General features: G+C 73.2%; 88 protein-coding genes and 1 tRNA gene (1 of these 89 running past the window's edge). 68 read left to right on the forward strand and 21 right to left on the reverse strand.

Features of this window, described 5'->3' with window-relative positions; genetic code table 11:
- Nucleotides 1-204: 204 nt before the first annotated feature.
- Both ACH4PY_RS25240 and ACH4PY_RS25245 read right to left on the reverse strand, forming a co-directional pair.
- On the reverse strand, nt 205-1,014 hold the full coding sequence (locus ACH4PY_RS25240; protein WP_398187110.1) for a thioredoxin domain-containing protein: 810 nt from the start codon (nt 1,012-1,014) through the stop codon (nt 205-207).
- A 51-nt stretch (nt 1,015-1,065) separates the two neighbouring features.
- Nucleotides 1,066-1,785: a hypothetical protein gene (locus ACH4PY_RS25245; RefSeq protein WP_398187113.1), complete on the reverse strand. Its 720-nt coding sequence runs from the start codon at nt 1,783-1,785 to the stop codon at nt 1,066-1,068.
- A gap of 164 nt (nt 1,786-1,949) precedes the next feature.
- Between ACH4PY_RS25245 and dnaE the strand changes: the two genes are divergently transcribed.
- Nucleotides 1,950-5,501 carry a DNA polymerase III subunit alpha gene (dnaE, locus tag ACH4PY_RS25250; RefSeq protein ID WP_398187116.1) on the forward strand — a complete coding sequence of 1,184 codons (3,552 nt, stop codon included), beginning with the start codon at nt 1,950-1,952 and terminating at the stop codon, nt 5,499-5,501.
- 121 nt (nt 5,502-5,622) lie between these two features.
- On the opposite strand, the gene ACH4PY_RS25255 is transcribed toward dnaE, so the two are convergent.
- Nucleotides 5,623-5,796 (reverse strand): hypothetical protein, encoded by a 174-nt coding sequence (locus ACH4PY_RS25255; protein ID WP_398187118.1) that lies wholly within the window; start codon nt 5,794-5,796, stop codon nt 5,623-5,625.
- Between the two features lie 281 nt (nt 5,797-6,077).
- Here ACH4PY_RS25255 and ACH4PY_RS25260 point away from each other — a divergent pair, with 281 nt between their 5' ends.
- From ACH4PY_RS25260 to ACH4PY_RS25275, 4 genes are all read left to right on the forward strand, one after another.
- On the forward strand, nt 6,078-7,331 hold the full coding sequence (locus ACH4PY_RS25260) for an NYN domain-containing protein (RefSeq protein WP_398187121.1): 1,254 nt from the start codon (nt 6,078-6,080) through the stop codon (nt 7,329-7,331).
- A 469-nt stretch (nt 7,332-7,800) separates the two neighbouring features.
- Nucleotides 7,801-8,835, forward strand: a complete 1,035-nt coding sequence (locus ACH4PY_RS25265) for an ABC transporter ATP-binding protein (RefSeq protein WP_398187124.1) — start codon at nt 7,801-7,803, stop codon at nt 8,833-8,835.
- A 58-nt stretch (nt 8,836-8,893) separates the two neighbouring features.
- Complete coding sequence (locus ACH4PY_RS25270) at nt 8,894-9,709, forward strand: ABC transporter permease (protein WP_398187127.1); 816 nt, start codon at nt 8,894-8,896, stop codon at nt 9,707-9,709.
- Between the two features lie 34 nt (nt 9,710-9,743).
- Nucleotides 9,744-10,430 carry a hypothetical protein gene (locus ACH4PY_RS25275; RefSeq protein ID WP_398187130.1) on the forward strand — a complete coding sequence of 229 codons (687 nt, stop codon included), beginning with the start codon at nt 9,744-9,746 and terminating at the stop codon, nt 10,428-10,430.
- A 304-nt stretch (nt 10,431-10,734) separates the two neighbouring features.
- Here ACH4PY_RS25275 and ybaK read toward each other — a convergent pair whose 3' ends face one another.
- Nucleotides 10,735-11,238 (reverse strand): Cys-tRNA(Pro) deacylase, encoded by a 504-nt coding sequence (gene ybaK, locus ACH4PY_RS25280; RefSeq protein WP_398187133.1) that lies wholly within the window; start codon nt 11,236-11,238, stop codon nt 10,735-10,737.
- A 7-nt stretch (nt 11,239-11,245) separates the two neighbouring features.
- The gene (locus ACH4PY_RS25285; RefSeq protein ID WP_398187626.1) at nt 11,246-11,968 is read right to left on the reverse strand and encodes an LON peptidase substrate-binding domain-containing protein; all 723 of its coding nucleotides are present in this window, start codon (nt 11,966-11,968) and stop codon (nt 11,246-11,248) included.
- A gap of 325 nt (nt 11,969-12,293) precedes the next feature.
- On the opposite strand from ACH4PY_RS25285, the gene ACH4PY_RS25290 reads away from it, so the two are divergent.
- Nucleotides 12,294-14,843, forward strand: a complete 2,550-nt coding sequence (locus ACH4PY_RS25290; RefSeq protein WP_398187136.1) for an ATP-dependent Clp protease ATP-binding subunit — start codon at nt 12,294-12,296, stop codon at nt 14,841-14,843.
- 42 nt (nt 14,844-14,885) lie between these two features.
- Here the strand turns inward: ACH4PY_RS25290 and ACH4PY_RS25295 are convergent, their stop codons facing one another.
- Nucleotides 14,886-16,409 (reverse strand): oxidoreductase, encoded by a 1,524-nt coding sequence (locus ACH4PY_RS25295; RefSeq protein ID WP_398187629.1) that lies wholly within the window; start codon nt 16,407-16,409, stop codon nt 14,886-14,888.
- Between the two features lie 254 nt (nt 16,410-16,663).
- Here ACH4PY_RS25295 and hisD point away from each other — a divergent pair, with 254 nt between their 5' ends.
- From hisD to hisF, 8 genes are all read left to right on the forward strand, one after another.
- Nucleotides 16,664-17,977, forward strand: coding sequence for a histidinol dehydrogenase (gene hisD, locus ACH4PY_RS25300; RefSeq protein ID WP_398187139.1), 1,314 nt, complete (start codon nt 16,664-16,666; stop codon nt 17,975-17,977).
- Complete coding sequence (locus ACH4PY_RS25305) at nt 17,974-19,080, forward strand: histidinol-phosphate transaminase (RefSeq protein WP_398187142.1); 1,107 nt, start codon at nt 17,974-17,976, stop codon at nt 19,078-19,080. Before hisD ends, ACH4PY_RS25305 begins: the two co-directional genes overlap by 4 nt.
- Nucleotides 19,081-19,094: 14 nt before the next feature.
- Nucleotides 19,095-19,688 carry an imidazoleglycerol-phosphate dehydratase HisB gene (hisB, locus tag ACH4PY_RS25310; protein WP_398187632.1) on the forward strand — a complete coding sequence of 198 codons (594 nt, stop codon included), beginning with the start codon at nt 19,095-19,097 and terminating at the stop codon, nt 19,686-19,688.
- Between the two features lie 2 nt (nt 19,689-19,690).
- A complete protein-coding gene (locus ACH4PY_RS25315) occupies nt 19,691-19,843 on the forward strand; it encodes a hypothetical protein (protein ID WP_398187145.1) in 153 nt (50 codons plus the stop codon).
- An 11-nt stretch (nt 19,844-19,854) separates the two neighbouring features.
- Nucleotides 19,855-20,490, forward strand: coding sequence for an imidazole glycerol phosphate synthase subunit HisH (gene hisH / locus ACH4PY_RS25320; RefSeq protein ID WP_398187148.1), 636 nt, complete (start codon nt 19,855-19,857; stop codon nt 20,488-20,490).
- 67 nt (nt 20,491-20,557) lie between these two features.
- The gene (priA, locus tag ACH4PY_RS25325; protein WP_398187151.1) at nt 20,558-21,292 is read left to right on the forward strand and encodes a bifunctional 1-(5-phosphoribosyl)-5-((5-phosphoribosylamino)methylideneamino)imidazole-4-carboxamide isomerase/phosphoribosylanthranilate isomerase PriA; all 735 of its coding nucleotides are present in this window, start codon (nt 20,558-20,560) and stop codon (nt 21,290-21,292) included.
- The gene (locus ACH4PY_RS25330) at nt 21,289-21,729 is read left to right on the forward strand and encodes a Rid family hydrolase (protein WP_398187154.1); all 441 of its coding nucleotides are present in this window, start codon (nt 21,289-21,291) and stop codon (nt 21,727-21,729) included. Before priA ends, ACH4PY_RS25330 begins: the two co-directional genes overlap by 4 nt.
- Nucleotides 21,726-22,484: an imidazole glycerol phosphate synthase subunit HisF gene (gene hisF / locus ACH4PY_RS25335; protein ID WP_398187157.1), complete on the forward strand. Its 759-nt coding sequence runs from the start codon at nt 21,726-21,728 to the stop codon at nt 22,482-22,484. Before ACH4PY_RS25330 ends, hisF begins: the two co-directional genes overlap by 4 nt.
- 6 nt (nt 22,485-22,490) lie before the next feature.
- On the opposite strand, the gene ACH4PY_RS25340 is transcribed toward hisF, so the two are convergent.
- Nucleotides 22,491-23,081, reverse strand: a complete 591-nt coding sequence (locus tag ACH4PY_RS25340; protein ID WP_398187160.1) for an O-methyltransferase — start codon at nt 23,079-23,081, stop codon at nt 22,491-22,493.
- Nucleotides 23,082-23,231: 150 nt separating this feature from the next.
- Between ACH4PY_RS25340 and ACH4PY_RS25345 the strand changes: the two genes are divergently transcribed.
- A complete protein-coding gene (locus ACH4PY_RS25345) occupies nt 23,232-23,807 on the forward strand; it encodes a helix-turn-helix domain-containing protein (protein ID WP_398187635.1) in 576 nt (191 codons plus the stop codon).
- A gap of 43 nt (nt 23,808-23,850) precedes the next feature.
- Nucleotides 23,851-25,092: an MFS transporter gene (locus ACH4PY_RS25350; protein WP_398187163.1), complete on the forward strand. Its 1,242-nt coding sequence runs from the start codon at nt 23,851-23,853 to the stop codon at nt 25,090-25,092.
- 12 nt (nt 25,093-25,104) lie between these two features.
- Here the strand turns inward: ACH4PY_RS25350 and ACH4PY_RS25355 are convergent, their stop codons facing one another.
- Together ACH4PY_RS25355 and ACH4PY_RS25360 are read right to left on the reverse strand one after the other, a co-directional pair.
- Nucleotides 25,105-25,737 carry a TIGR03085 family metal-binding protein gene (locus ACH4PY_RS25355; protein ID WP_398187166.1) on the reverse strand — a complete coding sequence of 211 codons (633 nt, stop codon included), beginning with the start codon at nt 25,735-25,737 and terminating at the stop codon, nt 25,105-25,107.
- 75 nt (nt 25,738-25,812) lie between these two features.
- Entirely contained in the window at nt 25,813-26,769 is a 957-nt protein-coding gene (locus ACH4PY_RS25360) for a hypothetical protein (RefSeq protein WP_398187169.1), read from the reverse strand.
- 259 nt (nt 26,770-27,028) lie between these two features.
- On the opposite strand from ACH4PY_RS25360, the gene hisI reads away from it, so the two are divergent.
- Complete coding sequence (hisI, locus tag ACH4PY_RS25365) at nt 27,029-27,382, forward strand: phosphoribosyl-AMP cyclohydrolase (protein WP_398187172.1); 354 nt, start codon at nt 27,029-27,031, stop codon at nt 27,380-27,382.
- Between the two features lie 11 nt (nt 27,383-27,393).
- On the forward strand, nt 27,394-28,914 hold the full coding sequence (locus ACH4PY_RS25370; protein WP_398187175.1) for an anthranilate synthase component I: 1,521 nt from the start codon (nt 27,394-27,396) through the stop codon (nt 28,912-28,914).
- Between the two features lie 95 nt (nt 28,915-29,009).
- Here ACH4PY_RS25370 and ACH4PY_RS25375 read toward each other — a convergent pair whose 3' ends face one another.
- Nucleotides 29,010-30,257, reverse strand: coding sequence for a S8 family serine peptidase (locus ACH4PY_RS25375; RefSeq protein ID WP_398187178.1), 1,248 nt, complete (start codon nt 30,255-30,257; stop codon nt 29,010-29,012).
- Between the two features lie 297 nt (nt 30,258-30,554).
- Here ACH4PY_RS25375 and ACH4PY_RS25380 point away from each other — a divergent pair, with 297 nt between their 5' ends.
- The 14 genes from ACH4PY_RS25380 (at nt 30,555) to ACH4PY_RS25445 (ending at nt 47,005) form a co-directional block, all read left to right on the forward strand.
- Nucleotides 30,555-31,310 carry a TIGR02234 family membrane protein gene (locus ACH4PY_RS25380; protein ID WP_398187181.1) on the forward strand — a complete coding sequence of 252 codons (756 nt, stop codon included), beginning with the start codon at nt 30,555-30,557 and terminating at the stop codon, nt 31,308-31,310.
- A 120-nt stretch (nt 31,311-31,430) separates the two neighbouring features.
- Complete coding sequence (locus tag ACH4PY_RS25385) at nt 31,431-31,688, forward strand: HGxxPAAW family protein (RefSeq protein WP_398187638.1); 258 nt, start codon at nt 31,431-31,433, stop codon at nt 31,686-31,688.
- 355 nt (nt 31,689-32,043) lie between these two features.
- The gene (locus tag ACH4PY_RS25390; RefSeq protein WP_398187184.1) at nt 32,044-32,469 is read left to right on the forward strand and encodes a DUF2752 domain-containing protein; all 426 of its coding nucleotides are present in this window, start codon (nt 32,044-32,046) and stop codon (nt 32,467-32,469) included.
- A gap of 167 nt (nt 32,470-32,636) precedes the next feature.
- Nucleotides 32,637-33,446, forward strand: coding sequence for an indole-3-glycerol phosphate synthase TrpC (gene trpC / locus ACH4PY_RS25395; RefSeq protein ID WP_398187187.1), 810 nt, complete (start codon nt 32,637-32,639; stop codon nt 33,444-33,446).
- A 71-nt stretch (nt 33,447-33,517) separates the two neighbouring features.
- On the forward strand, nt 33,518-33,679 hold the full coding sequence (trpM, locus tag ACH4PY_RS25400) for a tryptophan biosynthesis modulator TrpM (RefSeq protein ID WP_398187192.1): 162 nt from the start codon (nt 33,518-33,520) through the stop codon (nt 33,677-33,679).
- Between the two features lie 119 nt (nt 33,680-33,798).
- Nucleotides 33,799-35,055 carry a tryptophan synthase subunit beta gene (trpB, locus tag ACH4PY_RS25405; RefSeq protein WP_398187201.1) on the forward strand — a complete coding sequence of 419 codons (1,257 nt, stop codon included), beginning with the start codon at nt 33,799-33,801 and terminating at the stop codon, nt 35,053-35,055.
- Nucleotides 35,052-35,870, forward strand: a complete 819-nt coding sequence (gene trpA, locus ACH4PY_RS25410; protein WP_398187204.1) for a tryptophan synthase subunit alpha — start codon at nt 35,052-35,054, stop codon at nt 35,868-35,870. Before trpB ends, trpA begins: the two co-directional genes overlap by 4 nt.
- A gap of 91 nt (nt 35,871-35,961) precedes the next feature.
- A complete protein-coding gene (locus tag ACH4PY_RS25415; protein WP_398187207.1) occupies nt 35,962-36,795 on the forward strand; it encodes a DsbA family protein in 834 nt (277 codons plus the stop codon).
- A gap of 138 nt (nt 36,796-36,933) precedes the next feature.
- A complete protein-coding gene (lgt, locus tag ACH4PY_RS25420; RefSeq protein WP_398187210.1) occupies nt 36,934-37,941 on the forward strand; it encodes a prolipoprotein diacylglyceryl transferase in 1,008 nt (335 codons plus the stop codon).
- 116 nt (nt 37,942-38,057) lie between these two features.
- The gene (locus ACH4PY_RS25425; RefSeq protein WP_398187213.1) at nt 38,058-38,801 is read left to right on the forward strand and encodes a VIT1/CCC1 transporter family protein; all 744 of its coding nucleotides are present in this window, start codon (nt 38,058-38,060) and stop codon (nt 38,799-38,801) included.
- 326 nt (nt 38,802-39,127) lie between these two features.
- Nucleotides 39,128-43,675: a glutamate synthase large subunit gene (gene gltB / locus ACH4PY_RS25430; RefSeq protein ID WP_398187216.1), complete on the forward strand. Its 4,548-nt coding sequence runs from the start codon at nt 39,128-39,130 to the stop codon at nt 43,673-43,675.
- Entirely contained in the window at nt 43,668-45,131 is a 1,464-nt protein-coding gene (locus ACH4PY_RS25435) for a glutamate synthase subunit beta (RefSeq protein WP_398187218.1), read from the forward strand. The genes gltB and ACH4PY_RS25435 overlap by 8 nt, the downstream gene beginning before the upstream one ends.
- Before the next feature lie 186 nt (nt 45,132-45,317).
- The gene (locus ACH4PY_RS25440; RefSeq protein ID WP_398187220.1) at nt 45,318-45,866 is read left to right on the forward strand and encodes a sigma factor; all 549 of its coding nucleotides are present in this window, start codon (nt 45,318-45,320) and stop codon (nt 45,864-45,866) included.
- Nucleotides 45,863-47,005, forward strand: coding sequence for a zf-HC2 domain-containing protein (locus ACH4PY_RS25445; protein ID WP_398187223.1), 1,143 nt, complete (start codon nt 45,863-45,865; stop codon nt 47,003-47,005). Before ACH4PY_RS25440 ends, ACH4PY_RS25445 begins: the two co-directional genes overlap by 4 nt.
- 28 nt (nt 47,006-47,033) lie before the next feature.
- Here the strand turns inward: ACH4PY_RS25445 and ACH4PY_RS25450 are convergent, their stop codons facing one another.
- The gene (locus ACH4PY_RS25450) at nt 47,034-47,957 is read right to left on the reverse strand and encodes a hypothetical protein (protein WP_398187226.1); all 924 of its coding nucleotides are present in this window, start codon (nt 47,955-47,957) and stop codon (nt 47,034-47,036) included.
- A gap of 87 nt (nt 47,958-48,044) precedes the next feature.
- On the opposite strand from ACH4PY_RS25450, the gene pepN reads away from it, so the two are divergent.
- The 3 genes from pepN (at nt 48,045) to ACH4PY_RS25465 (ending at nt 54,159) form a co-directional block, all read left to right on the forward strand.
- Complete coding sequence (gene pepN / locus ACH4PY_RS25455) at nt 48,045-50,552, forward strand: aminopeptidase N (RefSeq protein ID WP_398187228.1); 2,508 nt, start codon at nt 48,045-48,047, stop codon at nt 50,550-50,552.
- 558 nt (nt 50,553-51,110) lie between these two features.
- Complete coding sequence (locus ACH4PY_RS25460; protein ID WP_398187231.1) at nt 51,111-52,505, forward strand: pyridoxal phosphate-dependent decarboxylase family protein; 1,395 nt, start codon at nt 51,111-51,113, stop codon at nt 52,503-52,505.
- Between the two features lie 40 nt (nt 52,506-52,545).
- Entirely contained in the window at nt 52,546-54,159 is a 1,614-nt protein-coding gene (locus ACH4PY_RS25465; protein ID WP_398187234.1) for a lysine N(6)-hydroxylase/L-ornithine N(5)-oxygenase family protein, read from the forward strand.
- Here ACH4PY_RS25465 and ACH4PY_RS25470 read toward each other — a convergent pair.
- Complete coding sequence (locus ACH4PY_RS25470; protein WP_398187237.1) at nt 54,128-55,954, reverse strand: bifunctional metallophosphatase/5'-nucleotidase; 1,827 nt, start codon at nt 55,952-55,954, stop codon at nt 54,128-54,130. The two genes, ACH4PY_RS25465 and ACH4PY_RS25470, sit on opposite strands and share 32 nt — an antisense overlap.
- Before the next feature lie 236 nt (nt 55,955-56,190).
- Between ACH4PY_RS25470 and pyk the strand changes: the two genes are divergently transcribed.
- The 6 genes from pyk to ACH4PY_RS25500 all read left to right on the forward strand — a co-directional run bounded on the left by pyk (nt 56,191) and on the right by ACH4PY_RS25500 (nt 63,983).
- Nucleotides 56,191-57,633 (forward strand): pyruvate kinase, encoded by a 1,443-nt coding sequence (gene pyk / locus ACH4PY_RS25475; protein ID WP_398187240.1) that lies wholly within the window; start codon nt 56,191-56,193, stop codon nt 57,631-57,633.
- A 497-nt stretch (nt 57,634-58,130) separates the two neighbouring features.
- Complete coding sequence (locus ACH4PY_RS25480; protein ID WP_398187243.1) at nt 58,131-59,396, forward strand: branched-chain amino acid ABC transporter substrate-binding protein; 1,266 nt, start codon at nt 58,131-58,133, stop codon at nt 59,394-59,396.
- Between the two features lie 148 nt (nt 59,397-59,544).
- On the forward strand, nt 59,545-60,474 hold the full coding sequence (locus ACH4PY_RS25485) for a branched-chain amino acid ABC transporter permease (protein WP_398187246.1): 930 nt from the start codon (nt 59,545-59,547) through the stop codon (nt 60,472-60,474).
- A 4-nt stretch (nt 60,475-60,478) separates the two neighbouring features.
- Complete coding sequence (locus tag ACH4PY_RS25490; protein ID WP_398187249.1) at nt 60,479-62,350, forward strand: branched-chain amino acid ABC transporter permease; 1,872 nt, start codon at nt 60,479-60,481, stop codon at nt 62,348-62,350.
- 8 nt (nt 62,351-62,358) lie between these two features.
- Nucleotides 62,359-63,270 carry an ABC transporter ATP-binding protein gene (locus tag ACH4PY_RS25495; RefSeq protein ID WP_398187251.1) on the forward strand — a complete coding sequence of 304 codons (912 nt, stop codon included), beginning with the start codon at nt 62,359-62,361 and terminating at the stop codon, nt 63,268-63,270.
- Nucleotides 63,267-63,983, forward strand: a complete 717-nt coding sequence (locus ACH4PY_RS25500; protein WP_398187254.1) for an ABC transporter ATP-binding protein — start codon at nt 63,267-63,269, stop codon at nt 63,981-63,983. The genes ACH4PY_RS25495 and ACH4PY_RS25500 overlap by 4 nt, the downstream gene beginning before the upstream one ends.
- Before the next feature lie 84 nt (nt 63,984-64,067).
- On the opposite strand, the gene ACH4PY_RS25505 is transcribed toward ACH4PY_RS25500, so the two are convergent.
- Nucleotides 64,068-64,631: an ANTAR domain-containing response regulator gene (locus tag ACH4PY_RS25505; RefSeq protein WP_398187641.1), complete on the reverse strand. Its 564-nt coding sequence runs from the start codon at nt 64,629-64,631 to the stop codon at nt 64,068-64,070.
- A 214-nt stretch (nt 64,632-64,845) separates the two neighbouring features.
- Between ACH4PY_RS25505 and ACH4PY_RS25510 the strand changes: the two genes are divergently transcribed.
- A tRNA-Leu gene (locus ACH4PY_RS25510) sits at nt 64,846-64,918 on the forward strand.
- A gap of 83 nt (nt 64,919-65,001) precedes the next feature.
- Here the strand turns inward: ACH4PY_RS25510 and ACH4PY_RS25515 are convergent.
- Nucleotides 65,002-65,475: a PaaI family thioesterase gene (locus ACH4PY_RS25515; RefSeq protein WP_398187257.1), complete on the reverse strand. Its 474-nt coding sequence runs from the start codon at nt 65,473-65,475 to the stop codon at nt 65,002-65,004.
- 88 nt (nt 65,476-65,563) lie between these two features.
- The gene (locus ACH4PY_RS25520; RefSeq protein WP_398187260.1) at nt 65,564-67,903 is read right to left on the reverse strand and encodes an FdhF/YdeP family oxidoreductase; all 2,340 of its coding nucleotides are present in this window, start codon (nt 67,901-67,903) and stop codon (nt 65,564-65,566) included.
- 115 nt (nt 67,904-68,018) lie between these two features.
- Between ACH4PY_RS25520 and polA the strand changes: the two genes are divergently transcribed.
- A complete protein-coding gene (gene polA, locus ACH4PY_RS25525; RefSeq protein ID WP_398187263.1) occupies nt 68,019-70,733 on the forward strand; it encodes a DNA polymerase I in 2,715 nt (904 codons plus the stop codon).
- Between the two features lie 221 nt (nt 70,734-70,954).
- Nucleotides 70,955-72,256: a lytic murein transglycosylase gene (locus ACH4PY_RS25530; protein WP_398187266.1), complete on the forward strand. Its 1,302-nt coding sequence runs from the start codon at nt 70,955-70,957 to the stop codon at nt 72,254-72,256.
- Nucleotides 72,257-72,600: 344 nt separating this feature from the next.
- On the opposite strand, the gene hrpB is transcribed toward ACH4PY_RS25530, so the two are convergent.
- Nucleotides 72,601-75,141, reverse strand: coding sequence for an ATP-dependent helicase HrpB (hrpB, locus tag ACH4PY_RS25535; protein ID WP_398187269.1), 2,541 nt, complete (start codon nt 75,139-75,141; stop codon nt 72,601-72,603).
- 88 nt (nt 75,142-75,229) lie between these two features.
- Nucleotides 75,230-76,051 (reverse strand): class I SAM-dependent methyltransferase, encoded by an 822-nt coding sequence (locus tag ACH4PY_RS25540; protein ID WP_398187271.1) that lies wholly within the window; start codon nt 76,049-76,051, stop codon nt 75,230-75,232.
- 284 nt (nt 76,052-76,335) lie between these two features.
- On the opposite strand from ACH4PY_RS25540, the gene rpsA reads away from it, so the two are divergent.
- The 6 genes from rpsA to ACH4PY_RS25570 all read left to right on the forward strand — a co-directional run bounded on the left by rpsA (nt 76,336) and on the right by ACH4PY_RS25570 (nt 82,508).
- Nucleotides 76,336-77,835 carry a 30S ribosomal protein S1 gene (gene rpsA, locus ACH4PY_RS25545; protein WP_398187274.1) on the forward strand — a complete coding sequence of 500 codons (1,500 nt, stop codon included), beginning with the start codon at nt 76,336-76,338 and terminating at the stop codon, nt 77,833-77,835.
- Nucleotides 77,836-77,993: 158 nt separating this feature from the next.
- A complete protein-coding gene (locus ACH4PY_RS25550; protein ID WP_398187276.1) occupies nt 77,994-78,932 on the forward strand; it encodes a proteasome assembly chaperone family protein in 939 nt (312 codons plus the stop codon).
- Between the two features lie 44 nt (nt 78,933-78,976).
- A complete protein-coding gene (coaE, locus tag ACH4PY_RS25555; RefSeq protein ID WP_398187279.1) occupies nt 78,977-79,597 on the forward strand; it encodes a dephospho-CoA kinase in 621 nt (206 codons plus the stop codon).
- A 139-nt stretch (nt 79,598-79,736) separates the two neighbouring features.
- Nucleotides 79,737-80,099 (forward strand): tetratricopeptide repeat protein, encoded by a 363-nt coding sequence (locus tag ACH4PY_RS25560; RefSeq protein WP_398187282.1) that lies wholly within the window; start codon nt 79,737-79,739, stop codon nt 80,097-80,099.
- A gap of 256 nt (nt 80,100-80,355) precedes the next feature.
- Entirely contained in the window at nt 80,356-81,504 is a 1,149-nt protein-coding gene (locus tag ACH4PY_RS25565) for a type III polyketide synthase (RefSeq protein WP_398187285.1), read from the forward strand.
- Nucleotides 81,501-82,508, forward strand: a complete 1,008-nt coding sequence (locus ACH4PY_RS25570) for a methyltransferase (protein ID WP_398187288.1) — start codon at nt 81,501-81,503, stop codon at nt 82,506-82,508. The genes ACH4PY_RS25565 and ACH4PY_RS25570 overlap by 4 nt, the downstream gene beginning before the upstream one ends.
- A gap of 82 nt (nt 82,509-82,590) precedes the next feature.
- On the opposite strand, the gene ACH4PY_RS25575 is transcribed toward ACH4PY_RS25570, so the two are convergent.
- On the reverse strand, nt 82,591-83,733 hold the full coding sequence (locus ACH4PY_RS25575) for a DegT/DnrJ/EryC1/StrS family aminotransferase (RefSeq protein ID WP_398187291.1): 1,143 nt from the start codon (nt 83,731-83,733) through the stop codon (nt 82,591-82,593).
- A 23-nt stretch (nt 83,734-83,756) separates the two neighbouring features.
- Nucleotides 83,757-84,281 carry a cupin domain-containing protein gene (locus ACH4PY_RS25580; protein ID WP_398187293.1) on the reverse strand — a complete coding sequence of 175 codons (525 nt, stop codon included), beginning with the start codon at nt 84,279-84,281 and terminating at the stop codon, nt 83,757-83,759.
- Nucleotides 84,282-84,558: 277 nt separating this feature from the next.
- On the opposite strand from ACH4PY_RS25580, the gene ACH4PY_RS25585 reads away from it, so the two are divergent.
- From ACH4PY_RS25585 to ACH4PY_RS25600, 4 genes are all read left to right on the forward strand, one after another.
- The gene (locus tag ACH4PY_RS25585; protein WP_398187296.1) at nt 84,559-85,656 is read left to right on the forward strand and encodes a polyprenyl synthetase family protein; all 1,098 of its coding nucleotides are present in this window, start codon (nt 84,559-84,561) and stop codon (nt 85,654-85,656) included.
- Nucleotides 85,657-85,857: 201 nt separating this feature from the next.
- Nucleotides 85,858-87,480, forward strand: coding sequence for an AMP-binding protein (locus ACH4PY_RS25590; RefSeq protein ID WP_398187299.1), 1,623 nt, complete (start codon nt 85,858-85,860; stop codon nt 87,478-87,480).
- Nucleotides 87,481-87,625: 145 nt separating this feature from the next.
- Complete coding sequence (locus ACH4PY_RS25595) at nt 87,626-90,577, forward strand: AMP-binding protein (protein WP_398187302.1); 2,952 nt, start codon at nt 87,626-87,628, stop codon at nt 90,575-90,577.
- 108 nt (nt 90,578-90,685) lie between these two features.
- Nucleotides 90,686-93,766, forward strand: a complete 3,081-nt coding sequence (locus ACH4PY_RS25600; protein WP_398187305.1) for a BTAD domain-containing putative transcriptional regulator — start codon at nt 90,686-90,688, stop codon at nt 93,764-93,766.
- Between the two features lie 105 nt (nt 93,767-93,871).
- On the opposite strand, the gene ACH4PY_RS25605 is transcribed toward ACH4PY_RS25600, so the two are convergent.
- Complete coding sequence (locus ACH4PY_RS25605) at nt 93,872-94,036, reverse strand: hypothetical protein (protein ID WP_398187307.1); 165 nt, start codon at nt 94,034-94,036, stop codon at nt 93,872-93,874.
- Between the two features lie 151 nt (nt 94,037-94,187).
- Here ACH4PY_RS25605 and ACH4PY_RS25610 point away from each other — a divergent pair, with 151 nt between their 5' ends.
- The 7 genes from ACH4PY_RS25610 (at nt 94,188) to ACH4PY_RS25640 (ending at nt 106,030) form a co-directional block, all read left to right on the forward strand.
- Entirely contained in the window at nt 94,188-96,038 is a 1,851-nt protein-coding gene (locus tag ACH4PY_RS25610) for a BTAD domain-containing putative transcriptional regulator (protein ID WP_398187310.1), read from the forward strand.
- A 117-nt stretch (nt 96,039-96,155) separates the two neighbouring features.
- Entirely contained in the window at nt 96,156-97,088 is a 933-nt protein-coding gene (locus tag ACH4PY_RS25615) for an aromatic prenyltransferase (protein ID WP_398187313.1), read from the forward strand.
- Between the two features lie 142 nt (nt 97,089-97,230).
- A complete protein-coding gene (locus ACH4PY_RS25620) occupies nt 97,231-99,000 on the forward strand; it encodes an FAD-dependent monooxygenase (protein WP_398187315.1) in 1,770 nt (589 codons plus the stop codon).
- A 176-nt stretch (nt 99,001-99,176) separates the two neighbouring features.
- Nucleotides 99,177-100,718 carry an FAD-binding oxidoreductase gene (locus tag ACH4PY_RS25625; protein WP_398187318.1) on the forward strand — a complete coding sequence of 514 codons (1,542 nt, stop codon included), beginning with the start codon at nt 99,177-99,179 and terminating at the stop codon, nt 100,716-100,718.
- Nucleotides 100,719-100,833: 115 nt separating this feature from the next.
- Nucleotides 100,834-102,471 (forward strand): prenyltransferase/squalene oxidase repeat-containing protein, encoded by a 1,638-nt coding sequence (locus tag ACH4PY_RS25630; protein WP_398187321.1) that lies wholly within the window; start codon nt 100,834-100,836, stop codon nt 102,469-102,471.
- A gap of 114 nt (nt 102,472-102,585) precedes the next feature.
- Nucleotides 102,586-104,676 carry an MMPL family transporter gene (locus ACH4PY_RS25635; protein WP_398187324.1) on the forward strand — a complete coding sequence of 697 codons (2,091 nt, stop codon included), beginning with the start codon at nt 102,586-102,588 and terminating at the stop codon, nt 104,674-104,676.
- Between the two features lie 121 nt (nt 104,677-104,797).
- The gene (locus ACH4PY_RS25640) at nt 104,798-106,030 is read left to right on the forward strand and encodes a BTAD domain-containing putative transcriptional regulator (RefSeq protein ID WP_398187327.1); all 1,233 of its coding nucleotides are present in this window, start codon (nt 104,798-104,800) and stop codon (nt 106,028-106,030) included.
- A gap of 20 nt (nt 106,031-106,050) precedes the next feature.
- Here ACH4PY_RS25640 and ACH4PY_RS25645 read toward each other — a convergent pair whose 3' ends face one another.
- Nucleotides 106,051-106,578 (reverse strand): methylated-DNA--[protein]-cysteine S-methyltransferase, encoded by a 528-nt coding sequence (locus ACH4PY_RS25645; RefSeq protein ID WP_398187330.1) that lies wholly within the window; start codon nt 106,576-106,578, stop codon nt 106,051-106,053.
- Between the two features lie 139 nt (nt 106,579-106,717).
- Here ACH4PY_RS25645 and uvrB point away from each other — a divergent pair, with 139 nt between their 5' ends.
- The 7 genes from uvrB to ACH4PY_RS25680 all read left to right on the forward strand — a co-directional run.
- The gene (gene uvrB, locus ACH4PY_RS25650) at nt 106,718-108,820 is read left to right on the forward strand and encodes an excinuclease ABC subunit UvrB (protein WP_398187332.1); all 2,103 of its coding nucleotides are present in this window, start codon (nt 106,718-106,720) and stop codon (nt 108,818-108,820) included.
- Nucleotides 108,821-108,940: 120 nt separating this feature from the next.
- Nucleotides 108,941-109,519 (forward strand): TerD family protein, encoded by a 579-nt coding sequence (locus ACH4PY_RS25655; protein ID WP_398187644.1) that lies wholly within the window; start codon nt 108,941-108,943, stop codon nt 109,517-109,519.
- A gap of 118 nt (nt 109,520-109,637) precedes the next feature.
- On the forward strand, nt 109,638-111,629 hold the full coding sequence (locus tag ACH4PY_RS25660; protein WP_398187334.1) for a TerD family protein: 1,992 nt from the start codon (nt 109,638-109,640) through the stop codon (nt 111,627-111,629).
- Nucleotides 111,630-111,767: 138 nt separating this feature from the next.
- Nucleotides 111,768-112,841 (forward strand): TerC family protein, encoded by a 1,074-nt coding sequence (locus ACH4PY_RS25665; protein ID WP_398187337.1) that lies wholly within the window; start codon nt 111,768-111,770, stop codon nt 112,839-112,841.
- A 76-nt stretch (nt 112,842-112,917) separates the two neighbouring features.
- Nucleotides 112,918-113,925, forward strand: a complete 1,008-nt coding sequence (locus tag ACH4PY_RS25670) for a cytochrome c oxidase assembly protein (protein ID WP_398187340.1) — start codon at nt 112,918-112,920, stop codon at nt 113,923-113,925.
- 169 nt (nt 113,926-114,094) lie between these two features.
- The gene (locus ACH4PY_RS25675) at nt 114,095-114,892 is read left to right on the forward strand and encodes a serine/threonine protein kinase (protein WP_398187343.1); all 798 of its coding nucleotides are present in this window, start codon (nt 114,095-114,097) and stop codon (nt 114,890-114,892) included.
- Nucleotides 114,893-114,894: 2 nt separating this feature from the next.
- Nucleotides 114,895-115,343: the beginning of a protein kinase gene (locus tag ACH4PY_RS25680; RefSeq protein WP_398187347.1), read on the forward strand. Its footprint extends 1,174 nt past the window's final position; only the first 449 of its 1,623 coding nucleotides appear in the window; it begins with the start codon at nt 114,895-114,897; its stop codon lies off the right edge, out of view.

The raw sequence follows: 115,343 nt of genomic DNA on the forward strand, positions 1-115,343 counted from the left end.
CGCGACGGTGCGGGCGGGGGGGGGGCGGCGCCCCCCCCCCGCGGGGGGGGGGGGGGGGGGGGGGGGGGGGGGCGGGGGGGGCGGGGGGGGGGGGGGCGCGGCGGCGGGGGGGGGGGGGGGGCCCCCCCCCCCCGCCCCCCCGGGGGGGGGGGGGGGGGCCCCCCCCCCCCCCCCCCCCCGGGCCCTACTGCGACGTGAGCCGCGTCACTTCTTGAGCTGGGCGTCGAAGGCCTGCACCACCTGGTCCGAGGTCAGCCCCGGCACCTTGACGGGGGTGCCGTTGACCAGGACGTACGGGGTGCCGCCATGCTGGACGTCGGAAGACGAGCTGTTGTACTTGTCGCTCATCGCCAGCGCCCAGCGGTCGAAGGTGCCCTTCTTGACCGCGTCGGAGAACTTGGCGTTGCCCTTGAGCGCGGGGACCTGCTGGGCGATCGAGATGAGCTTGTCGGCGCTCTTGTAGTCGTCCTTGGTCTCGTCGGGGTGGTTCTTCTCGGAGTAGAGCGCCTTGTGGTACTCCTCGAAGGCGTCCACCGAGACGTTCAGGGCGGCGCCGAGGGCGCTCAGCGCGCGCTTGGAACCCTGGCCGTTGTCGTGGTTGTCGATGAAGGTCGCGAAGGTGTAGTCGATCTGGTACTTGCCGTCCTTGGCGCCCTGCAGCACCGCGTCACCGGCGGCCTGCTCGTAGGCGGCGCAGATCGGGCAGCGCAGGTCCTCGTACTCCTTGACGACGTTCTTGTTCTTCGGGTCGCCGACGATGACCGTGGTGCCGTCCTTGCCCGACGTGTTGGCGGGCTTGACCAGCTTGTCCTTGGCCGCCTGCGACCAGTAGCTGGGCTTGTTCATCTCGTTGACGGCGTAGGCGACGCCGCCGGCTATCGCGACCAGGGCCACGACGCCGCCGGCGACCAGCAGCTGGCGGCGGACCTTGGCGCGCTTGGCCTCCTTCTCGCGCTGGATGCGCAGCCGCTCCCGGGCGGCGGCCTTGGCGGTCTTGCTGTTGCGCTGGCTCATGACAGATCTCCGTGGATACGCGTGTGGGTGTGGGGTGTGCCGGTCCTGCGGTCAGAGGGCGACCGGGACGGGCGGACCACGGCGTACGACGGCATGGTGGAGCCGGTGGGCGGCGGGCCGCCCCGGCACCGCGGCGCGGGCGGCCCGCGGGCCGCGGCGCGGCCCGGCGGCCGGGGCGCCGCGCAGGGCGGCGACGGCCAGCAGCAGCGGGCGGAAGGCGGCGAGGACGGCGGCGCGCACCAGCCGGCCGAGGGCGGCCTCGCCGCGCCGCAGCCAGAACGAGGCGAGCAGCCCCGCCGCGACGTGCAGGGCCAGCAGCAGCCAGGGCAGCGCCCCGGCCGAGGCGACGGCCGCGGTGCCCTGGGCGCCGCCCGGGACGGCCGCGACCGAGGAGGCGAAGGTGGCGGCGTGCTCGGGACCCACGTGGCCGTGGCAGAGCACCGCCTCGTTGAAGGAGCGCCACGAGCCGGTCACGGGCCCGCCGGCCGGCCCGTAGCAGGCCTGCTGCCCGGTGGTCAGCAGGGTGTCCAGGGCCAGTTCCATCGGCACCATCAGGCCGGCCAGGGCCCAGAAGCCGCACTCCGGGCGTGCCGTGACGAGATAGGCGAGGGCGAAGGCGGTGGCGAAGGCCCCGGCGACCGCGGGCAGCGGCAGCGGTTCCTTGGCCATCAGGACGTGCGAGGTGGAGGAGAGGGTGACGCACAGTGCGGCGAAGACGGCAGCGCGCAGCGCTCTCAGCGCCCGCAGCGCTTGCGGCCGTATCTCCTCCATGGGAGCAGAGTGTGCCACGGGAACCTGTATGCGTGACCTAAGGTGCCGGACTTCCGTGGAGACCCGGCGGCGGGCCCCGGATTGTCGGTGCCGGGTCGTAGACTCACCGACGCCGCCGGACAACCGTTTCCCGGTGGTCCGTTCCCCGCCGGAGGTGTCGCGCCTTGACCGATCAGCCCTTCGCTCACCTGCACGTCCACACCCAGTACTCGCTGCTGGACGGAGCGGCGCGACTGAAGGACATGTTCAAGGCGTGCAACGAGATGGGGATGAGCCATGTGGCCATCACCGACCACGGGAACCTGCACGGCGCCTACGACTTCTTCCACCAGGCCAAGGACGCCGGGGTCACGCCCGTGCTGGGCATCGAGGCGTATCTGGCGCCCGAGTCGCGCCGCTATGCCAAGCCGGTCAAGTGGGGCGCCCCGCACCAGAAGAACGACGACGTGTCCGGCGCGGGCGCCTACACCCACATGACGATCTGGGCGCGCAACAACACCGGCCTGCACAACCTCTTCCGCGCGCAGTCCCGCGCCTCCTTCGAGGGCTACTTCCGCAAGCCCCGGATGGACCGCGAGCTGCTCAGCGAATACGCCGAGGGCCTCATGGGCACCACCGGCTGCCCGTCCGGCGAGATCTCCACCCGCATCCGGCTCGGGCAGATGGACGAGGCGGTCAAGGCCGCCGGGGAGTACCAGGACATCTTCGGCAAGGAGAACTTCTTCGTCGAGATCATGGACCACGGCATCGACATCGACCGCCGGGCCCGTGCCGGTCTGGAGGAGATCGCCAAGAAGCTCCAGGCGCCCTTCGTCGTCACCAACGACTCGCACTACACGTACGCGCAGGAGTCCGCGGCGCACGACACGCTGCTGTGCATCCAGACCGGCTCGAACATGTCGGACCCGGACCGCTTCAAGTTCGACGGCTCCGGCTACTACCTGAAGTCGGCCGCCGAGATGTACGCGATCGACTCGTCCGACGCCTGGCAGGAGGGCTGCCGCAACAGCCAGCTGCTGATCGCCGAGCGCGTCGACACCGAGGGCATGTTCAAGTTCCAGAACCTGATGCCCAAGTTCGACGTGCCCGAGGGCTACACCGAGGTGACCTGGTTCCGTGAGGAGGTCGCCCGCGGCATGGCCCGGCGCTTCCCCGGCGGCATCCCCGAGGACCGGCAGAAGCTCGCCGAGTACGAGATGGACACCATCATCCAGATGGGGTTCCCCGGCTACTTCCTCGTCGTCGCCGACTTCATCATGTGGGCGAAGAACAACGGCATCGCCGTGGGCCCCGGCCGAGGCTCCGCGGCCGGCTCGATCGTCGCCTACGCGATGGGCATCACCGACCTCGACCCCGTCCCGCACGGCCTGATCTTCGAGCGGTTCCTGAACCCCGAGCGCATCTCCATGCCCGACGTCGACATCGACTTCGACGAGCGTCGGCGCGGCGAGGTCATCCGCTACGTGACCGAGAAGTACGGCTCCGACAAGGTCGCCCAGATCGCCACCTACGGCACCATCAAGGCCAAGGCCGCGATCAAGGACTCCGCCCGGGTGCTGGGCTACCCGTTCTCGATGGGCGACCGGATCACCAAGGCGATGCCCGCCGACGTCCTCGGCAAGGGCATCCCGCTGTCCGGCATCACCGACAAGGACCACCCGCGCTACAGCGAGGCGGGCGAGGTCCGCTCGATGTACGAGAACGAGCCGGACGTGACGAAGGTCATCGACTCCGCGCGCGGCATCGAGGGCCTGGTCCGGCAGATGGGTGTGCACGCCGCCGGCGTCATCATGTCCGCCGAGCCGCTCATCGACCACGTACCGATCTTCTCGCCGAAGAACGACGGCGCGGTCGTCACGCAGTGGGACTACCCGAGCTGCGAGTCGCTCGGCCTGCTGAAGATGGACTTCCTGGGCCTGCGCAACCTCACGATCATGGACGACGCGGTCAAGTCGATCAAGGCCAACAAGGGCGTCGACATCGACCTGCTCGCCCTGCCGCTCGACGACCCCAACACGTACGCGCTGCTCTCCCGCGGTGACACCCTCGGCGTCTTCCAGTTCGACGGCGGCCCCATGCGCGCCCTGCTGCGCATGATGAAGCCCGACAACTTCGAGGACATCTCCGCCGTCTCGGCCCTCTACCGGCCGGGCCCGATGGGCATGAACTCGCACATCAACTACGCCCTGCGGAAGAACAAGCAGCAGGAGATCACCCCCATCCACCCGGAGCTGGAGGAGCCGCTGCGGGAGGTCCTGGAGGTCACCTACGGGCTGATCGTCTACCAGGAGCAGGTGCAGAAGGCCGCCCAGGTGCTCGCCGGGTACTCCCTCGGCCAGGCCGACCTGCTGCGCCGCGCGATGGGCAAGAAGAAGAAGGAGGTCCTGGACAAGGAGTTCATCCCCTTCCAGGCGGGCATGCGCGAGCGCGGCTACTCCGACCAGGCCATCCAGTCCGTGTGGGACGTGCTGGTGCCCTTCGCCGGATACGCCTTCAACAAGGCGCACTCCGCCGCGTACGGCCTGGTGTCCTACTGGACGGCCTACCTGAAGGCGAACTACCCGGCCGAGTACATGGCGGGGCTGCTCACCTCGGTCAAGGACGACAAGGACAAGATGGCGCTCTACCTCAACGAGTGCCGTCGGATGGGCATCAAGGTGCTGCCGCCGGACGTCAACGAGTCCAACGCCAACTTCACCCCGCGCGGTGACGACACGATCGTCTTCGGCCTCACCGCGGTCCGCAACGTCGGCCAGAACGTCGTCGACTCCATCGTCAAGTGCCGCAAGTCCAAGGGCCGGTACGCGACCTTCCCGGACTTCCTCGACAAGGTCGAGGCGGTCGTCTGCAACAAGCGGACGGTCGAGTCGCTCATCAAGGCGGGCGCGTTCGACGCCATGGAGCACACCCGGCGCGGCCTGACCGAGCACTTCGAGCCGATGATCGACAACGTGGTGCAGGTCAAACGCAAGGAGGCCGAGGGGCAGTTCGACCTCTTCGGCGGCATGGACGAGGGTGGCGACGACGGACCCGCCTTCGGGATGGACGTGGTCTTCTCCGACATCGAGTGGGACAAGACCTACCTGCTCGCGCAGGAGCGCGAGATGCTCGGCCTCTACGTCTCCGACCACCCGCTGTTCGGCATCGAGCACATCCTCGGCGACAAGGCCGACGCGGCGATCTCCGCACTCGCCGGCGACTACGCGGACGGTGCGATCGTCACCATCGGCGGCATCATCTCCGGCCTCCAGCGCAAGATGACCAAACAGGGCAACGCGTGGGCCATCGCCACCGTCGAGGACCTCGGCGGCTCGGTGGACTGCATGTTCTTCCCCGCCACCTACCAGCTGGTGTCCACCCAACTCGTCGAGGACACCGTCGTCTTCGTCAAGGGACGGCTCGACAAGCGCGAGGACATCCCGCGGCTGGTCGCGATGGAACTGGCCGTCCCCGACCTCACCGACGTCGGCGCCAACGCCCCCGTGCACATCTCCATCCCCACGGTCAAGGTCACCCCGCCGCTGGTGGCCCGGCTCGGCGAGGTGCTGGAGAGCCACAAGGGCAACACCGAGGTGCGGGTGCGGTTGCAGGGCGCCCGCACCACCACGGTGCTGCGGCTGGACCGGCACCGTGTGACGGCCGACCCCTCGCTCTTCGGCGACCTCAAGGCGCTGCTGGGCCCGGCGTGCCTGGGGTCCGGCCTGCAGGCGGGCTGAACCCCGCCCGTCCCGGGCCCCGTCCCCGCTTTCCCGGGCCGGGCCGGGCCGGACGCACGACGGGGGTGCCCCTCGGGTGAGGAGCACCCCCGCGTCATGCCGTACTACCGGCGCGGCAGGTTCAGTTGTGGCCGAACCGCTTCTGCTGGTGCTTGCGCGACACCTGGGTCGTCCCCGGCATCACGTGCTCCTCCGACTGCGGGCTCCGGCCCTGCTCCTGGGCCTCCGCGGAGGACCGCTGCGGGTCCTGCTGCGGGGAGCGGCGGTTCGGGTTCTGGTTGCGGTTCTTCGCCACTGTCGTGCCTTCCTCTGAGGGGAATGACGGCCGAAGGGCCTGCCTCCCTGCGGGCTTGCCGCCCCGGGGGCTCGTGGCCGAGCGGCCGAGATCAGACTTGCACGCCGGGACGAAGCGCGCATTTCGGGCAGTTGGCGCTTCGGGGTGCACCGCGTGTGACGGAAAACGGCCCACCGCCACGCCGAAGATCGCGTTCGGGCTCATAACGCCCCGGCATTCGGGCAGACTCGGGGGGACCTGGGGGGATTCACTGCCGAGGGGGCGACCGGAAGAGGAGCGATATGGACCGCTGCGTCGTCCTGGTGGACGCCGGTTATCTGCTGGGTGCAGCAGCGAGCCTCCTGGCCGGTGAACCCTCACGTTCCCGGATCGTCGTCGATCATGCCGCCGTCGTCGCTGGCCTGCGGGAAAGAGCCGAACGCGAGACCGGCCAGCCGCTGCTGCGGATCTACTGGTTCGACGGGGCGCCCGACCGCGTTCCGCAACCCGAGCACCGCAGGCTGCGCGTCATGCCCCGGGTGACCGTACGGCTCGGCGCGCTCACCCGTACGGACGGCCGCTGGGCGCAGAAGGGCGTCGACGCCGCCATGCACGCCGAACTGTCCGAGCTGGCCCGCAACCGGGCCTGCTCCGACATCGTGCTCGTCACCGGCGACGGCGACCTGCTGCCCGGCATGATGTCCGCGAAGGAACACGGCGTCGCCGTGCACCTGTGGGCCGTGCAGGCCGCCGACGGCGACTACAACCAGTCCGAGGACCTCGTCGCCGAGGCCGACGAGCGCCGCGTGCTCGACCGCGAATGGATCACCGCGGCCATCCACGCCCGCGACGGCGTCTGTCCGCCGGTCGGCGCCAGCCACGGCGGGCTCGGCGCCGACATCGGCCCCGAGATCGCCGCGATCCTCTCCGCCCCGCTGCCCGACCCCGCCGCGTCCCCCGCGCGCCCCTCCGAACCGCGCCCCGCACCGCCCGAGCACCCGGACGACGAGGACCCGCGGGCCGCGCCCGCCGGGGCCGGCGGCAGCAACGGCACCGGCAAGGGCGTCCCCACGCCCAAGGACCTCGCGAGCTTCGGCAAGCACCACCCGCCCGCGGCCCACACCGGACCGCCCCCGCCCGCGCCCAGCGCGACCCTGCGGTGGTCCTCCGACAAGGGCTGGACCGACCGCGGCACCGCCGACGTCCCCGACACCAGCGGGCTGCCCACGCTCGCCCAGCTCACCACCGCGGAGCAGCGGTGGGCCGACCGGGAAGCCGACATCACCGCGGTGAGCGGCGACCCCTACGAGGTCGGCCAGGTCTTCGCACGGCGGTGGACCGCGCGGATCAGCGAGCCCGGACAGCTTCAGCAGCTGTCCGCGCACTATCCGCGGGTGCCGCACCGCATCGACGGCGAGCTGCTGCGGTACGCGGCGCGGTTCGGGCTGCTGGCGCACAAGGACGACCAGATCGACGAGCACGATCGCTACGCGATCAGGGCGGGGTTCTGGCGGGAGGTCGACGCGCGTACGGGGACGCCGCGGGCTGAGGCTTGAGCATGCGCTCCGGGGTGGCCTGTTGCGGTTCGCCGCGCGACCTTCCCTGCGGTGGGGGCTGGTCGCGCAGTTCTCCCCCCGAGCTTCGCCTGGGAGGTGCCCCCACGCGCCCCTTACGCGCCGCCGTTGCTGGGGCGGGGGCCGCCACGGGGCACCTCCTCGGATTGCGCCTTCGCCCTCGTACCGAGTGGGTGAGGCACCCCCAGCGCATTCCTGCGGGGGCACCCCGCACCCTCCCCCTCCGGGCCGGTTCGGCGGCTGCCTGCCGGTGAGGGGTGATGTTGTCGGGGCGAGGGCACGCGTTTTTTTGGGGGCGCGTGGGGGCACCTCCCAGGCGAAGCTCTGGGGGAGAACTGCGCGGCAAGTCCGCCACCGGCGGAAGGATGCGGGGCTCACCGCAAGTCGCAGCCCGAGGCGTGGGTGGGGACAACCCCGTTGCGGCGGTTGTCGCTCGCGCCGCGTAATCTCGATGTTCGTGAAGACGGGCACGGAGGACGAGGCGCCCCCCGCGGCAGCCGCGGTCCGCGACGCGGTGTGTACCGTGCGCGGTCTGGTCAGGACTTACCCGGCGGGTTCCGGGGCGCGCCGTCGTGCCGCCACGGCCGCCGTACGGGCGAGTGACGGGATCGATCTCGACGTGCGCCGCGGCGAGCTGTTCGGGATCCTCGGCCCCAACGGGGCAGGCAAGACCACGCTGGTGCGGCAGCTGACGGGGCTGCTGCGGCCGGACGTGGGCAGTATCGACGTCCTCGGCCACGATCTGGTGCGGCACCCGGACCGTGCCTCCCGGCTCATCGGCTACCTCGGCCAGGAGTCGACCGCGCTCGACGAGCTGACCGTCTCGCTCGCCGCCGAGACGACCGGGCGGCTGCGCGGCCTGGACGCGGCCGCGGCCCGTGCGGCCCGCGACGCCGTGCTGGACGAGCTGGAACTCGGTCCGATCGCCGACCGTCCGCTCAAGCGGCTGTCCGGCGGCCAGCGCCGCCTCGCCTGCTTCGCCGCGACGCTCGTGGGGGAGCGGCCGGTGCTGATCCTCGACGAGCCGACCACCGGCATGGACCCGGTCGCCCGCCGCGCCGTGTGGGCCGCGGTCGGCCGCCGCAGGACCGACCGCGGCACCACCGTGCTGCTGGTCACGCACAACGTCATCGAGGCCGAGACCGTCCTGGACCGGGTCGCGGTCCTCGACCGCGGCCGGGTCATCGCCTGCGACACCCCGGCGGGCCTGCGCGCGCTGGTCGCGGACGAGGCGCGGCTCGACCTGGTGTGGCGCACCGAGCCGCCGCTCGACCTGCCCGCGGTCGCCGCGCTCCAGCCGCTCGCCGACGTCTCCGGCCGCCGCTGGACGCTGCGCCTCCCGCACGCCCGCGCCCGCGCGACCATGGCCGACCTCACCGCGGGCCCCGCCTACGCGGCCCTCGACGACATCACCTTGGCGGCCCCGAGCCTCGAAGACGTCTACCTGGCCCTGGGCGGCCGCGCGAAGGGCCTGGTGAAGTCATGACCCGCCATGACGGCGCGACCTCCTGCGAGGGACCGTGCGCGGGGACGGGAGGGCGGGCGTGAGCGTCATCGCGCGGGACGAGGCCGGGACCGTGGTCGCGGAGGCCGCGGCGCCGCTCGCGCCGCGGGCGCGGCTGTGGCCCGCCTTCGCGGCCGTCTACCGGGCGCAGCTGTCGCGGGCGCGCGTCGCCCGCATCCCGCTGCTGTTCGTCGCCACCTTCCAGTCCGTCGGCATCATGGTCATGATGCGCGGGGTCGTGGACGCGGGCGACGGCGAGGCGGCCCGCGCGGTCGTCGCCGGGTCCAGCGTGCTGGTCGTGGCCTTCGTCGCGCTCAACCTGCTCGCCCAGTACTTCGGCCAGCTCCGCGCGTCCGGCGGGCTCGACCACTACGCGACACTGCCCGTACCGCCCGCGTCCGTCGTGCTCGGCGCCGCCGGGGCGTACGCGTCCTTCACCGTGCCCGGCACCGTGCTCACCGCGGTGATCGGCTGCGTGCTCTTCCACCTCACCCTCACCACCGTGTGGGTGCTCGCCGTCGTCATCCCGCTCGCGGGCGCCGCCCTGTCCGGGCTCGGCGCCGCGCTCGGGCTGCTCGCGCCCCGGCAGGAGATCGCCACGCTGCTCGGCCAGCTCGGCATGTCCGCCGCGCTGCTGCTCGGCGTGCTGCCCGCCTCGCACCTGCCCGAGGTCATCCGCTGGGTGCGCGACCTGCTGCCGTCCACGTACGGCGTGCAGGCCTTCGCCCGTACCCTCGGCGGCGCCGGCGGTACGGACTGGGCCGCGGTCGCCGGTGACCTCTCGGTCTGCGCCGGGGTCGGTGTGGTCTCGCTGGCCGTCGCCACCTGGGCCTACCGCAGGGCCGCCTGCCGGTGAGGCGTCCCGGTGACGGACCTGGCACGATGGGCAGGTGACCGCTCCGCTGACTCCCCACGACCACTCGTCGCCGCTGCCGCACCCCCCGGGCGCGGACGGCGGCCCGGGCAAGGGCGGCGACCTCAGGAAAGAGGTGCTCGCCGAGGCGGGAAGGGGCGCGCTCACGGCCGTACTCGTCGCCGTCTGCGGTGTCGCGCTCGGCCTGCTGTGGCTGTGGCTGTCGCCACGCGTGCCGCTGATCTCCGACGGCAAGGCGGTCTACCTCAAGGACACCGAGGGCGAGGAGGCGATCGGCGGCGACGGCACGTTCGCGCTCATCGCCGCGGGCCTCGGCGTGCTCACCGCCGCCGCGGTCTTCTGGCGGCGGCGGCAGGGCGGGATCGGCGTCGTCCTCGGCCTCGCGGCGGGCGGCGTGCTCGCGTCCGTCATCGGCTGGCGCATCGGTGTATGGCTCGGGCCCGACACGGATATTGCTGCGCATGCGCTGCGGGTGGGGCCGAAGGTGGTCTTCGACGCGCCGCTGGAGTTGCGGGCCAAGTCCGCGCTCGTTGCCTGGCCGGCGGCTGCGATGGTCGTCCATCTCCTTCTGACCTCGGCGTTCGGTCCGCGGGAGGACCCGCACCCCCCGGAGAAGTCCTTCACTCCGTACTGGGCCCCGCCCGCGGGCCCGCCCGCCGCCACCGGCCCCGCCGCCCCACCCTCCCCGCCGGACGAGGAGTAGGCCCCTTCCCCCTGTGGGGGGCCGTGCCCCGCCGGGCACCGTTTTCAGGGGCGCGGGGAACTGCGCGAGCAACCCACCACCGGCCGGTGGTTCAAGACGGACCGAACTGCCCCTTCGGGCCGGTGACGACCCGCGCCACGTATGTGGCTGAGCGCGCAGTTCCCCGCGCCCCTGAAAAACGGGTGCTGCCCGCCGCAGCCGTACCCGGAAATCGGGTGGCTGCCCCTCCGCAGGCGTACCGGAAAACGGGTGCCCCGCGGACCAGCCGCGAGGTGGGAGACGGGCCGCCCCGCGCAGCGGGGGATCAGGCGCGGGCGACCGGGGCGGGGGTCGCGGAGGTCAGCGCGAGGAGGACGGCGGGCGCAAGCTCGACCTCGAGGCCGCGCTTGCCCGCGGAGACGAAGATCGTGGGGAAGGCCAGCGCGGAAGCGTCCAGCACCGTGCGGAGGGGGCGGCGCTGGCCCAGCGGCGAGATCCCGCCGCGTACGTAGCCGGTCGTACGTTCCGCGGCGGCGGGGTCCGCCATCGCCGCGCGCTTGCCGCCGACCGCCGTGGCGAGTGCCTTGAGGTCGAGCGCCCCGGCGACGGGCACCACGGCGACGGTGAGTGCGCCGTCGACCTCGGCGACCAGGGTCTTGAAGACGCGTTCCGGGCTGGTCCCGAGCGCGTGCGCGGCTTCCTCGCCGTAGGACAGGCCCGACTCGGGGTCGTGCGCGTAGGCGTGCAGCGTGAAGTCCGCCCCGGCGTTCTCCAGCGCGACGGTCGCGGGGGTCCCGCCGCCGGGACCGCCCTTGCGCTTCTTCGCCATCGTCCCCTCAGTTCGCGCTGATCGGCTGGCTGGTCAGGTCGACCGCGGGCAGCGAGGGCAGTTTCTCGATCACCGCGGTCTCGCGGCGCAGCAGCTTCAGCTCGGCGGCCAGCCGGGCGGCGGAGTCCGGCTCCTCCAGCAGTGTCTGCTTGACGGGGGTCTCGGCGATGAGCGCGGCGGCCACCAGGTAGGAGAGCACGGTCGGGTCGTCGGGGAATTCCTGGCCCGGCGCGAGGGTGCGTTCGCGGGCGCCCGCGAGGCGCTTCTGGTAGGTGGCGAAGACGCGGGTGACCTCGGAGGCGAGGGCGCCCGCGCCACTGCCCGTGGTCTCGGGGATCTCCTCGATCTCCGCGGAGAGGTAGGGCCCGCTCAGGTCGAGGGAGAGGAGCTTGAAGCGGATGAGGCCGGTGGCGACCAGTTCGTAGCCGCCGCCGTCGCGCTCGGCGACGCCGGTCGCGTCGGCGATGCAGCCGATGCCGTGCAGTGCGGCGAGGGGCTCGGCGCCGAGCCCGGCGGCCGGGCCGGTCGCGCGGCCTTCCTGGCCGGTGGGCGCGACCTCCTGGCCGTTCCTGATCGCGACGACGCCGAACCTCCGCGGGGTGCCTTCCGGCAGGGCCAGCAGATCGGCGACGAGGGCGCGGTAGCGGTCCTCGAAGACGTTCAGCGGGAGGACGAGGCCCGGGAAGAGGGTGGTGCCCAGGGGGAAGAGCGGAATCCTGTCGGTCACAATGAGCCAGCGTACGGCGGCGGGCCGCCCCCGCGCGCCCCTGTTCGGCGGGACCGTCGTCCGGGCGGCGCGCGTGCGGCGGCGGTGGACGGACGGGGCGGGTGTGGCGCCGGGGGCCGTACGCCGGGCCGGTGGACCCGGCCGTACCGGACGCCGCCGCGGACCCGTGCCCGATATGCCGGGACGGTCCCGGAGTGTCATCGTGGCATGAGGACGCCCCGCCCGGGTACGCGGCGGGAAGTCAGGTGCCGGCCGGGTGCGGCACGCGCAGCCGCACCGGTCGGTCACGGCGGCGAGGGCCCGTGACGGGCCAGCGAGGGAAGCCACGATGACCAACGGATTCATGGGACCCGAGGACGACCCGTTCGGCGACTTCTTCGCCCGTTTCCTCGGCGGCCGTCCGCCCGCCCCCCGGCAGGTCGACATCGGCCGGCTGCTCAGCCGGCCCGCCCGGGAACTGGTGGAGGGCGCCGCGCAGTACGCCGCCGACCACGGGCGGCACGACCTCGACACCGAGCACCTGCTGCGGGCGGCGCTCGCCGCCGAACCCACCCGGGACCTGCTCAGCCGGGCGGGCGCCGACCCGGACGCGCTGGCCTCGCAGATCGACGAGCGCTCCGGGCCCGCGCACGAGCCCGACGACTCGGGGCCCGCGGCGCTGTCGCTGACCCCCGCGGCCAAGCGCGCGCTGCTGGACGCCCACGAGCTGGCGCGGGCCTCCGGCGCCGGGTACATCGGCCCCGAGCACCTGCTCGGCGCGCTCGCGGCGAACCCGGAGTCGGCCGCCGGGCACATGCTGAACGCCGCCCGGCTCGCCGCCTCCGGGCTGCCCTCCGAGCAGGGCGGCGGCGCACCCGCGGGCGGGGTGCAGACGCAGGGGCGGCCCGGCGGCGGCTCCTCCGGCACGCCCACCCTCGACCAGTACGGGCGGGACCTCACCGACCAGGCGCGGCAGGGCCGTATCGACCCGGTCATCGGCCGGGACCAGGAGATCGAGCAGACCATCGAGGTGCTGTCGCGGCGCGGCAAGAACAACCCGGTGCTGATCGGCGACGCGGGCGTCGGCAAGACCGCCGTCGTCGAGGGTCTCGCGCAGCACATCGCGGACGGGGACGTGCCCGACACCCTCACCGGCCGCCGGGTCGTGGCGCTGGACCTGACCGCGGTCGTCGCGGGCACCCGCTACCGCGGCGACTTCGAGGAGCGGATGAACGCCATCGTGGGCGAGATCCGCGCGCATTCCGACGAGCTGGTCATCTTCATCGACGAGCTGCACACCGTCGTGGGCGCGGGCGGCGGCGGGGGCGGCGAAGGCGGCGGCATGGACGCCGGGAACATCCTCAAGCCCGCGCTCGCCCGCGGCGAACTGCACATCGTGGGCGCCACCACGCTGGAGGAGTACCGGCGGATCGAGAAGGACGCGGCGCTCGCCCGCCGCTTCCAGCCGATCCTGATCCCCGAACCGTCCGTCGCCGACACGCTGGAGATCCTGCGCGGGCTGCGCGACCGCTACGAGGCGCACCACCAGGTCCGCTACACCGACGAGGCCCTCGACGCGGCCGTCGAGCTGTCCGACCGCTACCTGACCGACCGGCGGCTGCCGGACAAGGCCATCGACCTCGTCGACCAGGCGGGCGCCCGCGTCCGGCTGCGCTCGCGCACCAAGGGCACCGGTGTGCGGGCGATGGAACGCGAGGCCGAGCAGCTCGCCCGCGACAAGGACCAGGCCGTCGCCGCCGAGCAGTACGAGCGCGCCACGCAGCTGCGCGACCGGGTCGCCGAACTCCGCAAGCGGATCGACGACGCCGGCGAGGAGGGGCGGGCCGACGACGGGCAGGACCTGGAGGTCACCTCCGAGGCGATCGCCGAGGTCGTCTCACGGCAGACCGGCATCCCCGTGAGCAGCATCACGCAGGAGGAGAAGGACCGGCTGCTCGGCCTGGAACAGCACCTGCACCAGCGGGTCGTCGGCCAGGACGAGGCGGTCGCCGTCGTCGCCGACGCGGTGCTGCGCTCGCGCGCAGGACTGGGCAGCCCGCACCGCCCCATCGGCAGCTTCCTCTTCCTCGGCCCGACCGGCGTCGGCAAGACCGAACTGGCCCGCGCGCTCGCCGAGGCGCTGTTCGGCGAGGAGGACCGGATGGTGCGGCTCGACATGAGCGAGTACCAGGAGCGGCACACCGTCAGCCGGCTGGTCGGCGCCCCGCCCGGATACGTCGGCCACGAGGAGGCCGGGCAGCTCACCGAGGTCGTACGCCGGCACCCGTACTCGCTGCTGCTGCTCGACGAGGTCGAGAAGGCGCACCCGGACGTCTTCAACATCCTGCTCCAGGTCCTCGACGACGGGCGGCTCACCGACTCCCAGGGCCGCACGGTGGACTTCACCAACACCGTCATCGTCATGACCAGCAACCTCGGCTCCGACGCGATCGCCCGGCGGGGCGCGGGCATCGGCTTCGGCTCCGGTGGCGCCGACGCCGACGAGGAGGCCCGCCGCGAGCAGATCCTGCGGCCGCTGCGGGAGCACTTCCGGCCCGAGTTCCTCAACCGGATCGACGAGATCGTCGTCTTCCGGCAGCTCGACGAGCCGCAGCTGCGGCGGATCACGGACCTGCTGCTGGAGCAGACCCGGCGGCTCATGCGGGCGCAGGGCGTGGAGGTGGACTTCACCGTGGCCGCGGTGGACTGGCTCGCGCGGCACGGCTACCAGCCGGAGTACGGGGCGAGGCCGCTGCGCCGCACGATCCAGCGGGAGGTGGACAACCAGTTGTCCCGTCTCCTCCTCGACGGTCGCGTCCGCGAGGGCGGCCGCGTCACGGTCGACGCGGCCGACGACCGCCTGACCTTCACCCCCCAGGAGACCCCCGCCCCCTCCTGACCCCTCAGACCGCGCCTGACGCTGCCGTGCCCCGCGGAGCGGTCACGCGCTGCGGCGCAGGAGGCGGGTGGCGCCCGCGGCGGCGGTCGTGGCGAGCATCCACCCGAGAAGGGTGAGGCCGGACGCCACCCACTGGGCGAAGCCCACTTCGCGCCAGGCGTTGTCCTGGCCGAGGTCGATGACGGGGAGGAGGAGGTCCAGGGCGTAGAGCGCGGGGCTCCAGTGGGGGCGGTAGCCGCCCGCGTCGGCGGGCTGCGGGGTGGGGTGGAGGGCGAAGTACACCGCGCCGAGGGCCCACAGCAGGGCCATCCAGACCGCGGCGCGGCCGGGCCGGTAGCCGTAGCCGACCGTCACGTCCTGGACCCAGCCCCAGACGCGTCCGGCGAGCGGCAGCGTCTCACGGCGGCGGCGCTGGCGGGCCAGCAGCACCTCGCGGGCCTCGGCGTCCTCGCCGGCGGCGCGCAGGGCGGTGGCGAGCCGTTCGTAGGGTTCGGGGCGGAATTCGGGGGTGGCGGCCTGGAGCCATTCCAGCCGGTCGGCCAGCGGGAATTCGGCGAGCGGGGTGAGGGTGTCGTACGTGAAGCTCGTCACGCGCACCCGGCCGGGGCCGGGCCAGGCGCGGGGGATGTCGTTGAGCTTGCCGACGGTGCCGGAGACGACGACGGTGCAGTTCGGGGCCCGGTGCAGCCGCCAGCACAGTTCGGGGGTCTGGATGCGGCGCAGCGAGACCTGCTGCTCTGCGGTGGTGGTCAGGAAGCGGGCGCGGGAGATGACGAGGGCGTTGCCGAACCGTCCGTCGTCCAGGCGCAGGCCGCCGTGGCAGGTGAAGTCGCGGATCTCGGCGTCCGGGGCGGGCGGGGCCGAGGGGGCGGAGCCGGGGACGGTGCGGCGGCCGCCGGACAGGTAGAGGGTGTGCTCGACGGTGATGCGGGCGGCGTTGAGGGCCTGCCGTCCGCCGGGGTTGCGCAGGGTGGCGCCGCGCAGGCTGAGCCGGCCGCCGACGCGGGCGCTGCGCAGGCTCAGTTCGCCGGTGACGTCGATGAGTTCGGCGTCCAGGTCCTGTCCGACGATGAGCCCGTCGGCGGCGACGGCCCGCGCGGCGCGCCCGGGTCGGACGGTGACGTCGTTGAGCAGCAGGTCGGTGCCGATGTGCGCGTCGGTGAGCCGCACGCCCCCGGCGATGCGGCACTGCGGCAGGTGCAGGTCGCCGGTGATCTGCAGCCGGGCGGCCTCCAGGCGGGGTATGAGACAGCGCACCAGCCGCATGCTGCCGGCCTGGCACTCCTGGAGCATCAGGTGCTCGTCGAAGCGGCAGTCGTCGAGCTGGACGTACGGGGTGACGGTGGCGCCCGACAGCATCAGCCGCCCGCTGATCCGTACCCCGGCGAGCTTGAGCGCGGCGACCCGCCCGGGTGCGGCGGGCGGCCCGGCGAGCAGCAGCTCGGCGACGACCTGGCCGCGTACCGTCCGGTCGGCGCCCCACGCGGGGCCGTCCAGCGGGTCGTCCTCGGCGGTGTCGCCGGTGCGCAGGTCCAGGGTGCGGCCGTGCCGGAAGGCCTCCCACATGCGCTGCTCGACCGCCGTCCAGTCCGACGGCGCCGCCGCCCCGCGCGCAGCGTCACTCACCGGCGTCCCCTCCCCGTAGCCCGATGCCGCTCACGCTAGCGCCGCGGGCCGGAAGGTTCACCGTTTCGCGAGGTCCGGCCGGGCGGACGGGCCGGGCCGGGGTGCGGGTTTCCGCCGGGCCGGGGCGGGACGGCTCGTATCACGGAGTGGATGGCGCGACCGGGGCGCGTGTCCGGGTCTCTACACTTGGCAGCGTGATCTCCCGAATCGATCTGCGCGGCGCCGCCTTCCCCGAGGGCGGGATCGACCGCGACCTGCTGCCCCGTGCCGACTTCGACGTCGAGGCCGCCCTTGAGGCTGTGCGGCCCATCTGCGACGACGTGCGGCATCGTGGCTCGGCGGCGGTGCTCGACTTCGGGGAGCGCTTCGACGGGGTGCGCCCCGCCTCGCTGCGGGTGCCCGGGCAGGCGCTCGCGGACGCCCTCACGGAGCTGGACCCGGCGGTGCGCGCGGCCCTGGAGGAGTCGATCCGGCGGGCCCGGCTGGTGCACCGCGAGCAGCGCCGTACGGACGTCATGACGCAGGTCGTGCCCGGCGGCACGGTCACCGAGCGGTGGGTGCCGGTGCGGCGGGTCGGGCTGTACGTGCCCGGTGGTCTGGCTGTCTACCCGTCCTCCGTGGTCATGAACGTGGTGCCGGCGCAGGAGGCCGGGGTCGAGGGCATCGCGGTGGCCTCGCCCGCGCAGAAGGAGTTCGGCGGCCTGCCGCACCCCACGATCCTGGCGGCGTGCGCGCTGCTCGGCGTCACCGAGGTGTACGCGGCCGGGGGCGCCCAGGCCGTCGCGATGTTCGCGTACGGCACCGAGGACTGCCGCCCGGTGGACCTGGTCACCGGCCCCGGCAACATCTACGTGGCCGCCGCCAAGCGCCTGCTCAAGGGCCGGATCGGCATCGACGCCGAGGCCGGGCCCACCGAGATCGCGGTCCTCGCCGACGACTCCGCGGACCCCGCCTTCGTCGCCGCCGACCTGATCAGCCAGGCCGAGCACGACCCGCTGGCCGCCGCGGTGCTGGTCAGCACCTCCGCGGAGCTGGCCGACGCGGTCGACAAGGAGCTGGACGTCCAGGTCGCGGCCGCCAGGCACCGCGAGCGGATCACCGCGGCGCTGTCCGGGCGGCAGTCCGCGACCGTGCTCGTCGACACCCTCGACCAGGGCCTGGAGGTGGTCGACGCGTACGCCGCCGAGCACCTGGAGATCCAGACCCGGGACGCGGCCGCCGTCGCCGCCCGGGTGCGCAACGCGGGCGCGGTCTTCGTCGGCCCGCACGCCCCCGTCTCGCTCGGCGACTACTGCGCGGGCTCCAACCACGTGCTGCCCACCGGCGGCTGCGCCTGCCACTCCTCGGGCCTGTCCGTGCAGTCCTTCCTGCGCGGCATCCACGTCGTCGACTACTCCCGCGAGGCCCTCGCCGAGGTCGCCGGCCACGTCGTGACGCTCGCCGAAGCCGAGGACCTGCCGGCGCACGGCGCCGCGGTGCAGATCAGGTTCGGAGGGGCCGAGCAGTGACCCGCATCGACGACCTGCCCATCCGCGAGGAGCTGCGCGGCAAGTCCCCGTACGGCGCCCCGCAGCTCGACGTGCCCGTGCGGCTCAACACCAACGAGAACCCGTACCCGCTGCCGGACGCCCTCGTGGCCCGGATCGCCGAGCGGGTCGCCGAGGCCGCGCGCGGCCTCAACCGCTACCCGGACCGGGACGCGGTCGAGCTGCGCACCGCGCTCGCCGCCTACCTCACCCGGACCGCGGGCCACCCGGTCACCGCGGAGCAGGTGTGGGCGGCCAACGGCTCCAACGAGATCATCCAGCAGCTGCTGCAGACCTTCGGCGGCCCCGGCCGCCGGGCGATCGGCTTCGAGCCGTCGTACTCGATGCACGCGCTGATCTCCCGCGGCACCGGCACCGGCTGGATCTCCGGGCCGCGGCACGACGACTTCACGATCGACCTGGCCGCCGCCGTCGCCGAGATCACCGAGCGCCGCCCCGAGGTGGTGTTCGTGTGCTCGCCCAACAACCCAACCGGCACGGCCGTCTCCGCCGACACCGTCGTCGCGCTGTACGACGCGGCGCAAGGCCAGGGCCCGTCGCTGGTCGTGATCGACGAGGCGTACGGCGAGTTCTCGCACCAGCCGTCGCTGCTGCCGCTCGTCGAGGGCCGCCCGAACCTGGTGCTGACCCGCACCATGTCCAAGGCCTTCGGCGCCGCCGGGCTGCGCCTGGGCTACCTCGCCGCCGACCCGGCGGTGGTGGACGCGGTGCAGCTGGTCCGGCTGCCGTACCACCTGTCGGCCGTCACCCAGGCCACCGCGCTGGCCGCGCTGGAGCACACCGACACCCTGCTCGGCTACGTCGAGCAGCTCAAGACCGAGCGCGACCGGATCGTCCGCGAGCTGGTCGCGACCGGATACGACGTGACCGCGTCGGACGCGAACTTCGTGCAGTTCGGCGTCTTCGCCGACAATCGCGCCGCGTGGGAGGCGATCCTCGCGCACGGCGTGCTGGTCCGGGACCTCTCGGTGCCGGGGCGGCTGCGCGTGTCGGTCGGCACCCCCGCGGAGAACGACGCGTTCCTGGACGCGGCGCGCGCGGTCTTCAAGGAGCACACAGCATGACGGAGGAGACGCGCATGAGCCGCGTGGGCCGTATCGAGCGCACCACCAAGGAGACCTCGGTGGTCGTCGAGATCGACCTGGACGGCACCGGGCAGGTGTCCGTGTCCACCGGCGTCGGTTTCTACGACCACATGCTCGACCAGCTCGGCCGGCACGGGCTGTTCGACCTGTCGGTCAAGACCGAGGGCGATCTGCACATCGACACCCACCACACCATCGAGGACACCGCCCTCGCGCTCGGCGCCGCCTTCAAGCAGGCGCTCGGCGACAAGGTGGGCATCTACCGCTTCGGCAACTGCACCGTCCCGCTCGACGAGTCGCTCGCGCAGGTCACGGTGGACCTCTCCGGCCGCCCGTACCTGGTGCACACCGAGCCGGAGCACATGGCGCCGATGATCGGCTCGTACGACACCACGATGACCCGGCACATCCTGGAGTCGTTCGTCGCCCAGGCGCAGATCGCGCTGCACGTCCACGTGCCCTACGGGCGCAACGCGCACCACATCGTCGAGTGCCAGTTCAAGGCCCTCGCCCGCGCCCTGCGGTACGCCAGCGAGCGTGACCCGCGGGCGGCGGGAATCCTGCCGTCGACGAAGGGCGCGCTGTAGCCGTGAACAAGGGATCGACCCTCTTCATCCTGCTGGGACTCTTCCTCGCCGGCGGGGTGTACTCGTTCTGGCAGCAGAAGCAGTCCAAGTCGCTGATCGCGCTGCTGGCCATCGGATCGGTGATGGCTCTCGTCACCGGTCTGCTCCAGCTCTAGGGGAGGCCTACATGAGCAAGAGCGTGGTCGTACTGGACTACGGCTTCGGCAACATCCGTTCCGCCGAGCGCGCCCTCGCGCACGCCGGGGCCGACGTCGAGATCACCGCCGACTACGACAAGGCGATGGCCGCCGACGGGCTGCTGGTGCCCGGTGTGGGCGCCTTCGCGGCGTGCATGGCCGGACTGAAGGCGGTGCGCGGCGACTGGATAGTGGGCCGTCGGCTGGCCGGCGGGCGGCCCGTCATGGGCATCTGCGTCGGCATGCAGATCCTCTTCGCCCGCGGCATCGAGCACGGCGTGGAGACCGAGGGCCTGGACGAGTGGCCCGGCACGGTCGAGCCGCTGCGGGCGCCCGTCGTCCCGCACATGGGCTGGAACACGGTCAAGCCCCCTGCGGACTCCCGGCTCTTCGCCGGGACGGACGCCGACGCCCGCTTCTACTTCGTGCACTCCTACGCGGTGCGCCGCTGGGAGATGGACGAGCACAACGACCGCATCCGCAGCCCGCAGGTGACCTGGTCCACGCACGGCGAGCCGTTCGTCGCCGCGGTGGAGAACGGGCCGCTGTGGGCCACGCAGTTCCACCCGGAGAAGTCCGGCGAGGCCGGCGCGCTGCTGCTGCGCAACTGGCTCGGCACCTTCTAGGCCCGCGCGAGCCCGCCCGGTCCCTTTTCGACGCCCCACCGCTCACCGATCACCGAGGACGCCCCCGATGAACGCGCTGACCACGCTCGAACTGCTCCCCGCCGTCGACGTCCGCGACGGCCAGGCCGTACGCCTGGTGCACGGCGAGTCCGGCTCCGAGACGTCGTACGGCGACCCGATGGCCGCCGCGCTCGCCTGGCAGAGCGCGGGCGCCGAGTGGCTGCACCTGGTCGATCTGGACGCGGCCTTCGGCACCGGCGACAACCGGGCGCAGATCGCCGAGGTCGCCCGCAGCATGGACATCAAGGTCGAGCTGTCCGGCGGCATCCGCGACGACGACACGCTCGCCGCCGCGCTCGCCACCGGCTGCACCCGGGTCAACCTCGGCACCGCGGCGCTGGAGACCCCGGAGTGGGTCGCCAAGGTCATCGCGCAGCACGGCGACAAGATCGCGGTGGGCCTCGACGTGCGCGGCACCACGCTGCGCGGCCGCGGCTGGACGCGCGACGGCGGCGACCTCTACGAGACGCTGGCCCGGCTGGACTCCGAGGGCTGCGCCCGCTACGTCGTGACCGACATCAACAAGGACGGCACGCTCCAGGGCCCCAACCTGGAACTGCTGTCCGGTGTGTGCGCGGCGACCGACCGCCCGGTGGTCGCGTCCGGCGGGGTGAGCAGCCTGGACGACCTGCGCGCCCTCGCCACTCTCGTCCCGCAGGGAGTGGAGGGGGCGATCGTGGGAAAGGCGCTCTACGCGAAGGCGTTCACGCTCGAAGAGGCCCTGGAGGCTGTGTCGCGATGACCCCGAACCCCGCAGTACGGCGTGAGCAGTCCGGCGACCCGCTGGAGGAGGCCTACGGTTTCGCGCACGCCGTCGCCGCGGGGGACAGGGTCCTGGTGTCCGGCACCCTGCCCGTCGTGGACGGCGAGGTGCGCGGCGAGGGCAGCCCGTACGAGCAGGCGCTGCTGGCGCTGCGCAACGCGCTCGCCGCGCTGGAGCCGTTCGGCCTGGGCGCGGACAGCGTCGTCCGCACCCGGCTGTACCTGAGCCACGCCCGGGACGCCGACGACGTGGGCCGTGCCCACGCCGAGGTGCTCGGCGCGGTCCGCCCGGCGACCACCATGCTGGTGGTGGCCGGCTTCACGGACTCCCGGGTGCTGGTGGAAGTGGAGATCGAAGCGTTCCGCGCCCCGGCCGGGGACACGGGCGACGCAGAAGACAGAGGAGACCCCGCATGACACTCGCCGTACGCGTCATCCCGTGCCTCGACGTGGACGGCGGACGGGTCGTCAAGGGCGTCAACTTCCAGAACCTGCGCGACGCCGGCGACCCGGTCGAGATGGCCCGCCTGTACGACGCCCAGGGCGCCGACGAGCTGACCTTCCTCGACATCACCGCCTCCTCCGGCGACCGCGAGACCACCTACGACGTGGTCCGCCGCACCGCCGAGCAGGTCTTCATCCCGCTCACCGTCGGCGGCGGGGTGCGCAGCGCCGACGACGTCGACAAGCTGCTGCGGGCCGGCGCCGACAAGGTCGGCGTCAACACCGCGGCCATCGCCCGGCCCGAGCTGCTGCGGGAGATCGCCGAGCGCTTCGGGCGCCAGGTGCTCGTGCTGTCGGTCGACGCCCGGCGCGCCGCCTCCGGCGAGGGCTTCGAGGTCACCACGCACGGCGGCCGCCGCGGCACCGGCATCGACGCGATCGAGTGGGCCGAGCGGGCCGCCGAGCTGGGCGCGGGCGAGATCCTGCTCAACTCGATGGACGCCGACGGCACCAAGGACGGCTACGACACCGAGATGATCGCCGCGGTCCGCGCCCGGGTGTCGGTGCCGGTGATCGCCTCCGGCGGCGCGGGCCGCCTCGACGACTTCGCGCCGGCCGTCGCGGCGGGCGCGGACGCGGTGCTGGCCGCGTCCGTCTTCCACTTCGGCGACCTGCGCATCCCCGAGGTCAAGTCCGCGCTGCGGGAGGCGGGCCACCCCGTCCGGTAGCCGCCGCTAGCGTGCGGTCCGCGTGCAGACCAGGGTGGACAGGTCGGGCGCGAGCGGGATCTCCACCGTCCGCAGCGCCGGGTGGTCGAGCCAGTGGTGGCGCGGCGGGTCGTCGACCGGGGCGCCGCCCGACGGCGTGAAGTCGTCGATGACCAGGACGCCGCCGGGGCGCAGCAGGGCCAGCGGGTCGGCGGCGGGGCCGCCGTCCTTGCCCTGCCCGCCGCCGTCGAGGACCAGCAGGTCGAAGGGGCCGTGCTCGGCGATCGCCGTCCAGTCGCCCTGCCGCACGGTGATCCGGGGCGCGAGCGGCGCGAACAGCTCCGCAGCGGCCCGCGCGCGTCCCGCGTCCCGCTCGACGCTCACCGCGGTGGCGCCGCCGCGCATGCCGGAGACCAGCCAGGCGAGGCCGACCCCGCAGCCGGTGCCGGTCTCGCCGATGTGCTGCGCGCCCGCGGCGAGCGCGTGCAGCAGCCGGCCCTGCTCGGGGCGGCAGGAGTAGGGGAAGCCGAGCCTGGTCGCCGTCTGTGCCGCGCGCTCCACGAGGGGCGGCAGGTCACCGGGTCCGCTGAGGTGCGCGCGGGTGCCGTCGAGAGACATGGCGGCATCCTGCCCTCCCGCCGGGGGCGGAGGGGCGCGATCAGGTGAGAAAGAAAAGTTGCGCAAATATAGTTGTGCAATATTTCTTTCGTATCTAGTCTCGACAGGGTGAGCGACCAGGACAGCACCACCCCCGGCACGACCGGCGGCATGTACCAGATCACCGACCTCGACGCGCTCAAGGTCTTCACCCACCCCTTGCGCATCCGCCTCTACCGGGCCCTCCTCACCGCCCGCAGCGCCACCGCCTCCCACCTCGCCGACCAGGTGGACGAGGCGGTCTCGCTGGTCAGCTACCACCTGCGGAAGATGGCCGCGCACGGCTTCATCACCGAGGACCCGGGCCACGGCACGGACGGCCGCGAGCGCTGGTGGAAGGTCTCCACCGATCGCGGCTGGTCCTTCCGCAGCGCCGACTTCGCCGACCGCCCGGAAGGCGCCGCCGTCCTCGCCCAGGTCACCCGGCAGCTGCTCGCCACCCGCGCCGAGCGCTACGAGCAGTTCCTCGACCAGCAGGCGGCCTGGCCGCGGGAGTGGACAAACGCCTCCTTCTCCTCGGAGTTCATGCCGCTGCTCACCGCCGCCGAACTCCAGCAGATGGCCGACGAGGTCACCGCGCTGATGCAGCGCTGGGTCGACCGCGGCCAGGCCGCCGAGGCGGCCGGGGAGACCGAGGGCCGCGAGCACGTCGCGGTGCAGATGTACGGCTTCCCCTTCCGCCCCTGAGCCCCCTGAGCCCCCGAGCCCCCACGACGTCAGGAGACCGGCCATGGCCCAGACCGCGACATCCGGCACGACGCCCGCCGTCGCCGCCCGGCCCGCGTACCGCGACGGCAACGTGCTGCGCTGGCTCACCGCCTACACCGCCTCGATGCTCGGCGACTCGGTCTACTTCGTCGCCCTCGGGTTCGCCGCCGCCAGAGCCGTACCGCCCGCGCAGGTCGGCCTCGTGATGGCGGCGGGCGCGGTGCCGCGGGCGCTGCTCATGCTCGGCGGGGGCGTGCTCGCCGACCGTCTCGGGCCGCGCCGGGTGGTCATCGGCAGCGACGCGGTGCGCTGCGTGCTGATCCTCGCCGCCGCGGCCGGGCTCGCGACGACCTCGCCCGGACTGTGGCTGCTGGTCGCGCTGGCGCTGGCCTTCGGTGTGGTGGACGCGCTGTTCATGCCCGCCGTCGGCGCGCTGCCGCCGCGGATCACCACCACCGACCAGCTCGTCCGCGTCCAGGGCCTGCGCGCGCTGGCGGTGCGGCTCGGGCAGGTCGCCGGGCCGCCCGCCGGAGGGCTCGCCATGGGCCTGGGCGGCGGGGCCACGGCCTTCCTGGTCGCCGGGCTGCTGTTCGCGGTCTCCGTGCCGCTGCTGCTCGGCACCCGGATCGCCCCCGGCCCGTCCGCCGCGGCCCGCGCGCCCGCGGGCAGGGAGCTGCGCGACGGGCTCGGCTACATCCGGCGGCACCCGCTGGTCGGCCCGCTGGTGCTGTCCGGCGCGCTGTGCGAGCTGGGCCTGGCCGGTCCGATGAACGTCGGCATGGTGCTGCTCGCCGAGCGGCGTGGCTGGGGCGCGAGCGGCTACGGCTGGGTGATCGCCGCGTTCGGCGCCGGCGCCGCCGCCGGGGCGGCCCTGCTGGCCACCCGCGGACGGATACGGCGGGCCGGGGCCGTGCAGATCGTCACCCTGCTGGCGGGGAGCGCGGCGCTCGGCGTCGTCGGGATCGTGCCGTCGCTCGCCGCCGCCGCGGCCACCGCGTGCGTCGCCGGGCTGGTCTGCGGGGTGTGCGGGGGGCTCGCGACCGCTCTCATCCAGTCCGCGACCGAGCCCGGCTACCTCGGCCGCGTCACCTCGGTCATGGGCCTGACCGGTTTCGGCCTGGCCCCGCTGGTCTACCCGCTCTTCGCCGCGGCCTCGGGCGCACTGGGGCCCTCGCCGGTCTTCCTGGCGAGCGCACTGCTGGCGGCCGTCGGCGGCGCGTTCACGGCCTTCCTGCCGGCCGTGCGCACCGCCGAACTCCGCTGACCCCGGGGGCCGTCAGACGCCCAGCTCGGCGACCGCGGCCTTGCCCACCGCCTCCGCCTCGCCCTCCGCGGTGACGTCCGCGACGGCCTGCCGCCCGAAGGCGTACATCGTCAGCTCGGCCGGTTCGCCGGTGACGGTCACGACGGGCGAGCCGCGGTGCGCCACCACCGTCTGGCCGTCCGGGCGGCGCAGCACCAGGCCGACGGGGGAGCGGCGGCCGAAGAGGCGGGCGGCGCGCTCCAGCCGCTTCCACAGGGCGTCCGCGAAGACCGGGTCGATCTCCCGCGGGGTCCACTCCGGCAGCGCGCGCCGCACGTCCTCGGTGTGGACGTAGAACTCCACGGTGTTGGACGCCTCGTCCAGCTGCTTGAGGGCGAACGGCGACAGCCGCGGCGGTCCCGTCCTGATGAGCCGGATCAGCTCGGCGTAGGGGCGCTCCGCGTACTCGCGGCGCACCCTTTCGAGCCGGTCCGCGAGCCGCGGTACGACCAGGCCGGCCGCCGCGTCGCCGCGGCGTTCGCGCACGACGACGTGGGCGGCCAGGTCCCGGGTCGTCCAGCTCCCGCAGAGGGTGGGCGCGTCGGGCCCGGAGGCCTCCAGGAGGTCGGCGAGGAGCAGACGTTCACGCTGCGCATGGGTCGTCATGGCGCCAGGTTAGAACCCCGGCGCCGCTCCCGCCCGCTCCTCGCGCCCGGGGACGCGTTGTTCACCCGCTCCGCGTCACTTCAGCTTCTTGGTGAGCTTCTTGCCGTTGGTCCCGTCGTTGATGCTGAGCGCGCAGGTGACCGTCTTGCGGCCCTGGATCTCGTACGTCACCAACTGCGGGTAGAGCACGTACTCGTAGTACTCCTTGCCGTCCGCCGGGGCGTGCGCCTTGGCGTCGGCCTTGCACAGGTCGAACGCCTTGTCCTGGATGTCCTGCTCGGAGGCGAAGGTCCCGGACAGCGTCTTGGTGGCGACCGACTGGGCGTCGTGCGGCGTCGTGCAGGACACCACCTGGACCTCGTCGATGGTGTGCGTCATCGACGGGGCGTTGAAGCACTTGCCCGGGTCGACCACGATGTACGCGATGTCCTGGGAGTCCGAGGCCGACGGGTCCGGCTCGTCGGACGAGGTGTCGGTCGGGAAGTCGGTGGGCAGGTCCAGGCTGGGGAAGTCCGTCGGCAGGCTGAACGTCGGTGACGGGATGTCGGTCGGCAGACGCGTCGTGGTCGGCATCGATATCGACGTCGTGTCCTTGGCGCTCGGCTTCTTGTCGCCGTCACCGCCGCTCGCGGAGACCGCGATGCCGATGATCGCGCCGACGACCACGACCGCGCCGACGGCTATCCAGACGTTGCGCTTCTTGTTGTTCGGCGGCGGGGGCGGCGGCGGGAAGCCGCCCGGCCCGTAACCGCCCTGGCCGAAACCGCCGCCCTGCGGAGGGCCGCCGTAGCCGCCGCCCTGCGGGGGACCGCCGTAACCGCCGTCACCGGGGTAGCCGTAGCCGCCACCGGGAGGGGCCGGGGGTCCGGGAGGTCCGGGCGGTCCAAAACCGCCGCCCTGCTGCGGATAGCCGTAACCGTCGTTCGGAGGAGGGGGCGGGGGCGGGCCGAAACCCTGAGGCGGGCCAAAGCCGCCGCCCTGGTCGGGGGGCGGCTGCGGGCCGTTGTGCGGAGGCGGTGGTGGAAAACCCATGCACGAAGGATGCCCCATACGGGTGAGGGTCGCGAGTAACAACCCCGCGACAGCTTGGCTACAGTCAATCCGCTTATCCCCTTTGCCGGTTATTGGTGTCGGTGTGCGCATTCCCGGCCCGCCCGGGGGCACGGATCCGGCCGCGCCCGGTGTGCCCCGGCCGCCGGGAAGGGACCCGGGCGCGTACCGCGGAAGGAGCCGGTCCGGCATCCGGACACGTCATTTCCGCGCACCCCCCGACCGGCGGCATCATGGACCCATGTCCCAGCTCGACCCCGCCATCGCCGCCCGCCTCAAGCGCACCGCCGACGGCCTGGTGCCCGCCATCGCCCAGCAGTACGACACCGGTGAGGTGCTGATGCTCGGCTGGATGGACGACGAGGCGCTGCACCGCACCCTCACCACCGGCCGCTGCACGTACTGGAGCCGCAGCCGCGGCGAGTACTGGACCAAGGGCGACACCTCGGGGCACGTGCAGCACGTCAGGTCGGTCGCGCTGGACTGCGACGGCGACACCGTGCTGGTGCGGGTCGACCAGGTCGGCGCCGCCTGTCACACCGGGGACCGCACATGCTTCGACGCGGACGTCCTGCTGCCCGCACCGGGCCAGTAAGGTCTGCGGCCATGGACCTGGACACGTTCCGCAAGCTCGCGGTGGACCGCCGCGTCATCCCGGTCAGCCGCCGCCTCCTCGCGGACGGCGACACCCCGGTCGGGCTCTACCGCAAGCTCGCCGCCGAGCGGGTCGGCACCTTCCTGCTGGAATCCGCCGACACCAGCTCCAACAGCGGCGCCGGCGGCGGCTCCTGGTCCCGTTACAGCTTCGTCGGGGTGCGGTCCGCGGCGACGCTGACCGTACGCGACGGGCAGACGCACTGGCTCGGCACCCCGCCGGTCGGCGTGCCCGTCGACGGCGACCCGCTCCAGGCGCTGCGCGCCACCGTCGAGGCCCTGCACACCCCGCGCGACCTCACCGCCGGCATGCCGCCCTTCACCGGCGGCATGGTCGGCTACCTCGGCTACGACATCGTGCGCCGCCTGGAGCGCATCGGCGACAGCACCCACGACCCGCTGGGCCTGCCCGAGCTGACCATGCTGCTCACCTCCGACCTCGCGGTGCTCGACCACTGGGACGGCACGGTGCTGCTGATCGCCAACGCGATCAACCACAACGACCGGGACACCGGCGTCGACGAGGCCTACGCCGACGCCGTCGCCCGCCTCGACGCGATGCAGGCCGACCTCGGCCGGGCGCTGCCGCAGCCGCCCGCCGAACTGCCCGCCTCCGTCGACTTCCCCGTCAGCTGGGGCTTCGGCGGCCCGGAGTACCAGGGCGCGGTCGTCGAGATCAAGGAGCGCATCCACGCGGGCGAGGCCTTCCAGGTCGTCGTCTCGCAGCGGATGACGACCGACTGCGAGGCGAGCGCCCTCGACGTCTACCGCGTGCTGCGCACCACCAACCCCTCGCCGTACATGTACCTGCTGCGGCTGGAGGGCTTCGACGTCGTCGGCTCCAGCCCCGAGGCACTGGTCAAGGTCGAGGACGGGCAGGCCATGGTGCACCCCATCGCGGGCACCCGGCCGCGCGGCGCCACCCCGCAGGCCGACGCGGCGCTCGCCGAGGAACTGCTCGCCGACCCCAAGGAGCGCGCCGAGCACCTGATGCTCGTCGACCTCGGGCGCAACGACCTGGGGCGGGTGTGCGAGCCGGGCAGCGTCGAGGTCGTCGACTTCATGTCGGTCGAGCGCTACTCGCACGTCATGCACATCGTCTCGACCGTCACCGGCCGGGTCGCCGAGGACCGCACCGCCTTCGACGTGCTCACCGCGTGCTTCCCGGCCGGCACGCTGTCGGGCGCGCCCAAGCCGCGCGCCATGCAGATCATCGAGGAGCTGGAGCCCGTCCGCCGCGGCGTCTACGGCGGCTGCGTCGGCTACCTGGACTTCGCCGGGGACTCCGACACCGCGATCGCCATCCGCACCGCGGTGCTGCGCGACGGCGTCGCGTACGTGCAGGCGGGCGCGGGCGTCGTCGCCGACTCCGACCCGCAGGCGGAGGACACCGAGTGCCGCAACAAGGCGGCGGCGGTGCTGCGGGCGGTCGCGATCGCCAACCACATGACGCGGGCGGCGCGTTCCTCGTAGCGGATCGCGTGCGGGTGCCGGACGGATCTCGTGCGGGTGCCGGGGGCGGTGCGGGTCGTCACACCCGCGCCGCCCCCGGCCGTTCCTGCGGCCGGTCAGCCGGTGAAGGCGGCCAGGCCGTTCGGGGTGCCGACGCCGGTCGGGCCGTCGTAGCCGGCCGCGCCGGTGCACAGGTAGGAGCCCGCGCACTCACCGTTCGTGCCGCTCTGCACGTCGTTGAGCGCGTCGCCGTGCGCGTACGGGAAGGACGCCGGGTAGGAGCCCTCGGACGGCGGCCCGGCCAGCGCGTACGCCGACGCGATGAGCGGGGCCGCGGCGCTGGTGCCGCCGAAGACCTCCCAGCCGGTGTCGTTGCCGTACGTGTCGTAGACCGCGACGCCGGTCGCCGGGTCGGACACCGCGGAGACGTCGGCCACGGTACGGCCGGCGCACTCGGTGTCCCGCTGCCACGCCGGCTTCGGGTCGTACGCCGAGCAGCCCGAGCCCGCGCCGCCCCAGACCGACTCCGTCCAGCCGCGCGCGCTGTCGTCCGGCCGCAGCGAGCTGCCGCCCACCGCCGTCACGTACGGCGAGGCCGCCGGGTACAGCACGCCGTACCCGCCGTCCCCGGAACTGGCCGTGATGGCGACGCCCGGGTGGTCGAAGTAGTCGGTGTCGTACGTCGTGTCCGTGGCCGACTCGGCGCCGCCGTAGCTGTTGGAGACGTACCGGGCGCCCAGCGCGACCGCGGTGTCGACGGCCTCGCCCAGATCGGTCAGGAACGAGGTGTCCGCCTCGACCAGCAGGATGTGGCAGGCCGGGCAGATCGCGCTGACCATGTCGAGGTCGAGCGATATCTCCTCGGCCCAGCCGGTGTTGGGCACCGGCACGGTGGCGCCGCCGCGCTGGTCGACCTTGCGGAAGCAGCCGTTGTCGGTGGTGCAGGGCGGCAGACCGTACTGGGCGCGGTACGTGGCCAGGTCCGCCTCCGCGTTGGGGTTGTCGTAGGCGTCCACGATCGCGACGGTGGCGCCCTCGCCGCCGGTGTCGGGCAGTGCGTACGCCGCACGCAGCTCGGACGGTCCGTAACCCGACGGGATGGCCGCCGGGTGCGCGGAACGCGCCGCGGGCGCGAGGGTGTCGCTGCCGCTGGTGACCCGCAGCGCCTTGCAGGCCATCGCGTCCGGGGCGGTGGCGACCGCGCAGGAGCGCGCGGTGGTCAGCCGATGAGCCGGGGCGGCGTCCTGCGCGGCCCCCGCGGGCTGCGCGAGGCCCACCAGCCCGGCTGCGGCGAGACCTGCCGCCGCGGCCAGGGCCGGCCAGGTATGGCGGGTGTGCGTACGGATGTGGGGGGTGTCGTGCACGTGCGTCCTCCTGTGGGGGAGTCGGTGGTGCGTGAATGGAGAGGCCCCTGCGATATGTGGGGTGCAGGGGACTGGCCGAGAACGTAGGGTGACGGGCGCCCGCCAACAAGGGCGCGAAGCGGACGAAAGCGGAAGGTCCGCCGCCGTTTTGCCTTTTAATGGGCGGGAGTTGGCGCATTCTTGACCTGATCATGACGGGTCGGGGGGTGTGCCGGAGATGTGCCCCGTTTCGTCCCCGCACCGCCGCCCCGGGCCCCCGGTCGCCGCTTCCGCCCGGCGGCAGAGGATAGTGGGGGAGTGACCTCCGTCCCGCGCCAGTCCGCCCCCGCCGCCGCAGAAGCCGCCGCCGACGCCCCCGAGCCCGCGTCCGACGCCGGGCCCGCGTCCGACGCCGCCGTGACCGTGTCCGCGCGCGACGACGGCAGGGCCGCGCGGCGCGCCGGACTGCGCACCCTCGCCGTCGCCCTGCCCGCCGGGGCGCTCGGGGCGAGCCTGGTCCTGGTCGCCGCGGGCAAGACCTGGTCGCGCGGCTACGCCGCCTTCGGCGAGACCAACCTCCCCGTGCACGCCAGCGGCACCGACACCACCGCGCTCCCCGGCGCCCTCGCCCTCGTCGGACTCGCCTCGCTCGTCGCCGTCTTCGCCGTCCGCCGCGCCGGACGCCACGTCGTCTCCGCGCTGCTCGCGCTCAGCGGCCTCGGCACCGTCGCCGCCGCGCTCGCCCGGCGCGGCAGCCACGCCGCCGTGAACGAGGCCGCCGCCTCCACCGCCGGCCTCGCACACGACACCGCCCGGCACGTCACCACCACCGGCTGGCCCTTCGTCTCCGTCGCCGGCGGCCTGCTGCTGCTCGTCGCCGGACTGCTGGCCCTGCGCTACGGACCCTCCTGGCCCGCGATGTCCAGCCGCTACGACCGCGCCGACACCACCCGCCCGGCCCGCCCCCGGGGCCCCGCCGCCCGCCGCCCCGCACCGCCCGTCGACCCCGACCGGGCGGAGGACCTCTGGAAGGCCCTGGACCGCGGCGAGGACCCCACCGGCCCCGCCGTCTGAGACCGGTACCACACCCCGGCGCGCCCACCCCGCTGCACGTTCCGCACCCGATACGCGCAACAATGGGAGCGGAGCAGGAGGCGAAGGTCGCCCCCGAGTGTGAGCATCAGGGAGTTCTTCATGGCGGCCCACTACGACCACGGACACACCCCGGCCGCCTGGACCGGCGTGATCATCTCCTTCATCGGCTTCTGCGCCGCCGGCGTCTTCATCGTCGCCGCGGACCCGATCCCGTTCTGGATCAGCATCGGCGTGACCGTGCTCGGCCCGGTGGTCGGCGGTGTCATGAAGACCATGGGCATGGGCCGCAAGTTCGACGTCACGGTGCCGGCGACGAGTGAGCGCGGTGAGCGCGAGCAGGCCACCGCTCACGCCTGACCTTCCCTCGGGGCTTTTGCCCCGTACCCCTCCGGCGCAGCCGTTCCCCTCGCGGGGTGCGTGCTGCGCCGCCGCGTTTCCGCTGCCGCGGGGTGAGTTCCGCGTCTGCGCCGCGGGGCACTCGGTTGTTCTTTTGGGGGCGCGGGGAACTGCGCGGCCCGCCCCCACCGGCCGGTGGTCCGGATCGGACCGAAGAGACCCTTTGGGTCGGTATCCGACCCGCGCCCCGGTGGTGGATTGCTCGCGCAGTTCCCCGCGCCCCTGAAAACGGGTGTACCGCGGCGGAGTCGCGCCCTCACTCGTACGGGGGCTTTCGCGGTGCGGGCCCGAGGAGCGTGGGGGGAGGATCGGCGGCGTGACCCACGCCGCAGCCGCACCCCCCACCCGCCTGCGCGGCAAAATCACCCTACCGCTGGGAGTGCTCGGCACGGTCCTCGCCGGGTTCGGGTACGTCGCCGCCGTCGATCCGAACCAGTCGGGGCACTACCCGGTGTGCCCGCTGCTGCGTTACACGGGCCTGTACTGCCCCGGCTGCGGCGGCCTGCGCGGCGCGTACGCGCTCGCCCACGGGCATCTCGGCACGGCGCTGGGCTGCAACGCCGCCGCCGTCGTCGGCTACGCCGTCTTCGCCGTCGTCTGGACGGTGTGGTTCCTGCGCACGCTGCGCGGCCGGCGCTTCGACCCGGCCCTGCCGCCCGCCGCGCTGTACGCCCTGTGCGGACTGCTGCTGGCCTTCACCGTGGTGAGGAATCTGCCCTTCGGGGCCGCGCTCGCGCCCTGAGCCGTACCGATGGTCTCCGTGGCCGGGGCAAGATTGTCCAGGTGGTGGGACCGCGGATCACCGGATGCGGGCTGCCGGGCGCCTGCCCGATACCATCGTCGGAGCCGGTGGTCACCGCCACTGGCCTGATCATTTCGCTGTACGGCCGGCCGAAAGGGAGCTGTCGCGTGAGTGTGCTCGACGAGATCATCGACGGAGTCCGTGCCGACCTCGCCGAGCGGCAGGCTCGCGTGTCCCTCGACGAGCTCAAGGAGCGCGCCGCCAAGGCCCGTGACGCGAAGGACGGCGTCGCGGCGCTCCGCGGCGACGCCGTGAAGGTCATCTGCGAGGTCAAGCGGTCCAGCCCGTCCAAGGGCGCGCTCGCCGCCATCGCCGACCCCGCGGGTCTCGCCGCCGACTACGAGGCGGGCGGCGCGGCGGTCATCAGCGTCCTCACCGAGCAGCGCCGCTTCGGCGGTTCCCTCGCCGACCTGGAGGCGGTCCGCGCCAAGGTCGACATCCCCGTCCTGCGCAAGGACTTCATCGTCACCGCCTACCAGTTGTGGGAGGCCCGCGCCTACGGGGCGGACCTCGCGCTGCTCATCGTGTCGGCCCTCGACCAGCCCGCGCTCGTCTCGCTCATCGAGCGGGCGGAGTCGATCGGCCTCACCCCGATCGTCGAGGTGCACGACGAGGAGGAGGTCGCGCGGGCGGTGGACGCGGGGGCGCGGGTCATCGGTGTGAACGCGCGCGACCTCAAGACGCTCCAGGTCGACCGCGGGAACTTCGCGCGCGTCGCGCCGGAGATCCCGGACCACATCGTGAAGATCGCGGAGTCCGGGGTGCGCGGGCCGCACGATCTGATCGCCTACGCGAACGACGGGGCGGACGCGGTGCTCGTGGGGGAGTCCCTCGTCACCGGCCGCGACCCCCGGACGGCGGTCGCGGATCTCGTCGCCGCCGGCGCGCACCCGGCCTTGCGGCCGGGCCGGGACTGACCTCACCGCGGTTCCCCGCGCCCCTGAAACGCTCGCCCGGCGCAGCCGCATCGCACGGTAAGGTACAGGGCATGTCATTGGACGTACGGCTGGCACGTGGATGCCGCCCCCGAGGGTGCCGGGCGCCGGCGCGCCGGGTGCTGGGGCGGCGCGTGCGGTACGTCATCGGGTGCGAGCCCGGCCAGGTGAACGGCAGGCGATGGCGCCGCGGCTCAGCCGCAGCAGCCGCATAGGCAGCCGCACAAGCGGCCAAGCAGCCTCCGCCGTATGCGTACGGCTCCTTCACCGCGCCCGGCGCGCGGGGCACTCAGCCCGCGCGCGGCGCGTACGTACACCTGACCAGGGGACACCCATGCCAGCAGAGCAGGACTTCTTCCTCCCCGACCCGGAGGGTCGAACCCCCAGTGCCGAGGGCTACTTCGGCGCGTTCGGCGGCAAGTTCATCCCGGAGGCGCTGGTCGCCGCCGTGGACGAGGTCGCCGCCGAGTACGAGAAGGCGAAGGCGGATCCCGCCTTCGCCGCCGAGCTGAACGACCTCCAGGCCAACTACACCGGCCGGCCGAGCGCGCTCACCGAGGTGCCGCGGTTCGGCGCGGAGGCGGGCGGCGCGCGGGTCTTCCTCAAGCGCGAGGACCTGAACCACACCGGCTCGCACAAGATCAACAACGTGCTGGGCCAGGCCCTGCTCACCAAGCGGATGGGCAAGACCCGGGTCATCGCCGAGACCGGCGCGGGCCAGCACGGTGTGGCCACGGCCACCGCGTGCGCGCTCTTCGGGCTGGAGTGCACGATCTACATGGGCGAGGTCGACACCAAGCGGCAGGCCCTGAACGTGGCGCGGATGCGCATGCTCGGCGCCGAGGTGGTCTCCGTCACCTCGGGCAGCCGCACGCTCAAGGACGCCATCAACGAGGCCTTCCGGGACTGGGTCGCCAACGTCGACCGCACCCACTACCTGTTCGGTACGGTCGCCGGCCCGCACCCCTTCCCGGCGCTGGTGCGCGACTTCCACCGGGTGATCGGCGTCGAGGCGCGCCGCCAGCTGCTGGAGCGCGCCGGGCGGCTGCCCGACGCGGCGGTGGCCTGTGTCGGCGGCGGCTCCAACGCGATGGGCCTGTTCCACGCCTTCCTGCCCGACGAGGGTGTGCGGCTGGTCGGCTGCGAGCCGGCCGGCCGGGGTGTGGCGACGGGCGAGCACGCGGCGACGCTGACCGCGGGCCAGCCGGGCATCCTGCACGGCTCGCGCTCGTACGTGCTCCAGGACGACGAGGGCCAGATCACCGAGCCGTACTCGATCTCCGCGGGGCTCGACTACCCGGGCGTCGGCCCGGAGCACTCCTACCTCAAGGACACCGGGCGGGCGGAGTACCGCGCGGTGACGGACGACGCGGCCATGCAGGCGCTGCGGCTGCTGTCGCGCACCGAGGGCATCATCCCGGCGATCGAGAGCGCGCACGCGCTGGCCGGCGCGCTGGAGCTGGGCCGCGAGCTGGGCCCGGAGGCCCTGCTGCTGGTCAACCTCTCCGGACGCGGCGACAAGGACATGGACACCGCGGCCCGCTACTTCGGGCTGTACGACACCGACAGCGCTGAGGGGGCGGCCAAGTGAGCGGCACGATCGAACTGCTGGACAGCACCCTCGCGGCGGCGAAGGCCGAGAACCGCGCCGCGCTGATCGCGTACGTCCCGGCGGGCTTCCCGACCGTGGACGGCGGCATCGAGACGATCAAGGCGGCCTTCGACGGCGGCGCCGACATCGTCGAGGTCGGGCTGCCGCACAGCGACCCGGTGCTGGACGGCCCGGTCATCCAGACCGCGGACGACATCGCGCTGCGCGGCGGTGTCCGCATCGCCGACGTGCTGCGCACGGTGCGCGAGGCGCACGCGGCCACCGGCAAGCCGGTGCTGGTCATGACGTACTGGAACCCGGTGGACCGCTACGGCGCCGAGCGCTTCGCGGCGGAGCTGGCCGAGGCGGGCGGCGCCGGGTGCATCCTGCCGGACCTCCCGGTCGAGGAGTCCGGGACGTGGCGGAAGGCGGCCGCCGAGCACGGTCTCGGGACGGTCTTCGTCGTCGCGCCCTCCAGCCGGGACGAGCGGCTGGCCCGGATCACCGAGGCGGGCTCCGGCTTCGTCTACGCGGCCTCGCTCATGGGCGTCACGGGCACCCGGGCGAGCGTCGGCGAGCAGGCGGCCGACCTGGTGCGGCGCACCCGCGCCACGACGGACCTGCCGGTGTGCGTGGGCCTGGGGGTGTCGAACGCCGCGCAGGCCGCCGAGGTGGCGGGCTTCGCGGACGGCGTCATCGTCGGCTCGGCCTTCGTCCAGCGCGTGCTGGACGCCGGTGACGACCTGGCCGCGGGGCTCGCCGCGGTGCGCGCGCTGGCCGCCGAGCTGGCCGAGGGCGTACGCAAGCGGGCCTGACGATCACCCGGGGGAGCGGTTTTCGTCACTCCCGCGGGCGAAAAACGGCGGGGGGAGGCGCTGGGCGCCGCCCCCCGCCGTTGCGCTGGGCGTGAGTGAACGCAATCGAGACGGAAAACACAGCGCCCGCGAGGCCCTGCGCGAGCAGCGTGCCCGGGAGCAGGCCCGGCAGCGGCGCAAGCGGACCCTGATCGCCGTGGTCGTGGTGGCGGCCGTACTGGGTGTCGGAGCGGTGATCGGGGTCGTGGCGACCAACCACGGCTCGGGCAGCGGCGCCCTCCCCGGCACCCCCGCCGCCGCGCCGAGCGGCGCCACGGGCGACAACAGCCTGGTGATCCCGGTCGGCGCCGCGGACGCGCCCTCGGTGCTCACCATCTACGAGGACTTCCGCTGCCCGGCCTGCGACGCCTTCGAGAAGCAGTTCACGCCCACCATCCACTCGCTGGAGGACAGCGGGCAGATGCGCACCGAATACCACCTGGTCACGCTCATCGACGGCAATCTCGGCGGCAAGGGCTCGCTCAACGCCGCGAACGCCGCCGCCTGCGCCCAGGACGCCGGGAAGTTCCGCGCCTACCACGACGTCCTCTACGACAACCAGCCCGACGAGCAGGACGACGCCTTCGGCGACAAGGACAACCTGCTCACGCTCGCCGCGAAGGTGCCGGGGCTGAAGACGGCCGCCTTCACGTCCTGTGTGAACGACGGCACACACGACAACTGGGTGCGCAAATCCAATGACGCCTTCGGGAAATCCGGATTCAACGCCACCCCGACCGTGCTGCTGAACGGCAAGAGCGTCTACGGCAGCGGCCCGGCGCTGACCCCGGACAGCCTCAAGCAGAAGGTCGCGGACGCCAACAAGGGCAAGCCCGCCGGTACGGCGACGGCGGCGCCCACGGCGAGCGCCAGCCCGTCCCCGTGAGCCCTCCGCGGCTCCGCTGACCTGCCCCGGCGGTCACGCGGAGCCGCCGGGGCACGACACTGCGCGCCCGGCCGTTATCCAGACGTAGCCGGGCGGGCTGCCGAGTTCGCGTCCGGCACGGTAGCGTCGGACATTGCCATGGAACTCGCATTCATCCCCAGCCCCTCGCACGGCGTCGTCCACCTTGGACCGGTCCCGCTGCGCGGCTACGCGTTCTGCATCATCATCGGCGTCTTCATCGCCGTCTGGTACGGCAACAAGCGCTGGATCGACCGCGGCGGCAAGGTCGGCACGGTCGCCGACATCGCCGTGTGGGCGGTGCCCTTCGGCCTCGTCGGCGGCCGGCTCTACCACGTGATCACCGATTACGAGCTGTACTTCACCGACGGCAAGGACTGGGTCGACGCCTTCAAGGTGTGGCAGGGCGGCCTCGGCATCTGGGGCGCCATCGCCATGGGCGCGCTGGGCGCCTGGATCGGCTGCCGCCGCCGGGGCATCGCGCTGCCGGCGTACGCCGACGCCATCGCGCCGGGCATCGCTCTCGCGCAGGCCGCCGGGCGCTGGGGGAACTGGTTCAACCAGGAGCTGTACGGCAAGCCCACCACGCTGCCGTGGGGCCTGAAGATCGACGCGGCGCACCGCCCGGACGCCACACCGGACCTGGCCACGTACCACCCGACCTTCCTGTACGAGTCGCTGTGGTGCGTCGGTGTCGCGCTCCTGGTGATCTGGGCCGACCGCCGCTTCAAGCTCGGACACGGCCGCGCCTTCGCGCTCTACGTGGCCGCGTACACGGTGGGCCGGTTCTGGACCGAGCACATGCGCGTCGACTACGCGCACCGCATCCTGGGCATGCGTCTCAACGACTGGACGGCGATCGTCCTCTTCGTCGCGGCGGTGGCGTACCTGGTGCTCTCGAACAAGCTGCGTCCGGGGCGCGAGGCGGTCGTGGAGCCCGGCGCGGTGGAAGCGGCGGAGGTCACGGAGGGCGCGAAGGACGGCGCCGAGTCCGTCGAGGCCGCCGACGCGGACGCCGAGGACGCTCCCGCGGCCGGGACCGGCGCCGGGGCCGAGGCCGCCGATTCCGCCTCCGAGCAGCCGGAAGAGGACGCGGCGGAGCCCGCGGGCAAGCCCGTCGCAGGCTAGTTTTCGCAGGTCAGGGCAGCCTCTCCTTGCTGGCGGGAGGCTGCCTTCGCCTTGTACGGTCGAACCTGTTTCCGGATTCCGCGGTCCTGCGACCGCACGGGGGAGGGGTGGACCGTATGACCAGCGCAGCCGTCGAGGGCGTCACCGGCACCCCGTCCGCGCCCTACCACGTACCCCACCACAAGCACCGGGACGTGTCCGGCGGATGGCTGCGGCCCGCGGTCTTCGGGGCGATGGACGGCCTGGTGTCGAACTTCGCGCTCATGACCGGTGTGGCCGGCGGTGACGTCAGCTCCCGCACCATCGTCGTGACGGGCCTGGCCGGGCTCGCGGCCGGTGCCTTCTCCATGGCCGCAGGTGAGTACACCTCGGTCGCCTCCCAGCGTGAGCTGGTCGAGGCCGAGCTGGCCGTCGAGCGGATCGAGCTGGACCGGCACCCCGAGGACGAGCTGCGCGAGCTGGCCGAGATCTACGTGGCGCGGGGTGTGGAGCCGGAGCTGGCGTACGAGGTGGCCCGGCAGCTGTCGAAGGACCCGGAGCAGGCGCTGGAGATCCACGCCCGCGAGGAGCTGGGCGTGGACCCGGGCGACCTGCCGTCACCGCTGGTGGCCGCGTCGTCGTCCTTCGTGTCCTTCGCGCTGGGCGCGCTGCTGCCCGTGCTGCCCTATCTGCTGGGCGCGGACTCGCTGTGGCTCGCGGTGCTGCTGGCGCTCGCCGGGCTCTTCGGCTGCGGTGCGGCCGTGGCGCGCGTCACGGCCCGGTCGTGGTGGTACAGCGGTCTGCGGCAGCTGGTCTTGGGTGCGGCCGCCGGTGGAGTTACCTTCGTACTCGGAGGCCTGATCGGCACCGCCGTCGGCTGACCGAATTCCGTCCGCGGGCACATCTGTACAAGTCTTGTGTTTCGTGGCCGTTTCAGTCAGCGCCGCACGGGGCATCACTCGGTAACCCAACCGGCAGAGCAGCCAGGGCACCCCTCGGCGACGTCGGTCACCCCCGCGGTACGAGGACGGCCCGAAATGGCCGTTCCATCCCTTCGGTATGTCCATATGATGAAACCGAGTATCCGGTTCTCGAACACTCGGCCATCATGTAACCTGCACGAAATCGCAGAGGGCCAACGTCGTCCCTGTTGCGCATGCCTGGAGACAGGCGATGCTTTCAAGCCAATGACGACGACGGGAGAGCCATGCGTTCGCGTTCCGCGTTCATGGACGGGCACCCCGCCCCGCAGGGGATGTACGACCCCCGCAACGAGCACGACGCCTGCGGTGTCGGCTTTGTGGCCACCCTCACCGGCGAGGCCAGCCATGCCCTCGTGGAGCAGGCGCTCACCGTCCTGCGCAATCTGGAGCACCGCGGAGCCACCGGCGCCGAGCCCGACACGGGTGACGGCGCGGGCATCCTGCTCCAGGTCCCTGACGCGTTCCTGCGTGACGCCGCCGGCTTCGACCTGCCCGCCGCCGGGCACTACGCGGTCGGCCTGGCCTTCCTCCCCGTCGAGCTGGACGACCGCGCCAAGGCCGTCGACGCCATCGAGCGCATCGCCGCCGAGGAGGGCCTGACCGTCCTCGGCTGGCGCGAGGTCCCGGTCGCCCCGGACATGCTGGGCTCCAGCGCGCGCGCCACCATGCCGTTCTTCTCCCAGCTCTTCGTCGCCGACGCCGACGGCGCCGCGAAGTCCGGCATCGAGCTGGACCGGCCCGCCTTCGTCCTGCGCAAGCGCGCCGAGCGTGAGGCCGAGGTCTACTTCCCGTCGCTGTCCGCGCGCACCCTCGTCTACAAGGGCATGCTCACCACCGGGCAGCTGGAGCCGTTCTTCCCCGACCTGTCCGACCGGCGCACCGCCACCGCCATCGCGCTCGTCCACTCCCGCTTCTCGACGAACACCTTCCCGAGCTGGCCGCTCGCACACCCGTACCGTTTCGTGGCGCACAACGGTGAGATCAACACCGTCAAGGGCAACCGCAACTGGATGCGTGCCCGTGAGTCGCAGCTGGCCAGCGAGCTGTTCACCGGTGACCTGGAGCGGATCTACCCGATCTGCACGCCCGGCGCCTCCGACACCGCGTCCTTCGACGAGGTCCTGGAGCTGCTGCACCTCGGCGGCCGCTCGCTGCCGCACAGCGTGCTCATGATGATCCCCGAGGCGTGGGAGAACCACGAGTCGATGGACCCCGCCCGGCGGGCGTTCTACCAGTACCACTCCACTCTGATGGAGCCCTGGGACGGCCCGGCGTGCGTCGCCTTCTCCGACGGCTCGGTCGTCGGCGCGGTCCTGGACCGCAACGGTCTGCGCCCCGGCCGCTACTGGGTCACCGACGACGGCCTGGTCGTGCTCGCCTCCGAGTCCGGTGTGCTGGACATCGCGCCCTCCCGCATCGTGCGCAAGGGCCGGCTGCAGCCGGGCCGGATGTTCCTGGTCGACACGGTCACGCACCGTATCGTCGAGGACGACGAGATCAAGGCCGAGATGGCCGCGCAGAACCCGTACGCCGACTGGCTGGACGCCGGCCTCATCGACCTGGCCGACCTGCCCGAGCGCGAGCACATCGTGCACACCCACGCCTCGGTCACCCGCCGCCAGCAGACCTTCGGCTACACCGAGGAGGAGCTGCGCGTCCTGCTCGCGCCCATGGCGCGCACCGGCGCCGAGCCGATCGGCTCGATGGGCACCGACACGCCGATCGCGGCGCTGTCCGACCGGCCGCGGCTGCTCTTCGACTACTTCACCCAGCTCTTCGCCCAGGTCACCAACCCGCCGCTGGACGCGATCCGCGAAGAGCTGGTCACCTCGCTGATCTCCACGATCGGCCCGTCCGGCAACCTGCTGGAGCCCAGCCCGGCGTCCTGTCGCAACATCACGCTGCCCTTCCCGGTCATCGACAACGACGAGCTGGCCAAGCTCATCCACGTCAACGCCGACGGCGACATGCCCGGCATGAAGGCCGCCACGCTCTCCGGCCTCTACCGGGTCACCGGGGGCGGGGAGGCGCTGGCCGCCCGGCTCGCCGAGATCTGCGCCGAGGCCGACGCCGCGATCGAGGACGGCGCCCGGCTGATCGTGCTGTCCGACCGGCACTCCGACGCCGAGCACGCCCCGATCCCGTCGCTGCTGCTCACCTCCGCGGTGCACCACCACCTGATCCGCACCAAGCAGCGCACCCAGGTCGGCGTGCTGGTCGAGGCCGGCGACGTCCGCGAGGTCCACCACGTCGCGCTGCTCATCGGCTACGGTGCCGCGGCCGTCAACCCGTACCTGGCCATGGAGTCCGTCGAGGACCTGGTCGCCGCGGGCACCTTCCTCAGCGGCATCGAGCCCGAGGCCGCGATGCGCAACCTCATCAAGGCGCTCGGCAAGGGCGTTCTGAAGGTCATGTCCAAGATGGGCATCTCCACCGTGGCCTCCTACCGCGGTGCCCAGGTCTTCGAGGCCGTCGGCCTGGACCGCGACTTCGTGGACACCTACTTCCACCTCACCGACACCAAGATCGGCGGCGCGGGCATCGACGTCGTCGCCGCCGAGGTCGCCGCCCGGCACGCCAAGGCCTACCCGCTCTCCGGCATCCAGGCCGCGCACCGCCGGCTGGAGATCGGCGGCGAGTACCAGTGGCGCCGCGAGGGCGAGCCGCACCTGTTCGACCCCGAGACGGTCTTCCGCCTCCAGCACGCCACCCGCACCCGGCGCTACGACATCTTCAAGCAGTACACCGGCCGGGTGAACGAGCAGTCCGAGCGCCTCATGACGCTGCGCGGCCTGTTCGGCCTGTCCTCCGACCGGCAGCCCGTGCCGCTGGACGAGGTCGAGCCGGTCTCCGAGATCGTCAGGCGCTTCTCCACCGGCGCCATGTCGTACGGCTCGATCTCCCGCGAGGCGCACGAGACGCTCGCCATCGCGATGAACCAGCTCGGCGGCAAGTCCAACACCGGCGAGGGCGGCGAGGACCCGGACCGGCTGTACGACCCGGCCCGGCGCAGCGCCATCAAGCAGGTCGCCTCCGGCCGTTTCGGCGTCACCTCGGAGTACCTGGTCAACGCCGACGACATCCAGATCAAGATGGCCCAGGGCGCCAAGCCCGGCGAGGGCGGTCAGCTGCCCGGCCACAAGGTCTACCCGTGGGTCGCCACCACCCGGCACTCCACCCCGGGCGTCGGCCTGATCTCCCCGCCGCCGCACCACGACATCTACTCCATCGAGGACCTCGCCCAGCTCATCCACGACCTGAAGAACGCCAACCCGAAGGCGCGCGTTCACGTCAAGCTGGTCTCCGAGGTCGGCGTCGGCACGGTCGCCGCGGGCGTCAGCAAGGCGCACGCCGACGTGGTGCTGATCTCCGGCCACGACGGCGGCACCGGCGCCTCGCCGCTCACCTCGCTCAAGCACGCGGGCGGCCCCTGGGAGCTGGGCCTGGCCGAGACGCAGCAGACGCTGCTGCTCAACGGGCTGCGCGACCGCATCGTGGTGCAGACCGACGGCCAGCTCAAGACCGGCCGCGACGTCGTCATCGCCGCGCTGCTCGGCGCCGAGGAGTTCGGCTTCGCGACCGCGCCGCTGGTCGTCTCCGGCTGCGTCATGATGCGGGTGTGCCACCTGGACACCTGCCCGGTCGGCGTCGCCACGCAGAACCCGGTGCTGCGCGACCGCTTCTCCGGCAAGCCGGAGTTCGTGGTGAACTTCTTCGAGTTCATCGCCGAGGAGGTCCGCGAGCTGCTCGCCGAGCTGGGCTTCCGCAGCATCGAGGAGGCCGTCGGCCACGCCGAGGTCATCGACGCCGGCCGCGCGGTGGACCACTGGAAGGCCCAGGGCCTGGACCTCGCCCCGCTGCTGCACGTGCCCGAGCTGCCCGAGGGCGCCGTCCGGCACCGCATCACCGAGCAGGACCACGGCCTGGCCAAGGCGCTCGACAACGAGCTGATCAAGCTCGCCGCCGACGCCCTGGACAGCGGCGCCCCGGTCCGCGCGCAGGTCGCCATCCGCAACGTCAACCGCACGGTCGGCACCATGCTCGGCCACGAGGTGACGAAGAAGTACGGCGGCGCGGGCCTGCCCGAGGGCACCATCGACATCACCTTCACCGGCTCCGCGGGCCAGTCCTTCGGCGCGTTCCTGCCCAAGGGCATCACCCTGCGGCTGGAGGGCGACGCCAACGACTACGTCGGCAAGGGCCTGTCCGGCGGCCGGGTCGTCGTCCGCCCGGACCGCGGCGCCGACCACCTCGCCGAGTACAGCACCATCGCGGGCAACACCATCGCCTACGGCGCGACCGGCGGCGAGCTGTTCCTGCGCGGCCGCACCGGCGAGCGGTTCTGCGTCCGCAACTCCGGCGCCACCGTCGTCTCCGAGGGCGTGGGCGACCACGGCTGCGAGTACATGACCGGCGGCCGGGCCGTCGTCCTCGGCCCGACCGGGCGGAACTTCGCGGCCGGCATGTCCGGCGGCATCGCCTACGTCCTGGACCTGGACCCGGCGGCCGTCAACCGCGGCATGGTCGAGGTCGAGGCGCTGGACGCCGACGACATCACGTGGCTGCACGACGTGGTGCGCCGTCACGCAGAGGAGACCGGCTCCACGGTCGCCGAGCGGCTGCTCGCCGACTGGGGCGGCGCCCTCACCCGCTTCGGCAAGGTCATGCCGAGGGACTACAAGGCAGTGCTCGCCGCCAAGAACGCCGCCGAGCAGGCCGGACTCTCCGAGTCCGAGACCACCGCGAAGATGATGGAGGCGGCAAATGGCTGACCCCAAGGGCTTCCTCACCACCGGCCGCGAGGGCGCGCCCACCCGCCCGGTCGAGGAGCGCAAGCAGGACTGGAACGAGGTCTACGTTCCCGGCGGGCTGCTGCCGATCATCACCAAGCAGGCCGGCCGCTGCATGGACTGCGGCATCCCGTTCTGCCACAACGGCTGTCCGCTCGGGAACCTGATCCCGGAGTGGAACGACTACGCCTACCGCGAGGACTGGCAGGCCGCCTCCGAGCGGCTGCACGCCACCAACAACTTCCCGGAGTTCACCGGGCGGCTGTGCCCGGCGCCCTGCGAGTCCGCGTGCGTACTCGGCATCAACCAGCCGGCCGTCACCATCAAGAACGTCGAAGTCACCATCATCGACAAGGCCTGGGACGCCGGTGACGTCACCCCGCAGCCGCCCGAGCGGCTGTCCGGCAAGACCGTCGCCGTCATCGGCTCGGGCCCCGCGGGCCTGGCCGCCGCCCAGCAGCTCACCCGCGCCGGGCACACCGTCGCGGTGTACGAGCGGGCCGACCGCATCGGCGGGCTGCTGCGCTACGGCATCCCCGAGTTCAAGATGGAGAAGCGGCACATCAACCGCCGCATCGAGCAGATGCGCGCGGAGGGCACCAAGTTCCGCACCGGAGTGCAGATCGGCACCGACCTGGACGCCGCGAAGCTCGCCAAGCGCTACGACGCGGTCGTCATCGCGGCCGGCGCGACCGTCTCCCGCGACCTGCCCGCCGAGGGCCGTGAGCTGAACGGCGTGCACTACGCCATGGAGTACCTGCCGCTGGCCAACAAGGTGCAGGAGGGCGACTTCGTGACGTCCCCCATCACCGCCGAGGGCAAGCACGTCGTGGTCATCGGCGGCGGCGACACCGGCGCGGACTGCGTGGGCACCGCCCACCGCCAGGGCGCGCTGTCGGTCACCCAGCTGGAGATCATGCCGCGCCCCTCCGACGACCGCCCCGCCGGCCAGCCCTGGCCGACGATGCCGGCCGTCTACAAGGTCACCTCCGCGCACGAGGAGGGCGGCGAGCGTGTCTACGCCGTCAACACGGTGAAGTTCACCGGCGACGAGGAGGGCAACGTCCGCGAGCTGCACCTGGTCGAGGTCGTCTTCCAGGACGGGAAGTTCGTCCCCCAGGAGGGCACCGAGCGGGTCGTCCCGGCCGACCTGGTCACCCTCGCGATGGGCTTCACCGGCACCGACCAGTCCAACGGCCTGGTCGACCAGCTGGGCCTGGCGCTGGACGCCCGCGGCAACATCGCCCGCGACGCGAACTACGCGACCAACGTCGACGGTGTCTTCGTCGCCGGCGACGCGGGCCGCGGCCAGTCCCTCATCGTGTGGGCCATCGCCGAGGGCCGCTCCGCGGCGAAGGCGGTCGACTCCTACCTGACCGGCCTGCCCTCCGCGCTCCCGGCCCCGATCCGCCCCACGGACCGGCCGCTGACCGTCTGACGGTCCCCTGTGTGTCCCGCACAACGACGTGCGGTGCAGTAACACCACAGCGCCCACCCCTCCCCGACCACGGAGGTGGGCGCTGTGTGTTGTTTCCGGGACCGTTGCCGTCTCCCGGCGGACGGGGGTGCCGGCGACGCCACGGCGCTAGAGTGGTACTGCCTGTAACCGGGAGTGGAGGCAGCGATGGCGGATCCGCCGGACGACCCGAGGCTGTGGGAACGGCGGATCCAGCAGCGTCTCGCCCGCGGCGAGGCCGCCGCGCTGGGCGAACTCTACGACCGGCACGCGCGGTTGGTGCACGGTCTCGCCGTCCGCCTGCTCGGCGAGGAGAAGGCGGCCCAGGAGGTCGTCGTCGAGGTCTTCCGCGACGTCTGGGAGGATCCGGCGCAGTTCGAGCCGCGGCGCGAGCGGCTGCCGAAGTGGCTCGCCGCGCGGACCTACCAGCGCGCCGCCGCCCGCGCCGCCAGGGACTCCCGGCCCGCGGACGACGCCGACCGGGCCGCCGGGCCCGCGGGGACCACCCCCGCCGGGCTCTTCGCGGCCGCCGCCGTGGCGCGCTCGCTGCCCGAACCGGTGCGGTCGGCGCTCCAGCAGGCCCTGGTGCGCGACGTGAACTACCGTCAGCTGGCCGCCGAGCTGGGCATCAGCGGCGAGGAGGCACTGCGCCGCCTGCGCGCGGGCCTGCAGGTCGTGGCGGCCCGGACGGGCGCGGCGGGGAAGGGCGGGCGATGAGCGACAGGACCTACGACGACCACCCCCGGGTGCGGCCGCTCCTGGAGGCCTGGGCGCTGGGGGTGTGCGCACCGGAGGAGGCCGCACTCGTCGAGGAGCACCTCGGGGGGTGCGACGGGTGCGGCGCCGAGCTGCGGGAACTGGACGCCGCGCTGTCCGCGCTGTACGCGTCCGAGGAACTCGAACCGCCCGCCACGCTGCGTTCCGAGGTGCTCGGCGTCTGCCTGAGCAGCCGCTCCCCGCAGGTCGCCGTCCCGGACTACGCCCAGCCCTACGACAACGAGACCGCGCGGCTGGACACGCTCCTGCGCAACCTGACCGGCGAGCAGTGGGGCGCGCCCGTCGATCTGGAGTGGCGCCAGGAGGAGAAGAGCGCCGAGCGGCGCACCTCCGTGTCCGGTGTCCTCGGCCATCTGCTCGCCGTCGACGGCATGGTCTCGGCCTCGCTGGGCCTGCCCGACCCGTTGGGCGACCAGGACAAGGCCGTGGGTCCCGACCTGCGGACGGAGGAGATGTGGCGGCAGCTCGACGGCGACGGGCCCGGCTCCGTCGATCCCGCCGCGGGCGACGACGCGCGCCGGACGTGGCGCGAGCACGCCTACGAGCTGATCCGCACCTGTGCCTTCGGCGGCGGCGGGGTCGCCGACATCCCGGTCCCCTACGGCGAGGGCGTGGTGCTGCCGCTGCGCCTCGCCATGCTCGACCGGGCCTTCGAGACGTGGATCCACGCCACCGACATCGCGGACGCGGTGCAGCACCCGTATCCGCCGCCCGTCCCCGAGCACCTGCGGACGCTCATCTCCGTGGCCGTGCAGATGCTCCCCTCGGTGCTGTCGGCCCGCCGGCAGGCCGGACTCGCCGCGCCACCGCGTCCGGTGACCGACCCGGGAGCACCGGCCCGCAGCGTGCGCCTGGAGATCGAGGGCGAGAGCGGCGGCGAGTGGTATCTGCCGGTGGACGTACCCGAAGGCCCGGCGGGGGCCGACAACTGCGTCGGCCGCGTCACGCTGCCGGAGGTCGTCTTCTGCCGCCTGGCGGCCGGGCACATCGACCCGGAGGCCGCCGCGGCTGACCACACCGGGGACAGCGCGGCCGTGCGCGAACTGCTCTACGCCGTGGCCTCGATGAGCAGACTGTGAGCGGTGCGCGGCGGGCCGCCCGCCGCGCTCACGTGTCGAGCGCCAGTTCCGCCCGGCACAGCGTGCACCTCGCCCGCACCCGCCCCCGGCAGGGGAGCCGGAGGCGCTGGAAGCAGTGCGGGCACGGGAAGGAGACCTTGACGCCCGTCGGTCCCGGGGCGAAGTCGTACCCCGGGCCGGAGGCCGTCGCGCGGCGGTCGCGGGCGTAGCGGCGGCGGGCGGTCCAGGGCGCGGCGGCGAGGGGGGCGGCGCGCAGGTCCGCGTCGTGGCGCTCGCGCCCCGCGCGGTAGGCGTCGACCGCCTGCGGGGAGCGGAACCACGGCTCGGGGTCCTCCGCGAAGAGCGCGGCCCGCTTGGCCAGGACGTAGCCGAACTCCTCCGGGGTGAGGTAGCCGAGTTTGTACGCGGCGCGCGTGACGCGGTCGCCGACCACCGCCGCGTCCTCGCGGTAGGCGTCGAGCAGCAGCCACCCGGCCCCGAGGTAGGTGGTCGCGGTGTCGGTGAGGATCTCGTTGTCGCGGGTGCCGGGCAGGAAGAGGCCGAGCCGGTGCAGGTAGACGTGCATGACCTCGTGCGCGAGTGCCGCGCCGATGTCGCGCCGGTCGGTCTTGAAGCGGGCGTGCAGTTCGACGAAGTACTCGGGTCCTGCGGCGAGTTCGACGTTCCCGGCGTGGACCATGTCGCGGAAGCCCACGACCATGCGGGCGTCCGGCAGCCGGAAGTGCTGGACCATCGCGTGGGCGATCCGCTGCGCGCCGAGGTAGAGGTCCTCGTCGGCGGGGAAGGCGGCGGTCTCGGGGCGGACGGGGGCGGCGAAACGCCGTACGCCGTCCGCGGACAGCCGCCGGTGGAGCGCGGTGAGCGCGGTCCGTACGGTGTCCAGGTGCGGGAAGCCGTGCACGATCGGCCCGCCCCCGGTGCCCTGCTGCGTGTCCTCGGCGTGCCCGGCCATGGCCACCTCCCCCTACGCCGACGAGCCTACGCGCCGCCCGGCGGCAGCGCTTACCGGGCGGCGGCCCGGTAGGGCAGCATGAGCCGCATGCCTGTTCTGACGCACGCCGAGGCCGAGACCCGCGCCCGTGACCTGTCCGTCCACCACTACGCCCTCGACGTCGACCTGACCCGCGGGGACGAGGTGTTCGCCTCCACCGCCGTGATCCGGTTCGAGGCCCGGCGCGGGTGCGACACCTTCGCCGAGATCCGCCCCGCCGCGCTGCGCCGCGTCGTCCTCGACGGCCGGGAGCTGGATCCCGCGCAGCTCGACGACAACCGGCTGCCGCTGACCGGCCTGACGGCGGGCGAGCACGAGCTGACCGTCGAGGCGGACATGCCGTACTCCCGTACCGGCGAGGGCATGCACCGCTTCACCGACCCCGCGGACGGTGAGGCGTACGTCCACAGCCAGCTGTTCATGAACGACATGCAGCGCGTCGCCGCGTCCTTCGACCAGCCGGACCTGAAGGCCGTCTTCGACGTGACGCTGACCGTCCCGGAGGAGTGGACGGTGCTGGGGAACGGCGTCGCGACCCGTACCGCGCCCGGCCGCTGGCAGCTCGCGACGACCCCGCCGCTCGCGACGTACTTCGTGGCGGTCGCCGCCGGGCCCTGGCACTCGGTGCGCACCGAGCACGCCGGGCTGCCGTTCGGCCTGCACTGCCGCCGCTCGCTCGCGGAGTACCTGGACCGGGACGCGGCCGCGCTGTTCGACATCACCCGGCGCTGCTTCGACCGTTACCACGAGCTGTTCGACGAGCCCTACCCGTACGACTCGTACGACCAGGCGTTCGTGCCGGAGTTCAACGCGGGCGCCATGGAGAACCCCGGCCTGGTGACCTTCCGCGAGGCGTACCTGCCCCGGTCGGCGGTCACCCCGGCCGAGGAGCAGTTCCGCGCCGTGGTGATCGCGCACGAGATGGCGCACATGTGGTTCGGCGACCTCGTCACGCTGCGCTGGTGGGACGACATCTGGCTGAACGAGTCCTTCGCCGAGTACATGGGCTTCCAGGTGCTGTCGGAGGCGACGTCCTTCACCGGCACATGGACGGACTTCGCCGTCGCCCGCAAGGCGTGGGGGTACGACGCCGACCAGCGGCCCTCGACGCACCCGGTCGCGCCCGACCCGGCGGACGTGCCCGACACCGCGTCCGCGCTCAACAACTTCGACGGCATCTCGTACGCCAAGGGCGCCTCCGCGCTGCGGCAGCTCGTCACCTGGCTCGGCCCCAAGGCCTTCACCGCCGGGCTCAACACGCACTTCGCCCGGCACCGCTTCGGCAACGCCGACCTCGCCGACTTCATCGACTCCCTCGGCAGCGCCACCGACCGCGACGTGCCCGCGTGGGCCGCGGCCTGGCTGCGCACCTCCGGCATCGACACGCTCACCCCCGACACCCCGCCGGGCGCACCCGAGGGCCACTGGCGGCTGGAGATCCGCCACCGCGGCACCCGCCCGCACCGCGTCGGCGTCGGACTCTACGACCGGGCCGTCGCCGACCCCCGCACGCTGGTGCTGCGCGAGCGGCTCACGGTGGACGTCGCCGCCGGGTCGGTCGGCGAGCACCACGACCTGCCCGGTCCGCGGCCCGACCTGATCCTGCTCAACGACGGCGACCTCACGTACACCAAGGTCCACTTCGACCCCCGGTCGTGGCAGACGCTGCGCGACACCCTCGGCGGCCTGCCCGACCCGCTGGGCCGGGCCGTCGCCTGGAACGCCGCGCGCACCCTCGTCCGCGACGGGGGCCTGCCGCCCGCGGACTACCTGGACCTGGCCGCCGCCCACCTGCCGGGCGAGCCCGAGCCCGCGATCGTCGAGGCCGTCCTCACCTTCGCCCGCGCCCTCGTCGCCGACCAGTACCTCACCCCCGACGCCCGCCCCGCCGCGCTGCGCACGCTGGCCACCACCGCCCGGCAGCTCCTCGCCGCCGGGCTCGACGGCACCCGCCTGACCGCGACCCGCGCGCTGGTCGACTGCGCGTACGACGAGGAGTCCGTGACGGAGCTGCGCGGCTGGTACGACGCCGGCGCGATCCCGGGCGGCGCCCCGCTCGACCCCGAACTGCGCTGGCGGATGCTGCTGCGACTGGCCGTCCTCGGCGCCGCCTCCGCCGCCGAGATCGACGCGGCGCTGGCCGCCGACCCGAGCGCCACGGGCCGCGAGGGCGCCGCCCGCTGCCGGGCCGCCCTCCCCACCGCCGCGGCCAAGGCGGCCGCGTGGGAGGCGATGTTCACCGACGACACCCTCTCGAACTACCTCTTCGCGGCCCACGCCCAGGGCTTCTGGCAGCCCGAACACGCCGCCCTGACTGCGGAGTACGTGTCCCGCTACTTCACCGACGCCCCGCCGCTGGCCGCCCGCCGCGGCACGGCGATCGCCTCGGAGGCGGGGCGGGCGGCCTTCCCGTCCACAGCGGTGTCCTCCTCGACCCTTGAGCTGGGCAGCGCATGCCTGGAGTCCGGCGGCCTGACCCCCGCACTGGCGCGTGCGCTGGCCGACAAGCTGGACGACCTGTCCCGCACGCTGCGCGTCCGCGGGGCCGCGGGGTAGCCCCCCGGGGCTGCCCCCCCGCGCGGTGCCCGCCGCGACCGTCCCCCGGCGGGGGCCGAGCGCGCAGTTTCCCGCGCCCCTAGGTGGTTGCCACGTGCGGTGGCAGCTCGCCTTCCCCCGGTGGGGGGCTGAGCGCGCAGTTCCCCGCGCCCCTGAAAACGGCAACTCTCGCCCGCAGCCGCGCCCCGAGAAACGAGAACTGTCCCCCGTAGCCGCGCCCGGAGACACTCACCCCCACCGGCTGGCAGCCGCTAGTCCGGCCTGGAGGGGGACGGTGCGGGGTGCCCCCGCAGGAATGCGCTGGGAGGGGCTCACCTACTACGGGTGAGGGTGAAGGCGCATTCCGAGGAGGTGCCCCGTGGCGGCCCCCGACCCCACCCCTGGGGCAGGGGCGCGATGCTCTGCCGGGTACCAACCAGGGGCGCGAGGAACTGCGCGACAAGCCCCCACCGCAGGGAAGGTCGCGCGGCGAACCGCACAACGCAGCCCGGAGCGAAAAACCCCGTACCGCCGCACGCAGTGACTCGTTGGGCTCTCCGGGAGAGAGGACGGGTCGAGATGGAGATGCCCGCGCTGGCCGGAGGCCGGCACGGGGCCGCGGAGCTGCGGCCGCTGGTCGAGACGGTGCTGGCCGCGTTGGAGGAGGGGGCCGCCGCGCGGGGCGGCCCGGTGCCGGCCGGCGGCCCGGGGGAGACGGCGCGGCGGGTCGCCGGGGCGATGGGCCGGCCCCTGCAAGGCCACGGCACGGGCGCCCACGAGGCCCTGCACACGCTCGTACGGGAGATGGCCCGGGGCGCGGCGGACCCGGCGGACGCCTACTGCGCCGCCCACCTGCACTGCCCGCCGCTCGCGCTCGCGGCAGCCGCGGAGCTGGGCGCGGCGGCGCTGAACCCGTCGCTGGACTCGTGGGACCAGGCGCCCGCGGCGACGGAGATCGAGGGGCGGGCGGCGGCGGTGCTGGCCGCGCTGGTCTACCCGGATCTGCCCGCGCCGGACGCGCTCATGACGACCGGGGGGACGGAGTCGAACCAGCTCGCCCTGCTGCTGGCCCGGGAGCGCGCGGCGGGTGGCCCGCGCGTGCAGGTGGTGTGCGGCGCGAACGCGCACCACAGCGTGCAGCGCGCGGCCTGGCTGCTGGGTCTGCCGAAGCCGATCGCGGTGGACACGCCCGCGGGCGTGCTGGACCCGGCGGCCGTGGACGCCACGCTGGACGAACTGCCCGGCCGCGCCCTGCTCGTGGCCACCGCGGGCACCACGGACACCGGGGCGATCGACCCGCTCCCGCAGCTCGCCCAGACCGCCGCGCGGCACGGCGCGGAGCTGCACGTGGACGCGGCCTACGGCGGGCCGCTGCTCTTCAGCCGGCACGAGGCGCACAAGCTCGACGGGCTCCAGTCCGCGGTGTCGGTCACCCTCGACCTGCACAAGCTGGGGTGGCAGCCGGTCGCCGCGGGGCTGCTGGCCGTGCCGGACGCCGCCGCGCTGCGTCCGCTGGGCCACCAGGCCGACTATCTGAACGCCGCCGACGACACCGAGGCCGGCATGCCCGACCTGCTGGGCCGCTCGCTGCGCACCACCCGCCGCCCGGACGTGCTGAAGATCGCGGTCACGCTGCGCGCGCTGGGCCGCGACGGTGTCGCCGCGCTGGTCGACGCGGTGTGCGGGCACGCCCGGGAGCTGGCGGCGGCGGTGGAGCGCCACCCGGAGCTGGAGCTGTACGCGCCTCCGACGATCAGCACCGTGCTGTTCCGCCCGGCGGGCGCCGACGACGAGCAGGTGGCGGCGCTGCGCCGGGAGCTGATGTACGAGGGCCGGGCGGTGCTCGGCCGCGCGGCCGCGGACGGCCGGCTGTGGCTCAAGGCGACCCTGCTCAACCCGCACGTCCGCCCGCAGGACCTGGACGCCCTGCTCCGCCTGGTGACCGACGCGCGCACCCGGCAGACGCAGAGCTGACCCACCGGGCGCAGCACCACGGAAGGAAGGCCCCGCCCCGATGAACGACCCGACCCCGCAGCCCGCGGAACCCGCCCCGGCCGCCCGCCCCGCGGACCCGGCCCCGGTCCCGCACGCCCTGCCCGCCGTTCCCGGACCCGCCGTTCCCGGACCCGCCGCCCCGGGAGCCGGCGCCCAGCTGCCGCCCGCGCCGGACCGGGCGCCGTACGCCGCTCCCGGGCCCGAGGAGGAGGATCCCGAGCCCTTCGACCTGCTCGGTATCGGTGTCGGCCCCTTCAACCTCTCGCTCGCCGCGCTCGCGGACGCCGTGCCGGGGCTGGCGGCCGCGTTCTACGACCAGCGGCAGGCCTTCCACTGGCACCCGGGCCTGCTGGTGGACGGCGCCACGCTGCAAGTGCCCTTCCTCGCCGACCTGGTGACGCTGGTCGACCCGGCGAGCCGCTGGTCGTTCCTGAACTACCTGAGGTCGCGCGAGCGGCTCTTCCCGTTCTATTTCGCCGAGCGCTTCCACATCCACCGCGCCGAGTACGACGCCTACTGCCGCTGGGTCGCCGACGCGCTGCCGTCCACGCACTTCGGGCAGCAGGTGGACACCGTCCGGTGGGATCCGGGGCACGCCCGCTTCGAGGTCGACCACACGCAGCTCGACGCGCACGGCGAGGCCGAGGCGCTGGGCCGCACGTACGCCCGGCACCTGGTGCTGGGCGTGGGCACGGCCCCCTACGTGCCCGAGCCGCTGCGGCCGCTCGCGGAGGCGCCGACCGTGCCCGTCGTGCACTCGGCGGAGTACCTGCCGCAGCGCGAGCGGCTGCTGGCGGCCGAGCACGTCACGGTGATCGGCTCGGGGCAGTCCGGTGCCGAGGTCTTCCTGGACCTGCTGCGGTCGCGGCCGGTGGGGCGGGAGGCGATCACCTGGCTGGCGCGTACACCCGCGTTCGCGCCGATGGAGTACAGCCGGCTCGGCCTGGAGCACTTCACGCCGGACTACACGCGCTACTTCCACGGCCTGCCCGAGCAGGTGCGCGACGGGCTGCTGCCGCGGCAGTGGCAATTGCACAAGGGCATCGACACCGGGACGATCACCGCGATCCACGACGAGCTGTACCGCCGCACCCTGGACGGCGGCTGGCCGGACGCGGTGCTCACACCGGGGGTCAGCGTGCGCACGGCGGGGCGGATCGGCACCACCGCGATCGAGCTGCACCTGGAGCACGCCGAGCAGGGTGCCCGCTCCCGGCTGGTGACCAACGCCGTGGTGCTGGCGACCGGTTACCGGGAGCGCCCGCTCGACGGGCTGCTCGGCCCGCTGGAGGACCGGCTGCTGCGCGACGCGGCGGGCCGCCCCCGGGTGGACGCCCGGCACCGGCTGGAGCTGGACCGCTCGGTGACGGGCCGGATCTACGTGCAGAACGCCGAGCGCCACACCCACGGTGTCGGCGCCCCGGATCTGGGCCTGGCCGCATGGCGCTCGGCGGTGATCCTCAACGACCTGACGGCGCTGCTGGCCGGCGCGGAGCACTACCCGCTGCCGGCCAGGACCGCCTTCACCACGTTCGGCCTCGGCGACCCCGCCCGTACCCGCGCCGCCGGGAGCGGGGGAGGGGCCGCCGGGACCGAGACGGCTATGCGAACACCGGCACTCCGGCGCGGGTGAGCCGCCACTGGTCGGCGGGGAAGGACGCCGGGTCGATGCCGCCGTGCGCCTGGACCCAGGCGATGATCGTGTTGCGGATCTCGTCGGAGTTGGACCACACCGACTGCGCCGTGGCCACGTGCGGGTAGTTGCTGCCGCCGCTGGAGCGGTAGTTGTTGACGGCGAGCACGAACTGCGCCGCCGGGTCGACCGGCTGCCCGCCCGCGGTCAGGTTGACGATGCGCGAGCCGGCCGGCTGGGCGATGTCGATGTCGTACGACAGCCCGCTGAGCACGTCGTAGCTGAAGTCGGGCGTGTTGTTGGCGTTGGTGAGCTTCGCCGGGTCCACGGGCGCGTCCGGCGCGGTCTGCACGAAGTACGCCGCGGACCACTCCAGGTAGTCCTTGATCTGGGCGCCGGTGAGGATCTTGGCGTCCAGGGTGTTCTCGTAGACGTACAGGCCCGCGACGTCACGCAGCGAGACCTGTCCGGCCGGGATGGCGGCGGTGCGGGAGAAGGGCGAGGCCTCGGAGATCACCGGCAGGTCGGCGTACTGGGTGCCGGCCAGCGCGGCCTTCACGGTGTCGGCCTGCACCAGGTTGAGGAAGTCGATGATCGGCGTGTCCTTGTACGTGGACTCCGCCGCGGACATCGCGACGGTGCAGGTGCCGATGATCTGGTTGACGTAGTCCACGACCTTCTGGTGCTCGTCCCGGACGAGCCGCGCCACCTTCGGGTCCTCGGCGACGGTGTTGGCGTTGCGCACCTCGGCGGTGACCGAGGTGACGTGCCAGCGGCCGCGGTCGAAGGTGAGGTCGATGTCGAAGACCGACAGCCGCATGCCCCAGTACAGCGGCTCGGACAGCACGACGGTCTTCCCGGTCTCCTCGTTGACCACCAGGGTCTGCGGCCGCTCGACGTGGGTGTGGCCGACCAGGATCGCGTCGATGCCCGGCACCTGCGCGGCGACCTGAGAGGACGCGTTCTCCGGGTAGGGCACGGCGTCGCCGTACGTGGTGCCGCCGTCCAGGCCCGAGTGGTCGGTGCAGATCACCACGTCGCAGCCGAGGGCGCGCAGCTTCGGGACGTATACCTTCGCCTGCTCCACCAGCCCGGGGAAGGCCATCTTGCCCTGCACGTTGGCCTTGTCCCACACCGCGATACCGGGGTTGGTCAGGCCCAGGATGCCGACCTTGACCGGCGGCAGCCCGTGCACCTTCAGCTCCTTGACCAGGTAGGGCGGGAAGGCGGGCTTGAGGGTCTTGGCGTCCACGGCGTTGGCGGCCAGCAGCGGGAAGTCGCACTGCTCCTGGAAGGCGCGCAGCAGCGGGATGCCGTAGTTGAACTCGTGGTTGCCGAGCGCGGCGGCGTCGTACTTCATGTGGTTCATGGCCAGCGCCATCGGGTGCTGCGGGCCCTTGCGCGCGCCGGTGATGGGCTCGACGCGGGCGAAGTAGTACGACAGCTGGGTGCCCTGGATGATGTCGCCCGCGTCGATCAGCAGCGTGCGGTCGTGGCCCTTCTCGGCGCGGGCCTGCTCGACGAGGGTGGCGATCTTGGCGAGGCCGACGTCGTTGTGGGTGGCGTCGTCGTACTCGGCGTTCGTGAAGTAGTCCCAGTTCACGGCGTGACCGTGCAGGTCGGTGGTGCCGAGGACGCGCAGCCCGAAGGTCTTCTGCCGCCCGTGGCCGTGGTCCTTGCCGGACTCCGCGGCCTGCGCGGGGGAGGCGGCGACCGCGCCCGCGGTGCCCGCGAGCGCGACGCCCGCGCCGGTGGCGGCCGAGCGGTTGATGAAGTCCCTGCGGTTGAGCGGCATGTCGTTCTCCTTGACGGTTCGCGGGCGCTGAGGCACAACGCGCGTAGATTGTGGACCAACGACAGGGCGGAGCAACAGGCCTTGCAGGTTAACTACTGCTGTCGCCCGTACCGGTGTGCTCATCCGAGCGGACCCGTGCACACTTCGAAAGTTGTCAACAACCGTTAATTCAGGCGTCGTTGGGCAGTTGCCCGTAGAGGCAGTGACTACCAACCGGTAAGTCATACGCTCGATACATGCGCCGAGCCAAGATTGTCTGCACCCTGGGACCTGCCACCGACTCCTACGACCAGATCAAGGCACTGGTCGAGGCCGGAATGGACGTGGCACGCCTCAACCTGAGCCATGGAAGCTACGCCGAGCACGAGGACCGCTACCGACGGGTGCGCAAGGCGTCCGACGAGATCGGTCGCAGCGTCGGCATCCTGGTGGACCTTCAGGGCCCGAAGATCAGGCTCGGCCGTTTCGCCGAGGGCCCTGTACTGCTTGAACGCGGTGACCTGTTCACCATCACCGCCGACGACATCGAGGGCGACCAGCAGATCTGCGGCACCACGTACAAGGGCCTGCCGGCCGACGTGGCGCGCGGCGAGCGGATCCTGGTCGACGACGGCCGGGTCACCCTGGAGGTGACCGACGTCGAGGGGCCGCGGGTGCACACCATGTGCATCGAGGGCGGCCTGGTCTCCGACAACAAGGGCCTCAACCTGCCGGGCGTCGCGGTGTCCGTGCCGGCGCTGTCCGACAAGGACATCCGCGACCTGCGCTGGGCGCTGCGCACCGGTGCGGACGTCATCGCGCTGTCCTTCGTGCGCAGCGGGCGGGACGTGGACGACGTGCTGCGGGTGATGGCCGAGGAGGGCCGCCGGGTCCCGGTGATCGCCAAGATCGAGAAGCCGCAGGCGGTCGACAACCTGGAGGACATCGTCGACGCCTTCGACGGCATCATGGTCGCCCGCGGTGACCTGGGCGTCGAGATGCCGCTGGAGGCGGTGCCGCTGGTGCAGAAGCGCGCGGTCGCGCTCGCCCGCAGGAACGCCAAGCCGGTCATCGTCGCCACCCAGATGCTGGACTCGATGATCGACAACTCCCGTCCCACCCGCGCCGAGGCCAGCGACGTGGCCAACGCGGTCATGGACGGCACGGACGCGGTCATGCTGTCCGGCGAGACCAGTGTCGGCAAGTACCCCGTCGCGACCGTCAAGACGATGGCGCGGATCGTGCGGGCCGCCGAGGAGGACATGCTCACGGCCGGCCTCGCGCCGCTCACCGACTCCTCCAAGCCGCGCACCCAGGGCGGCGCGGTGGCCAGGGCCGCCGCCGAGATGGGCGACTTCCTGGACGCCCGATTCCTGGTGGCCTTCACACAGTCCGGCGACACCGTGCGCCGGCTGTCCCGCTACCGCTCGCCGATCCCGGTGCTGGCCTTCACCCCGGAGCCGTCCACCCGCTCGCAGCTCACCCTGACCTGGGGCGTGGAGGCCTTCCTCGGCCCCATGGTGCAGACGACCGACGAGATGGTCCGGCAGGTGGACGAGGAGCTGCTGCGGATCGGCCGCTGCAAGAAGGGCGACGTCGTGGTCATCACGGCGGGCTCGCCGCCCGGAATGCCCGGCACCACCAATATGGTCCGGGTCCACCACATCGGTGTCGATGAGCTACCGCCGCGTAATGGGTGAACTCGAAATAGCTCCTGACTTCTTCCGCGCCCCCGCCGGCCACCGCCCGCGGGGGCGCGGGTTTTTCGGCCTCCGGGGGCCCTGCAGATATTTGCCCCTCGACTGCAATTAACGCTGCGTAACGTGCTCGCAATAAACATTCCCGGCGCCCGGCCGCACGGCCCGCCGCGGTCCCGGCCTGTCGCCGCCGCGGCCCCGGCCTGGGGCGTCAAGGCCCTCGGGGGTGTTGCCCCACACGGGAAGTGCGGTTTTCACTATCGGGGCGCCTCGGTGGCAAGTGGGCTATGTACGAAAAGTCCCACGGAATCTCAAGAGAAGCTCAAGAGTTTCGGATCGGCATAACAAGACAGTCACACTCTTGGCCACACCTATGCCGAATGGCGCGAACCAGGCCTAGAGTCACGGCCAGTCACCGCGCCACCGGATTTGTCAGTTCGGGTTCCGCGCGCGACTTCGGCTTCTCATCAGAGAAGCCGTGTCAGGGGAAAGGACTGACCGTGCGACAGCGTTCCTTGCTGATTCTGACCTCCGTGGTCGCCGCCGGAGCCCTCACGCTCTCCGCGTGCGGCTCGCGCAGCGACGACGACAAAAAGGGCGGGGACAGCGGCGGCACCGGCAGCAGCAGCGCTGCCTCCGGCGACAACATCACGGTGGTAATCGGTGTCGACGCACCGCTCACCGGTGCCAACTCCGCCACCGGCCTGGGCATCCAGTACGGCGTCAAGCTCGCCGTCGACGACGCCAACGCCAAGAAGCTCGTCCCCGGTGTGACCTTCCAGGTCAAGGCGCTGGACGACAAGGCGAACCCGGCCAACGGCCAGCAGAACGCCACGGCGTTCGTCTCCGACAAGAGCGTCATAGCCGCCGTCGGCCCGCTGAACTCCAACGTGGCCCTGACGATGCAGCAGGTCTTCAACGACGCCAACATGGTGGAGATCTCGCCCTCCAACACCAACCCGGCGCTGACGCAGGGCAAGGACTGGGCGTCCGGCAAGAAGGTGCGCGCCTTCAAGACCTACTTCCGCACCGCCACCACCGACGCCAACCAGGGCAACTTCGCCGCCGACTACGCGGTCAACACGCTCAAGAAGAAGAACGCCTTCGTCGTCGACGACAAGCAGACCTACGGCGCGGGCCTCGCGGCCATCTTCAAGGAGAAGTTCGCCTCACTCGGCGGCAAGGTCGTCGGCACCGACCACATCAACACCGGTGACAACGACTACTCCACCCTCGTCACCAAGATCAAGAGCTCGCACGCCGACATCCTCTACTACGGCGGCCAGTACGACGAGTCCGAGCTGATCACCAAGCAGCTCAAGGCGGCCGGCGTGAACATCCCGCTCATGGGCGGCGACGGCATGTACTCCGACACGTACATCAAGACCGCGGGCAAGGCCGCCGAGGGCGACATCGCGACGTCCGTCGGCGTGCCGGTGGACACCCTGCCCGCCGCGCAGGACTTCATCAAGGCGTACAAGTCGAACAACTACCCCGGTGACTACGGCACCTACGGCGGTTACTCGTACGACGCTGCCACCGCCATCATCAAGGCGGTCGGCCAGGTGGTCCAGGCCAACAACGGCAAGCTGCCCGACGACGCCCGCGCGAAGGTCGTCGACGGCGTGCAGAAGGCCGACTTCGACGGCATCGCCGGCCACATCTCGTTCGACGAGTTCGGCGACACCACCAACAAGCAGCTCACGGTCTACCAGGTCAAGAACGGCAAGTGGGTGGCGGTCAAGTCCGGCGTGTACACCGGCTGACCGACCCCGGCACCACCAGGGCCGCGCGGCCGGTCGCACCGACCGCGCGGCCCGCAGCACATCCGGGCCCCCGCCGACCGGGCGGGGCCCGCCACCGGTCCCACCCTGTCACCCGTCCCCGTCCACCCAGCGACATGGAGGCCATGCGGTGCACACCCTGCCGCAACAGCTGGCCAACGGGCTGTTCATCGGCTCGATGTACGGGCTCATCGCCATCGGCTACACGATGGTGTACGGCATCGTCCAGCTCATCAACTTCGCCCACGGCGAGATCTACATGACCGGCGCCTTCGGCGCGCTCGCGGTCTACACGAACCTTCCCGACGGCATGTCCATATGGGCGGCGCTGCCGCTCATGCTGGCCGGCGGCGCCATCGTGTCCGTCCTCATCGCGGTGGGCGCCGAACGCCTCGCCTACCGCCCGCTGCGGGGCGCACCACGGCTGGCACCGCTGATCACCGCCATCGGCCTCTCCCTCGCGCTCCAGCAGGCGGTCTTCCTGTGGTACCCGAACGCCACCGCGGGCAAGCACTTCCCGCAGCTGCCCGGCGGCCCGTTCCACGTGGGCTCCGTTGACATCCAGACCGGTGACATCTTCCTGGTGGCCGCGGCCGCGATCTGCATGACCGCGCTGGCCGGCTTCGTCCGCACCTCCCGCACCGGCCGCGCCATGCAGGCCACCGCGCAGGACCCGGACACCGCCAAGCTGATGGGCATCGACACCAACCGCATCATCGTGATCGCGTTCGCCATCGGCGGTTTCTTCGCCGCGGTCGCCGGTCTCGCCTCCGGTCTGAAGTACGGCCAGATCAAGTACGACATCGGCTTCCAGGCGGGCCTGAAGGCCTTCACCGCCGCCGTCCTCGGCGGCATCGGCAACATCTACGGAGCCATGCTCGGCGGTCTCGTCCTCGGCATCGCCGAGTCCTGCTCCTCCGCGTACATCTCCAACATCCCCGGCATGCAGCAGCTCGGCGGCAGTGAGTGGGCCAACGTCTGGGCGTTCGTCCTGCTCATCGTGGTGCTGCTGGTCCGGCCGCAGGGCCTGCTCGGCGAACGCGTAGCGGACAGGGCGTGATCGTATGACCGACCTTCCCACCACCGCGGCGGTGACCACCGAGACCGCTCCCGACGGCGCCCGCACCGCGCGCTACCTGCCGCTGCCGCTCACCGCGGCCAAGGCGCTGGTGCTGCTCGGCGCCGTCGTGTCGGTCGCCTCGACCTTCATGTCCTGGACGTACACCAAGGACTTCCCCGGCGACCTCACCGTCAGCGGGTATCCCGGCGGCCTCCAGATCATGACGCTGATCGAGGCGATCATCGCCGGAGTCGTCGCGCTCGGCGCCTTCGGGGTGCCGGGCCTGCGCTGGCTCAACCCCAGCCGCTCCTACAACTCGGTGCTGCTGCTGGCCCTCGGCACGCTCGGCACCACCTGGTACACCGTCATCGACATCGCGGCCAAGCTCGGCGGCCTGGCCAACCTCGACCCCGGCGGCTTCGTCGCCGCCGTCGGCAGCGCGCTGCTCTTCGCCGGCGCCCTCGGCCTGCCGGCGCACCGCGCGCCCCGCGAGGAGACGGACAGCGAGTACGCCGAGTCCGCCCGGATCCCGTTCGTCGCCGCCGCCCGCCGGGCGCTGCGCGACCTGCGGATCACCCAGGACGGCATGAAGGTGCCCGACCCGCGGCAGCTCAACGTGTGGCTCCAGCGGCTGGCGGTCGTGGTGGTCTACGCGATCGGCGTCAAGGTCCTCACCTACGGTCTGGCCACCAGCTACAGCGACATCTTCATCGGCTTCCTGATCGTCGTCTGCTTCACCTTCTGGGGCATGTCCGGGTCCGGTCTGCTGCGCCAGTTCCAGCAGATCGTGCGGGAGAACAAGATCTTCTCCTCCAGCGCCTGCATCCTGGCCGCCATCGCCTACCCGTTCGTCCAGAACGACGAGCACTGGGCCAACCTCGGCGTCAACATCCTCATCGTCGGCACCGTCGCCCTCGGCCTGAACATCGTCGTCGGCCTCACCGGTCTGCTCGACCTCGGGTACGTCGCCTTCCTCGGTGTCGGCGCCTACACCGCGGCCCTGGTCTCCGGCTCGCAGTACTCGATCTGGTCCGGCACGCAGTTCCCGTTCTGGGCCGCCGCCCTGACCGGAGCCGCCGCGGCCCTGGTCTTCGGTGTGCTGATCGGCGCCCCGACGCTGCGGCTGCGCGGCGACTACCTGGCCATCGTCACGCTCGGCTTCGGAGAGATCTTCCGCATCGTCGTCAACAACCTCGACGGCGTCAGCGGACCGAAGATCACCAACGGCCCGAACGGCATCGCCGTCATCCCGGACCTGTCGATCTTCGGCTACAACCTGGGCAAGACCCATGACGTCGGCGGTTTCGAGCTCGGCCGGTTCGCCAACTACTACCTGCTGATGCTGCTGATCACCGTCATCGTGGTGCTGGTCTTCACCCGCGCCGCCGACTCCCGCATCGGCCGCTCCTGGATCGCCATCCGCGAGGACGAGACCGCGGCCACCGCGATGGGCATCAACGGCTTCCGGGTCAAGCTCATCGCCTTCGCCCTCGGTGCCTGCCTCGCGGGCCTGGCCGGTACGGTCAGCGCGCACGTCACCAACTCCGTGGTGCCCACCCCGTACGTCTTCTCCGGCTCGACACCGCCGAACTCCGCCTTCCTGCTCGCCGCCGTCGTCCTCGGCGGCATGGGTACGGTCAGCGGCCCGATCCTGGGCGCGGCGCTGCTCTTCCTGATCCCGGAGAAGCTGGACTTCCTCACCCGCTACGAGCTGTTCGCCTTCGGCCTGGCGCTGGTCCTCATCATGCGGCTGCGGCCGGAGGGCATCATCGCCAACCGGCGCCGGCAGCTGGAGTTCCACGAGGACGAAGCCACCACGCCCGGCAAACGCCCCCTCGGCGACGACACCGTACCCGTCGGCACGGCGGGGGCGTGAAGGACACCATGACCACCACCATTCCGCACCAGTCCGCCCCGCGTGACGGGGCCGGTGAGCCGCTGCTCCAGGCCAGTGGCGTCGTCATGCGGTTCGGCGGCCTGACCGCCGTCCGCGACGTGGACCTCACCGTCAACACCGGGGAGATCGTCGGCCTCATCGGCCCCAACGGCGCGGGCAAGACCACCTTCTTCAACTGCCTCACCGGCCTGTACGTCCCGACCGAGGGCACCGTCAGCTACCGCGGCACGGTGCTGCCGCCCAAGCCGCACCTGGTCACCAAGGCCGGCATCGCCCGCACCTTCCAGAACATCCGGCTCTTCGCCAACATGACGGTGCTGGAGAACGTCCTGGTCGGGCGGCACACCAGGACCAAGGAGGGGCTGCTCTCGGCGATCATCCGCGGCCCCGGCTACCACCGGGCGGAGGCCGCCTCGCGGGCCCGCGCCAGGGAGCTGCTGGAGTTCACCGGCCTCGCGGACAAGGCCGACCACCTGGCCCGCAACCTGCCCTACGGCGAGCAGCGCAAGCTGGAGATCGCCCGGGCGCTCGCGAGCGAGCCCGGTCTGCTGCTGCTCGACGAGCCGACCGCGGGCATGAACCCGCAGGAGACCCGGGCCACCGAGGAACTGGTCTTCGCCGTCCGCGACCAGGGCATCGCCGTGCTCGTCATCGAGCACGACATGCGCTTCATCTTCAACCTGTGCGACCGCGTCGCCGTGCTCGTGCAGGGCGAGAAGCTGGTCGAGGGCAGCTCCGAGGTCGTCCAGCAGGACGAGCGGGTCATCGCCGCGTACCTCGGCGAGCCCTTCGAGACGGGCGGCGAGCAGGAGCCGGAGCCCGCGCCCCCGGAGCCGCAGGCCGCACCCGCGGCGGAGCCGGAGCAGGGGCAGGACGAGCAGCAGGAGAACGACAAATGACCGCACTGCTCGAAGTGGACAACCTGCGCGTCGCGTACGGCAAGATCGAGGCCGTCAAGGGCATCTCGTTCTCCGTCGAGGCCGGCCAGGTCGTCACTCTCATCGGCACCAACGGCGCGGGCAAGACCACCACCCTGCGCACCCTCAGCGGGCTGCTCCGGCCCGTCGGCGGGAAGATCGTCTTCGACGGGCGCCCGCTGCACCGCGAGCCCGCGCACCGGATCGTGGCGCTGGGCCTGGCCCACTCGCCCGAGGGCAGGCACATCTTCCCCAGCCTGACCATCGAGCAGAACCTCCAGCTCGGCGCGTACCTCCGCAAGGACTCCGCCGGGATCACCCAGGACATCGAGCGCGCCTACACGCTCTTCCCGATCCTCGGCGAGCGCCGCAAGCAGGCCGCGGGCACCCTGTCCGGCGGTGAGCAGCAGATGCTGGCGATGGGCAGGGCGCTGATGTGCAGGCCCAAGCTGCTGATGCTCGACGAGCCGTCGATGGGCCTGTCGCCGATCATGATGCAGAAGATCATGGCGACGATCAGGGAACTCAAGGAGCAGGGCACCACCATCCTGCTCGTCGAGCAGAACGCGCAGGCCGCGCTCTCGCTCGCCGACCAGGCGCACGTCATGGAGGTCGGCACCATCAAGCTCTCCGGCACCGGCGCGGAGCTGCTGAACGACGAGGGCGTCCGCAAGACCTACCTCGGCGAGGACTGAAACCCCGCGCCCGTACGCGAGGGGGCCGCACCCGGATCGCCGGGTACGGCCCCCTCGCGTACGGCGGTGCGACGCCGGTCCGGGCTACTCGCCCGCGACCTCCTCGATCACGGCCTGCGCGACCGCCTGCATCGACATCCGGCGGTCCATCGACGTCTTCTGGATCCAGCGGAAGGCGGCCGGCTCGGTCAGGCCGTACTTCGTCTGCAGCACGCTCTTCGCGCGGTCCACCAGCTTGCGCGTCTCCAGCCGCTGCGAGAGATCGGCGACCTCCGCCTCCAGCGCCCGCAGCTCCTGGAAGCGGCTGACCGCCATCTCGATCGCCGGCACCAGGTCGCTCTTGCTGAACGGCTTGACCAGGTAGGCCATCGCGCCCGCGTCCCGCGCCCGCTCCACCAGCTCGCGCTGCGAGAAGGCGGTGAGCATCAGCACCGGCGCGAGCTTCTCGCCCGCGATGCGCTCCGCGGCCGAGATCCCGTCCAGGACCGGCATCTTCACGTCCAGGATCACCAGATCCGGACGGTGCTCCTCGGCGAGTTTGACCGCCGCCTCCCCGTCGCCCGCCTCGCCGACGACCGCGTAGCCCTCCTCCTCCAGCATCTCCTTGAGATCCAGCCGGATCAGCGCCTCGTCCTCCGCGATCACCACGCGGGTGGTCTGCGGGGGGACGTGTGACGTCGCCGCGGGCTGCTCGGACGGCTGGTCGGCGGGGGAATCGGTCTGCTCGCCGGACTGCGCGGCGGACTCGTCGGGGGCGCTCACGGTGCTCCTCGGTTCAGGCGGGGTGCTGCTACTAGAGCCTACCCAGCTCCGCTAAGGTAGGACCACGCAGGACCGCCGAGGGCCCTGCGTTTCGCAAGGAGCCCCGGTAGCCCAGCGGTAGAGGCAGTGCTCTCAAACAGCATCCAGCGTGGGTTCGAATCCCACCCGGGGTACGCCGGGCCCGCCGCGGACAACCGCGCGGGCCCTTGCCGCAGCAGGCCTCAGACCCCCGTCACGGGGGCGGGCGCGGCCACGGTCACGCCGTCGCCGCCGGAGCGGCCGGGCGCAGCATGCAGGTCAGCCGGGCGGTGCAGACACGCTTGCCGGAGTCGTCGTCGGTGATCACGATCTCGTAGGTGGCCGAGGAGCGCCCCCGGTGCACCGGCGTCGCGGTGCCGGTGACCTGGCCCTGGCGCATGCCGCGGTGGTGCGTCGCGTTGAGGTCCACGCCCACCGCGATCTTGCTGGGGCCCCCGTGCAGCATCGCGCCGACCGAGCCCAGGGTCTCGGCGAGCACCGCCGAGGCACCTCCGTGCAGCAGCCCGTACGGCTGGGTGTTGCCCTCCACCGGCATCGTGCCGACCACCTGGTCCGGCGACGCCTCCAGGATGCGGATGTTCATCCGCTCGCCCAGGTGACCGGCCGAGAAGAGCGCCTGCAGATCGATGCCGAGCCCGGCGTACTGCTCCAGGATCTCCTGCGGGAAACGGGTGACGGTCTGCTCGCCCATGCGCTCGGCTCCGATCGGCCTCTACGTCGCTGCCGCGGTGGGGTGTACCGGACAGCCTTGTCCCTGGCTTTCTACCGCACGGGCACGGTCACGAGCGCGTCGGGTCGGCCGCCGGACCTGCCGCGGGACCGGGCGCCGGTTCCGCCGGCGTGCCCGCGCGGGCCCGCTCCAGCCGGACGACGACCGACTTGGCCGCGGGCGTGTTGCTGGTCTCGGCCGTGTGGTCGAGCGGTATCAGCACGTTGGTCTCGGGGTAGTACGCGGCGGCGCAGCCGCGCGGTGTGGGGTAGTGGACGACCCGGAAGCCCTCCGCGCGCCGCTCGGAGCCGTCCTTCCACTCGCTGACCAGGTCGGCGTACTCCCCGTCGGCCAGCCCGGCGGCCGCCGCGTCGTCGGCGTGCACCAGCACCACCCGGCGGCCCCCCTTGATGCCGCGGTAGCGGTCGTCGAGGCCGTAGATCGTGGTGTTGTACTGGTCGTGCGAGCGCAGCGTCTGGAGCAGCAGCCGCCCCTCGGGCACGGTGGGGTACTCCAGCGGCGCGGCCGTGAAGTTGGCCTTGCCGGTGGCGGTGGGGAAGGTGCGCGAGTCGCGCGGGCCGTGCGGCAGCGTGAAGCCGCCGGGGCGGCGCACCCTGGCGTTGAAGTCGTCGAAGCCGGGTATGACGCGGGCGATACGGTCGCGGATCAGGTCGTAGTCGCGCTCGAACTCCGCCCACGGCACCGTGCTGCGGTCGCCGAGGACCGCGCGGGCCAGCCGGGAGACGATCGCCGGCTCCGACAGCAGCTGCGGCGAGGCGGGCGGCAGCCCACCGCGCGAGGCGTGCACCATGCCCATCGAGTCCTCGACGCTCACGAACTGCGGCCCGGCCGCCTGCACGTCCTTCTCGGTACGGCCCAGCGTCGGCAGGATCAGCGCGCGGGCGCCGGTCACCGCGTGCGAGCGGTTGAGCTTCGTCGAGACGTGCACCGTCAGCCGGGCGCGGCGCATCGCCGCCTCCGTGACCTCGGTGTCGGGGGAGGCCGCGACGAAGTTGCCGCCCATCGCGAAGAAGACCTTCGCCTCACCGTCGCGCAGCGCGCGGATCGCCCGCACCACGTCCAGGCCGTGCTCGCGCGGCGGGGCGAAGCCGAACTCCCGCTCCAGGGCGTCCAGGAAGGCCGCGGTCGGCCGCTCGAAGATGCCCATCGTACGGTCGCCCTGCACATTGCTGTGCCCGCGCACCGGGCACACCCCCGCACCCGGCCGGCCCACGTTGCCGCGCAGCAGCAGGAAGTTGACGACCTCGCGGATCGTCGGCACCGCGTGCTTGTGCTGGGTCAGGCCCATCGCCCAGCACACCACGACGCTTTTCGCGTCCAGCACCATCGCGTGCAGCTGCTCGATCGCGGCCCGCTCCAGGCCGGTCGCGCGCTCCACCTCCGCCCAGTCGGCGGCGCGGGCCGCGGCCTCGTAGGCGGCGAAGCCGTGGGTGTGCTCGGCGATGAAGTCGCGGTCCAGCGCGTCCGCCTCGATCAGCAGCCGCCCCAGCGCCCGGAAGAGCGCCTGGTCGCCGCCCAGCCGCACGGGCAGGAAGAGGTCGGTGAGTTTCGTGCCGGGCCCGGCGAGGCCGCCCGCCGTCTGAGGGTTGCGGAAACGCTCCATGCCCGCCTCGGGCAGCGGGTTGACGGTGACGATCTTCGCGCCGCCGCGCTTGGCCTTCTCCAGTGCCGACAGCATGCGCGGGTGGTTCGTGCCCGGGTTCTGGCCCGCGACGACGATCAGCTCGGCGCGGTACAGGTCGTCCAGCAGCACGCTGCCCTTGCCGACGCCGAGCGTCTCGGTCAGCGCCGAGCCGGACGACTCGTGGCACATGTTGGAGCAGTCCGGCAGGTTGTTGGTGCCGAACTCGCGGGCGAAGAGCTGGAAGAGGAAAGCGGCCTCGTTGCTGGTGCGGCCCGAGGTGTAGAAGACGGCCTCGTCGGGCGAGCCGAGCGCGTCCAGCTCCCCGGCGATCAGCTCGAAGGCCCGCTCCCACGGCACCGCCTCGTAGCGCTCGGCGCCCTCGGCCAGGTACATCGGCTGGGTGATCCGGCCCTGCTGCCCGAGCCAGTAGCCGCTGCGCCGGGCGAGGTCGGCGACCGGGTGCGCGGCGAAGAAGTCGGGCGTGACGCGGCGCAGCGTCGCCTCCTCGGCGACGGCCTTGGCGCCGTTCTCGCAGAACTCGAAGGGGTGCCGGTGGTCGGGCTCCGGCCACGCGCACCCCGGGCAGTCGAATCCGCCCTTCTGGTTGACCTTGAGCAGCGTGAGCGCCGTCCGCCGGGCACCCATCTGGGCCCCGGCCGCCTTCATCGTGTGCCCGACCGCCGGCAGCCCGGCGGCGGCCTTCTTCGGCGCACCGACGTGCGGCGCGTCCTGGACGGGATCACCCTCGGGAGCCTTCTTCGCCATGCCCCCGATCCTCCCACCGTTCCCCGCGGGACGCGCCAGGGGTGCGACGGGCCGACCGCGTGCCGGGATCCGCCGGAATCCGGGATTGTCGGTGGTCCGTGGGAGGATCGCTCACGTGGCAACGAAAGCATCGAAGACGACGACCGACCGCCCCCGCCTGATGCTGCTGGACGGGCATTCGCTGGCGTACCGGGCGTTCTACGCGCTGCCCGTGGAGAACTTCAGCACCGCCACGGGCCAGCCGACGAACGCGATCTACGGCTTCACGTCCATGCTGTCGAACACGTTGCGTGACGAGCAGCCGACGCATCTGGCGGTCGCCTTCGACGTCTCCCGCAAGACCTGGCGCTTCGACGAGTACCCGGAGTACAAGGCGACGCGCACCAAGACGCCCGACGAGTTCCGCAGCCAGGTGGAGCTTATCGGCGAGCTGCTGGACGCGATGGGGGTGCGGCGCTTCGCCGTCGAGGGCTTCGAGGCGGACGACGTCATCGCCACCCTCGCCACCCAGGCCGAGGAACTCGGCTACGAGGTGCTGATCGTCACCGGCGACCGGGATTCCTTCCAGCTGGTCAGCGACCACGTCACCGTGCTCTACCCGACCAAGGGCGTGTCCGAGCTGACGCGCTACACCCCGGAGAAGGTCGAGGAGAAGTACGGCCTCACCCCGCGCCAGTACCCGGACTTCGCGGCACTGCGCGGCGACCCGTCCGACAACCTGCCCGGCATCCCCGGCGTGGGGCCGAAGACGGCGACGAAGTGGATCAGCGAGTTCGGCTCGTTCGACGCGCTGGTCGAGCGGGTGGACGAGGTCAAGGGCAAGGCCGGGGAGGCACTGCGCGCGCACCTGGACGCGGTCAAGCTCAACCGGCGGCTGACGGAGATGGTCAAGGACGTCGCGCTGCCCGTCGGCCCCGAGGGCCTGGAGCGCGTGCCGTACGACCGCCCCGCGGTCACCGGCGTGCTCGACGTGCTGGAGTTCCGCCACGCCAACTTCCGCGACCGGCTCTTCGCCGCCGACCCCGGCGAGATCGAGGAGGAGCCGGAGGTCGCCGAGGGCGTCGCCGTCGAGGGCACGGTGCTGGCCGCGGGCGACCTGCCGGACTGGCTCACCGGGCACAGCGGGGTGCCGGTCGGCCTCGCCAGCGTCGACACCTGGGCGCTGGGCGCCGGCAGCGTCACCCAGATCGCGCTCGCCACCGCGGAGGACGCGGCCTGGTTCGACCCCGCGCAGCTCGACGAGACCGACGAGCGGGCCTTCGCCGGCTGGCTCGCCGACCCCACCCGCCCCAAGGTGCTGCACAACGCCAAGAACACCGCCCGCGTCTTCGCCGAGCACGGCTGGACGGTCGACGGGGTGTCGATGGACACCGCGCTCGCCGCCTACCTGATCAAGCCCGGCCGCCGCTCCTTCGCGCTCGACGTCCTGTCGGTGGAGTACCTGGGCCGTGAACTGGCCCCGGTCGACACCGGCAGCGGCCAGCTCGCCTTCGGCGAGGAGAGCGACGAGGAGGGCGCGGCCGCCGCGGGCGCCCTCATGGTGCAGGCCCGCACGGTGCTCGACCTCGGCGAGGTCTTCGGCGCCCGGCTGCCCGAGGTCGGCGCCGCCGAGCTGCTGCACGACCTGGAACTGCCGACGTCCGCGCTGCTGGCGAAGATGGAACGGGCCGGCATCGCCGCCGACCGCGCCCATCTGGAGGGCCTGGAGGAGCAGTTCGCCGCTGCCGTGCAGCACGCGGTGGGCGAGGCGCACGCCTCGGTCGGCCACGAGTTCAACCTGGGCTCGCCCAAGCAGCTCCAGGAGGTGCTGTTCGGCGAGCTGGGCCTGCCCAAGACCAAGAAGACCAAGACCGGCTACACCACGGACGCCGACGCGCTCGCCTGGCTCGCCGCGCAGACCGAGCACGAACTGCCGGTCATCATGCTGCGGCACCGCGAGCAGGCCAAGCTGCGCGTCACCGTCGAGGGCCTGGTCAAGACGGTCGCCCCGGACGGGCGGATCCACACCACCTTCAGCCAGACCGTCGCCGCCACCGGCCGCCTGTCGTCCACCGACCCCAACCTGCAGAACGTGCCGGTCCGCACCGACGAGGGCCGCGCCATCCGCCGCGGCTTCGTCGTCGGCGAGGGCTACGAGTCGCTGCTGACGGCCGACTACAGCCAGATCGAGCTGCGCGTCATGGCCCACCTGTCCGAGGACGAGGGCCTCATCGCCGCCTTCACCTCCGGCGAGGACCTGCACACCACCGTCGGCTCCCAGGTCTTCGGCGTGACGCGGGACGCGGTGGACGCGGAGATGCGCCGCAAGATCAAGGCCATGTCCTACGGCCTGGCGTACGGCCTGTCCGCCTTCGGCCTGTCGCAGCAGCTCGGCATCGAGGCCGCCGAGGCGCGCGCCCTGATGGAGACGTACTTCGAGCGCTTCGGCGGGGTGCGCGACTACCTGCACCGCGTCGTCGAGGAGGCCCGCGTCACCGGCTACACCGAGACACTGCTCGGCCGCCGCCGCTACCTGCCCGACCTCAACAGCGACAACCGGCAGCGCCGCGAGATGGCCGAGCGTATGGCGCTCAACGCGCCGATCCAGGGCTCGGCCGCCGACATCGTCAAGCTCGCCATGCTGCGGGTCGACGAGGCGCTCACCAAGGAGCAGCTGACCTCCCGCATGCTGCTCCAGGTGCACGACGAGATCGTGCTCGAAGTCGCCCCCGGCGAGCGGGCCGCCGTCGAGGAGCTGGTGCGCCGCGAGATGGCCGGGGCGTACCCGCTGCGCGCCCCGCTGGACGTGTCGGTGGGCGTCGGACCGGACTGGGAGTCCGCCGCCCACTGAGCCGCGCACGGCGGGGCGGCGCACTCCGGCGCGCGCCCCGCCGCCCCGGCGACCACCAGATGGACGGGGGGAGAACGGCGGGCGGTGACAAGCCGACCGTGCCCGTTTGCGCACATTTTGAGTACGTCCGCACGGTGGTCACGTGCCGCAAGTTGCCGTAGGGTCGGCGGAGTTGTGGCGCCGGAGACGGCGCACTCCGCACCTGGGAGGGGAAGCACCCTATGGCAGCGCGGCGTTACGGCCGAAGGCTACGCAGGGGAGCGGCAGGCACGGCGGTCGCCGCCGCGGCGATGGCAGCGCTCAGCGCGTCACAGGCACCCGGGTTCCTCCCGGTCGCCCACGCCGCACCCGCGCACACCGAGCAGCAGACGACCCTGGCCCCGCCACCCGGGCCGGCCATCGACGGTGACACGCCCTACATCACCGACATGCCGCCGCTCAACACCCCCACCGGACCGCCGCTGGTCTCCCCGACACCGGGAGCCCCCGGCGGTCCTTCGGTGAACATCCCCACCGACGGCTCCGGCCTGCCCGCGACCGTACTCGCCGCCTACCGGCGCGCCGAGGCCTCCGTCGCCGAGAGCGACCCAGGCTGCCACCTGCCCTGGGAACTCCTCGCCGCGATCGGCCAGGTCGAGTCCAACCAGGCCCGGCACGGCGCGGTCGACGCCAACGGCACCACCTACAAGCCGATCCTCGGGCCCGTCCTCGACGGCAACGGCTTCGCGAACATCAGCGACACGGACGGCGGGCGCTACGACGGGGACCCGTTGCACGACCGGGCCGTCGGGCCCATGCAGTTCATCCCCTCGACGTGGGAGCGCTGGGGAGCCGACGGCAACGGCGACGGCAGGGACGACCCCAACAACATCTACGACGCCGCCCTCGCCGCCGCGCACTACCTGTGCGCCGACGGGCGCGACCTCGCCGTCCCGGCCCAGATGGACCGGGCCATCCTCGGCTACAACCACTCGCAGGCCTACCTCGCGCTGGTCCGCGCCTGGTACGACCACTTCACGCAGGGCGGGGCCGTCTCCGTCCCCGACAGCCCCGGCACGCCCGCCGCCCCGGCCAAGCCGGGCACGCCGAGCAGTCCGCCCACCACGACGCCCCCGCCCGCGGCGGGCGGCGGCGGCGAGTCCACGACCCCGGTCGAGCCCGGGGGCGGCACGACGACCCCGCCGCCCACCGACGGCGGGACGACCACCCCGCCGCCGACCACCCCGCCCACGGACGGCGGCACCACCACGCCGCCGCCCACGGACGGGTCGGGCGACCCGACGACGCCGCCGACGGATCCGACGGACCCGGGGGACCCGACGACGCCGCCGGTGTGCGAGTCGCCGACCCCGACGGATTCGGCGACGCCGACGCCGACTCCCACGGACTCCGGCACGCCCACGGAGGACCCGTGCGCGACGGCCACACCGACGCCGGAGGAGACCCCGTCCGGGGAGGCTTCCCCGTCGGCCACGGCCTCGGCTTCGCAGCCGGCGACCGCTGCGGTGAGCGTGCGCCCGTAGGGGTCTCGCCCCGGGGTGCCGCTTGCGGTGGCTCCCGCGACCTTCCCCCAGGTGGGGGCTGGTCGCGCAGTTCTCCCCCAGGCTCCGCCTGGGAGGTGCCGCCACGCGCCCCTGGCTTCTTGCCCCGCGCGGCATCAGCGAGCCCCTGACGGGCGCTTCCCCTGCGGGGGAGGGCGAGCGTTTTTAGGGGCGCGGGGAACTGCGCGCTCAGCCCTCGCCGGGGGAAAGGCGCCGTTCCACGCCAGGTGGCAGCCCTCTGGGCTGCGCTCAGCTCCCGCCGGGGGGAGGTCCCGGGGCGGCTGGACGGGGCCAGGGTGGGGGGAGACCCCGGCCCCCGCGGATGCTCAGGTGCGGGGGTTGAGGCGGCGCGTAGGGGCCGTGGTGGAGGGGTCCTCCGGCCACGGATGGCGCGGGTACCGGCCGCGGAGTTCCGCGCGGACCGCGGGGTAGCCGGTGCGCCAGAAGGAGGCGAGGTCGGCGGTCACCGCGACGGGGCGCCCCGCGGGGGAGAGCAGGTGGACGAGGACGGGGACGCCCGCGATACGCGGGGTGTCCGCGAGGCCGAACATCTCCTGGAGCTTGACCGCGAGAACGGGCTGCTCACCCGTGTAGTCGACGCGGACGCGTGAGCCGCTCGGCACCTCCAGCCGTTCGGGCGCCAGCCCGGCGAAGCGCGCCGCCTCGCCCGACGCCCAGGGCAGCAGCCGCGGGAGTGCGTGCCCCGCGTCCGTCCGTTCCAGGTCGGCGCGGCGGCGGGCGGTGGCCAGCTCCGGGCCGAGCCACTCCGGGGCGCGCTCCAGCAGTGCTTCCTCGGCGACGTCCGGCCACGGCTCGCCCAGCACGCGGTGCACGAACGCCATCCGCTGCCGCAGCTCGCGGGCCTCCCGGGACCAGTGCAGCAGCCCCGTGCCCTCGGCGGCGAGCCCGTCGAGGAGGGCGGCGCGTACGGCGGCGGGGTCGGGGGAGCGCAGCGGGGCCGACTCCAGCTCCACCGCGCCGAGCCGTTCCACCTGCCGGGCCACCACGTCGCCCTGCGCCCAGCGCACCTCCTCGTACGCCTCCAGGGCCCACCCGGCGGCGGTCCGCGCGGTCGTCCCGTCGGTCACCGCGGCGAGCCGCACCCGGGCCGCGGCCCGGCCCGCGGCACGGTCGGCGACCGCGACGGCCACCCATTCGGCGCCGCCGAGCGCGTCCCCGACGTCGGCGGCGGTGCCGGACACCATCAGGTAGCCGCCGGTCGCACGCCGCCGTGCCAGCCGTTCGGGGAAGGCCAGGGCGACGACGAGCCCGGCGGCGTCGTCGTCGCTGAGCGCCGACGGCCGGCCGCCGCCCGTGGTACGGGCCGGGCCCTTCGCCCCGGGCCCGGCCTCCGTGCGCAGGGCGGACTCCAGGCGGCGGGTCTCCGCGCGCCAGCGCGGGGCGTAGGGGTCGGTCGCGCGGCGGGCGGTGTGCCAGGCGGCAGTCAGGTCGGGGCCGTACGCGGCGGGGACCTCTTCGGAGAGCAGCGCGGTGAGTTCGGCGGCGCGGGTGGCGCCCACTTCGGGGGCGGCGTCGAGGAGGGCGCGGCCCAGCCGGGGGTGCAGGCCGAGGCGGGTGAGGCGGCGGCCGCGCGGGGTGGCGCGGCCCGTACCGTCCACGGCGTCCAGCGTGCGCAGCGTGGCGCGGGCGGCGGCGAGCGCGCCGGGCGGCGGCGGGTCCAGCAGGGCCAGCCCCGTCGCGTCGGGCTCGCCCCAGCACGCGGCCTGGAGGGCGAAGCCGGTGAGGTCGGCGAGGGCGATCTCGGGTTCGGGCTGCCGGGCCAGCCGGTCGTGCTCGGCCTGCGACCAGCAGCGGAAGACCGTGCCGGGGGCTTCCCGCCCGGCCCGCCCGGCGCGCTGCTCGGCGGCGGCCCGTGACACCCGCACGGTGGTGAGCGCGCCCAGCCCCCGCGCGTGGTCGGTGCGCGGTTCGCGCGCGAGGCCGCTGTCGACGACCGCCCGTACGCCCGGCACGGTCAGGCTGGACTCGGCCACCGACGTGGCGAGCAGTACGCGGCGCCGTTCGCCCGGTGCGAGGGCGGCCTCCTGCACGGCGGCCGGGGCCCGCCCGTGCAGCTGGAGCACGTCTACGCCGAGCCCGCCGAGCATCCCGGCGACCCGGGCGATCTCCCCGGCGCCGGGGAGGAAGCACAGCACGTCGCCCTCGGTGCCGGAGAGCGCCGTACGGACGACGGCGGCGACGTGCGCGAGCAGCGCGGGGTCCACGCTCATGCCGTGCGGGGGCCGTACCGGGCGCGGCGGCGGTGTCCACCGCACGGCGACCGGGTGCAGCACGCCCGCGGCCTCGACCACAGGTGCCCCGCCGAGCAGCGCGGACCACGCCGCCGTGTCGGTCGTCGCGGAGGCGGCGACGAGCCGCAGCTCGGGGCGCAGCGCGGCGCGTACGTCGAGCAGGAAGGCCATCGCGGTGTCGGCGTCCAGGTGCCGTTCGTGGCATTCGTCGAGGACGACGGTGCCGACACCGGCCAGCTCGGGGTCGCGCTGGAGGCGCTGGAGGAGGACGCCGGTGGTGACGACCTCGACAGCGGTGGCGGCGGAGACCTTCCGGTCGCCGCGCACGGTGTAGCCGACCGTGCCGCCGACGCGCTCGCCCAGCAGCCACGCCATCCGCAGCGCTGCCGCCCGCGCGGCCATCCGGCGCGGCTCGGCGACGACGACCCGGCCGCCGCCCGCCGCGGCCAGCTCCAGCGGCACCAGCGTCGTCTTCCCCGTGCCGGGCGGCGCGGCGAGCACCGCACACCCTTCCCGCGCGAGCGCGTCCAGCAGCTCGGGCACGACCGCGGCGACCGGCAGCCCCCGCCCCTCGTCCCGTACCGCGAAGCCCCCGCGGGCGGTGCCCGGACTCATCCGCGGCCCCCGCCGCCGGCGACCGTCACCGTCACGCCCGGGGCAGCCCGGCCCGTGAGGTCGCCCGTACGCCCGCGCGGCGCCCCGCTCATTCCGCCACGCACACGAAGATCGCCGTGCCCGGCAGCAGGCGGCCGCGCAGCGGGGACCAGCCGCCCCACTCCTGGGTGTTCCAGTCGGGCCACTCCGGTTCCACCAGGTCGAGCAGGCGCAGGCCGGAGGAGGTGAGGGCGCGGATGTGGTCGCCGAGGGTGCGGTGGTGCTCGACGTAGACGGCCAGGCCCCGGTCGTCCTGCTCGACGTAGGGGACGCGGTCGAAGTAGGAGCCGGAGACCGTCAGGCCCTCCTCGTCCGGTTCGTCGGGGAAGGCCCAGCGCACGGGGTGGGTGACGGAGAAGACCCAGCGGGCCCCGGGGCGCAGCACCCGGCGGACCTCGCGGTGGACCCGCGCGACGTCGGCGACGAAGGGCAGCGCCCCGTACGCCGAGCAGGCCAGGTCGAAGGAGTCGTCGGCGAAGGGCAGGAAACCGGCGTCGGCCTCGACGAGGGGGACGGCGGCGGCCGCGGGGGCGTCCTCGGCGAGGCGCCGGGCGTGCTGGAGCTGGCGGTGCGAGAGGTCGAGGGCGACCGGCCGGGCGCCCCGCGCGGCGAGCCAGCGCGAGCACTGCGCGGCCCCGGCGCCGATCTCCAGCACCGCCTTGCCGCGCAGTTCCGCCGCCGGGCCGAGGAGGGCGGCGGACGCCTCGTCGAGCCCCTCGGGGCCCCAGACGAAGCGGTCGTCGCCGAGGAAGTCGCCGTGCTCGCGCTGGTAGTCGTCGGCGTTGCGGTCCCACCAGCCCCGGTTGGCCCGGCTGCTCTCCGTGGTCCCCGCGCTGCGCCGGGTCGCTTCGGGTTCGGGTCCTTGGATCATGGCGGCAGTCGTCGTACTCTCTGAAAAGACCTGCGGACGGGGGGCTTACGGCGGTTTGGTTCGTTACGCGCCCGGTGGGCTCTTCGTGCATTGACCCTGCCCGGCTGCCCCCGTATGCTACAAGTTGCGCTGGTAGCCTGCGCGCCTCAGACGGAGCAGGCCACGCTCGACACCGCCGCAGTCTCACGGCCCCCTTTGGGCGAGCCGGAGGCACGGTGGGACCGAAAAAGGCTTCGGCGTAGCAGTACCTACGACTTACTGTCCGTACCGGAGTCCTTTCCCTAATGACGAGCAGCACCGAGGCCCCTCGTACCACCCCGCAGGTGGCGGTCAACGACATCGGCAACGAGGAAGCCTTCCTCGCGGCGATCGACGAGACGATCAAGTACTTCAATGACGGCGACATCGTCGACGGCGTCATCGTGAAGGTCGACCGGGACGAGGTCCTGCTCGACATCGGTTACAAGACCGAAGGTGTCATCCCCTCCCGCGAGCTGTCCATCAAGCACGACGTCGACCCCAACGAGGTCGTCGCCGTGGGCGATGAGATCGAGGCCCTGGTCCTCCAGAAGGAGGACAAGGAAGGCCGCCTGATCCTCTCGAAGAAGCGCGCCCAGTACGAGCGCGCCTGGGGCACCATCGAGAAGATCAAGGAAGAGGACGGCATCGTCACCGGTACCGTCATCGAGGTCGTCAAGGGTGGTCTCATCCTCGACATCGGCCTGCGCGGCTTCCTCCCCGCCTCCCTGGTCGAGATGCGCCGTGTGCGCGATCTCCAGCCCTACGTGGGCAAGGAGCTCGAGGCCAAGATCATCGAGCTGGACAAGAACCGCAACAACGTGGTCCTGTCCCGCCGTGCCTGGCTGGAGCAGACCCAGAGCGAGGTCCGCCAGACCTTCCTCACCACCCTGCAGAAGGGCCAGGTGCGCTCCGGCGTCGTCTCCTCCATCGTCAACTTCGGTGCGTTCGTGGACCTCGGCGGTGTCGACGGTCTGGTGCACGTCTCGGAGCTGTCCTGGAAGCACATCGACCACCCCTCCGAGGTCGTCGAGGTCGGCCAGGAGGTCACGGTCGAGGTCCTGGACGTCGACATGGACCGCGAGCGTGTCTCCCTGTCGCTGAAGGCGACGCAGGAAGACCCGTGGCAGCAGTTCGCCCGTACGCACCAGATCGGGCAGGTCGTGCCCGGCAAGGTCACCAAGCTCGTCCCGTTCGGTGCGTTCGTCCGGGTGGACGAGGGCATCGAGGGCCTGGTCCACATCTCCGAGCTGGCCGAGCGCCACGTGGAGATCCCGGAGCAGGTCGTCCAGGTCAACGACGAGATCTTCGTCAAGGTCATCGACATCGACCTGGAGCGCCGCCGCATCTCGCTGTCCCTCAAGCAGGCCAACGAGTCCTTCGGCGCCGACCCGGCCTCGGTCGACTTCGACCCGACGCTGTACGGCATGGCCGCGTCGTACGACGAGCAGGGCAACTACATCTACCCCGAGGGCTTCGACCCCGAGACCAACGACTGGCTCGAGGGCTACGACAAGCAGCGCGAGGAGTGGGAGGCCCAGTACGCCACGGCCCAGGCCCGCTTCGAGCAGCACCAGGCCCAGGTCATCAAGTCCCGCGAGGCCGACGAGCAGGCCGCTGCCGAGGCCGGCAGCGCCGCTCCGGTGTCCGGTGGCGCGGGCTCCGGCGGTTCGTACTCCTCGGAGTCGGACGACAACTCCGGTGCCCTCGCTTCCGACGAGGCGCTCGCCGCGCTCCGCGAGAAGCTGGCCGGCGGCCAGAGCTGACCCCCGGCCCGGGGCTCACGTCCCAGGCCATCGCGGCCCCGCACCCCTCCCGGGTGCGGGGCCGCACCGCGTCCACCGGCCGCCGGCCCCGCCCCGGGGCGGGAATGGGCGGCCGGAGTTGTTCGTTGTGGTGACAGATAACGAGGAGGACGATCATCGTGCTGGATCCGCAAGGGCTGTACGAGTACGTACCGGGCGGGGCCGAGGCCGTCGACGAGGCGGTCGGGGACACCGGACCGGTGCTGCTCTACCACTTCGAGGGGTTCATGGACGCCGGTGAGGCCGGCGAGCAGATCAGCGAGCAGCTGCTGGACCGGCTCGACAACCAGCTCGTCGCCCGTTTCGACGCCGACCGGCTGGTCGACTACCGGGCCCGCCGCCCGATCATGACGTTCGAGCGCGACCACTGGTCGTCCTACGAGGCGCCGACGATCGATCTCTACCTGCTCCGCGACACCACCGGCACCCCGTTCCTGCTGCTCACCGGCTCCGAGCCGGACGTGGAGTGGGAGCGCTTCGCGACCGCGGTGCTCCAGGTCATCGAGCGCCTCGGGGTCCGTATCGCCATCAACTTCCACGGCATCCCGATGGGCGTGCCGCACACCCGCCCGGTCGGCCTGACCCCGCACGGCAACCGGGTGGACCTGGTGCCGGGCCACCGCGCGTGGTTCGACGAGGCGCAGGTGCCCGGCAGCGCGGCCGCGCTGGTCGAGCTGCGGCTCGCCGAGGCGGGGCGTGACGTGCTGGGCGTCGCCGCGCACGTGCCGCACTACCTGGCGCGCTCCCCGTACCCGGACGCGGCGCTCGCCGTGCTGGAGGCGGTCACCGCGGCCACCGGCCTGGTGCTGCCCGAGATCGCGCACGCGCTGCGCAACGAGGCGCACACGGTACGTGTCGAGATCGACCGGCAGGTCGCCGAGGGCGACGGCGAGCTGGTCTCGGTGGTGCGCGGCCTGGAGAGCCAGTACGACGCCGTGGCCGGTACGGACAGCCGGGAGAACCTCATCGCCGAGCCCGTCGATCTGCCCTCGGCCGACGACCTGGCGGCGGAGTTCGAGCGCTTCCTCGCCGACCGCGAGGACGACAACGGACGCTGACGGGCGACGCTGCCCGGCAGGAGCGGCCGGATAGGGTGACCGGCATGCTGACAGTGGGGCTGACCGGCGGGATCGGAGCCGGCAAGAGTGAGGTCGCACGGCTGCTGGCGTCCTACGGGGCGATCCTGGTGGACGCCGACCGGATCGCCCGGGAGGTCGTGGAGCCGGGCACACCCGGTCTCGCCGCGGTCGTCGAGGAGTTCGGGCCGGGGGTGCTGGCGCCCGACGGCTCGCTCGACCGGCCGAAGCTCGGTGCGATCGTCTTCGCCGACGAGCAGCGCCGCAAGGCGCTCAACGCGATCGTGCATCCGCTGGTCGGCGCCCGCTCCGCCGAGCTCCAGCAGGCGGCCGGGCCCGGCGACATCGTGCTGCACGACGTCCCGCTGCTCACCGAGAACGGCCTGGCACCGCTCTACGACCTGATCGTGGTGGTCGACGCCGATCCGGACACGCAGGCCGACCGGCTGGTGCGGCTGCGCGGGATGACGCCGGACGAGGCGCGGGCGCGGATGGCCGCGCAGGCGCGGCGGGCGGACCGGCTGGCCGTCGCGGATCTGGTGATCGACAACAACGGGCCGCTGGAGGCGCTGGAACCGCAGGTCCAGGCGGTGTGGGCCGAGCTGCGCGAGCGGCTGGCGGCCGGACGCGGCAGCGAGGACGGGTAGCACCGGGCGGGCCGTACGAAGGGCGCGCGGGTGTGCGCCGCCGGGGCGCCGTGGCGGGAATGCGATTGCCGCCCGGTGTGTTGGGTATGTCTGTCCCGACGATCATTCGTCCCCGTGCCCGATGTCAGGGAGGCGGACAGTGCCCGAGCGCACCCCGGAAACCCATGTGATCGACTTCCGCGCCGCCGAGCAGCTGCTCGCCGCGCGCGACCCGCGCGGCGCTGTGAAGCTGCTGGACCCGGTCATCGCCGCCCACCCGGAGAACACCGCGGCCCGGCTGCTGCGCGCCCGCGCGTTCTTCCTCGCGGCGCAACTGCGGCCCGCGGAGCTGGAGTTCCAGGTCGTCCTGGAGCGCGAGCCGGACAACGCGTTCGCGCACTTCGCGCTGGGCCGCACCCTGGAGCGGGCCGCCCGCCCCGCCGAGGCCCAGCGGCACTTCCGGCTGGCCGCGGCGCTCGACCCGCGGCCGGACTACCTGGCCGCCGCCCGCTTCGAGGCATAGCCCCCCGGCCCCCCGGCCCTTCGGCCCGTCACGACGCGGCGCCCACCGGAGAGATCCGGTGGGCGCCGCGTCGCGCTGTTCCCCTCCCCGGCGGCATCCCGCGGCATCCCGCGGCGTCCCGCGGCAAGTCGGCGCCAAGGCGCGGGCAAGCCGGCCGTACGACATTGACACGGCCAAAAAACAGAGGGCAGAGGTCAGAGGGCGAAGGCCAAAGGGCAGGGGAATGTCTTCTATTTCTGAGAGGCAGGCGCCGGACATGCCGATCTTGTGCAAGCCCGCGGTGCGCGTACCGGAATACACGATCACCATGGAGCAGACCCTGGAATTCGCCAGGAAAGCCCATGCGGGAAAGCCGCAGCTTCCGCTTGCGCTCCGGCTGATACAGAACACCGGGGTGCGCAAGCGGCACCTCGTGCAGCCCATCGAGCAGACGCTGGAACACCCGGGATTCGAGGAACGCAACCGGATCTACGAGGCCGAGTCGAAGAAGCGGTGCCCGGAGGTCATCGAGGACGCGCTCGCCAACGCGCGGCTGCGGGCCGAGGACATCGACGCGATCGTCTACGTGTCGTGCACCGGTTTCATGATGCCCTCGCTCACCGCGTGGCTCATCAACACCATGGGTTTCCGTTTCGACACCCGGCAGATTCCCATCGCCCAGCTCGGCTGCGCGGCGGGCGGCGCGGCGATCAACCGCGCCCATGACTTCTGCATGGCGCACCCGGACAGCAATGTGCTGATCGTCTCGTGCGAGCTGTGCTCGCTGTGCTATCAGCCCTCCGCCGACGACATCGGCTCGCTGCTGTCGGACGGGCTGTTCGGTGACGCGGTCGCGGCCGCCGTGGTGCGGGGGCACGGTGACGTGGGCGTGAGCGGCGTGCGGCTGGAACGCAACGCCTCCTACCTCATCCCGAACACCGAGGAGTGGATCTCCTACGCGGTGCGGGACACCGGCTTCCACTTCCAGCTCGACAAGCGCGTGCCGGGCACCATGGAGCCGCTCGCCCCGGTGCTGCGCCAGCTCGCCGCCGGCTACGGCTGGAACGCCTCCGACCTGGACTTCTACATCATCCACGCGGGCGGCCCGCGCATCCTGGACGACCTCGCGAAGTTCCTGGAGGTCGACCGCACGGTCTTCCGGCACAGCTGGAGCACCCTGACCGAGTACGGCAACATCGCCAGCGCCGTCGTCTTCGACGCGCTGCGCCGCCGGTTCGAGGAGAACCGGCCGCTGACCACCGGTGCCACCGGCGTCATCGCCGGTTTCGGCCCCGGCATCACCGCCGAGATGGCCCTGGGCACCTGGGCCGACGGCACCGTGCCCGAGGGCGCGGCATCACACGACGACACCGCGGAGCTGGCCGGCGTCGCCGCGTCGCTCCCGTACGCGGGGAGGATCTCATGAGCGGCGCGGCACACGGCGGGCCCGACTCGCAGCGCATCATGCGGCTGATCAACGGCTACTGGGCCACCGGGATCATGGGCACGGCGGCGCAGTACCGGGTCTTCACGCACCTGGAGGACGGCGCGGGCACCGCCGAGCAGGTCGCCGAGCGGGCCGGGATCGCGCCGCGCGGGGCGCAGGCGCTGCTGGACGGCCTGGTCGCGCTGGAGGTGGTCGTGGTGGAGGACGGCCGCTACCGCAACACCCCGGAGGCGGCGGCCTTCCTGGTGGAGGGCCGGCCCGCGTCGCTCACCGGCTTCGCCCAGCTCAAGCTGGGCCACATCGGCTCGATGGCGACGCTGCCCGACTCCGTGCGCGACGGCGGTCCGACGTCGAACGTCGTCGTCGAGGTCGCCGACAACCCGCACTGGGAGAACCTGGTGCAGGCCATCGCGGCGCAGTCCGTGCCGGTCGCGCACATCGCCGCCGCCGAGCTGGGGCTCGCCGACGCCGGTAAGGTCTCGATCCTGGACATCGGCGGCGGCTCGGGCATCTGCTCGGCGATCTGGCTCGCGCTCAACCCGGACGCCCGCTCCACCCAGATCGACTGGGCGCCGATCAACGCGATCGCCCGCCGGCTGCTCGCCGAGAAGGGCGTGGGCGACCGGGTCGAGCACGTGGACGGCGACTTCCACACCGTCGACTTCGGCAACGGCGACCACGACGTGGTGGTGTACTCCAACATCGCCCACCAGGAGGGCCCCGAGGACAACCAGGCGGTCTTCACCCGCATCCGCAAGGCGCTGCGTCCCGGCGGCACGCTCGTCGTCTCCGACTACGTCGTGGACGACGACCGCAGCGGCCCGCCCTTCGCGCTGACCTTCGCCGGCGAGATGCTCATCAAGTCCCGGCACGGCAGCACCTGGCGGCGCGGCGACTACCACGCCTGGCTGACCGCCGCGGGCTTCGAGGACGTCCGTTTCGTGGAGACCTCCTCCCCGACGGTCCTGGTGCTCGCCCGCTGACGGCGGCCCCACCCCCGACCCGTACGACGGAGCCCGGCCGGAGAATCCTCCGGCCGGGCTCCGTCGTACGCGTCGGGCGCGGTCAGCCCGCGCGCAGGTTGTTCTTCAGCTCCGCCCGCAGCGTGTTCGCGACCTGCTCGACCTGGTCGAGGGTCAGCTCGGCGTGCATGGGGATGGCCAGGTTGCGCGCGAAGAGGTCCGCCGACACCGGGCAGCTCTGCTCCGAGCGGTAGACCGGCTGGAGGTGGGTGGCCCAGGCGCCCTGGCCGCAGCCGATGCCCTGGGCGCGCAGCGCGGCGGCGACCCCGGCGCGGTCCACCCGCGGGTCGAGGGTCACCAGGTAGGACTGCCACGCGTGGGTGCGGTCGTCCGGCACGTGCGGCAGCGTCAGCAGGTCGTCGCCGCCGAGCAGTTCGGCGTAGGCGGCGGCCGCCGTGTTGCGGCGCTGGAGCAGCTCGTCGACCCGGTCCAGCTGGACCTGAAGGATCGCGGCGGCGATGTCGGACAGCTTGTAGTTGTAGCCGATGTCGGTGAAGACCGGGATCGGCAGGCCGACGACCTGCGCCTGGTCGTAGATGCTGCCGATGCCGAACGACGACCGCAGCCGGGCGTCCGCGCCGATCACCGGGTCGGCGGCGAGCAGTGCGCCGCCCTCGCCGCTGGTCGCGCCCTTGCGGCCGTGGAAGGACAGGCACGCCACCGGAGCGAGCGAACCGGCCGGGCGGCCCTGGTAGGTCGCGCCGACCGCGCACGCCGCGTCCTCCACGACGAACAGCCCGTGGGCGTCGGCGAGCGCCATCAGCTCGGTGTAGTCGGCGGGCATCCCGAGGGTGTCCACCGCGATGATGCCGACCGTGCGCGGCCCGATCAGGGCCGCGACCGCCGCCGGATCCACCGTGCCGGTGTCGGCGCGCACGTCCGCGAACACCGGGGTCGCGCCGACGTAGCGCACCGCGTGCGCGGGCGCGGGGAAGGTGTAGTCGGCGACGATCACCTCGTCGCCGGGCTCCACACCGAGCGCCAGCATGGCCAGGTGGAGCGCGGCGCCGCAGTTGCTCACCGCGACCGCGTCGCCCACGCCGTAGCGCTCGGCGAGCATGGCCTCCAGGGCCTTGCCGCGCGGGCCCTGGCCGGCCGGCCAGCCGGAGGCGAACACCTCGGCGACGGCGGCGAGTTCCCGCTCGCCGAGGCTCGGGTGCACCAGCGGGATGCTGTCCTTGCTCATCAGTGCCGACCTTTCGTGTGGCGTCACGCCGTGGGCGGGGTGTAGCGGAGCGGGGTGATCTGCTGGACGTCGTAGCGCTTGCGCATGGCCTCCACCGCGCCGGAGTCGACCGTCCTGCCCGCCGCGAAGATCTCGACGATCTCCTCGAAGTACAGCTCGTGGTCGGGCGAGGGGTAGTTGTGGAAGAGCATGCGGGCCGGCTTGTCCGAGGCGTTGCGGAAGGCGTGCGGGGTGTTGGGCGGCACGAACATGCAGGCGCCCTCGGCCGCGCGCACCGCGGTGTCGCCGTCCTTCGACGTCCAGTCGTGCCAGGTCTCCCCGGTCCGCTCGGTGGGCTCGAAGGCGAGCAGCTGCAGCTCGCCCTCCAGGACGTAGAAGAACTCCTGCGAGTTGGCGTGCACATGCGCGCCGACGTCGAATCCCGGCGGCACGACGACCTCGAAGACGGAGACGACGGAACCGTCCGCGGCGGTGGCCTTGAAGGTGACGTCCTGCGCCTTGGTGACGAGTCTGCGGCCGTGGCCGGGCGGAAGGATGAGACCGCTCATGTGATGTCGCTTCCCTCGGGTTCGGTGCGGGCGGGCCCGCGCGGAAAAGGGCGGCGTGCCGGTCCGCGTGCGCAGCCGCGCCCCTGGCCGACCCTCCCGGCGGCAGCTTGTCCGCCACTGGTCCCGCGATTGGCGCCGGATGCGCCAAGCCGGGGCCAACCCGTCACGAAGACCGCTGCAAGCGGGCCTGCCGAGAATCCGATGAGCGGTCCGCCGAGCACGCCCGGACGACTGCGCCCGTACGGAATCCAGCACGTGGTGGGATGAGGGGGAAACCATGCCGTCCGCCCTGGGACGAGTTCTGACGGAAGCGGCGACCGCACAGCGGGACGCCGGTGACCAGGAGACCTGCGAGAAGCTGCTGGCCCGCGTCGACCGGCGGATCGAGGAGCTGCTGAGCGCCGAGTCGGCGCGCTGGAGCGAGGTGGACGCCCGTGTCGCGGTGCCCGTGGGCGCCGTGGCGGAGCTGGTCACCGCGGGCGGCAAGCGGCTGCGGCCGCTGTTCTGCGTCACCGGCTACCTCGCCGCGGGCGGCGGCTCCGGCGACGGGACCGAGGACACCGTCGTCGACGCGGCCGCCGCCCTGGAACTGCTGCACGCCTTCGCGCTCACCCACGACGACATCATGGACAACTCGCCCAGCAGGCGCGGTGTCCCGACCGTCCACGCCAAGTACACCGACGTGCACGCGCTGCGCGGCTGGGCGGGGGAGTCCCGCCGGTACGGCGAGGGTGTCGCGATGCTCGCCGGGGACCTGGCGCTCGCCTACGCCAACCGGCTCGCGGGCACCCTGACCGGCACGGCCGCCGAGGTTTGGCACGAGCTGGTCGCCGAGATGATCGTCGGCCAGCAGCTGGACATCGCGCTGGCCGCCGAGGTCAAGCCCGACCCGCGGCTGGCCCGCTGGGTCGCCGTCTGCAAGTCCGGCCGCTACACCATCCACCGCCCGCTCGCGCTCGGCGCGGCGATCGCCGGCCGCCCCGGACTCGACACGGTCTTCGAGGCGTACGGCGTCGCGGCCGGCGAGGCCTTCCAGCTGCGCGACGACCTGCTCGACGCGTTCGGCGAGTCGGCGGCGACCGGCAAGCCGACCGGGCTCGATCTCGACGAGCACAAGATGACGCTGCTGATCGCGCTGGCCGCGGCCAAGGACCCGCAGGTCGCCCGGCTCGTCGAGGACAGCAGGAACAGCGACTGGAACCCGGCGGAGCTGCGTGCCGCGCTGCTCGCCTCCGGGGTCCGCGCGGACGTCGAGGAGCAGATCGACGCGCTCGTCGCCGACGCCTACGGGGCCCTGGCCGACTCCCCGCTGCCGGCCGGCTGGCGGCTGCGGCTGGAGGAGCTGGCCGACATGGTCGCCTACCGCGACCGCTGACCCGGCGCCGTACAGCGTCGTACGCCGCCCGCCCCGCCCGGTCCGTACAGCGGTCCGCCCGCACGAGCGCCGCAACCGGCCCGCGCGGGCGCACATTCGGCACCAAGCCCGGTGCAGGACGCTGTGCTCCACCGGCACCCGAGAACACCGAACCGCCGTCCGCTGCACGACCGGAACGAGGCGGGCCCGGAGGGAGATCTGATGGGAAGCACCTTGCTGGACAAGCTCGACTCCGGAACGCGGAGCGCCACGGACCAGGAGTCCCTGCACAGGACCGGCCTCTACCTCGGCGTCGTCCCGGAGCGGGCCGCGCTCGTCCGCGGCGGGACACCGGTCACGCTCGACCACGACCTCGACGCGCTGCCCGACGCGGGCCGCCGGCTGACGGTGGCGAAACTCGCCGGGTACGCCGCTGACTTCGCCAACCGCGTGGCCGCGGCCGGGGTGCGCCCGGGGGGCCACGTGGTGATCTGCAAGGCCCCCAACTTCGACCTGTGGCTGCTGGCGACCGCGGTGGAGCGCACCGGCGCCGTCCCCGTGATGCTCTCCCACCACCTGGACTCCCAGGCGCTGTCCGCGCTGATGCAGCGGCTGGACCGGCCGCACCTGATCACCGATGCGCCGAAGCTGCGCGCCCTGACCGAGGACGGTGTCGATCTCGGCGAGCTGACCCGCGGCGTCATCGGGATCGGCGAGACCGGCCCCGGCGCGACCCGGCTCGCCGACCTCGACGGCGGCACGCCCGTCAAGCCGGTGCTGCGCGGCCTGGACGAGCCCGCCATGATCACCCACACCTCGGGCACCACCGGGCTGCCCAAGCTCGTCGTGCACACCCCGCGCACGATGCGCACCCGGCTGCGCCCGCAGCTCTTCCTGCTGGGGATGATGCGCAAGCGCGGCACCGTCGCCGTCCACATCCCCTTCGGCCACTCCCGCACCTTCGCGGCGCTCTCGCTGTGCTTCCTCAAGGGCATGCCGGTGCTCGCGGTCAACAACGGCACACCGGACGCCGTCGCGGACTTCTTCGTCCAGCACCGCCCCTGGCTCATCGAGGCGCTGCCCAACTCCTTCCTGGCCTGGGAGGGGCTGACCGACGACCGGCGCAGGCCCTTCGCCTCGGTCAAGTACTTCAGCAGCACCTTCGACGCGATCCACCCGCGTACCGTGCGGCGGCTGCTGCACTCCTCGGCGCAGCGCGCGCAGTTCTTCCAGATCTACGGCCAGAGCGAGGTCGGCCCGGCCGCCGGCCGCCCGTACTTCCGCAAGTTCGCGCACCGCATGGACGGCCGCTGCATGGGCTTCGCGCTGCCCGGCAGCGCGAAGGTCCGGGTGGTGGGCCGGGACGGCAAGCGGCCCTCGCAGGCCAACCCCGGCTACATCGACGTCCGCTGGGACGGCATCGCCAAGACCTACCACGGCGAGCAGGACCGCTACGACGAGAACGTGCACGACGGCTGGTGGCGCACCGGCGACGTCGGCTACCGCACCCGCTTCGGCTGCCTGCACATGCTGGACCGGGAGTTCGACACGATCGAGGGCGTCGGCAGCAACCTGGAGGTCGAGGACGACATCCTCGACAAACTGGAGGAGTTGGCCGAGCTGGTCGTGGTGCCCGGCCCGCGCTCCGAGGCGGTCCCGGTGGTGTGCACCCACCGCGACGAGCCGCTGGACATGGACCGCTGGCGCGCCGCCACCGCGGCGTACCCGCAGCTCGCCGAGCCCGTCCAGATCCCGCTCGCCGAGCTGCCGCGCACCGCGACGCTCAAGACCCGCCGTGTCGAGCTGTCCCGCCGGCTGGAGGACGAACTGACCGAACGGCCCTGACCCGCCCGCGCCGGGCGTCCCCGCGGCCGGACCGGAAGGCTCACCCGGTCCGGCCGCCTCACCGTGCCCCGGCCCACCGACCCACCCCCTGACGCACCCGTCGGCCGCCGGTCCGGGCAGCGTCCCCGGATTCGCAGGAGTGACCTTGTCAGAACAGCAGACCGCCGACCCCGCGGACCGGCGTGTCGTGCTCAACGGCGAGGGGCAGCACTCGATCTGGTGGACCGACCGCGCACTGCCCGCCGGCTGGCACGCGGAGGGCACCACCGGGCCCCGGGAGCGGTGCCTCGCGCACATCCAGGAGACCTGGCAGGACCTGCGGCCGCTGAGCCTGCGCGAGGGCCCGCGGCCCGCGGATCCCGACGGGCCCGCTCCCGCCGGGGAACCCGTGGCGCCGGGTGGGCCTGCTCCCGCCGGGGAGCCGCGGCCGGTCGCGCCGGGAGGGCCCGCTCCCGCCGGGGAGCCGTTGCCCGTCACGCTCGGGCGGTGGGCGCGGCGCGACCCCGGGGCGGTCGCCGTCGAGGGGGACGGCTTCGCGCTCGGCTTCGGCGAGCTGGACGCCGCCTCCGACCGGTGGGCCCGCTTACTGCGCTCACGCGGGGTGGGGCGCGGCGCCCTGGTCGGGGTCCTCCTCGGCCGGGGCGCCGACCTGCACGCCGTGACGCTGGGCGCGTGGAAGGCCCGGGCCGGCTGCGTACCCCTCGACCCGGACTTTCCCGCGGCGCGGCTGCACCTGCTGCTCGCCGACGCCGGGGCCCGCGTGGTGGTCGCCGAACTCGGGTACGGGGCCGCCGCGCTCGACGGCTTCGACGGCACCGTGCTCTACGCCGACGACCCCGAGCTGGCCGCCGAGCTGGCCGCGCACCCGGGGGGCGGCGCCGCGACGGAGCCGCCCGCCCCCGACGACGTCGCGCTGGTGGCCCACGCCCCCACCGTGGCCGGGCGCCCCTACGCCGTGGCCGTCACGCACCGCGGGCTCGCGGACCATGTGGCCTGGGCCGGGCGGGAGCTGATCGGCCGGGGCACGGGCGGCACCGCCGTCTTCTGCTCGGTCGCCTCCGAGATGACGGCCACCGGCCTGTGGGCGCCGCTCGCGGCCGGGCAGCGGGTGGTGCTCGCCCCGCGCACACCGGATCTGGCCCAGCTGGGGGAGTGGCTCGCCTCGGCCGGTACGTTCGCCTTCCTGCACCTCGCGCCGGGCCATCTCGACCTGCTCGTACGGCAGTCCGGCCCGGCGGTGGTCGCCGCGCTCGCCGGGACGTTCGTCGTCGCGGGCGGCAGCACGCCGGGCCCCGCCGCGGCGCGGCTCGCCGAATTCCTCGGCAGCGGGCGGCTGCTCCCCGCGTACGGCTCGGTCGAGACGTCGTACGGCAGCTGCCCCGACCCCGTACGCCCCGGCGCCGACAGCCGGATCCGGGTGCTCGACGGCGACGGGCGGCAGGTCCCGGCGGGCGAGGTCGGCGAGCTGTACGTGGCCGGTCCCGGGGTGGCCCTCGGCTACGTGGGGCGGACCGCACTGACCGCCGAGCGCTTCCTGCCCGACCCCTACGGCCCGCCCGGCGCCCGGATGTTCCGCACCGGGCAGCTGGTGCGGCGCACCGCCACGGGCGAGGCCGAGCCGCTCGGCCGCACCGACCGGCAGGTGTGGATCTGCGGCCACCGCGCCGACCCGGCGGAGGCCGAGGAGGCGCTGTACGACCACCCGTGCGTCGACGAGGCCGTCGTCGTCGGGGTGCGGGCGGCCTCCGGCGATGTCCGGCTCGCCGGGTACGTGGTGCCGCGCCCCGGCGCGCAGGGCCTGGACGCGGCGGCACTGGCCGCGCACTGCCGGCGGCTGCTGCCGGACCACCTGGTGCCCGCGAACCTGGTGCTGCTCGGCGAGCTGCCGCGGGCCGCCGACGGGCGGGTGGACCTCGCGGCGCTGCCACGGCCCGGCGGACCGCTGCTGGACGCCCCGCGCAGGGCCGCGCGCAGCGGGCGGCACGTCGCCTTCGGCGGGCGGCCGCTGGCCGACCTGCTCGCGGAGTGCCGGGTGCCCGGCGCCTCCGTGGCCGTGCTCGAACGCGGCGGCCTGGTCGCGGTCGAGGCCGCGGGCGACGACGGGGAGGGCCGCCCCGTCACCCCGCGCACCGCGTTCCCTGCGGGCGGCCTGAGCCGGCACGTCACGGCGCTGGGCGTGCTGCGGCTGGTGGACGAGGGCCTGCTCGACCTGGACGCGCCGCCGGACGCCGCCCTCGACAACGGTGCCAGGAACCGCGCCGCTCGCCGGCCGACCCTGGCGGACCTGCTGGGCGACCGCCTCGGGACGGGCGCGGCCCTGCTGCCGGGACTGCTGGAGGAGGTCACGGGCGAGCCGTTCGGGCTGCTGATGCGGCGCCTGGTGCTGGGGCCGCTGGGCCTGGACGACAGCTCTTTCGGCGGCCCGCCGCCCCGCAGCGGCGGGCGTACGGGCGCCCCGGCCGCCCGTATCGGCCACGACGCGGCGGGCCGCCCGCTGCCCGCCGCGCCCGCCGCGCCCGCCGCGCCCGCCGCGCCCGCCGCGGGCGCCTCGGGCGCACGGCCGCACTCCCGCACCGCGCCGCGCACGGAACCGGCCACCGCGTCCGGCGGGCGGCAGGGAGCGGAACCGGCCACCGCACGCGGCGGGGACCCCGGCCCTGTCTCCGGCCCCCCCTCCGCTGCCGCCGAGCTGTGGACGACCGCCGCCGACCTCGCCAAGGTGGCGCTGGAGGTCCGCCGTTCCGCGCGGGGCGTCCCGCTCGCGCTGCTCACCGCGGACAGCGCGGCCCGCATGCTCACCCCGAGCCCCGACGACCTCTACGGCCTCGGCACGATGGTCGACGTCCTCGGCTCCGACACCGAGTTCGGGCACGAGGGGGCGCCGGCGGGCCACTACGCCGTCTCCACGCTGCGGTTGCGCACCGGCAGCGGCCTGGTCGTGCTCGCCAACGGCGGATCGGGCGAGCGGCTGCGCCGGGAGATCGCCCTCCGGCTGCGGGACGGCGGCCGGTTGACCGAAAGGTCCCGGCCATCGGGTGACGGAAAGTTATGGTTCCTGGAAGAGGCGCAGGGAACGGGTTGGCTGACCGGCACGTAGCGTGAAGTGGCCCAACTGTGTTGTCGAGACGAAAACTTGTACGCAGAATGGCTCTGCAATGTCTCCCGTGGGGGACGGGGCGCGGGTGCGCCTCGGGAAGGGGACGGTGTGTCGACCCGGCTGTCGTTTCAGGTGCTGGGCCCGCTCAAAGTGAGCGCGGACGGCAGATCGCTGCAACTGCGCAGCGCGCGGCAGCGAACGATTCTGGCCGTGCTGCTGCTCACTCCCGGGCGCGTGGTCTCCGTCGACTCCCTGGCGGAAGCCGTCTGGCACAGCGAACCCCCCGCCACCGCGCGCAACCAGATCGCCATCTGCGTCTCCGCCCTGCGCAAGACCTTCCGCGACGAGGCCCGCGTCGACGGCCTCATCGAGACCGTGCCGCCCGGCTACGTGCTGCACACCACGGGCCACTACGTCGATGTCGTCGACCTGTACGCCTCGGCTGCCGCCGCGGGGGCGGCAGCCGAGGCGGGCGACCCGGACGCGGCCGCGGCCCGCTTCGAGAACGCCCTCGCGCTGTGGGACGGCCCGGTGCTCGACGGCATGGACGGCGGCTCGCTGACCGAGGTGGTGCGCCGGCTCACCGAGCTGAAGGTCGACCTGGCCGAGGAGTACGCCACCGTCCAGCTCCAGCAGGGCCGGTACCGCTCGGTCGTGGAGAGCCTGGGCCCGCTGGTCGCCGAGTACCCGCTGCGCGAGCACGCGCGGGCCGTCCTCATGCAGGCCTACCACCTGTCGGGCCGCCGCTCCGAGGCGCTCGGCTGCTACCGCGAGGGGCGCCGCGTCCTCATCGCCGAGCTGGGCGTCGAGCCGGGCGCCGAACTCCAGGAGCTGCACCGCACCGTCCTGGAGGGCGACGGCCCCGCGCCGGTACGGCCGCCCGCGCCCGTCCCCGCGCCCGCCGCGGTGGCCGTCCCCGTACCGCTGGCGGTGGCCGCGGTGCCCGAGACCGTCCCCGCGCCCGCGCCCGCCGCGACCCCTGCCGTACCGCACCAACTGCCGCTGCCGCCCGAGCCGTTCGTCGGACGGGAGGCCGAGCTGGAACTGCTCGGCCGGCTCGTGCAGCCCGCCCTCGGGCCCGGCGGCGGCCTGCCGGTGCGCGTCGCGGCGATCTGCGGCGCCGCCGGGGTCGGCAAGAGCGCGCTCGCCCAGCACTGGGCCGACCGCGTCGCCCGGCGCTTCCCCGACGGCCAGATCTACCTCGACCTCCAGGGCCTGCGCGCGCACGGCGGGGTCACCGCCGAGGCCGCCCTCGACCGGGCGCTGCGCGCGCTCGGCGTGCCCGGCGCGTCGATCCCCGTGGGCCTCCAGGACCGGGCCGCGCTCTACCGCAGCACCCTGGACGGCAAGCGGCTGCTGATCGTCCTGGACAACGCCGGTTCGCTGGAGCAGATCCGCCCGCTGCTGCCCGGCCGCGGCCCCGCGCGCGCCCTGTTCACCAGCCGCGACCCCTTCAACGGGCTGGCCGGAGCGGTCGCCGCGGTCCGTATCGAGCTGCACGGGATGAGCACGACCGAATCGCTGAACCTGCTGGCCGCCACCATCGGCGACCAGCGGGTGGCGGCCGAACCCGCCGCCGCGCGGCGCCTGGTGGACCTGTGCGACCGGTTACCGCTCGCCCTGCGCATCGTCGCGACCCGGCTGCTGTCCGACCACCAGTGGTCGCTGCGCCGGATGGTCGCGCGCATGGAGGACCGCCGCGAGCGGCTGGACGTCGTCAGCCCCGGCGAGAGCGGGGTGCGCTCCAGCCTGTGGCTCAGCTACCGCGCGCTGTCGGTGCAGGCCGCGCGCCTCTACCGGCAGCTGAGCGTCCTCGACGTGCCCGACTTCCCGCCCTGGATCGGCGCCCCCGTGCTCGGCGTCACCCCCGGGGCGTCCGAGGAACTGCTGCACCAGCTCGCCGGGGCGCAGCTGCTGGAGCGCTGCTCGGTGCGCGGCGGCGGCACCCGCTTCCGCATCCCCGAGCTGATGCGGCTGTTCGCCCAGGAACGGTGCCTGGCCGAGGACGGCGCGCAGGAGCGCGAGCAGACACTCGACCGGGTGCTGTCCGCCGTGCTCACGCTCGTCTACGCCGCACAGGAGCAGCTCTACGGCAAGGGCGAGGTCGCCCCGCACGTCCCCGCCCACATCCAGGAGCTGCCCGGCGCCGCGGTCAGCGAGCTGGTGTCCGACCCCATCGAGTGGTTCGAGGGCGAACGGGAGGCGCTCGGCGCGCTCGTGGCACAGGCCGCCCGCGAGGGCCAGGAGGGTCGCGCATGGGTCCTGGCCATCGGCTCGGTGCCCTTCTTCGAGACCCGCAACTACCTGGAGGACTGGCGGCGCGCCGCCGACAGCGCACTGGAGGGCGCGCAGCGCGCCGGCGACACCCACGGCGCCGGCACCATGCTGCGCTCGCTGGGCACGCTCGCCATCTACCAGCGCCGCTACGACGAGGCGCGCGAACGGCTGCTGACCGCCCTGGACCTGCTGGAGCAGACCGACGACACCCAGGGCCGCGCCATCGTGCGGCGCAACCTCGCCGTCTGCGCCCGCTTCTGCGGCGAACTGGCCGAGGCCGCGCGCTACTGCGAGGCCTCCCTCGTCCTCTTCCGGCAGGCCGGTGACGCCTCGGGCCTCTCGCACGCGCTGGGCCTGCTCGCCCAGATCGAGATCGAGCAGGGCAACCCCGAGCGCGGGGTGGAGCTGAGCAACCAGGCGATCGAGGTCAGCTACGAGGCCGGGTCGCTGCGCAGCCGCACCCAGAACCTCTACCGGCTCGCCGAGGCGCTGCTCAGCGCCGGGCAGTCGGAGCAGGCCGAGCGGGTGTGCCACGACGTCGTGGGCCTCACCCGCGGTCAGCGTGACCGGCTGGGCGAGGCCCACGCGCTGTGTGTGCTCGGCGAGGCGCAGTGGCGGCAGAACGAGCCGCACAAGGCGCGCGCGAGCCTGCTGCGCGCCCTGCGGGCCGCCGAAGAGGTCAACGACCGCTTCCTCCAGGCCCGGATCACCACCAACCTCGCCTGCGCCGAGGCCCTGTGCGGCGGCACGGGCGCCGACGCGCCCCTGGCATGGGCCCAGCAGGAGTTCCGCTCGCTCAACGCACCGGTGTGGGTGCGGCGTGCGGGCCGGCTGCGCGAGGTCCTGGAGTCCCGCGGCGCCGACAGCCCCGTCGAGGGGCTCGAACTGGCCCGGCTGCTCAGCGGCTGCTGAGCCCCTCGCCGGGCTCCCTGCGTCTTCCCGGGTCTCCGGGTTTTCCGGGGTCCGTGCGTATTACCCCGGCATATTCCTTGGGCTGCTGCCCGTCCTGATTCCGGATCACGTCCAGGGCAGATCGTTGGTGCCCATACCGGAGCCCAGCGCGTTGAGGGCGACGAGCAGCGGGAGAAGAAGCATTGCGGAGCTGGCGAACACGGCTGCGACGGTGCGGAACTTGCGCATGACTGACTCCCCGTGGTGTGTGGCAATTTCCTTGTGCAGCATTTCTTGGATCACCTTAGGCCGGGTCGCTTTTGGGGTGATTTCCCGGCGATTTCGACCACTCGAAATCGACTCGATAATGCGGTAATAGGGCGGCTGGATAGGTTGCGGATGCAATTTCGTACGGGGACATCCAGGGGATGGGGAATGCACTGTGCCGAACATCGCTGGCGTGGCGGTGGCGCCCGCCGAAGGGATCACCGAGGAGGACCGGGGCGGCGGAACGAACGGATCACTCGAATTCCGCTTGCTGGGCCCGGTCTCCGTGAGCAGAGCGGGTCAGGCGGTACCGCTGCCCGGAACGAAAATCCACACCGTACTCGCCGTCCTGCTGCTCGCCCGCGGCACACTGGTCGCCGACGGCCGGCTGAGCGCCGCACTGTGGGGGGACACACCGCCGCCCACCTCGAACTCACAGATCTACACCTATGTGTCACGGCTGCGGAAAGTCCTCGGACAGCCGGTGCAGATCTCCCGTAAAGGCCCGGGATACGTCCTCGACGTCCGCGACGCCGAAGTCGACCTCTTCTCCTTCGAACGGCTCGACCGCATGGGCCGCCGGGCGCTGAAGGAGAACCGCTACGAGGAGGCCGGCCGGCTGCTCGGCAGCGCACTCGGCTGCTGGAGCGGACACGCCCTGGACAACGTCACCGAGCACCTGCTCCAGTCCGAGCGCCCCCGGCTGGAATTCCTCCGCGCCGAGGCGCTGGAACGCCGGATCCAGGCCGACCTCGCCCTCGGACGGCACCGCGCGCTGGTGCCCGAACTGCTGTCCCTGGTGGCCCGCTTCCCCATGGAGGAGAACCTCCGCGCCCACCTCATCACCGCACTGCACCGCTCCGACCGGCAGGCCGAGGCCGTCCAGGTCTACGGCGAGGGCCGCCGCATCCTCGACGAGCAGCTCGGTGTGGTGCCCGGCCAGCAGCTCAGCCGCGCCTACCTGCGCATCCTGCGCGGCGAGGGCGGCACCGGCACCCCGCAGCGCAGACCGCCGGTCGCGCTGCCGGTCCGGGACGGCGCCGTCACCGGCCGCACCACCGAGGCCGCCCGCCTCCGGTCGCTGCTGCTGCGCCGCTCCGCCGGACCGGCCGCGCGGCTGCGGGCCGCCCTCGTCACCGGCATGCCCGGCAGCGGCAAGACCGCGCTGGCCGCCGAGGTCGCGTACTCCTGCGCCCGCGCCTTCCCGGACGGCGTGGTGCACGCCGACCTCCAGGACGCGGAAGGGGCCGCCCGGCCGCCCGCCGACGTCCTCGCCGAACTGCTGTCCGCGCTGGGCGAGACGGCGCAGGGCCCCGCCCGCGACCTCAACGACCTGGTGCGCCGCTACCGCTCCCGCACCGCCTCCGGCCGGCTGCTCGTCGTGCTGGACGACGCCACCAGCGACGCCCAGCTCACCCCGCTGCTGCCGGCCGGTACCGACAGTGCGCTGCTGGTCACCAGCCGCCGCCGGCTGGTGACCGTACCCGCCACGTCCACCGTCTCGCTGGAACCGCTCGCCGACGAGGACGCCGTCGCGCTGCTCGCCGAGACCGTCGGCGCCGAGCGCATCCGCGCCGAACTGCCCGCCGCCCGCGACCTGGTGCGCTACTGCGCCGGGCTGCCGCTCGCCGTGCGCATCGCCGGCACCCGGCTCGCCTCCCGCCCGCACTGGCCCGTCGCCCGGCTCGCCGCGCAGCTCGCCGACCCGCGCACCCGGCTCGCCGCGCTCTCCTACGGCGACCTGGAGCTGACCCGCTCCCTCAACCGGGCGCTGTCCCGGCTGAGCCCCGCCACCGCGGCCGTCCTGCCGTGGCTCGCGGCCGTCGGCGGCGGCCCGTTCACCGCCCGGCTCGCCGGTGAGGTCATCGGGCTGGCCGAACCCGAGGACGCGCTGGAGGAGCTCGTCGACGCCTGCCTGCTGACGTCGGAGCCCGGCGGCGCCGCCCTCGGCGAGGACCGCTACCGCTTCCACCCGCTGGTCCTGCTGCACGCCGCCGCACTGCCCCGAAAGGAACTTCCCCGATGACACCGCCCCGCAACCCCGCGCCGGACCCGCGCCAAGCCGACGGCAAGTCCCGCAAGAGGCCTGATCAAGATGCATGGCAGAGGCTGACCGCCATGAAGCCCATGGATGGTGACCGCCATGAGTGAGGCGGCTGTGAAGAGTCAGGAGAGCGCCGCGCAGGCGCTGCACTCGGCGATCGAGGAAGCGGCCGGGATCCTGGAGGTGGACTACCCGCGCGAGAGGGTGCAGCGCATCCTCGACCTGTACGGCGGGGACCTCGCCCAGGCCGTCGTCGCGTTCCGGGTCTCGACCGGCGCGGGCCGGGCCGGCGAGCTGGACTGCCGGTTCACCGTGCCCCAGGAGACCGACCCGTACGACCTGGCCGTCGGCAGCGGGCTGCTGGAGAAGACGGACCACCCCGTCTCCCGGCTGCTCGGGGACATCCGCGGCACGTGCCCGGTCGACGGCTACGGCATCGACTTCGGCGTCGTCGGCGGGTTCAAGAAGATCTGGGTCGTGCTGCCGCGCACCGCCCTCCAGGAGGTCGCCAAGCTCGCCGGCATCCCCTCGATGCCGCCGAGCCTGGGCAACAGCCTGGACTTCATCAAGCGGCACGGCCTCGGCGACACCGTCGGCCTGCTCGGCATCGACTACCGCCACCGGACCGTGAACATCTACTTCGGCGAGCCCCCGGAGGGCGGCATCGCCCCCGAGGCCCTCCAGTCGATGCTGGGCGAGATCGGCCAGGCCGAGCCCAGCGAGCAGATGCTCCGGCTCGGCCGCGAGATCTTCGGCGTCTACGTCACGCTCAGCTGGGACAACCCGCAGATCGAGCGGATCAGCTTCGCCGTGGCGACCACCGACCCGGCCTCGCTGCCCGTCGAACTCGACGAGCGCATCGAGCTGTTCGTCCGGCACGTGCGGGCCGCCGACCCGACCACGAAGTTCGTCTACGCGGTCGCCTCGCAGCCCGACGGCGAGTACTACAAGCTCCAGTCCTACTACCGCTGGGGCTCCGGCGTGCCGGAGATCATGCAGCTGTCGGAGGGGGCCCTGCAGGACCCGGTGTGATCCCCGGTCCCGCCCCCTCGCACCCGTTGCGGGTGCCCCACCGCCTCCCCGGTGTTTCCCGTTAGTCCCGCACCTCCACGGCCCCCGGCGGCAGCCGCGCGCTGCCGCCGTCCCGGGCCGTACTTCCGGAAGGACGAATCCCTTGGCCACCGTAGAAGTTCCGGTACTGATCGTGGGTGGCGGCGGCTCCGGCCTGTCCGCCTCCGTCTTCCTGTCCGACCACGGCGTGGGCCATCTGCTGGTGGAGCGCCGCGCGGACACCTCGCGCCTGCCCAAGGCGCACTACGTCAACCAGCGCACCATGGAGATCTTCCGGCAGCACGGCCTGGCGGACGACGTCCTGGAGATCGGCGCCTCGCCCGAGCAGTTCGGCAAGGTCCGCTGGCAGACCACACTCACCGGCCAGGGCCCGCTGGACGGCAAGGTCATCCACGAGATGGACGCCTTCGGCGGCGGGAGCCTGCGCGCGTCGTACGAGGCCGCCGGCCCGGTGCTGCCGGTCAAGCTGCCGCAGCTGCGCCTGGAGCCGATCCTGCGGGGGCACGCCGAGGCCCGCAACCCCGACCGGATCCTGTTCGGGCACGAGCTGGTGTCGCTCGTCCAGGACGAGGACGGCAACGGTGTCACCGCCGAGATCCGCTCCGTCGAGAGCGGCGAGACCACCACCGTCAAGGCCGGGTACGTCATCGCCGCCGACGCCGGCCGCACGGTCGGCCCCGCCCTCGGCGTGAAGATGGAGGGCCTGCCGGCGCTCTTCGACGCGACCACGGCGTACTTCTCCGCGGACCTGTCGCAGTACTGGAACGAGGGGACCATCATCACCTGGTTCCTCAACCCCTACCGCGCGGACCTGTCCAGCGCGCTCATCGAGATGGGCCCGACCTGGGGCAAGAACTGCGAGGAGTGGGGCCTGCACCTGCCCCTCATGGGGCTGGACCGGAACGACGAGCAGGCCGTCACCGCCCGCATCCGGGAGATCCTCGGCCTGCCCGAGCTGGAGCTGACGCTGCACGAGGTCACCAGCTGGACGGTCGAGGCCGTCATCGCCGAGAGCTACCGCAAGGGCCGGGTCTTCCTCGTCGGCGACGCCGCCCACCGCCAGCCGCCGGCCGTCGGCCTCGGCCTCAACACCGGCATCCAGGACGTGCACAACCTGGCCTGGAAGCTCGCCGCGGTCGTGTCCGGCGCCTCGCCCGACGCGCTGCTCGACACCTACGAGGCCGAGCGCCGCCCGGTCGGCCAGTTCAACCTGGGCTGGGCGATGTCCGCCGCCGCGCACCACCAGGTCGTCATCGACGCCGCCGTGGGCATCGGCCCGCACGTGCCGCCGGAGCGCCGCACGCCGGTCTTCTTCGGCTACTTCGCGCCCAGCCCGATGGGCGCCGCCCAGCGCGCCCGCGCCGCGGAGATCTTCGCGACGCACCGCGGCGAGTGCCAGGCCATCGGCGTCGAGAACGGCTTCGCGTACATGCAGGGCGCGGTCGTCCCGGACGGCACCCGGCCGCCGCTGCCGGCGCCGCTCGGCGACGTGTACACGCCCACCACCCGCCCCGGGCACCTGCTGCCGCACGCCTGGGTCGAGCAGGACGGCGTACGTGTGTCCACCCAGGACCTGGTCGGCTCCGGCCCCGGCTTCCTGCTGCTGACCGGCCCCGACGGGGCGGCCTGGGCGGACGCCGCCGCACTCGCCGCGGAGAAGCTGTCGGTGCCGGTGACGGTCGTGCGGATCGGCGAGGGCGCGGACGCCGCCGACGCCGAGGGGACCTGGCAGGAGCTGCGCGGCACGGACCCCGCGGGCGCCGTCCTCGTCCGCCCCGACCAGCACGTCGCCTGGCGCGTGCCCGGCGCCGCGGAGGACCCCGCGGGCGCCCTCACCGAGGCGCTCACCACCGTCCTGGGCCACCAGGCGTAGACCACCCCGCGGCGCCCGGACCCCGCGCCGCACGGTCCGGCAGGACGCCCCGCGGGCGTCCTGCCGGACCCGCAACCGCGTACCCGCCGCGCGCCCGCCTTCCCCCGGGCCGCCCGTCCGGCCGTACGCCCTGACGTCGCTTCCCGACCGCGCTCCACGACCACGGAAGAAGCACCATGATCAACAGACGATCGTTCCTCGCCGGCACCGGCGGTGCCGCGGTGGCCGCCACCGCGGTCGCCGGCGCCACCCAGGCGCAGGCCCACTCCGGGGCCAAGCCCCGGACCCGGCACGGCGGCGCCCAGTGGAGCCGGCTCTCCGACCGGCTGCGCGGGCACCTCGTGCTCCCCACCGACGCCGACTACCAGCGCGCCAAGCAGCTTTACCAGGTGCAGTTCGACGACGTCAGCCCGCAGGCCGTGGCGTACTGCGTCTCGGCCGCCGACGTCGCCGCGTGCCTGTCCTTCGCGCAGGCCGGCGGCATCCCCGTCGCCGCCCGCAGCGGCGGCCACAGCGCGGGCGGCTACTCCACCACGCCCGGCCTGGTCATCGACGTCGCCGGTCTGAACACCGTCGCGCTCGGCAAGGACTCGGTGCACATCGGCCCCGGCGCCCAGCTCGTCGACATCATGGACACCCTCGCCCCGCAGGGCCTCGGCATCTCCGGCGGCTACTGCCCGACCGTCGCCGCGGGCGGGTTTTTCCAGGGCGGCGGCATGGGCCTGTTCACCCGCAGCATCGGCATCGCCGCCGACAAGGTGAACTCCGCCCAGGTCGTGCTCGCCGACGGCCGCACCGTCACCGCCTCCCCGCACTGCAACGCCGACCTCTTCTGGGCGCTGCGCGGCGGTGGCGGCGGCAACTTCGGCATCGTCACCGGCTACGACGTCACGCCCTCGCCGCTCACCGACGTCGCCGCGATCAACCTGGTGTGGACCTTCGACCAGGCGCTGGACATGCTCGACGGCTGGGCCAAGTGGCTGCCCGACGCGCCCTGGACGATCGGCAGCGGCGTCAACGTCACCCTCGTCGACGCCGGTCCCGGCACCGTGCCGACCGCCTCGGTGTTCCTCGCCTCGGTCGACACCAGCGCCGCCTTCGACGCCGAGATCGCCCGCCTCGTCTCGCTCGTCGGCACCCCCACCGTCTTCCGGCAGCAGTTCACCGCCCCCTACCGGTCGGTGCTCATGCAGCTCTACTCCTGCACCGAACTGACGGTGCAGCAGTGCCACCGTGCCGACACCGGCGGCGGCCAGATCCAGCGCCCGGCCTTCGGCGCCTGGCGCAGCCGGCTGTTCGAGAAGGGCGACATGCCCCGCGACGGCTGGGCCAAGGCCCTGGCCGCCTTCGACGACCACCGCTACGCGGGCCAGATGCGCCAGCTGCAGATCTCCGCACTGGGCGGCAAGGCCAACACCGTCGCCCGCGACGCCACCGCGTACGTCCACCGCGACGCCCTGTTCTCGGTCAGCTACCTCACCTCCGACGCCGTCGCCCCGGTTTCCGCGGAGGCCGAGGCCGCCGCCTACACCTTCGTCGACGACGGCTTCGCGACGATCGACCCGTACTCGACGGGCGAGACGTACCAGAACTTCATCGACCCGCGGCTGCCCGACTGGCAGCGCTCCTACTACGCCGAGAACTACGCGCGGCTGGCCGGGGTCAAGCGCAAGTACGACCCCCACCAGCTCTTCCGCTTCGCGCAGAGCGTGCGCTGACCCGGACCCCCGGCACCCCGGCCCCGCCACGGAGGACACCTCCCGCGGGGCCGGGCCCCACCCCCGTCCCCCCGGCCCACCCACCGGCTCGGTCCGGCCCAGACAGGAGCACTCCATGAAGATTGCCGACCTCGCGCGCCCGACCCCGCTGCGACTGCCGGACGGGATCGACGCGGACGAGGTGCGCACCGCCGCCGCCCGGCTCACCGCGCACATCAGCGGCAGAACCGACCCCGACGGCGCGATACGCGAGCACTGCGAGAGCAGAGTGCTCGAATCGGCCCTCGCACTCTCCCTCATGACCCGCACCGGCCACACCTCGCCCGCCCGCGACCGCCTGCTCGGCTACCTGCGCGGGCACCAGGAGTCGCCGGACCGGCTGGAGACGGTGCTCGCCTCGCTGGCCCTCGCCCGCGCCGCCGGACGCGACGCCGACGGCGACAGCACCCTCGTCGACACCCTCGCGGCCGGTGTCCTCGCCGCCGCCCCCGGCTTCATCTCCGTCCGCCGCCGGCTCATGGTCTACGCCGTGCTCTCCGTGCTCGGCTGCCCGCTGCCCGCCGACGCCGAACTCCCCGGCGGCGGCGCCGTCCCCACCGACCCGCTGCACTCCTGGGCCGCCGTGCAGCAGGCCTCCATCACGCTGATCATCGCCCACGCGATGGGCGTGCACGACCGCTCCACCGACGCCGCCCTGCGGACCCTGCTCGCCACCGACCCCGGCGCCGCGGTGTGGGAGGGCTACGCCCTCATGCACCTGCTCGTGCTCAACGCGCTCGCTGGGGTGCCCGGCCACGAGGAGACCGTGCGCCGCGGCCTGGAGACCCTGCTGCACCACCAGCGTCCCGACGGCGGCTTCCCGTTCGTGCTGGAGATGCACAACTGGTGCACCTCCACCGGCGGCCTCGCCCTGCACGCGGCCGGGGCCGACCCCGCGCTGCTGCGCCGGATGGCCGGCATGCTCGCCACCCACCAGGGGGGCGCCGCGCACGCCACGCTGTCGCGCGGCAACACCCTCACCGACGGCTGGTCGATGTCCCCGATCGTCGCGCAGAACGACGTCGACGACACCTCCTGCGCGCTGGAGTTCCTCCAGGCCGTCGACCCCGTCACGCACGCCGGGTCGATCCGCCGGGGCGTGGACGCGCTGCTCGCCGTCCAGGGCGCCGACGGCGGCTTCCCGACGTACGTCGCCGGGGCCTCCTCCGAGCCGTGCATGACCGCCGCCGCGGTCTGCGCGCTCTCCCCGCACCCCGCGACCGAGGCGGCCCGCACCAGGGCGCTCGCCTTCCTCGCCGGGGTCCAGGACGCCGACGGCGGCTTCGAGCCCGGCTGGAGCCGCAGCCGGCTGCACAGCCTCTTCCGGGTCCGCCTCGCCGCCTGCACCGCGAGCCCCGACGACATCCGCGCCGCCGCGATGGCCGCCCGCATCGAGCAGACCGTCCGCGCCACGCAGAACGCCGACGGCGGCTGGGGCATGCAGCCCGGCGACCCCAGCGACGACATCAGCACCGCCTACGGCCTGATCACCCTCAGCTACGCCGACGACCCGCGCCCCGTCGGCCGCGGCATGCGCTGGCTGCTGGAACGGCAGAAGGCCGACGGCGGCTACGCCGGCCCGCCCGACATGGTCGGCCCCCGCCCCTTCGCCTACCACTTCCCGCTGCTCACCGACATTCCCGTGCTGCTCGCCTATGGGCACTTCCGCGCCCGGGTACTGGATCCGCGAAGCGAGCTTCAGGGAGTGCGGTGACGGGCCGAGCCCCGTCCGGGATCCTGACATGTGATCAGGGACGCCCGGCACCCTGAGAAATCCGACGCCCCCACAGAACACGGAGGAACCGGCATGATGCGAAAACTGGCCGCCTTGCCCAGCGGAAGGGTGGGCAAGTGGGTGGTCATCGCCATCTGGGTCGTCCTGCTGGTTCCCGCGATGATGCTGGCCGGCAAGCTCTCCGACGCCGAGCAGAACGACAACTCCGCCTGGCTGCCCGGCAACGCGGAGTCCACCGCGGTCGTCGACCGGGTGGAGAAACTGATACCCGCCGACGCCGTGCCCGCGATCGTCGTCTACGACCGCGCGGCCGGCGTCACGGACGCCGACATGGCCAAGGCGCAGGCCGACGCCCAGGCCTTCCAGCACATCGCCAACGTGCAGGGCCCGCTCTCCGAGCCGGTGAGGTCCGAGGACGGCAAGGCCATCCAGACCGTCGTCCAGGTCCACAAGGACAAGTCCGGCTGGGACGGCCTGAGCAAGGTCGTCGACTCGATGCAGGACATCGGAGCCAAGAACCCCGACGGCCTCGGCTTCCACGTCGCCGGACCGGTCGGCTACGGCGCCGACTCCATCAAGGCCTTCGGCGGCAGCGGCGTGCTCACCACCATCACCGCGCTCGTCGTCGTCATCATCCTGCTGCTCACCTACCGCAGCCCCTGGCTGCCCCTGCTGCCACTGCTCACCGTCGGCGTGGCCCTGGTCGCGGCCGAGGGCCTGATCTACCTGCTCGCCCAGCACGCCGGACTGGTCATCAACAAACAGACCAGCTTCATCCTCGTCGTGCTCATCTTCGGCGCGGGCACCGACTACGCGCTGCTGCTCATCTCCCGTTACCGGGAGGAGCTGACCCGCGAGGAGGACCGGCACAAGGCCATGGCCGAGGCGCTCTACCGCTCCGGCCCGGCGATCGTCGCGAGCGCCGCGACCGTCTCCATCAGCCTGCTGCTGCTCATGCTCGCCCGGCTCAACTCCACCGCGGGCATGGGCCCGGCCTGCGCCATCAGCGTCGCCGTCGGGCTGCTCGCCATGATCACCCTGCTGCCCGCGCTGCTCGTGGCGTGCGGGCGCTGGGTCTTCTGGCCCAAGAAGCCCGTCTTCGGCGCCGACGCCGTGCACAAGGACGGCGTGTGGGCCCGGATCGGCACCAGCATCTCCGGCCGCCCGCGGCTGGTGTGGACCGGCACCGTCGTGGTGCTGCTCGCGCTGTGCGCCGGGATCTTCGGGCTCAAGGCCTCGGGCCTGGCCAACAAGGACCAGTTCACGAACAAGCCGCAGATGGCGGTCGGCGAGCAGTTGCGCGCCGAGCACTTCCCCGCAGGCAACGGCGACCCCGTCTACGTCGCCGCGAACTCCGCCGCCGCCGGGCACGTCAAGGACGTGGTCGCCGCGGTGCCCGGCGTCGCCCAGGTCGGCGACCCCTTCGCCAAGGGCGACCAGGCGGTGCTGCTCGCCGACCTCAAGGACGAGGCCAGCAGCGACGCGGCACTGGCCACCCTGGACCGGATCCGCACCGCCGTGCACCGCATCGACGGCGCGGACGCGCAGGTCGGCGGCAGCACCGCGATCATGGCGGACACCGAGAACGCCGCGACCCGCGACGACAAGGTCGTCATCCCGCTCGTGCTGGCCGTGGTGCTGCTCATCCTGTGCCTGCTGCTGCGCTCGATCGTCGCCCCGCTGCTGCTGATGGGCACCGTGCTGCTGTCGTTCGGCGCGACCCTCGGCGTCAGCAGCCTGGTGTTCAACCACCTCTTCCACTTCGCCGGGGCGGACGCGTCCTACCCGCTGCTGGCGTTCGTGTTCCTGGTGGCACTCGGCATCGACTACAACATCTTCCTCGTCACCCGCATCCGCGAGGACGCGACGACCCTCGGCACCCGCAAGGCCGCGCTGAGCGCGCTGTCCACCACCGGCGGCGTCATCACCTCGGCCGGGGTGGTGCTGGCCGGCACCTTCGGGGCCATGGGCTCGCTGACCATGGTCTTCGCCGCCGAACTGGGCTTCACGGTGGCGTTCGGGGTACTGCTGGACACCCTCGTGGTCCGCTCCGTGCTCGTCACCGCGCTCACCCTGGACACCGGCCGGTGGATGTGGTGGCCCAGCGCGCTCTTCCACCACCGCGACGAGGCCCAGCCCGCCGAGGGCGACGCCGGCCAGGTTCCCTCGCTCAGCGGCCGGTGAGCGACACCCTCCGCCCGGAGCCCCGGCGCGCGCCCCGCGGCGCGCGCCGGGCCCCGCGGCGGGGGCATCCGCATGCGCAGTCCGGGGCATGCCCGGACACGGACCTACGGGGGCTGACTCCATGCGTGCAGAGACGATGGACGGAGAAATCCGCCGCGGCACCGCGGTCGCCGACGCGACCGCCGGCAGCGCGCAGCGCATCGCGGAACTCGAACGCGAGGTCCGGGAGCTCCGCCGCGCCAACGAGACGCTGAAGAACTACGTCAGCAAGGCGCTGGAGCTGGACATCCTGCCGCGGCAGCGGGACGGGCGCGGGAGCGCAGCGGATCCCTTCGCGGACCCCTTCGCGGGCGGCGGAGCCGGTACGGCCGCGGCCCCCGGCGGCGGGGGAGCGGACCGCGCCGGGACGTCTCCCGGGGCGACCGGCTTCGGCCCCTCCGGATTCCCCGGTGGGCCGGACCTGCCGGGCCTCGCCGACCTGCGCGGTGTGCCGGGACTGCCCGGCCTGCCCGGCACCGCGGCCGCCGCCGGGGACCGGATGGCGTGGCCCGGCGCCGGAGCCACCGGCAAGGTCGAGTTCCGGGTGCTCGGCCCCATCGAGGCGGCCGTCGGCGGCCGCTGGGTGGATCTGGGCGCGCCCAAGCAGCGCGCCGCCCTCGCCCTGCTGGTGAGCCAGGTCGGCCAGCCGGTCTCGGTCGACGTGATGGTGGAGTCCCTGTGGTCGGGCCGCCCGCCGCAGTCGGCGATCACCTCGCTGCACGCGTACATCGCCAACCTGCGCCGCGCCCTGGAGCCGCACCGGGCCCCGCGCACCCCCGCCTCCGTGCTGTGCACCCGGGGGCGCAGCTACCTGCTCGACAGCCGGGCCGTGGAGGTCGACGCCCACCGCTTCGGGGCCTGCGCCACCGCCGGCTGGCAGGCCCTGGACCGCGGCGAGCCGCAGCGGGCGCTGCGCGAGTTCGAGACGGGCCTCGCCCTGTGGCGGGGCGACGCCTACGCGGAGGTCGCGACGGCCGCGCCCGTCACACCCGAGGCCGTACGCCTGGAGGAGCTGCGGCTGTCGATGATCGAGGGCCGCAGCGCGACCCTGATCGCGCTCGGCAACCACGAGCTGGCGGTGCCCGAGCTGGTGGCCTTCACACAGGCCCACCCCTTGCGCGAATACGGCTGCGAGCTGCTGAGCCTCGCCCTCTACCGCGCCGGACGGCAGGCCGACGCGCTGTCGGTGCTGCGGGCGCACCAGCAGCGGATGGTGGAGGACCTGGGCATCTCGCCGAGCCCGGCACTCCAGCACCTGGAGCTGGAGATCCTCCGCCAGGCCCCGGAGCTGCGGGCCCCCGGCCGCGTCCAGTAGCCCCCGCCGGGCGCCGGGCGTCAGAAGAGCGGCGCGGGCAGCACACCTTCGAGGGCCAGCAGCGCGCGCTTGATCTCCAGGCCGCCGCCGAAGCCGCCTATGCCGCCGTCGCTCTCCACCACCCGGTGGCAGGGCACGACGACGGGCAGCGGGTTGGCCCCCATCGCGACACCGACCGCGCGGGCGGCGTCCGGCTCGCCGACCCGGTCGGCCAGGTCCCCGTAGCCGACCACCGCCCCGTACGGCACCCCGGTGGCCAGCTCGCGCAGCACCCGCCGCTGGAAGCCGGTGACCAGCGACCAGTCCAGCGGCAGGTCGAAGCCCGTGCGGCGCCCGGCGAAGTAGTCGTCGAGCTGCGCGGCGACCGGCGCCAGCCGCTCCGCGTCCTCGACGGGCTCGCAGCCGAGCCGCCGCCCGGCCGCCGCGACGGCCCGCGCGACCGTCGCCTGGTCGGCCCGGAAGGCGACCAGGACCAGGCCCTCTTCGGTGGCCATCAGCAGCAGCGGCCCGATGGGGGCGTCGTACACCGTCCACGCAGCGCTCGTCATGCGGCAAGCCTAGGGGCGGGGTACGACAGCCGGTCCCGGCAGCGGTCCCCGCCCTGGTCGGGGCGCCGTCCCGGCCCGCCGAGGGGGGTCCGGACCGCGTCCGCGGCCGATTGTCGGTGGGGGGTCGTACCGTGGACCCATGCGGCCCGTTTCAGACATCGAACGCAGTGTGGCGCCCTTCGAGGTCGTCAGCCCCTACCAGCCCAGCGGCGACCAGCCGGCGGCCATCGACGCCCTGGAGCGCCGGATCCGGGCCGGCGAGCAGGACGTGGTGCTCCTCGGTGCGACGGGCACGGGCAAGTCCGCCACGACTGCCTGGATGATCGAGCGGCTCCAGCGCCCCACCCTGGTGATGGCGCCGAACAAGACCCTCGCCGCCCAGCTCGCGAACGAGTTCCGCGAGCTGCTGCCGAACAACGCGGTCGAGTACTTCGTCTCGTACTACGACTACTACCAGCCCGAGGCCTACGTCCCGCAGACGGACACCTACATCGAGAAGGACTCCTCGATCAACGAGGAGGTCGAAAGGCTCCGGCACTCCGCCACCAGCTCCCTGCTGACCCGGCGGGATGTCGTCGTGGTCGCCTCGGTGTCCTGCATCTACGGCCTCGGCACCCCGCAGGAGTACGTCGACCGCATGGTCCGGCTGCGCGTGGGGGACGTGGTGGACCGCGACCAGCTGCTGCGCCGCTTCGTCGACGTGCAGTACACGCGCAACGACCTGGCGTTCACCCGCGGCACCTTCCGGGTGCGCGGCGACACGATCGAGATCTTCCCGGTCTACGAGCAGCTCGCGGTGCGCATCGAGATGTTCGGCGACGAGATCGAGGCCCTCTACACCCTGCACCCGCTGACCGGCGAGGTCATCACCGAGGACCAGGAGATCTACGTCTTCCCCGCCACCCACTACGTGGCCGGTCCCGAGCGGATGGAACGCGCCATCGCCGGCATCGAGAAGGAGCTGGAGGGCCAGCTCGCGCAGATGGAGAAGCAGGGCAAGCTGCTGGAGGCCCAGCGGCTGCGGATGCGCACCACGTACGACATCGAGATGATGCGGCAGATCGGCACCTGCTCCGGCATCGAGAACTACTCGCGGCACATCGACGGCCGCGAGCAGGGCAGCGCCCCCGACACCCTCATCGACTACTTCCCGGAGGACTTCCTCCTGGTCATCGACGAGTCGCACGTCACCGTGCCGCAGATCGGCGCGATGTACGAGGGCGACGCGTCGCGCAAGCGCACCCTGGTCGACCACGGCTTCCGGCTGCCGTCCGCGCTGGACAACCGCCCGCTGAAGTGGGAGGAGTTCCTGAAGCGCGTCGGCCAGACCGTCTACCTGTCGGCGACCCCCGGCACGTACGAGATGTCCCGTGCCACGGACGGGGTGGTGGAGCAGATCATCCGGCCGACCGGCCTGGTCGACCCCGAGGTCGTCGTCAAGCCCACCGAGGGCCAGATCGACGACCTGGTCCACGAGATCCGGCTGCGCACCGAGCGGGACGAACGCGTGCTGGTCACCACGCTGACCAAGAAGATGTCCGAGGACCTCACGGACTACCTGCTGGAGCTCGGCATCCAGGTGCGCTACCTGCACAGCGACATCGACACGCTGCGCCGCGTCGAGCTGCTCCAGGAGCTGCGGGCCGGCGAGTACGACGTGCTGGTCGGCATCAACCTGCTGCGCGAGGGCCTGGACCTGCCCGAGGTGTCCCTGGTGGCGATCCTGGACGCCGACAAGGAGGGCTTCCTGCGGTCCGGCACGTCCCTGATCCAGACCATCGGCCGCGCGGCCCGCAACGTGTCCGGCCAGGTGCACATGTACGCCGACCGCGTCACACCGGGCATGGAACGGGCGATCGACGAGACCAACCGCCGCCGCGCCAAGCAGATCGCGTACAACACCGAGCGCGGGGTGGATCCGCAGCCGCTGCGCAAGAAGATCGCCGGCATCCTCGACTCCTTCGCCCGGGAGGACGCCGACACCGACGAGCTGCTCGGCTCCGGACGGCAGCGCTCGCGCGGCAAGGCGCCGGTGCCGGGCCTGTCCGGCGGCAAGGGCGGCGAGAAGCACACCAAGGGCGCGCTGCCCGCCGAGGAGCTGGCCGACCTGATCTCCCAGCTGACCGACCAGATGCACACCGCGGCCGCCGAGCTGCAGTTCGAGGTCGCCGCCCGGATCCGGGACGAACTGGGCGATCTGAAGAAGGAGCTGCGGCAGATGCGGGATGCCGGAATGGCCTGAGTGGGGTGGGAATCGCCGCGCTGGGAGGGCTCGGACGAACCGGGATACGGTCGGGCGGCGTCTTGTTAGGGTGCGGGGCAACAACCGCACAGTCAGGTGACGGGTGAGAGGGGCAAGACCGTGACGGTCAACATGACCAAGGGCCAGAAGATCAGCCTGAGCAAGTCCGACGGGGGCTCGTTGACGGCGGTCAGGATGGGGCTGGGCTGGCAGGCGGCGCCGCGTCGCGGGCTGTTCGGAAGCCGTACCCGGGAGATCGACCTGGACGCCTCCGCGGTGCTCTTCGCCGACAAGCAGCCGGTCGACGTGGTGTTCTTCCAGCACCTGATCAGTGACGACGGCTCGGTCCGGCACACCGGTGACAACCTGGTCGGCGGCGCGGGGCAGGGCGGCGACGACGAGTCGATCATCGTCGACCTGGCGCGCGTGCCCGTGCACGTCGACCAGATCGTCTTCACCGTGAACTCCTTCACCGGCCAGACCTTCGCCGAGGTGCAGAACGCGTTCTGCCGGCTGGTGGACGAGACCAACGGGCAGGAGCTGGCCCGCTACACGCTGACCGGCGGCGGCCCGTACACCGCCCAGATCATGGCGAAGGTGCAGCGCGGGCAGGGCGGCTGGTCGATGACCGCGATCGGCAACCCCGCCAACGGGCGGACGTTCCAGGACCTCATCCCGGCCATCCTTCCGGCGCTCTGACGGCACGTCCGGGTCCCCGTGGGAGGACGGCCCGGACGTACCGGTGAGGGGCGGGGCAGGTGCCCGCGGCCTTGCGGGCCGGGGCAGTTCACTACACAGGAAGACGGGGGCGGCGGTCATGACGGCCGAACTGGTCCGGGGGCAGAACCATCCGCTGCCCGACAACCGGCTGGAGATCCGGGTCACGGCAGGCACACCGGTGGTGGCCGCCGTCACGCTCGGGGACGAGGCCGGGCGCGTCATCGCCGACCGGCCGTGGCTCGCCCACCCCGGCGAGCCGCACCTGGAGGGCGTCGAGGTGCCGCGGCAGGCCGCCGCGGAGCACCGCCTCGCGGTGGACCTCGGCGCGATGCCGCCGTCCGTGCACGTGGTGCACGTACTCCTCGCGCTGCCCGGCGCCGCCGCCCTCCCGGGCGCGCCCGCCGACTTCGGCGCCGCGCCCACCCCGCGGCTCGCCGTCACCCGGCCGGACGGCACCGCCATCGCCGGCTTCAGCATCACCGGGCTCGGCCCGGAGACCGCGCTGCTGGCCGTCGAGCTGTACCGGCGGCAGTCGGCGTGGAAGGTCCGGGCCGTCGGCCAGGGCTACCGGGGCGGGCTGCCCGCGCTCTTCCTGGACCAGGGGGTGCCGGACGCGGCGGGTGTCGCGGGCACCATCCACACCGCGGTGGACCGCGAGCAGGCCCGCTCCGTCGCCCCGCCACCGCCCGCCGCGGGACCGCGCGGCGGTGCGGCCCGGCCGGGCGGTACGGCAGCGACCGCGGATCCCTCCCGTCCATCCGCGGCCCCCGGTCCTTCTGCGGCCCCCGGTCCTTCCGCGACCTCGGGCTCCTCCGGCTCCTCGGGCTCCTCCGGCGGCAAGGTCGACTACAGCCACCCGCGGCGCCGTGCCGCCCAGCCGCAGCAGCCGCCCGCCGCGCCGCCGCGCCCGGCCGCGGCCCCCGCCGCGGGGCCGGTGCCGCAGCCGCGGTCCGGCGGGCAGGCGCCGCCGCCCCCGCCCGCGAACACACCGCATGTGCCGGTGGCCGGGGACGCGCCGGGGCGCTCGATGGAGGAGCGGCTCTACAACCAGGTCTGGGGGATGTTCGAGGACCTGGCGCGGTCGGTGGCCGCCTACCGCAGTGCTGCCGACTTCGCGCAGTCCCGCCTGGAGCAGGAGCTGGACCGGCTGCTGGCCGACCCGCGCACCCGTGGCGGCCCGGCGGCCGAAGCGGCGCGCGAGGAGGCGCAGGCCCGGCAGACCGCGCTGATCGACCAGGCCAGGGAGGTGCTGGACCGGGATCTCGCGCAGCTCGCCGCGGAGGTCGAGGCCGTCGATCCGGCGCTGCCGCCGGAGTTCGCGGGCTGGGAGAATCCCGCCTGGCACGCCTACCGGGTGCCGGAGCGGCTGCCGCTCGCCGTGCGGCTGGGCAGCCTGAGCCTGCCCGAGGTGCCGGATCTGCGCATTCCGCTGCTGTCCCGGCTGCCGCTGGAGCGGGGGCTGTGGATCGACAGCGCGGAGAACCGCAGGGCGGCGATGGACACCGCGGTGTCGATCGCGGCCCGGCTGCTCGCCTCGCACCCGGTCGGCAGCTTCGCGGTGCACGCGCTGGATCCGGCCGGTTCCGGCGCCGCGGCCTTCGCCCCGCTGTACGCGGGCGGGGCGCTGGTGCTGCCGCCCCCCGCCGCGGGCGTGGCGGGGGTGAGCGGGCTGCTGACCCGGCTCACCGAGCGGGTCGACCTGATCCAGATGGCCCGCAGGGGCGGGGTGGCCGACGAACTGCCGCCCGGCTTCGACACCGCGGAGCAGCTGCTGATCGTCAACGAGTTCCCGTACGGCTTCGACGACCGGTCGGTCAACCAGCTGCGCTACCTCGCCGACGAGGGTCCCTCGGCCGGGGTGCATCTGCTGGTGGTGGCCGACCGGGAGGACGCGTCGGCGTACGGTCCGGTGCTCGATCCGATGTGGCGCGCGCTGCTGCGGCTGACCCCGCTGCCCAGTGACCACCTGTGCGATCCGTGGGTGGGCCACGCCTGGACGTACGAGCCCGCGATGGTGCCGCCGGGCAGTCGGGTGCTCACGGACGTGCTCGGGAGGGTTGCTGCCGCTCGCCCGGCGTATGGCACCTGACCTGGGCACTTGGTGATCTGTTTACCATTTCTTGGGCATTCGTGTACGGTTCTTTGACGTGCCGCTTTCCGCGGTACCTGTGGTGTCCCCGGACGCTACGGGTATCGCGAGCCGGCAATCCATCCCGTCGGAGGACCTGTGGACGTCTCCCTCGCCCTCTGGGTGCTGACCATCGCCGGCCTGTGCGCGCTCATCGGCGCGGACTTCCTGATCGGCCGCAAACCCCATGACGTGACCATCCGCGAGGCCGGTCTGTGGACCGCCGTCTGGGTGGTCCTCGCCGGACTCTTCGGCCTCGGCCTGCTGCTCTTCAGCGGCGGGCAGCCTGCCGGGGAGTTCTTCGCCGGATACATCACCGAGAAGTCGCTCAGCGTCGACAACCTCTTCGTCTTCGTCCTGATCATGGGCAAGTTCGCGGTGCCCTCGCAGTACCAGCAACGGGTGCTGCTGGTCGGTGTGCTCATAGCGCTGGTGCTGCGCGCGGCCTTCATCGCCGCCGGTGCCACGCTCGTGGCGAGCTTCTCGTGGATCTTCTTCCTCTTCGGCGCCTTCCTGATCTGGACGGCGTGGAAGCTGATCGCCGAGGCCAGGGCCGGTTCGGGTTCCGGTTCCGGCTCCGCGTCCGGCAGCGGCGCCGATCCGGACGCGGGGGAGGAGGAGTACGAGGAGAACCGGCTGCTGAAGGCGGTCGAGAAGCGCGTACCCGCGACCGACCGCTACCACGGCACCCGCCTGGTCGTCACCGAGGGCGGCAAGCGCCTGATCACCCCGATGCTCGTGGTGATGCTCGCCATCGGCACCACCGACGTGCTCTTCGCCCTGGACTCGATCCCGGCGATCTTCGGGCTCACCCAGGACGCCTACATCGTCTTCACCGCCAACGCCTTCGCGCTGATGGGCCTGCGGCAGCTGTACTTCCTGATCGGCGGGCTGCTCAAGAAGCTCGTGCACCTGTCCTACGGGCTGTCGGTGATCCTCGGCTTCATCGGCGTCAAACTGCTGCTGCACGCGCTGCACGAGCAGGGGGTGCACGTCCCGGAGATCTCGGTGCCGGTCTCGCTGGGCGTCATCGTCGGCGTCCTGGCCGTGACCACCGCGACAAGCCTGCTGGCCTCGCGGCGCACCGCCCGGGAAGCCGCCGCCGCACCCGGGGCGCGGGAGGGGAGCGGCGACACGCCCGCCACCCCCTCCGACCGGCGCATAGACGCCTGACCGCCGCCCTGCCCGCCGCCCGCCGTCCCCCGGGGTCTACCGTGACCCCGGTAGCGGACGGCGGAAAGGTACGGATGTGGCGAATTCCCAGGCGCTCCCGGAGCTGACCGGGGCGCGGTACCTGGACGCCTGGCAGCTCGACGGCATCGCGCTCGCCGTCGTCGTGCTGCTCGGCGCCGGTTACGCCTACGGGGTACGCCGCCGGCTGCAAGCGGGGGAGCGGTGGCCGCTGTGGCGGACCGCCGCCTTCTACGTCCTGGGCCTGGGCACCCTCGTCGTCGCGACGATGTCCTCGCTGGCCGTCTACGACCGGGTGCTCTTCTGGCCCGCGGCCGTGCAGAACATCCTGCTGGACCTCTTCGCGCCGCTGGGCCTCGCGCTCGGCGACCCGCTCGGCCTGGCCGACCCGGGCGGGCGGCTGCACCGCGCCTTCTCCTCCCGGCCGGTGCGCGTGCTCACCTACCCGCTGGTCAGCTCGCTGCTGGTGCTCGCCTCCGAGCTGACCATCTACTTCACGCCCTACTTCGCCACCGCGCTGGGCAACCCGGCGGTGCGGCAGCTCATGCATCTGCAACTGCTGCTCACCGGCAGCCTCTTCGTGCTGCCCATGCTCAGCCGCCAGGAACTCCTGCCGCGCTGGTGCTCGCACCCGGTGCGGGCCGCGCTCGTCTTCCTCGACGGCCTCTTCGACTCGGTGCCCGGCATCGTCGTGATGACCAGCGGCAGCCTGATCGCCGGCCACTGGTACACCGCGCACCCGCGCACCTGGGGCCCCAGCCTGGAGCACGACCAGATGCTCGGCGGCGGGCTGATGCTGACCCTCGCCGAACTCGTCGGGCTGCCCTTCATCCTGCTGGTCTTCCTGGAGTGGTGGCGCGCCGAACGCCTCAAGACCGCCGAACTGGACGCCCGCCTGGACCGCGAGGCCCTCGCGGCGGCCGCCCCCGCCCCCGCGGCCGCACCCTCCCCCAAGGCTTCGCCCGAGGTCACCCCCGCTCCGCCCCCGGCCGTCCCCGAGATGACCAGGCCCTGGTGGGAGACCGACCAGGGCGAGGTCGGCGAGCGGATGCGCCGCCGCCGCTGACTCACCGACCGCGGTCGCGCGGCCGTTCGACCGGCCACCCGGACGGCCCAGGGGGTTCCCCCGGGCGAGTGAACTCCCGGCCCATCGGCCCTCCTCCCGCAACTACGCTCCGGCGTTTCTCGTCACTCACAGTGAAGATCGCTGATCGAGTGAACGAACGGGGTGGGTCGTGGACACCGTCATCGTGCAGCTGCCCGAGGTGCGCGGGCCGCGGCAGCCCGAGCCGTGCGGCCCGCCGCGGCTGCTGAGACTGGGACCCGGGCAGACCGCCGACTTCGGCCGCGGCGCCCCCGGCCGCCCGGTGCCGATCCGGCTCACCGACCCCGGGGTCTCCCGCTGCGCCGGGCAGATCACCGCCGCCGAGGACTACTGGCGGCTGTCCAACTACAGCCGCACCGCCACCTACGTGGTGGAGAACCTCGAAGGCGCCGGCGAGCACATCAAGGTCGCCCCCGGACGGCTGGGCGCGCCCGTCCCCTTCGAGTTCTCCCGGGTCGTCCTGCCCTCCGAGGGTGCCGACGCCGGCTTCAAGGTCTTCGCCCCCCAGCACGCCTACCGCGACGACCCCGGCACCGACCCTGCGGCGGGCGACCACACCGTCACCCCCTTCGCCCTCGACCCGACCGCGAAGTACTTCCTCGTCCTGCTCGCCCTGTGCGAGCCGAGGCTCCGCAACCCCTCGACCGGCGCCGTCCCGCGCGTCGGCGACGTCCTGGAACGGCTGCGCCCGCTCCCCTCCTGCCACGACCTCACCCGCTCCGCCGTCAACTACCACATCGGCTACCTCGCCACGACCAAGCTCCGGCTCGGCGACGAGGCGGCCGACCCCGAGGCCCCCGACACCCTTGCCGGCGGGAAACGCGCCGAACTCATCGCCTTCGCCCTGCGCTTCGACCTCGTCCGCGAGGAGCACCTGACCCTCCTCCCCTCCCGCACGGCCCCCCACCGTCCCGCCGGAACGGCCTGACCATGCACCAGCACCCCACCGACGTCCCCCGGGGCTACTGGATCGGCGACTGGACCGTCACCGGCCTCATCGGCTCCGGCAGTTGGGGCAGCGTCTACACCGCCGAGGGCCCGGACGGCACCCCGGTCGCCGTCAAACTCCTCGGCACCGCCCTGCTCACCCCCGGCCAGCAGGCCTCGATGGCCGACCTGGTCCGCCGCGAGGTGCGCTTCAGCCTGGCCGCACGCCACCCGCACCTGATCCGCACCCGCGAAGCCGTCATCGTCCACGACCCGGCCCACCCCGCGCTCGACGGCTGCACCGCCCTGGTCATGGACCGCGCCACCGGCAGCGTCCAGGACCTCCTCGACGCGACCGGCCCCCCGCCGCCCGCGCCCGCGCCGCCCGCGCCCGCGCCGCCCGTGCCCCCGCCCGCAGGCCCCCGCGTGGACGCCCACCGGATCCTGCGCGG

Origin of the sequence: Streptomyces sp. NPDC021224, from assembly GCF_044332905.1 — a bacterium.
In the GTDB taxonomy this organism is placed as follows: Bacteria; Actinomycetota; Actinomycetes; order Streptomycetales; family Streptomycetaceae; genus Actinacidiphila.

Bases quoted from the DNA above. Each gene is read 5' to 3' on its own strand.
- ACH4PY_RS25240 (WP_398187110.1), bottom strand. From the start codon at position 1,014: ATGAGCCAGCGCAACAGCAAGACCGCCAAGGCCGCCGCCCGGGAGCGG.
- ACH4PY_RS25245 (WP_398187113.1), bottom strand. From the start codon at position 1,785: ATGGAGGAGATACGGCCGCAAGCGCTGCGGGCGCTGAGAGCGCTGCGC.
- ACH4PY_RS25260 (WP_398187121.1), top strand. From the start codon at position 6,078: ATGGACCGCTGCGTCGTCCTGGTGGACGCCGGTTATCTGCTGGGTGCA.
- ACH4PY_RS25265 (WP_398187124.1), top strand. From the start codon at position 7,801: ATGTTCGTGAAGACGGGCACGGAGGACGAGGCGCCCCCCGCGGCAGCC.
- ybaK (WP_398187133.1), bottom strand. From the start codon at position 11,238: ATGGCGAAGAAGCGCAAGGGCGGTCCCGGCGGCGGGACCCCCGCGACC.
- ACH4PY_RS25290 (WP_398187136.1), top strand. From the start codon at position 12,294: ATGACCAACGGATTCATGGGACCCGAGGACGACCCGTTCGGCGACTTC.
- ACH4PY_RS25295 (WP_398187629.1), bottom strand. From the start codon at position 16,409: ATGTGGGAGGCCTTCCGGCACGGCCGCACCCTGGACCTGCGCACCGGC.
- hisB (WP_398187632.1), top strand. From the start codon at position 19,095: ATGAGCCGCGTGGGCCGTATCGAGCGCACCACCAAGGAGACCTCGGTG.
- hisH (WP_398187148.1), top strand. From the start codon at position 19,855: ATGAGCAAGAGCGTGGTCGTACTGGACTACGGCTTCGGCAACATCCGT.
- priA (WP_398187151.1), top strand. From the start codon at position 20,558: ATGAACGCGCTGACCACGCTCGAACTGCTCCCCGCCGTCGACGTCCGC.
- ACH4PY_RS25330 (WP_398187154.1), top strand. From the start codon at position 21,289: ATGACCCCGAACCCCGCAGTACGGCGTGAGCAGTCCGGCGACCCGCTG.
- hisF (WP_398187157.1), top strand. From the start codon at position 21,726: ATGACACTCGCCGTACGCGTCATCCCGTGCCTCGACGTGGACGGCGGA.
- ACH4PY_RS25340 (WP_398187160.1), bottom strand. From the start codon at position 23,081: ATGTCTCTCGACGGCACCCGCGCGCACCTCAGCGGACCCGGTGACCTG.
- ACH4PY_RS25345 (WP_398187635.1), top strand. From the start codon at position 23,232: ATGTACCAGATCACCGACCTCGACGCGCTCAAGGTCTTCACCCACCCC.
- ACH4PY_RS25350 (WP_398187163.1), top strand. From the start codon at position 23,851: ATGGCCCAGACCGCGACATCCGGCACGACGCCCGCCGTCGCCGCCCGG.
- ACH4PY_RS25355 (WP_398187166.1), bottom strand. From the start codon at position 25,737: ATGACGACCCATGCGCAGCGTGAACGTCTGCTCCTCGCCGACCTCCTG.
- ACH4PY_RS25360 (WP_398187169.1), bottom strand. From the start codon at position 26,769: ATGGGTTTTCCACCACCGCCTCCGCACAACGGCCCGCAGCCGCCCCCC.
- hisI (WP_398187172.1), top strand. From the start codon at position 27,029: ATGTCCCAGCTCGACCCCGCCATCGCCGCCCGCCTCAAGCGCACCGCC.
- ACH4PY_RS25370 (WP_398187175.1), top strand. From the start codon at position 27,394: ATGGACCTGGACACGTTCCGCAAGCTCGCGGTGGACCGCCGCGTCATC.
- ACH4PY_RS25385 (WP_398187638.1), top strand. From the start codon at position 31,431: ATGGCGGCCCACTACGACCACGGACACACCCCGGCCGCCTGGACCGGC.
- trpM (WP_398187192.1), top strand. From the start codon at position 33,518: ATGTCATTGGACGTACGGCTGGCACGTGGATGCCGCCCCCGAGGGTGC.
- trpB (WP_398187201.1), top strand. From the start codon at position 33,799: ATGCCAGCAGAGCAGGACTTCTTCCTCCCCGACCCGGAGGGTCGAACC.
- lgt (WP_398187210.1), top strand. From the start codon at position 36,934: ATGGAACTCGCATTCATCCCCAGCCCCTCGCACGGCGTCGTCCACCTT.
- ACH4PY_RS25425 (WP_398187213.1), top strand. From the start codon at position 38,058: ATGACCAGCGCAGCCGTCGAGGGCGTCACCGGCACCCCGTCCGCGCCC.
- gltB (WP_398187216.1), top strand. From the start codon at position 39,128: ATGCGTTCGCGTTCCGCGTTCATGGACGGGCACCCCGCCCCGCAGGGG.
- ACH4PY_RS25435 (WP_398187218.1), top strand. From the start codon at position 43,668: ATGGCTGACCCCAAGGGCTTCCTCACCACCGGCCGCGAGGGCGCGCCC.
- ACH4PY_RS25440 (WP_398187220.1), top strand. From the start codon at position 45,318: ATGGCGGATCCGCCGGACGACCCGAGGCTGTGGGAACGGCGGATCCAG.
- ACH4PY_RS25445 (WP_398187223.1), top strand. From the start codon at position 45,863: ATGAGCGACAGGACCTACGACGACCACCCCCGGGTGCGGCCGCTCCTG.
- ACH4PY_RS25450 (WP_398187226.1), bottom strand. From the start codon at position 47,957: ATGGCCGGGCACGCCGAGGACACGCAGCAGGGCACCGGGGGCGGGCCG.
- pepN (WP_398187228.1), top strand. From the start codon at position 48,045: ATGCCTGTTCTGACGCACGCCGAGGCCGAGACCCGCGCCCGTGACCTG.
- ACH4PY_RS25460 (WP_398187231.1), top strand. From the start codon at position 51,111: ATGGAGATGCCCGCGCTGGCCGGAGGCCGGCACGGGGCCGCGGAGCTG.
- ACH4PY_RS25465 (WP_398187234.1), top strand. From the start codon at position 52,546: ATGAACGACCCGACCCCGCAGCCCGCGGAACCCGCCCCGGCCGCCCGC.
- ACH4PY_RS25470 (WP_398187237.1), bottom strand. From the start codon at position 55,954: ATGCCGCTCAACCGCAGGGACTTCATCAACCGCTCGGCCGCCACCGGC.
- pyk (WP_398187240.1), top strand. From the start codon at position 56,191: ATGCGCCGAGCCAAGATTGTCTGCACCCTGGGACCTGCCACCGACTCC.
- ACH4PY_RS25490 (WP_398187249.1), top strand. From the start codon at position 60,479: ATGACCGACCTTCCCACCACCGCGGCGGTGACCACCGAGACCGCTCCC.
- ACH4PY_RS25495 (WP_398187251.1), top strand. From the start codon at position 62,359: ATGACCACCACCATTCCGCACCAGTCCGCCCCGCGTGACGGGGCCGGT.
- ACH4PY_RS25500 (WP_398187254.1), top strand. From the start codon at position 63,267: ATGACCGCACTGCTCGAAGTGGACAACCTGCGCGTCGCGTACGGCAAG.
- ACH4PY_RS25515 (WP_398187257.1), bottom strand. From the start codon at position 65,475: ATGGGCGAGCAGACCGTCACCCGTTTCCCGCAGGAGATCCTGGAGCAG.
- ACH4PY_RS25520 (WP_398187260.1), bottom strand. From the start codon at position 67,903: ATGGCGAAGAAGGCTCCCGAGGGTGATCCCGTCCAGGACGCGCCGCAC.
- ACH4PY_RS25530 (WP_398187266.1), top strand. From the start codon at position 70,955: ATGGCAGCGCGGCGTTACGGCCGAAGGCTACGCAGGGGAGCGGCAGGC.
- hrpB (WP_398187269.1), bottom strand. From the start codon at position 75,141: ATGAGTCCGGGCACCGCCCGCGGGGGCTTCGCGGTACGGGACGAGGGG.
- ACH4PY_RS25540 (WP_398187271.1), bottom strand. From the start codon at position 76,051: ATGATCCAAGGACCCGAACCCGAAGCGACCCGGCGCAGCGCGGGGACC.
- rpsA (WP_398187274.1), top strand. From the start codon at position 76,336: ATGACGAGCAGCACCGAGGCCCCTCGTACCACCCCGCAGGTGGCGGTC.
- coaE (WP_398187279.1), top strand. From the start codon at position 78,977: ATGCTGACAGTGGGGCTGACCGGCGGGATCGGAGCCGGCAAGAGTGAG.
- ACH4PY_RS25565 (WP_398187285.1), top strand. From the start codon at position 80,356: ATGCCGATCTTGTGCAAGCCCGCGGTGCGCGTACCGGAATACACGATC.
- ACH4PY_RS25570 (WP_398187288.1), top strand. From the start codon at position 81,501: ATGAGCGGCGCGGCACACGGCGGGCCCGACTCGCAGCGCATCATGCGG.
- ACH4PY_RS25575 (WP_398187291.1), bottom strand. From the start codon at position 83,733: ATGAGCAAGGACAGCATCCCGCTGGTGCACCCGAGCCTCGGCGAGCGG.
- ACH4PY_RS25580 (WP_398187293.1), bottom strand. From the start codon at position 84,281: ATGAGCGGTCTCATCCTTCCGCCCGGCCACGGCCGCAGACTCGTCACC.
- ACH4PY_RS25585 (WP_398187296.1), top strand. From the start codon at position 84,559: ATGCCGTCCGCCCTGGGACGAGTTCTGACGGAAGCGGCGACCGCACAG.
- ACH4PY_RS25590 (WP_398187299.1), top strand. From the start codon at position 85,858: ATGGGAAGCACCTTGCTGGACAAGCTCGACTCCGGAACGCGGAGCGCC.
- ACH4PY_RS25605 (WP_398187307.1), bottom strand. From the start codon at position 94,036: ATGCTGCACAAGGAAATTGCCACACACCACGGGGAGTCAGTCATGCGC.
- ACH4PY_RS25615 (WP_398187313.1), top strand. From the start codon at position 96,156: ATGAGTGAGGCGGCTGTGAAGAGTCAGGAGAGCGCCGCGCAGGCGCTG.
- ACH4PY_RS25625 (WP_398187318.1), top strand. From the start codon at position 99,177: ATGATCAACAGACGATCGTTCCTCGCCGGCACCGGCGGTGCCGCGGTG.
- ACH4PY_RS25630 (WP_398187321.1), top strand. From the start codon at position 100,834: ATGAAGATTGCCGACCTCGCGCGCCCGACCCCGCTGCGACTGCCGGAC.
- ACH4PY_RS25640 (WP_398187327.1), top strand. From the start codon at position 104,798: ATGCGTGCAGAGACGATGGACGGAGAAATCCGCCGCGGCACCGCGGTC.
- ACH4PY_RS25645 (WP_398187330.1), bottom strand. From the start codon at position 106,578: ATGACGAGCGCTGCGTGGACGGTGTACGACGCCCCCATCGGGCCGCTG.
- uvrB (WP_398187332.1), top strand. From the start codon at position 106,718: ATGCGGCCCGTTTCAGACATCGAACGCAGTGTGGCGCCCTTCGAGGTC.
- ACH4PY_RS25660 (WP_398187334.1), top strand. From the start codon at position 109,638: ATGACGGCCGAACTGGTCCGGGGGCAGAACCATCCGCTGCCCGACAAC.